The sequence below is a fragment of the Arthrobacter sp. Soil_C_49 genome (genome assembly GCF_057656635.1).
Window position 1 is genome coordinate 56,111 of record NZ_JBDGJZ010000014.1, and the last position, 86,737, is coordinate 142,847.

The 86,737-nt window shown below is 66.6% G+C and carries 80 protein-coding genes (1 of these 80 only partly in view); 54 read left to right on the top strand and 26 right to left on the bottom strand.

Features of this window, described 5'->3' with window-relative positions; all coding sequences use genetic code 11:
• Window positions 1–164, bottom strand: the 5' end (the start) of a protein-coding gene (locus tag AC3A4Z_RS18670) for a FadR/GntR family transcriptional regulator (protein ID WP_498713213.1). Its footprint begins 604 nt before the window's first position; only the first 164 of its 768 coding nucleotides appear in the window; it begins with the start codon at window positions 162–164; its stop codon lies beyond the left edge, outside the window.
• Window positions 165–301: 137 nt separating this feature from the next.
• Here AC3A4Z_RS18670 and AC3A4Z_RS18675 point away from each other — a divergent pair, with 137 nt between their 5' ends.
• The 12 genes from AC3A4Z_RS18675 to AC3A4Z_RS18730 all read left to right on the top strand — a co-directional run bounded on the left by AC3A4Z_RS18675 (window position 302) and on the right by AC3A4Z_RS18730 (window position 13,651).
• Window positions 302–1,597 carry an ABC transporter substrate-binding protein gene (locus AC3A4Z_RS18675; protein ID WP_498713215.1) on the top strand — a complete coding sequence of 432 codons (1,296 nt, stop codon included), beginning with the start codon at window positions 302–304 and terminating at the stop codon, window positions 1,595–1,597.
• 114 nt (window positions 1,598–1,711) lie between these two features.
• Window positions 1,712–2,665 (top strand): ABC transporter permease subunit, encoded by a 954-nt coding sequence (locus AC3A4Z_RS18680; protein ID WP_493971004.1) that lies wholly within the window; start codon window positions 1,712–1,714, stop codon window positions 2,663–2,665.
• Complete coding sequence (locus AC3A4Z_RS18685; RefSeq protein WP_498713217.1) at window positions 2,662–3,543, top strand: carbohydrate ABC transporter permease; 882 nt, start codon at window positions 2,662–2,664, stop codon at window positions 3,541–3,543. Before AC3A4Z_RS18680 ends, AC3A4Z_RS18685 begins: the two co-directional genes overlap by 4 nt.
• Before the next feature lie 7 nt (window positions 3,544–3,550).
• Window positions 3,551–4,699: a galactonate dehydratase gene (gene dgoD / locus AC3A4Z_RS18690; protein WP_493971006.1), complete on the top strand. Its 1,149-nt coding sequence runs from the start codon at window positions 3,551–3,553 to the stop codon at window positions 4,697–4,699.
• 53 nt (window positions 4,700–4,752) lie between these two features.
• Window positions 4,753–5,424, top strand: a complete 672-nt coding sequence (locus tag AC3A4Z_RS18695; RefSeq protein ID WP_498713219.1) for a bifunctional 4-hydroxy-2-oxoglutarate aldolase/2-dehydro-3-deoxy-phosphogluconate aldolase — start codon at window positions 4,753–4,755, stop codon at window positions 5,422–5,424.
• On the top strand, window positions 5,421–6,410 hold the full coding sequence (locus tag AC3A4Z_RS18700) for a sugar kinase (protein WP_498713221.1): 990 nt from the start codon (window positions 5,421–5,423) through the stop codon (window positions 6,408–6,410). The genes AC3A4Z_RS18695 and AC3A4Z_RS18700 overlap by 4 nt, the downstream gene beginning before the upstream one ends.
• A gap of 45 nt (window positions 6,411–6,455) precedes the next feature.
• Window positions 6,456–7,685 carry a D-mannonate dehydratase ManD gene (gene manD / locus AC3A4Z_RS18705; RefSeq protein WP_498713223.1) on the top strand — a complete coding sequence of 410 codons (1,230 nt, stop codon included), beginning with the start codon at window positions 6,456–6,458 and terminating at the stop codon, window positions 7,683–7,685.
• A gap of 76 nt (window positions 7,686–7,761) precedes the next feature.
• Window positions 7,762–8,760, top strand: a complete 999-nt coding sequence (locus AC3A4Z_RS18710) for a bile acid:sodium symporter family protein (RefSeq protein ID WP_498713225.1) — start codon at window positions 7,762–7,764, stop codon at window positions 8,758–8,760.
• Between the two features lie 145 nt (window positions 8,761–8,905).
• Window positions 8,906–9,775, top strand: a complete 870-nt coding sequence (locus AC3A4Z_RS18715; RefSeq protein ID WP_498713227.1) for an alpha/beta hydrolase fold domain-containing protein — start codon at window positions 8,906–8,908, stop codon at window positions 9,773–9,775.
• 51 nt (window positions 9,776–9,826) lie between these two features.
• Window positions 9,827–10,684, top strand: a complete 858-nt coding sequence (locus AC3A4Z_RS18720; RefSeq protein WP_498713229.1) for a fumarylacetoacetate hydrolase family protein — start codon at window positions 9,827–9,829, stop codon at window positions 10,682–10,684.
• The gene (locus AC3A4Z_RS18725) at window positions 10,684–12,432 is read left to right on the top strand and encodes an FAD-dependent monooxygenase (protein WP_498713231.1); all 1,749 of its coding nucleotides are present in this window, start codon (window positions 10,684–10,686) and stop codon (window positions 12,430–12,432) included. Before AC3A4Z_RS18720 ends, AC3A4Z_RS18725 begins: the two co-directional genes overlap by 1 nt.
• The gene (locus AC3A4Z_RS18730; protein ID WP_498713233.1) at window positions 12,410–13,651 is read left to right on the top strand and encodes a DUF3500 domain-containing protein; all 1,242 of its coding nucleotides are present in this window, start codon (window positions 12,410–12,412) and stop codon (window positions 13,649–13,651) included. Before AC3A4Z_RS18725 ends, AC3A4Z_RS18730 begins: the two co-directional genes overlap by 23 nt.
• A gap of 83 nt (window positions 13,652–13,734) precedes the next feature.
• Here AC3A4Z_RS18730 and AC3A4Z_RS18735 read toward each other — a convergent pair whose 3' ends face one another.
• The gene (locus AC3A4Z_RS18735) at window positions 13,735–14,805 is read right to left on the bottom strand and encodes a quercetin 2,3-dioxygenase (protein WP_498713235.1); all 1,071 of its coding nucleotides are present in this window, start codon (window positions 14,803–14,805) and stop codon (window positions 13,735–13,737) included.
• Between the two features lie 164 nt (window positions 14,806–14,969).
• Here AC3A4Z_RS18735 and AC3A4Z_RS18740 point away from each other — a divergent pair, with 164 nt between their 5' ends.
• On the top strand, window positions 14,970–16,526 hold the full coding sequence (locus tag AC3A4Z_RS18740; RefSeq protein WP_498713237.1) for a carboxylesterase/lipase family protein: 1,557 nt from the start codon (window positions 14,970–14,972) through the stop codon (window positions 16,524–16,526).
• Window positions 16,527–16,631: 105 nt separating this feature from the next.
• Window positions 16,632–16,835 carry a hypothetical protein gene (locus tag AC3A4Z_RS18745; protein WP_498713239.1) on the top strand — a complete coding sequence of 68 codons (204 nt, stop codon included), beginning with the start codon at window positions 16,632–16,634 and terminating at the stop codon, window positions 16,833–16,835.
• An 11-nt stretch (window positions 16,836–16,846) separates the two neighbouring features.
• On the opposite strand, the gene AC3A4Z_RS18750 is transcribed toward AC3A4Z_RS18745, so the two are convergent.
• Window positions 16,847–17,953, bottom strand: a complete 1,107-nt coding sequence (locus tag AC3A4Z_RS18750; RefSeq protein WP_498713241.1) for a GTP pyrophosphokinase — start codon at window positions 17,951–17,953, stop codon at window positions 16,847–16,849.
• Window positions 17,954–18,191: 238 nt separating this feature from the next.
• Here AC3A4Z_RS18750 and AC3A4Z_RS18755 point away from each other — a divergent pair, with 238 nt between their 5' ends.
• Complete coding sequence (locus tag AC3A4Z_RS18755) at window positions 18,192–19,685, top strand: M1 family metallopeptidase (protein WP_498713243.1); 1,494 nt, start codon at window positions 18,192–18,194, stop codon at window positions 19,683–19,685.
• A gap of 37 nt (window positions 19,686–19,722) precedes the next feature.
• Here AC3A4Z_RS18755 and AC3A4Z_RS18760 read toward each other — a convergent pair whose 3' ends face one another.
• Genes AC3A4Z_RS18760 through AC3A4Z_RS18770 form a run of 3 tightly spaced genes read right to left on the bottom strand, consistent with a single transcriptional unit; the run spans window position 19,723 to window position 22,334 of the window.
• Window positions 19,723–20,769: a LacI family DNA-binding transcriptional regulator gene (locus AC3A4Z_RS18760; protein WP_498713245.1), complete on the bottom strand. Its 1,047-nt coding sequence runs from the start codon at window positions 20,767–20,769 to the stop codon at window positions 19,723–19,725.
• A 31-nt stretch (window positions 20,770–20,800) separates the two neighbouring features.
• Entirely contained in the window at window positions 20,801–21,703 is a 903-nt protein-coding gene (locus tag AC3A4Z_RS18765; protein WP_498713247.1) for an EamA family transporter, read from the bottom strand.
• A gap of 1 nt (window position 21,704) precedes the next feature.
• The gene (locus tag AC3A4Z_RS18770; RefSeq protein ID WP_498713250.1) at window positions 21,705–22,334 is read right to left on the bottom strand and encodes a helix-turn-helix domain-containing protein; all 630 of its coding nucleotides are present in this window, start codon (window positions 22,332–22,334) and stop codon (window positions 21,705–21,707) included.
• A 111-nt stretch (window positions 22,335–22,445) separates the two neighbouring features.
• On the opposite strand from AC3A4Z_RS18770, the gene AC3A4Z_RS18775 reads away from it, so the two are divergent.
• Window positions 22,446–22,661, top strand: a complete 216-nt coding sequence (locus AC3A4Z_RS18775; RefSeq protein ID WP_498713252.1) for a hypothetical protein — start codon at window positions 22,446–22,448, stop codon at window positions 22,659–22,661.
• Here AC3A4Z_RS18775 and AC3A4Z_RS18780 read toward each other — a convergent pair.
• Window positions 22,658–23,275, bottom strand: coding sequence for a TetR/AcrR family transcriptional regulator (locus tag AC3A4Z_RS18780; protein WP_498713254.1), 618 nt, complete (start codon window positions 23,273–23,275; stop codon window positions 22,658–22,660). The two genes, AC3A4Z_RS18775 and AC3A4Z_RS18780, sit on opposite strands and share 4 nt — an antisense overlap.
• A 107-nt stretch (window positions 23,276–23,382) precedes the next feature.
• Here AC3A4Z_RS18780 and AC3A4Z_RS18785 point away from each other — a divergent pair, with 107 nt between their 5' ends.
• The 5 genes from AC3A4Z_RS18785 (at window position 23,383) to AC3A4Z_RS18805 (ending at window position 30,886) form a co-directional block, all read left to right on the top strand.
• Window positions 23,383–24,693, top strand: coding sequence for an MFS transporter (locus AC3A4Z_RS18785; RefSeq protein ID WP_498713255.1), 1,311 nt, complete (start codon window positions 23,383–23,385; stop codon window positions 24,691–24,693).
• Window positions 24,694–27,192 carry a beta-glucosidase family protein gene (locus AC3A4Z_RS18790; RefSeq protein WP_498713257.1) on the top strand — a complete coding sequence of 833 codons (2,499 nt, stop codon included), beginning with the start codon at window positions 24,694–24,696 and terminating at the stop codon, window positions 27,190–27,192.
• A 215-nt stretch (window positions 27,193–27,407) separates the two neighbouring features.
• On the top strand, window positions 27,408–28,472 hold the full coding sequence (gene uriH, locus AC3A4Z_RS18795) for a uridine-preferring nucleoside hydrolase UriH (protein ID WP_498713260.1): 1,065 nt from the start codon (window positions 27,408–27,410) through the stop codon (window positions 28,470–28,472).
• Window positions 28,473–29,900: a uridine transporter UriT gene (gene uriT, locus AC3A4Z_RS18800; RefSeq protein ID WP_498713262.1), complete on the top strand. Its 1,428-nt coding sequence runs from the start codon at window positions 28,473–28,475 to the stop codon at window positions 29,898–29,900.
• The gene (locus AC3A4Z_RS18805) at window positions 29,897–30,886 is read left to right on the top strand and encodes a ribokinase (protein WP_498713263.1); all 990 of its coding nucleotides are present in this window, start codon (window positions 29,897–29,899) and stop codon (window positions 30,884–30,886) included. The genes uriT and AC3A4Z_RS18805 overlap by 4 nt, the downstream gene beginning before the upstream one ends.
• 65 nt (window positions 30,887–30,951) lie before the next feature.
• On the opposite strand, the gene AC3A4Z_RS18810 is transcribed toward AC3A4Z_RS18805, so the two are convergent.
• Window positions 30,952–32,169, bottom strand: a complete 1,218-nt coding sequence (locus AC3A4Z_RS18810; protein WP_498713265.1) for an MFS transporter — start codon at window positions 32,167–32,169, stop codon at window positions 30,952–30,954.
• Between the two features lie 203 nt (window positions 32,170–32,372).
• Complete coding sequence (locus AC3A4Z_RS18815; RefSeq protein ID WP_498713267.1) at window positions 32,373–32,699, bottom strand: GYD domain-containing protein; 327 nt, start codon at window positions 32,697–32,699, stop codon at window positions 32,373–32,375.
• Between the two features lie 104 nt (window positions 32,700–32,803).
• Here AC3A4Z_RS18815 and AC3A4Z_RS18820 point away from each other — a divergent pair, with 104 nt between their 5' ends.
• Window positions 32,804–33,601, top strand: a complete 798-nt coding sequence (locus AC3A4Z_RS18820) for an alpha/beta hydrolase (protein ID WP_498713270.1) — start codon at window positions 32,804–32,806, stop codon at window positions 33,599–33,601.
• A 37-nt stretch (window positions 33,602–33,638) separates the two neighbouring features.
• On the opposite strand, the gene AC3A4Z_RS18825 is transcribed toward AC3A4Z_RS18820, so the two are convergent.
• Complete coding sequence (locus tag AC3A4Z_RS18825) at window positions 33,639–34,364, bottom strand: GntR family transcriptional regulator (RefSeq protein WP_498713272.1); 726 nt, start codon at window positions 34,362–34,364, stop codon at window positions 33,639–33,641.
• 137 nt (window positions 34,365–34,501) lie between these two features.
• Between AC3A4Z_RS18825 and AC3A4Z_RS18830 the strand changes: the two genes are divergently transcribed.
• From AC3A4Z_RS18830 to eda, 6 genes are all read left to right on the top strand, one after another.
• Window positions 34,502–35,884, top strand: coding sequence for an MFS transporter (locus AC3A4Z_RS18830; protein ID WP_498713274.1), 1,383 nt, complete (start codon window positions 34,502–34,504; stop codon window positions 35,882–35,884).
• A complete protein-coding gene (locus tag AC3A4Z_RS18835) occupies window positions 35,881–36,912 on the top strand; it encodes an L-idonate 5-dehydrogenase (protein ID WP_498713276.1) in 1,032 nt (343 codons plus the stop codon). Before AC3A4Z_RS18830 ends, AC3A4Z_RS18835 begins: the two co-directional genes overlap by 4 nt.
• A gap of 106 nt (window positions 36,913–37,018) precedes the next feature.
• Window positions 37,019–38,230, top strand: a complete 1,212-nt coding sequence (gene manD, locus AC3A4Z_RS18840; protein WP_498713278.1) for a D-mannonate dehydratase ManD — start codon at window positions 37,019–37,021, stop codon at window positions 38,228–38,230.
• Window positions 38,231–38,277: 47 nt separating this feature from the next.
• Window positions 38,278–39,216, top strand: a complete 939-nt coding sequence (locus tag AC3A4Z_RS18845; RefSeq protein WP_498713366.1) for a PfkB family carbohydrate kinase — start codon at window positions 38,278–38,280, stop codon at window positions 39,214–39,216.
• Between the two features lie 68 nt (window positions 39,217–39,284).
• Window positions 39,285–40,670 carry a mannitol dehydrogenase family protein gene (locus AC3A4Z_RS18850; RefSeq protein ID WP_498713368.1) on the top strand — a complete coding sequence of 462 codons (1,386 nt, stop codon included), beginning with the start codon at window positions 39,285–39,287 and terminating at the stop codon, window positions 40,668–40,670.
• Window positions 40,663–41,292: a bifunctional 4-hydroxy-2-oxoglutarate aldolase/2-dehydro-3-deoxy-phosphogluconate aldolase gene (gene eda, locus AC3A4Z_RS18855; RefSeq protein WP_498713280.1), complete on the top strand. Its 630-nt coding sequence runs from the start codon at window positions 40,663–40,665 to the stop codon at window positions 41,290–41,292. Before AC3A4Z_RS18850 ends, eda begins: the two co-directional genes overlap by 8 nt.
• A 69-nt stretch (window positions 41,293–41,361) precedes the next feature.
• On the opposite strand, the gene AC3A4Z_RS18860 is transcribed toward eda, so the two are convergent.
• On the bottom strand, window positions 41,362–42,219 hold the full coding sequence (locus AC3A4Z_RS18860; protein WP_498713282.1) for a LysR family transcriptional regulator: 858 nt from the start codon (window positions 42,217–42,219) through the stop codon (window positions 41,362–41,364).
• Between the two features lie 68 nt (window positions 42,220–42,287).
• Here AC3A4Z_RS18860 and AC3A4Z_RS18865 point away from each other — a divergent pair, with 68 nt between their 5' ends.
• A complete protein-coding gene (locus AC3A4Z_RS18865; protein WP_498713284.1) occupies window positions 42,288–43,181 on the top strand; it encodes an EamA family transporter in 894 nt (297 codons plus the stop codon).
• A 2-nt stretch (window positions 43,182–43,183) separates the two neighbouring features.
• A complete protein-coding gene (locus AC3A4Z_RS18870; RefSeq protein ID WP_498713286.1) occupies window positions 43,184–44,125 on the top strand; it encodes a carbohydrate kinase family protein in 942 nt (313 codons plus the stop codon).
• Window positions 44,126–44,132: 7 nt separating this feature from the next.
• On the opposite strand, the gene AC3A4Z_RS18875 is transcribed toward AC3A4Z_RS18870, so the two are convergent.
• A complete protein-coding gene (locus AC3A4Z_RS18875) occupies window positions 44,133–45,002 on the bottom strand; it encodes a ThuA domain-containing protein (RefSeq protein WP_498713288.1) in 870 nt (289 codons plus the stop codon).
• 116 nt (window positions 45,003–45,118) lie between these two features.
• Here AC3A4Z_RS18875 and AC3A4Z_RS18880 point away from each other — a divergent pair, with 116 nt between their 5' ends.
• Window positions 45,119–46,411 carry a C-glycoside deglycosidase beta subunit domain-containing protein gene (locus AC3A4Z_RS18880; RefSeq protein ID WP_498713290.1) on the top strand — a complete coding sequence of 431 codons (1,293 nt, stop codon included), beginning with the start codon at window positions 45,119–45,121 and terminating at the stop codon, window positions 46,409–46,411.
• A gap of 27 nt (window positions 46,412–46,438) precedes the next feature.
• Complete coding sequence (locus AC3A4Z_RS18885; RefSeq protein WP_498713292.1) at window positions 46,439–47,917, top strand: C-glycoside deglycosidase beta subunit domain-containing protein; 1,479 nt, start codon at window positions 46,439–46,441, stop codon at window positions 47,915–47,917.
• A 59-nt stretch (window positions 47,918–47,976) separates the two neighbouring features.
• Here the strand turns inward: AC3A4Z_RS18885 and AC3A4Z_RS18890 are convergent, their stop codons facing one another.
• Window positions 47,977–48,933: a LysR family transcriptional regulator gene (locus AC3A4Z_RS18890; RefSeq protein WP_498713294.1), complete on the bottom strand. Its 957-nt coding sequence runs from the start codon at window positions 48,931–48,933 to the stop codon at window positions 47,977–47,979.
• A gap of 238 nt (window positions 48,934–49,171) precedes the next feature.
• Between AC3A4Z_RS18890 and AC3A4Z_RS18895 the strand changes: the two genes are divergently transcribed.
• The 11 genes from AC3A4Z_RS18895 to AC3A4Z_RS18945 all read left to right on the top strand — a co-directional run bounded on the left by AC3A4Z_RS18895 (window position 49,172) and on the right by AC3A4Z_RS18945 (window position 60,065).
• Entirely contained in the window at window positions 49,172–50,461 is a 1,290-nt protein-coding gene (locus AC3A4Z_RS18895) for an ABC transporter substrate-binding protein (RefSeq protein ID WP_498713296.1), read from the top strand.
• A 52-nt stretch (window positions 50,462–50,513) separates the two neighbouring features.
• Window positions 50,514–51,473, top strand: coding sequence for a carbohydrate ABC transporter permease (locus AC3A4Z_RS18900; RefSeq protein WP_498713298.1), 960 nt, complete (start codon window positions 50,514–50,516; stop codon window positions 51,471–51,473).
• 3 nt (window positions 51,474–51,476) lie between these two features.
• Window positions 51,477–52,313: a carbohydrate ABC transporter permease gene (locus AC3A4Z_RS18905; RefSeq protein ID WP_498713300.1), complete on the top strand. Its 837-nt coding sequence runs from the start codon at window positions 51,477–51,479 to the stop codon at window positions 52,311–52,313.
• Between the two features lie 151 nt (window positions 52,314–52,464).
• Window positions 52,465–53,241 carry a TIM barrel protein gene (locus AC3A4Z_RS18910; protein WP_498713302.1) on the top strand — a complete coding sequence of 259 codons (777 nt, stop codon included), beginning with the start codon at window positions 52,465–52,467 and terminating at the stop codon, window positions 53,239–53,241.
• On the top strand, window positions 53,238–54,797 hold the full coding sequence (gene carA / locus AC3A4Z_RS18915) for a c-glycoside 3-oxidase CarA (protein ID WP_498713304.1): 1,560 nt from the start codon (window positions 53,238–53,240) through the stop codon (window positions 54,795–54,797). Before AC3A4Z_RS18910 ends, carA begins: the two co-directional genes overlap by 4 nt.
• An 86-nt stretch (window positions 54,798–54,883) precedes the next feature.
• Entirely contained in the window at window positions 54,884–55,279 is a 396-nt protein-coding gene (locus AC3A4Z_RS18920; protein ID WP_498713306.1) for a C-glycoside deglycosidase beta subunit domain-containing protein, read from the top strand.
• Complete coding sequence (locus AC3A4Z_RS18925) at window positions 55,276–56,379, top strand: sugar phosphate isomerase/epimerase family protein (RefSeq protein ID WP_498713308.1); 1,104 nt, start codon at window positions 55,276–55,278, stop codon at window positions 56,377–56,379. The genes AC3A4Z_RS18920 and AC3A4Z_RS18925 overlap by 4 nt, the downstream gene beginning before the upstream one ends.
• 19 nt (window positions 56,380–56,398) lie before the next feature.
• Window positions 56,399–57,457 carry a sugar phosphate isomerase/epimerase family protein gene (locus tag AC3A4Z_RS18930; RefSeq protein ID WP_498713310.1) on the top strand — a complete coding sequence of 353 codons (1,059 nt, stop codon included), beginning with the start codon at window positions 56,399–56,401 and terminating at the stop codon, window positions 57,455–57,457.
• Between the two features lie 8 nt (window positions 57,458–57,465).
• Window positions 57,466–57,864, top strand: a complete 399-nt coding sequence (locus AC3A4Z_RS18935) for a C-glycoside deglycosidase beta subunit domain-containing protein (RefSeq protein ID WP_163167123.1) — start codon at window positions 57,466–57,468, stop codon at window positions 57,862–57,864.
• Window positions 57,861–59,045, top strand: coding sequence for a Gfo/Idh/MocA family protein (locus AC3A4Z_RS18940; RefSeq protein ID WP_498713312.1), 1,185 nt, complete (start codon window positions 57,861–57,863; stop codon window positions 59,043–59,045). Before AC3A4Z_RS18935 ends, AC3A4Z_RS18940 begins: the two co-directional genes overlap by 4 nt.
• Window positions 59,046–59,060: 15 nt before the next feature.
• The gene (locus AC3A4Z_RS18945) at window positions 59,061–60,065 is read left to right on the top strand and encodes a sugar phosphate isomerase/epimerase family protein (RefSeq protein WP_498713314.1); all 1,005 of its coding nucleotides are present in this window, start codon (window positions 59,061–59,063) and stop codon (window positions 60,063–60,065) included.
• 62 nt (window positions 60,066–60,127) lie between these two features.
• On the opposite strand, the gene AC3A4Z_RS18950 is transcribed toward AC3A4Z_RS18945, so the two are convergent.
• Complete coding sequence (locus AC3A4Z_RS18950; protein WP_498713316.1) at window positions 60,128–61,135, bottom strand: apurinic/apyrimidinic endonuclease family protein; 1,008 nt, start codon at window positions 61,133–61,135, stop codon at window positions 60,128–60,130.
• A 68-nt stretch (window positions 61,136–61,203) separates the two neighbouring features.
• Between AC3A4Z_RS18950 and AC3A4Z_RS18955 the strand changes: the two genes are divergently transcribed.
• On the top strand, window positions 61,204–61,620 hold the full coding sequence (locus AC3A4Z_RS18955; RefSeq protein WP_498713318.1) for a C-glycoside deglycosidase beta subunit domain-containing protein: 417 nt from the start codon (window positions 61,204–61,206) through the stop codon (window positions 61,618–61,620).
• A gap of 22 nt (window positions 61,621–61,642) precedes the next feature.
• Here the strand turns inward: AC3A4Z_RS18955 and AC3A4Z_RS18960 are convergent, their stop codons facing one another.
• Entirely contained in the window at window positions 61,643–62,905 is a 1,263-nt protein-coding gene (locus tag AC3A4Z_RS18960; RefSeq protein ID WP_493971057.1) for an ROK family protein, read from the bottom strand.
• Window positions 62,906–63,012: 107 nt separating this feature from the next.
• Here AC3A4Z_RS18960 and AC3A4Z_RS18965 point away from each other — a divergent pair, with 107 nt between their 5' ends.
• From AC3A4Z_RS18965 to AC3A4Z_RS19000, 8 genes are all read left to right on the top strand, one after another.
• The gene (locus AC3A4Z_RS18965; RefSeq protein WP_498713321.1) at window positions 63,013–64,053 is read left to right on the top strand and encodes a Gfo/Idh/MocA family protein; all 1,041 of its coding nucleotides are present in this window, start codon (window positions 63,013–63,015) and stop codon (window positions 64,051–64,053) included.
• Entirely contained in the window at window positions 64,050–64,844 is a 795-nt protein-coding gene (locus AC3A4Z_RS18970; protein ID WP_498713323.1) for a hypothetical protein, read from the top strand. Before AC3A4Z_RS18965 ends, AC3A4Z_RS18970 begins: the two co-directional genes overlap by 4 nt.
• A 173-nt stretch (window positions 64,845–65,017) precedes the next feature.
• Window positions 65,018–66,514: an MFS transporter gene (locus AC3A4Z_RS18975; protein WP_498713325.1), complete on the top strand. Its 1,497-nt coding sequence runs from the start codon at window positions 65,018–65,020 to the stop codon at window positions 66,512–66,514.
• A gap of 16 nt (window positions 66,515–66,530) precedes the next feature.
• Entirely contained in the window at window positions 66,531–68,099 is a 1,569-nt protein-coding gene (locus AC3A4Z_RS18980; protein ID WP_498713326.1) for a GMC oxidoreductase, read from the top strand.
• 179 nt (window positions 68,100–68,278) lie between these two features.
• Entirely contained in the window at window positions 68,279–69,496 is a 1,218-nt protein-coding gene (locus AC3A4Z_RS18985) for an MFS transporter (RefSeq protein WP_498713328.1), read from the top strand.
• A gap of 46 nt (window positions 69,497–69,542) precedes the next feature.
• Window positions 69,543–70,505: a LysR family transcriptional regulator gene (locus tag AC3A4Z_RS18990; protein WP_498713330.1), complete on the top strand. Its 963-nt coding sequence runs from the start codon at window positions 69,543–69,545 to the stop codon at window positions 70,503–70,505.
• Between the two features lie 95 nt (window positions 70,506–70,600).
• A complete protein-coding gene (locus AC3A4Z_RS18995; RefSeq protein WP_142062252.1) occupies window positions 70,601–71,164 on the top strand; it encodes a DoxX family protein in 564 nt (187 codons plus the stop codon).
• Between the two features lie 124 nt (window positions 71,165–71,288).
• A complete protein-coding gene (locus AC3A4Z_RS19000) occupies window positions 71,289–72,071 on the top strand; it encodes an SDR family NAD(P)-dependent oxidoreductase (protein WP_498713332.1) in 783 nt (260 codons plus the stop codon).
• A gap of 8 nt (window positions 72,072–72,079) precedes the next feature.
• Here AC3A4Z_RS19000 and AC3A4Z_RS19005 read toward each other — a convergent pair whose 3' ends face one another.
• From AC3A4Z_RS19005 to AC3A4Z_RS19045, 9 genes are all read right to left on the bottom strand, one after another.
• Window positions 72,080–72,856, bottom strand: a complete 777-nt coding sequence (locus AC3A4Z_RS19005; protein ID WP_498713334.1) for an SDR family NAD(P)-dependent oxidoreductase — start codon at window positions 72,854–72,856, stop codon at window positions 72,080–72,082.
• A 1-nt stretch (window position 72,857) separates the two neighbouring features.
• Entirely contained in the window at window positions 72,858–73,856 is a 999-nt protein-coding gene (locus AC3A4Z_RS19010; protein ID WP_498713336.1) for a fumarylacetoacetate hydrolase family protein, read from the bottom strand.
• Window positions 73,857–73,867: 11 nt separating this feature from the next.
• Window positions 73,868–74,941, bottom strand: coding sequence for an amidohydrolase family protein (locus tag AC3A4Z_RS19015; RefSeq protein ID WP_498713338.1), 1,074 nt, complete (start codon window positions 74,939–74,941; stop codon window positions 73,868–73,870).
• Window positions 74,938–76,062 carry an FAD-dependent monooxygenase gene (locus tag AC3A4Z_RS19020; RefSeq protein WP_498713340.1) on the bottom strand — a complete coding sequence of 375 codons (1,125 nt, stop codon included), beginning with the start codon at window positions 76,060–76,062 and terminating at the stop codon, window positions 74,938–74,940. The genes AC3A4Z_RS19015 and AC3A4Z_RS19020 overlap by 4 nt, the downstream gene beginning before the upstream one ends.
• A 59-nt stretch (window positions 76,063–76,121) precedes the next feature.
• Window positions 76,122–77,156, bottom strand: coding sequence for a cyclase family protein (locus AC3A4Z_RS19025; protein WP_498713342.1), 1,035 nt, complete (start codon window positions 77,154–77,156; stop codon window positions 76,122–76,124).
• On the bottom strand, window positions 77,153–78,112 hold the full coding sequence (locus AC3A4Z_RS19030) for a fumarylacetoacetate hydrolase family protein (protein ID WP_498713344.1): 960 nt from the start codon (window positions 78,110–78,112) through the stop codon (window positions 77,153–77,155). The genes AC3A4Z_RS19025 and AC3A4Z_RS19030 overlap by 4 nt, the downstream gene beginning before the upstream one ends.
• Window positions 78,113–78,118: 6 nt before the next feature.
• Window positions 78,119–79,138: a VOC family protein gene (locus tag AC3A4Z_RS19035; protein WP_498713346.1), complete on the bottom strand. Its 1,020-nt coding sequence runs from the start codon at window positions 79,136–79,138 to the stop codon at window positions 78,119–78,121.
• 252 nt (window positions 79,139–79,390) lie between these two features.
• Window positions 79,391–80,575, bottom strand: coding sequence for an ABC transporter substrate-binding protein (locus AC3A4Z_RS19040; RefSeq protein ID WP_498713348.1), 1,185 nt, complete (start codon window positions 80,573–80,575; stop codon window positions 79,391–79,393).
• Between the two features lie 178 nt (window positions 80,576–80,753).
• Window positions 80,754–81,449: a DUF2306 domain-containing protein gene (locus tag AC3A4Z_RS19045; protein WP_498713350.1), complete on the bottom strand. Its 696-nt coding sequence runs from the start codon at window positions 81,447–81,449 to the stop codon at window positions 80,754–80,756.
• A gap of 157 nt (window positions 81,450–81,606) precedes the next feature.
• Here AC3A4Z_RS19045 and AC3A4Z_RS19050 point away from each other — a divergent pair, with 157 nt between their 5' ends.
• A complete protein-coding gene (locus AC3A4Z_RS19050; protein ID WP_493971076.1) occupies window positions 81,607–82,320 on the top strand; it encodes a TetR/AcrR family transcriptional regulator C-terminal domain-containing protein in 714 nt (237 codons plus the stop codon).
• A 101-nt stretch (window positions 82,321–82,421) separates the two neighbouring features.
• Here AC3A4Z_RS19050 and AC3A4Z_RS19055 read toward each other — a convergent pair whose 3' ends face one another.
• The gene (locus AC3A4Z_RS19055; RefSeq protein WP_498713352.1) at window positions 82,422–83,381 is read right to left on the bottom strand and encodes a polysaccharide deacetylase family protein; all 960 of its coding nucleotides are present in this window, start codon (window positions 83,379–83,381) and stop codon (window positions 82,422–82,424) included.
• A 39-nt stretch (window positions 83,382–83,420) separates the two neighbouring features.
• Complete coding sequence (locus tag AC3A4Z_RS19060; protein ID WP_498713354.1) at window positions 83,421–84,938, bottom strand: purine-cytosine permease family protein; 1,518 nt, start codon at window positions 84,936–84,938, stop codon at window positions 83,421–83,423.
• 110 nt (window positions 84,939–85,048) lie between these two features.
• On the opposite strand from AC3A4Z_RS19060, the gene AC3A4Z_RS19065 reads away from it, so the two are divergent.
• Entirely contained in the window at window positions 85,049–86,620 is a 1,572-nt protein-coding gene (locus AC3A4Z_RS19065) for a PucR family transcriptional regulator (RefSeq protein ID WP_498713356.1), read from the top strand.
• Window positions 86,621–86,737: the final 117 nt, after the last annotated feature.

Sequence of the window (86,737 nt, forward strand, 5' to 3'; positions counted from 1 at the left end):
GCCGCCTCCCGGACTACCGAACGGGACACGCTTTGCTGAACTTCAAGCTCATCCAGGCGCAGGAGGGAGTGTGCGGCCAGGCGTCCGTCAGCGATCGCGAGTCCGAGACTTTCCACCAACGTTGCATGCCGGTCCGTAGGGGAGGACACCTTCGGAATTTTCATTCCTAAATCATACTGCTGCGGAAAAAGGGGTTGTCTAAGTCTGACTTATAAGCCTATGCTCGCTTCCAGAGCAGACGTAAAGATGCGCCTGCGCCCGGACTGGAGAGCCTGCCAGTCCATGGAACAAGGGAGTCGTAATGAAGCGACGTGCAGTAATGAAGTACGCGGCAGTCGCCGCAGCGCTTTCGCTCGGGCTGACCGCCTGCAGCGGTGGTGGCGGCAGTGATGATGCCAAGGAATCGGGAACCGTACGCGTTACGTTGGCCAACCATGTCTGGACCGAAGGCATCAAGGCTGCCATTCCGGAATTTGAACAGGCCAGCGGCCTCAAGGTGGAACTGACCCAGCTCGGCGAGGACCAGCTCTCGGACCAGTACAACGTCAAGCTCAATGCGGGCAGCGATGAGATCGACGTGATGATGTTCCGCCCTCTCCAGGAGGGCAAGGCGTTTGCCAAGAACGGCTACCTTGCGGACCTGACCGATAGGGTTTCCTCGGATTCCGGCTGGGACTGGAAGGACTACCAGGAAGGTCCGGTCAAAGCCACCACTATTGACGGCAAGGTTGTAGGCGTCCCGATCATCACGGAGCGCGAAGTCCTCTACTACCGCAAGGACCTGCTGCAGGCAGCAGGCTTGCAGGTTCCCAAGACCATGGAAGAGCTTGAAGCTGCCTCGAAGGCCATCAAGGCCTCCAACCCTGACGTCGCCGGCTTCGTGGCCCGCACCGGCAAATCCACCGCCGTCACCCAATTCTCCAGCTTCCTGTACAGCTTCGGCGGTGACTTCATTGATTCCAGCGGGAAAGCCGCCATCAATTCCGATGCCGCCAAGAAGGCTTATTCCTTCTACGGCGGACTGATCCACAATTATGGCCCCGCCAACGTCAGCACTGATATGAGCTGGCCAGAGGCCATGGCGATCTTCACCCAGGGGAAGGCAGCTTTCTATACCGAGGCTGACTCGCTCTACAAGAACGCTACTGATCCCACCAAGTCCAAGGTGGCGGACACTGTCGGGTTTGCGCCCCTGCCAGCCGGTCCGGCCGGCTCCAAGCCGTACAACATCCCGTCATGGGGCCTGGCCGTCAACGAAGCGTCCAGCAACCAGGACAACGCGTGGAAGTTCATCCAGTGGGCCACCAGCAAGGAGCGCACTCTGGCGGCTCAGAAGGCCGGCGTCCCCGGACCCCGGTCCTCCGTCTGGTCCAACCCTGAAGGAACCTCCACCTACCCGAAGGACCTCGCCGATGCCATCGCTGTCAGCGCCAAGAACGGTGTTGGCCACGACCGGCCCGAGGTTGTGACGGTGGGCAAGGCCCGGGAAATTGTGGGCGAGCCGATCGTTGCCAGCATCACCGGTGCGGACGCTGCCGCTGCAGCTGATTCGGCGCAGAAGGCCTTCCAGGAATTTCTGGACAGCGAAAAGAAGTAGCAGCTCGACGCGCGCTCCCCTCACCGTGGGCGCATCAGAGCCCGGCGGGACGGCACCCGAAGGTGCCGTCCCGCCGGGACCCGCTCTTACCTCACCCCAACTCTTAGGTGAACCATGTCTGTAATGAACGCCCCCGGCAATGCCCCGGCACGAAGCGCCGGCCGCCCTCCGAGCATGGGCGGAAGCTTCTCCGCCTGGGCGAACCGGCACCGTAAGTGGCTGTTTGCAGCCCCTGCCATGATCTTTGTCGGTGTCCTGATTGTCTTCCCGCTGGCATGGACCCTGTACCTGAGCCTCACGGACTCGCAGGGTTCGGTCCGCGCCAAAACGGACTTCATAGGGCTGGAAAACTACCTCACAGTCCTGACGGACACGGAGCGCTTCTGGCCGGCGGTGGGCCGCACCCTGACGTTCACGGGCGTCGCACTCGTCTGCGAGGTAGTGCTCGGCATGTGCATCGCCCTCCTCCTCTGGCGGCCGTTCCGCGGCGAGAAATGGGTCCGGGTTGCCATCCTGCTGCCGCTGGTGGCCACCCCGGTTGCCGTGGGCATGATGTGGCGCCTGATCTTCGATCCGAATATCGGCTTCGCCAACCAGCTGCTGGGTATGGTGGGCATCCCGCCGCAGCCCTGGCTCTCGGGCCAGGACACCGCGCTCGGAACCACCATTTTTATGGACGTGTGGCAGTGGACGCCCATGGTGGTGCTGATCCTTCTTGCCGGCCTGACCTCACTCTCCGACGAGCCTGACGAAGCCGCCCGGGTGGACGGCGCCAACTCCTTCCAGCGCTTCTTCCTCATCACCCTGCCGCTGATGATGCCCACCGTTATTGTCGCCATCCTGCTGCGCGGCATCGATGCCCTGAAGACCTTCGACATCCTGTACGCCACCAAGGGCAAGGGCGGCGGGTCCTTCCACGAGGTGGAGACCCTGAACGTCTACGCGTACGGGCTGAGCTTCGACTACAACCAGTACGGATTGTCCTCGGCGGTGCTGATCCTGTTCTTCATGATCATCATCGGCTCCATGTGGCTGCTGACCATGCGCAAGAAAGCGGTAAGCAAATGACCGTCGCAACCCCCAACCAAACCTCCGCCGCGGCCACCCAGGTGATCCGCCGCCGTCGGAAGCCCCTTCCCACACGCCTCTACAAGGTCTTCCGCGTGGTGGCCCTCATCGTCGTGGTGCTGTTCCTGATCGCCCCGTTGTTCTGGATGCTCCTGGCCTCCTTCAAGACCAACGTGGACATCTACGACACCGGCAAGGCCTTGTTCTTCTCGCCCACGGGCGAGAACTACGCGAACGTGCTCCAGCGGAACAACTACTTCATCTTCATCTTCAACAGCTTCTGGGTGGCATTCGTTTCCACCGTGCTGTCCATCGTGCTTGGCGTCCCCGCGGCTTATGCGATGAGCCGGTTCACCATGCACCGCTCGGCCCTGGTGGTCCTGATGGCGCGTGTCATCCCGGGCGTTTCCCTGCTGGTGCCTTGGTACTACGTGTTCTCCAACCTGCGGATGGTGGGCAAGTTCGAGGTCCTGATCCTCAGCCACATGTTCGTGGCGCTGCCACTGATCGTCTACATCATGATGAGCTATTTCGATTCGCTGCCGCTCGAGCTGGAAGAGTCGGCCCAGGTGGACGGGCTCACCCCGATCGGTGCGTTCCGCCTCATCACCTTGCCGCTCGCCGTCTCCGGAATCGCGACCGCCGGAATCCTGTCATTCATCTTTTCGTGGAACAACTTCATGTTTGCCCTGGTGCTTTCCGGCTCCAGCACCAAGACGTTGCCCGTAGCCATCTTCGACTTCGTTTCCTACGCGAGCATCGATTGGGGCGGGCTCATGGCGGCAGCCACAGTGGTGACTATTCCCATCATGATCATCGCGCTCTTCACCCAGAAGTACATCGTCTCCGGCCTCACAGCCGGTGCCACCAAGGGCTAGGCATCAGATGACACTCATCAGCAGGATTGAAACATTCCTCGTCCCGCCGCGCTGGCTGTTCGTCCGGATCGAGACGGACAGCGGAATCGTCGGCTGGGGCGAAGCGACCTGCGAGGGCCGCAGCGAAACTGTCCGCACCGCCGTCGAGCAACTCTCCGAACTCCTGCTCGGCCATGACGCGCTCCGGATCGAGGACCACTGGCAGGTCATGACCAAGGGCTCCTTCTACCGGGGCGGGCCGATCCTGGCCAGTGCCGTGTCCGGCCTGGACCAGGCCTTGTGGGACATCGCCGGCAAACACTTCAACACCCCGGTGCACCAGCTCCTCGGCGGACACGTCCGGGACCGGATCCGGATGTACGGCTGGGTGGGCGGAGACGAACCGAACGAAGTGGCCGACCAGATCAGCGCGCAGCTGGAGGTGGGGCTGACCGCGGTCAAGATGAATGCCAGCGGCCGGATGAGCCCCATCGCCTCGGTGGCGGAGCTCGACGGCGTCGTCCGCCGGGTGGCGGCCGCCCGTGAGGTTTTGGGTGAGCACCGGGACGTCGCGGTGGACTTCCACGGCCGCTTCAGCCTTGCAAACGCACGCCGCGTGGCACCGTTGCTCGAACCCTACCGGCCGTTCTTCCTTGAAGAACCCGTGGTTCCGGAGAACACCCACCTGCTGCGTGAGTTCACATCCTCGACCACTACGCCCGTCTCCAGCGGAGAACGGCTCTACAGCAGGCAGGAATTCCTGCCTGCACTGCAGGCCGGCATCGCCGTGGCCCAGCCGGATCTTTCCCATGCCGGCGGCATCACCGAGGTCCGCAAGATCGCTTCATTGGCCGAAATCTATGAGGTCCAGCTCGCGCCGCACTGCCCGCTGGGCCCCCTGGCACTGGCCGCCTGCCTCCAGGTGGGCTTCGCTACCCCCAACTTCCTGATCCAGGAACAAAGCATCGGCATCCACTACAACCAAGGCGCAGAGGTTCTGGACTACGTGGTGGACAAGTCGCCGCTGAAGTTTGTGGACGGGCACATCGAGCGGCTTACCGGCCCCGGCCTGGGCATTGAAATCGATGAGGCCGTGGTTCGTGCCGCGGACAAGCGGGGGCACGCCTGGCGTGGGCCGGTATGGCGCCAGCCAGACGGGGCATTTGCCGAGTGGTGACGGCTCGCAGCACAGGCACTGAGATGAGCACCCCTATGAAGGAGAAGCCCTGAATGGAGAACACCCTGAACCCGGAGGACTTGCTGGCCGGAGTGCGCCGGACCCGGCTGCTGGCGATCGTGCGGGGAAATGACGGCGCGGCTGCGGGCAGGGCGGCCCTTGCCGCAATGGAGGAGGGCTTCGAGTTCGTTGAAATCGCCCTGACCACCCCGGGGGCCCTCGACGCCATCATCGCGGTGCGGTCTGCCGCTCCTGCCGGGTGCTTCGTGGGCGCGGGAACAGTGCTGACGAAACAGGATGTGGACAACGTGGCGGGCGCGGGCGGCCAGTTCATCGTCACGCCGTCACTCGCACCGTCCATCGAAGAAGCGGCGGGCAGAGGCATCCCCGTGTTGGCCGGTGCCCTGACCCCGAGCGAGTCCTTCGAAGCGATGAACCGCGGTGCCACGGCGGTGAAGCTCTTCCCCGCCTCCATAGGGGGACCCGGCTTTCTCAAGGCAGTGCGCGATCCGTTCCCGGACATTCCGTTCATTGCCGTGGGCGGCGTGGGGCTCGATGAGGCGGCGGGATATTGGGCTGCCGGTGCCATCGCCGTCGGGCTCGGCGGCCCGCTTTTCGGTGATTCAGCATCCGGCGGCGACCTCGCAGCAATGCGGGAGCGCGCACGCCGCTTTGTTGCCCTGGCTGCGGAGTTCAGGAGCGGGGCCACGGAGAGCCAACTGTGACAGCCGGCGTCGGACTCCCTCCGGTGGACCTGCTGACTTTCGGTGAGTCCATGGTCTCGCTGCGCTCGGCCGGACCGCTGTCCGCCGGCGGTGCCCTCACCATGCACGTTGCCGGAGCCGAATCGAACGTAGCCGTGGGTGTCGCCCGGCTGGGACATACCGTCAGCTGGGCGGGCGTGGTGGGTGCTGATCCGCACGGCGAGTTCATCCTCCGCCAGCTCCGTTCCGAGGGGGTACAGCTGCAGCAGCGCGAGGACGCTGCCCGGCGGACCGGAGTGATGTTCCTCGAACAGCGCACCGCCGACGTCACCCGCGCCTTTTACTACCGCTCAGGTTCAGCCGGATCAACGCTCAGCCCCGAGGACGTGGACCGTGCACTGCAGCCCGGGGCCCGCATCCTCCACTTGACCGGCATCACGGCCGCGCTCAGTCCTGAGTCGCGCAAAGCCGTCGAGTACGCCGCCGAACGAGCCGCTGCTGACGGGCTGGTGGTGTCCCTCGACGTCAACTACCGCAGCAAGCTCTGGTCCCGGGATGATGCGCGGGAGGTTCTCACCCCGCTGATCCGGCACGCCACCATTCTGATTGCTTCCGACGACGAACTCGACCTGGTGGCCGCCGCGCCGCCTGGCGCCGGGGAGCCTGAAACGCTTGAATCGGCGATGGCTGCCCAACTCCTTGGGCTAGGGGTGCGTGAAGTTGTGGTCAAACGAGGCGCCGCGGGCGCCTGCGTGCACACCCGGGACGGCCGCTGGGAAGCCCCGGCAGTCCCTGTCACCAGCATCGACACGGTGGGCGCCGGCGATGCTTTCACAGCCGGATACCTGTCCGCCTTGCTCGACGGCGAGGACGTGGCCGGCCGGCTCCAGCGGGGCGCACTGATGGGTGCTTTCGCCGTGAGCACTGCCGGTGATTGGGAGGGCCTCCCCAGCCGGACAGAACTGGCCCTGCTCGGAACCGCCCCCAGCGGAACCACACAACGCTGACCACCGACTCCTGACCCATTCCGATCAAGAAAGCCTGGACCTGCTGTGAAAATCATTGCTGCCGACGTCTTTGTGACCAGTCCCTCCCGGAATTTCGTGACGCTTCGGATCACCACTGAGGATGGTGTGACCGGTATTGGTGATGCCACGTTGAACGGGCGTGAGCTTGCTGTTGCCGCGTACTTGAAGGAGCATGTGGCGCAGCTGTTGATCGGGAAGGACCCGCACCGGATCGAGGACACCTGGCAGTTCCTGTACAGGTCCTCGTACTGGCGCCGCGGGCCGGTGACCATGGCCGCGATCGCCGCGGTGGACATGGCGTTGTGGGACATCAAGGGCAAGATGGCGGGCATGCCGGTGTACCAGCTGCTGGGCGGCGCGTCCCGGAACGGGCTGCGCGCGTACGGCCACGCCTCGGGCGCGGACCTGCCGTCGCTGTTTGATTCGGTCCGGGAGCACCTGGAGCTTGGGTACAAGTCGATCCGGATCCAGACCGCCGTGCCGGGGATCAAGGCCGTGTACGGGGTGGCGGCGCAGGCGCAGGCGTCGGGGGAGCGGTATGACTACGAACCGGCCGGCCGGGGCGCGTTCCCGGTGGAGGAGGACTGGGACACCCGGGCCTACCTGCGCCATCTGCCGACCGTGTTTGAAGCGGTGCGGAACGAGTTCGGCCCGGAAATCCCTTTGCTGCATGACGGGCACCACCGGATGACCCCGATCCAGGCCGCCAAGCTTGGCAAGGCGCTGGAGCCGTATGACCTGTTCTGGCTGGAGGACTGCACCCCGGCCGAGAACCAGGAGGGCCTGCGCCTGGTCCGGCAGCACACCACCACCCCGCTGGCGATCGGGGAAATCTTCAACACGGTGTGGGACTACCAGACCCTGATCAAGGAACAGCTGATCGACTACGTCCGGGCCGCGTCCACCCACTTTGGCGGGATCAGCCCGTTGAAGAAGGTGATGGACTTTGCCGCGCAGTACCAGATCAAGTCCGGCTTCCACGGCCCCACGGACATTTCCCCGGTGGGCTTCGCCGCGCAGCTGCATGTGGGCCTGGCGATCCATAACTACGGGATCCAGGAATACATGCAGCACTCGGACAAGACCAACGAGGTCTTCGAACAGTCCATGACGTTTGTGGATGGCTACCTGCACCCGGGCGACAAGCCAGGCATCGGCGTCGAATTCAACGAAGAAGCCGCCGCGGCCTACCCGTACCAGCAGGCCTACCTGCCCTACAACCGCCTCATCGACGGAACGGTCCACGACTGGTGAACCTGTAGAGCAGCGGGTGTTACCGGGCGGGGTCACGAACTGGCACTTGACTACCGCCTGGTGACAGCATGGTTGGATGCTTGAGGCAACCAAATCCCAGAACACCACCGCAGAAGCGCCCCTGAACCCGGCCCTGGCCGCCGAAAGCAGGATCGCCCGCGTCGCGGTGACGGTGTTTCCGCTGCTGGTGGTTGCCGCGGGCATCGTGGGCTTCCTGGCACCCGATGTCTTCAAGCCCATGGCGCCCAGCGTGCCCTACCTGCTGGGGATCATCATGTTCTGCATGGGCCTCACGCTGACCCCGCCCGACTTCGCCGCCGTCGCCAAGCGCCCGTGGGCAGTAGCACTGGGCATCGTGGCGCACTACGTGATCATGCCAGGAGCCGGCTGGCTGATCGCGGTCGCCCTGAACCTGGAACCGGAACTGGCCGTGGGCCTGATCCTGGTGGGCTGCGCTCCCTCCGGCACCGCCTCCAACGTGATGGCCTTCCTGGCCAAGGGCGACGTCGCACTGTCCGTGGCAGTTGCCTCCGTTTCGACCCTCATCGCCCCGATTGTCACGCCCCTGCTGGTCCTGTTCCTGGCCGGCTCCTACCTTCAGATCGACGCCGCAGGCATGGTTCTGGACATCGCCAAGACAGTCCTCCTTCCGGTGGTCGCCGGCCTCCTCGCCCGGCTGTTCCTCAAGAAGCTTGTGGCCAAGGTGCTGCCCGCACTGCCCTGGGCCTCCGCCGTCGTGATCTCCCTGATCGTTGCCATTGTGGTGGCCGGCAGCGCCGGCAAGATCGTGGCCGCAGGCGCCATCGTGTTCCTTGCCGTGGTGCTGCACAACGGCTTCGGACTGGGGCTGGGCTACCTCGCCGGCAAGATCGGCCGCCTCGACAGCAAGGCCCGCCGCGCCCTGGCCTTCGAAGTCGGCATGCAGAACTCCGGACTCGCAGCCACGCTGGCCACCACGCACTTCAGCCCCCTGGCTGCACTGCCGTCGGCCGTGTTCTCGCTGTGGCACAACATCTCCGGCGCCATCGTGGCCGCCTGGCTGGCCCGCCGTCCGCTGGGGGACACCAAGGGCTGACCAGCAGGAGCTCCCGAAGCTGTTTCATTCAGTGAAAGCAGCCACGCGGAGCAGACTCCCCGTACGCGAAAGTTGAGTAGTGACGCGGTCCACACCGGTGGCCCGGCGCATGAACGAAACGGCGCGGTAAGACATGGAGTCAACGATGACGGCAGGGCGGGTTCTGAAGGGCATTGAGTTCGCCCACCCAGAGGGGTCAGCGCCGCTGCTGCTTGACCTCTACCTCCCCGCAAGTCCGGAGCAGTCCGGCCCCTTGCCGGCAATCATCCACTTCCACGGCGGCGGGTGGCGCACAGGTGGCCGCTCCTCCCTCGGTCCCCAGGTGGACGCGCTGGACCTGAGCCCTATCGAGCGGCTGGTGGACGGCGGCTTTGTAGTGGCCTCCGCCGATTACCGGCTGAGTTCCGTGGCCCATTTCCCGGCCCAGCTGCTGGACGCCAAAGCCGCTGTCCGTTGGCTCCGTACGAACGCCGCCGCGTACAACGTGGACCCGGACAGGATCTACGCGTGGGGTGATTCCGCCGGCGGGCACCTGGCCAGCCTGGTGGGACTGACCGCCGGGTCAGCGGAATACCCGGGTGATGATGCCGGCATCAGCGATACAGTTGCCGCCGTCGCCGCCTGGTACCCGCCCACGGACCTCCTCCACATGGGCGCACAACGCCTCCCGGACGCGGTCGCCAGCGCCGATGATCCGGGCTCGCGCGAGGCGCTCCTCCTGGGTGCCCAGCCGGCCGACGCCCCGGACAAGGCCGCGGCCGCAAGCCCCATCACCTACGCGGGCAACCACGCCCCGCCGTTCTTCCTGGCGCACGGCACCGCGGACCGGTTCGTCCCGCCGGCACAGTCCGCCACCCTGGCCGCGGCTCTGGAAGCCGCGGGTGCCGACGTCGAACTTTTGCTGATTGAAGGCGCCGACCACATGTGGCAACTGCCGGGGCAGGACCCTGCCGCCGCGGCGGAGGCCGCCGACGCCACCCTGGATTTTTTCCGCCGGCAGGCATCCAAGCCCTGACCTAAGACATCCCGGGCACCCAGCGCCGGGCAAGACCTGAAAGGCCCTCCCATGCAGTTTGTTGGCATCACTCATCAAGGCGAATCCTGGGCCGCGGCCCTCGCGGATTCCCACCTCGTCCCGCTCGCGCCCATCACCGAATTCTGGTCGGACCCCGCCGGCTGGCAGGACAAGGCAGCCACGTTAACGGCCGACGCCGGCACCTCGCTGGAGCGCGGCAGCGTCACCGAAGTGCCGCTCGTCCCCGCCTCCGCCCGCGTGATCTGCGTGGGGCTGAACTACAAGGCCCACGCTGCCGAGGGCAGCTACAAGGACCAGGACCTGCCGCCCTATCCGACGCTGTTCGGGCGCTGGACGGCGTCGCTCTCCTTGGGCAACGTCCCCGTTCCCGTGCCGCACGGGGAGGACGGGCTGGACTGGGAAGGCGAAGTGGCCGCCTACATCGGCCGCCGCGTGGAATCCGCGGATGAGGCCGAGGCTGCGGAATCCGTCTTCGGCTATTCCACCTTCAACGACCTCACCGCCCGCCGCGCCCAGAAGCTCACCACGCAGTGGACGCTGGGCAAAAACGGCGACTTCACCGGCCCCCTTGGACCCCTGGTCAGCCGGGACGAGGTGGGCGACCTCAGGGATGGCCTGCAGGTCCGCACCCGGGTGAACGGGGCCGAGGTTCAGAACGGCAACACCCGGGACATGATCTTCTCCGTCCCGGCCATCATCTCGCTGATCAGCCAGACCCTGACGCTCCACCCGGGAGACGTCATCGCCACCGGCACGCCTGAAGGCGTGGGTTACGCCCGGACTCCGCAGTGGCTGCTGCAGCCCGGCGACACCGTCGAGGTGGAAATTGAGAAGCTCGGCACGCTGACCACGCCGGTGGGCGAAGTCTCCCTGCGGAGCCGTGCCTGATGGTCACCCACCGTTTCGCCTCCCCGGAACACATCCCCGCGGATGCGCAGATCCTGATCTCCGGCGGGGGACCCAGCGGCCTGTTCCTGGCCCTGGACCTCGCCTCCCGCGGCATCCCGAGCCTGGTGGTTGAGCCGCGCGGTACCGTGGACCACGCCCGCCCGCGCGCCAAAACCACCAACGCCCGCACCATGACGCACCTGCGCAGGCTGGGCCTCGCGGACGCCCTCAGGGCGGCTTCCCCGCTACCCGTGGGCTACTCCCAGGACGTCATCTTCTGCACCGGACTCACCGGTCCCGGCGCACATGAACTGCGCCGGTTCCGGAACGCCTTCCAGCTGGTGCCCGGCCGCTACGGCCCGCAGCCGGAGTGCGGCCAGCAGGTCCCGCAGCCCGTCCTGGAAGAAGTGCTGCGTGCCGCCGTTGCCGACTCACCGCTGGTGACAATGGTGACCGGATGGAGCGTTCAGTCCGTCAATGATGCCGATGCCGGCTACACCGCCGTGGTCTCCGACGCTTCCGGTACTCAGCGCACCATCGCTGCCGAGTACGTCATCGGTGCCGACGGCGCCACCTCCGCCGTGCGCCGGAGCCTCGGTATCCGGCTTGAAGGCGGTTCCGCTGCCCTGTCCAACATCAGTATCCTGTTCCGGTCCGAGGGGCTGGCCTCAGCCGTGCACCTGGACCCGGCCGTGCAGTACTGGGTGGTCGGCGCGGATACCTCGGGCATGGTGGGGCCCATGGACCTGGACGGAACCTGGTGGGCCATCATCCAGGGCGTCAACCCGGAGGAGACGGTGGATACCGCCAAGGCCGGCGGGATGGTCCGCTCCCTGGTGGGCGCCGACGTCGACATCGAGGTCCTGGCCACCGATCCCTGGACGGCCCGCATGCTGCTGGCCCCGGAGTACCGCCGCGGGGGAGTGTTCCTGATGGGCGACGCCGCGCACCTCAACCCGCCCTGGGGCGGGCACGGCTTCAACACCTGCGTGGGCGATGCCGCCAACCTGGCCTGGAAGCTGGCTGCCGTGGTCACGGGCTGGGCGGGCAAAGACCTGCTGGACAGTTACGAGGCGGAACGCCGCCCCGTGGCAGCCCGCACCATCAGCGACGCCGCGGCCAACGGCAAGGCGCTCGCCTACCACTTTGCCGATCCAGCGCTCCTGGCAGATGGCCCGGCCGGCGCGGCAGCCCGGGAAGCGGCGCACGAAGCCCTGGCCGTGAAGCAGAGCGAGTTCGACTCCCTGGGCCTGGTCCTCGGCTACGCCTACGGGGACTCGCCGGTAGTGGTCCCGGACGGGTCGCCGGCCCCGGTGGAAGACCCCATCGTGTACGTTCCCTCATCCAGCCCGGGAGCCCTGCTGCCGCACGCCTGGCTGGATGACTCCACCTCCGTGTACAGCCTGCTGGGCCAGGACTTCACCCTGCTCGTGGACGCCGATGCGCTCGCCGGCAGGACGGCCGGGGACGTCTTTGCCGCCGTGGTGGACGCCGGGAAACGCACGGGCATCCCGGTGGCGATTGCCGCCGTCGGACGTTTCGACGACCGGACCCCACCCTCCGAACTCTGGGGAGCCGACGCCGTCCTGGTCCGCCCGGACCAGCACGTGGCGTGGCGGGGGAGTTCGGTGGAGGCGGCAGCGGCGGCCCTGGCCGTGGCGGCCGGCCGGCATCCGGCAGAAGACCTGGACCAGAACCAGCACACCGAACAGGAAGGGGAGGCCCGTGTCCGCGTCGTCGTTCCGTGATTATCTTTTTGCCCCCGACCACCCCCGCGTGGCGGAGATCCGCGGCCTGGACGCGCGCGGGTATGCCGAGGCGGCCACCAGGGACTCGTTCGCGGGGCCCATGATCGAGGGCTGGAAGAAGCTGTATCCGCAGCCGTTCATCGGCATCACGAACGACGGCGTCCTCCGCCCCGGGCTGTTTCCGCTGGCCCCCGCGCGCGCAGGGGAGGAGGCGCCCACCCCGGAGATGGCGGCTGCGGCACGGAAGCTCCTGGACGCCGTGACGCCCGAGCAGGCATCCCGGCTGAGCTACGCCGTGGACGCGCCCGAATGGCAGAGCTGGGCGAACCCCGAGTTTATGCAGCACGACACCGGCCTTCGCCTCGACGAACTGGACGCGCCCGTGCGTGACGCCGTGTTCGCCGTGGTGGAAGCATCGCTGAGTCCGGCCGGTTTTGAGCTGGTCCGCAACCTCATGCGGATCAACGGCTTCCTCGGTGAGCTGGTGGAGCTGCCGCTGCTGATGAACGAGTTCAGCTACAACTTCGCGCTGTACGGGGAACCGTCCGAGACGGAGCCGTGGGGATGGCAACTGTTCGGCCACCACGCGGCGCTGAACTGCCTGGTGGGGGGGACCCAGCTGGTGATCTCGCCGGTGTTTATGGGTGCGGAGCCTGATGTCATCGACGCCGGGCCTTACCAGGGGGTGGTGGTATTCAAGGAGCGCATCGCCCTGGCGCGCGGGCTGATGGCGGCGCTGCCTGCCCCGTTGCGGGCCGCTGCCACCGTGTATGAGTCCATGGTGGATCCGGCGATGCCCGAGGGCCGCCTCCATCCCGGGGATGAGCGGCACCTGGGCGGCTGCTTCCAGGACAACCGGGTGATCCCGTACGAGGGCATCCAGGTATCGGACATGCCGGCGGAAGCCAGGGCCATCCTGGACGCCGTGGTGGAGGACTTCATCGCGTACCTGCCGGACGGCCCGCGGGCTGCCCGGCGCAGGGAAATCCAGGAGCGGTATAACGAGACATACTTCAGCTGGATCGGCGGCTGGGAAGGCGAAGAGGCCTTCTACTTCCGGCTGCAGAGCCCGGTGGTGGTCCTGGAACTCGACCACCACACCGGGGTGTTCCTCAGCAACGACGAGCCCGCCCCGTTCCACATGCACACCGTGGTCCGCACCCCCAACGGCAACGACTACGGCCGCGCACTGGTCGGGCAGGCGCTCGCGGGCAGCTAAGCTCGACGCTGGCGACTGGACGCTACAAAGAAAATGGCCCGGACTTCCTTTCGGAAGCCCGGGCCATTTGCTTGCCTGGAGGGCTACGAGATTTCCAGGGCGGTGCGGCGCTGCGGCGGCGGACCCACCACGGTGAGGTCCATCTCGGCCTGGGCTCGGCCGAAGCCTTCCATATCCATGTAGGGCTCGCCGCCCTCGGTGTACATGTAGTCCTCGGTGGGCTTGTTGAAGTACTCAAAGAAGCCGTTGAAGACCGACGGCGTAAGGAAGCCCAGCATCTGGGTGTTGTGCGAGTCCAGGGCGAAGGAGTGGATGGTGCCGGCCGGGGCGTGGACGAAGTCACCCTTGGTCAGGAGCATTTCCCGGCCGTTGGCGTAGAGCCACATGCGGCCCTCGGTGACCAGGAAGTTCTCCGTGTGCTGCTCGTGGAAGTGCAGCGGGATGTACGGGGTCTTGGCGCCCTTGGTGTGCACCGCGAAATAGTTGGAGCCGGTGTTGGCGGGCCGGGACAGGTACGTGAACATGGTCTGGTAGCTGACCAGCCGCTCACCCTCATGCGCACTGAGGAAGTAGGGGCTCAGCGTGGGCGGCAGGCCGGCGTCGTGCTTGAAGGAAGGCTCCACGCGCTCAACCTCGGGGAAGGTGATCCCGAACTCGGCGCCAACCTCAGCCTGCTCCTGGAGGGTGGCCGTGCGGCCGGCGCGGACGGGCGGGACGTGGGAGTCGATGGGGGTGCCGACGCGCTCGTAGTAGGCCTCGGCGCCGCCCGGCGTCATCCAGTTGAGGAAGCGGGTGTAGTGGCTGGCCATGCGGTAGGCGTGGGGCGTGTTGGGCGGGATCACCACGGAGTCGCCGGGGGTAAGGATGCGGCTTTCGCCGGGGAGCCAGACGTGCAGGATGCCGTCGAAGACGTAGAGGGTCTTGTGTTCCACCTTATGGCTGACGAACGGCGATTCGGCACCCATGCCGCCGGAGATGTAGGCGGCACTGAAGATGCCGCCGGTGTCCGCAGCGCGGGCGATAACGGTGACCAGCTGGCCGTTGATCTCGTAGCGTGCGCCTTCGCCCGACGCCATGTAGTAGGGGACAGCTTCGCCGGGCAGGGTGTTGGCCACCGGCAGCTGCTGGTTCATTTCCTCCACGCTGAGGGACATGGTTCCTTCTTTCCAGTCGTCCGGCTGCGCCGGGATGTGACCTCCATCATTGCGTGTGCTTGCGCGCGGCAGGAGCTGGAATTTCAATGGATGAAAGGCCAGTGTGCTCCTCCTCTGGGAGCTGCGATGCTGGCAGTTACCCCTACGCAGGAGTCCTTTCACGCATGAGCGTTTCTCCCACAGTCACCGTCGCCGAAGGAACTGTCCGCGGTGCTGCTTCCGTCCTTGATGAGCGGGAGGTCGGCGGTTTCCTCGGGATTCCCTACGCCGGTTCTCCGGCCGGTGCGCGACGATTCCTTCCGCCGGTCCCTGCTGCCGGCTGGACCGGGGTCCTTGACGGCACGGTGCCGGGGCCTGCGGCGCCGCAGAACCCGGAGATTCCGGCTCCTCCCGGGCGCAAGCCCCGCACCTGGAGTGAACCTGGTTGCCTGAACCTGAACATCTGGGCCCCTGAGGTGGGCGGTTCAGGGCTGCCGGTGATGGTGTGGGTGCACGGCGGCGCGTATGTCTCCGGCTCGGGCAGTGACGCAATGTACGACGGCGGCTCTTTGGCGGGTGCAACGGGCGCCGTGGTTGTGACCATTAATTACCGGCTGGGTGCGTTGGGCTTCCTGCACCTGGCCGAGCTGTTGGGGCCTGAGTACGCGGACTCGTCGAACGTTGCGCTGCTGGATGTGTTGGAGGCGTTGCGGTGGGTGAGGCGGAACATCGCGGCGTTCGGGGGCGACCCGGACAACGTGACCCTGTTTGGTGAGTCGGCGGGTGCTGCGGCGGTGGGGACCCTGCTGGGAATGCCTGCTTCGCAGGGGCTGTTCCGGCGGGCAATCATGCAAAGCGGCACCGCTGAAAGGTACCGGAGTGCTCAGGATTCTTCCGCGATCAGCCGGGACTTCCTGTCGCTGTGCGGGCTGGATGACGCGCGGGACGTGTTGACGCTGCCGGTGGAGCGGCTGCTCGAGGCCCAGGAGAAGCTGGTGCAGCGCTTTGGCGCGGAAACGTTCGCCGTCCCGCTGCCGTTCCAGCCGACGGTGGGGACGCCGTCGCTTCCGGAGCCGCCGCTGGAGGCGGTGCGGAGCGGGTTGAATTCCGAGGTCGATCTGTTGATCGGGACGAACCTGAACGAGGGCTCCTTCGCCGTGGAGATGCGGCCGAAAAACGCGTCGGAGCCCCCACACGCGGAACGCGCTGCAGCGGTGCTGGCCGACGATGGTGCTCCGGGCCGCGAGGCGGAGTATTCCCGGGCGCTCGCGTCGGCTTTAGGCACCGAACCAACCGGAAAGCAGCTGCTGGAAGCCGCCATTTCCGACGTCGTCTACCGGCAGCCCAGCAACCGGCTGCTGGATGCCCGGCACGGCTCCGCCGGGAACAACTACTCCTATCTCTTCACCTGGCGTAGCCCGGCAATGGGCGGCAAGCTCGGCGCCTGCCACGCCCTGGACATCCCGTTTGTGTTCCGGCAGTTGGCCTCGCCCGAGGCGGAGTTCCTCACCCGCGGCACGGCGCCGCAGGGCCTGAGCGACATGATGAGCACTGCCTGGACCGGCTTCGCCCGGACCGGCCAGCTGGAAGCTCCCGGCCTTCCGGTATGGCCGGATTACTGGCTCGGGCGCGGCACGATGGTCCTGGACGGACAGCCGCGGATCGAGGCTGACCCGCGCGGTGAATTGCGGGAACTGCTTGAACGCCATGTGGGATTGGCAGCGTCGAAGCACCACGACTGACAGGTGAAGCGGCTGACACTTAGTCCGGAGGATAAAGGGGGCAGCCCTTCACCCCCGCACCGCTACACTGAACCAACCACACCCGGAATGAAAGCGGCGGACCCAATGAACGAAAAGCTGCACCTGACTCCGCAAGAGGCGTTCCCCGCGGATTTGGATCAGGTGACCGACCAGGAGCTGCAAGTACTTGACAGCCAGGTCCAACGCCAGCTTGACCACGAAGTGGTGGTGGACGGCGAACCGGACCGGGAAACCGAATTCCGCCACTACGAACTGGACGAGGAATTCGGCAACCGCGACAAGCGCTGAGCCGCGCCCCTCTACTTCTTGGTCAGCCGGTACCGTTCGATCTGTTTGAGCCGCCGAAGGAGACTGTCGCGCCGGGGATGCGGGACGGCGTCAGGTGCTTCGGCCGTGAGGTCGATGTGCTTGGTGCCGTACTGCCAGAGCAGCAGGTCATCGAGCAGCCGGTCCGGGCCGGGGGAGTAGCGGTGGTCCAGGGCCTTGCGCACCTCGGTGATCCGGTTGGCGCTCAGTAGTCCAGCAAGCTGCATGGTCTGGTTGAGGCCGTGCGCGGCTAGCAGCTCGGCGGCCCAGCCCCAATCGTCGTCCACCTTCCGGTCCACGTGCGGCAGCAGGGTGCGCCACACATCCCGGATCCGGTTGGGCGTCAGCGGCGCGGCGCCCTCGCCGTCCACGTCCCAGAAGCTGCGCACTTCCTCGTAGCGTTCATGCAAATCAGCAAAAGCCGTTTCCACCGTCTCCAGCATCGCGGCGGTGGCGGTGAACTGCCGGTCAAAGTGCGGGGTCCAGGCACGGGGGTCCTCGGCCTTGAACCGGATATCATGCTCGATCTCGCTCCACGCGTGCGCGAAGATGGTGCGGATCTGGCACTCGAAAAAGTAGCTGCCGTTGGGCTGGGCGTCCGGGTTGAAGACCTGCTGGTACTCCTTCACGGCCTCATTCTGGATGGTCCGCAGGATCAGGTGCCGGCTCGAATACCCATACGTGCCCGACTCGATGGAGCCGATGTCCTTCTCCCGGTCCCCGCGGCAGTCGAACAGCTGGCGCTGGCGCTTGATGATGTTTGCCACCGCGGCATTCTCGGCCGGCAGCTTGGTGATGACCCGGATGCCCACCATATCGTTCAGGGTCCGGAAAGGGTCCGGAAACTTCAGGACCGGCGGGCCGCCCGGTTCCAGCGGCTCCTCAATCCGGGAAATCTTCTCCTTGAAGGATTCCACGGTTTTGGTGCGCCCGGTGACGAACAGCGGGGTGACCTCGCTGTCCTTGAGCATGTCCCGCATCAGCAGCAGGACATCCCGCGTGACCAGCTTCAGGGCAGGCCGGACGCGCTTGTAGATCTCCACGTTCCGCTGCACGGACTCGCGCAGGTCCGCGTCCAGGCTCTCCCAGTTACTTGGCATAATCCCAGCTTACGGCGGGGCACTGACAGAACCCGGCGCACGCGGCGCACCCCGCAAAGATGATCCGCGCCAAGCGTTGACATGTCCAGGCGGGAGGCCTAAGTTCTTCCCAACTGCCGGGGGAGCGGCGCGCGCAGCCGCGGGTATTGGTCTGGTCGCCGAGAAGGCACACCACTGATTTCCCCTGCAGATCCGGGCTGGACACCGCCCGGCTTCTGCCCAGCCCAGGACCACAACCATGACCAATTTGATATCGAATTACCGGCGCACAGCCGTGGCAGTGATGCTCGTGACCGCCAGCGTGGCCGGCATCAGCACCACCGCCCAGGCCGCGCAGCAGAGCCCGCCGGAACGTTCTGCGCCGGGCGCCCCAGGAAGCGGTGATCCCTACTTTCCCAACGCCGGCAACGGCGGGTACGACGTCCTGCACTATGACCTCGACCTCCGCTACGCGCCGCCGTCGGACCCCGCCGTGCTCGTGGGGAAGCTGACCGCGGAGGCAACCATCACCCTCCGCGCCACCGAGGACCTGGATGCCCTCAACTTCGACCTGCGCGGACTCGCGGTCAGCGCGGTCAGGGTCGACGGCAGGGAAGCAAATCAGGGGAATTCCAAAGCAGAAACCGGTTGGACCCAAACGCAGGATGATGCCAACCGCCTGTGGGACCTGACCATCAACCCAAGGGCCAAGCTGAAGGCAGGCGAGGAAACAACGATTGAGATCGAGTACGGCGGCAGCACCGGGCGTCCCACCGATACCACCGGGGCGCTCTACGGGTGGGTCACCACAGCCGACGGCGCGATGGTTGTCAGCGAGCCCGATGGCGCCCCCACCTGGTACCCCGTCAACGACGATCCTGAGGACAAGGCCACCTATACATTCCGCATCACGGTTCCGGAAGGGAAAGCGGCCGTCGCCAACGGCCTGCCCGACAGCCGGCCGGAGACCTCCAACGGATGGACCACGTGGAGCTGGGAAGCATCGGATCCCATGGCCAGCTACCTTTCGACCGCAAGCGTCGGCAACTTCACGCTGTCCTACGACAAAGGCCCGCGGGGGCTCCCCATCATCAACGCCATCGACGCCGACGTGACAGGGGAGGCGCTCTCGCAGACCAAAGCTGCCATCATGCTGCAGCCGCAGATGATCGCCTTCCTGGAGGACCTCTTTGGCCGGTATCCGTTCGAGGCCTTCGGCGCCATCGTGGATGACGACACCGTTGACTATGCGCTGGAAACGCAGACGCGGCCGGTCTACTCGCAGAAGGCCGACGAAAACACGGTTGTCCACGAACTGGGCCACCAGTGGTTCGGGAACGCCGTGAGCCCGGCGGACTGGCAGGACATCTGGCTCAACGAGGGCTGGGCCACCTACATCGAGTGGCTGTGGGCCGAACACCAGGGGACAGCAACTGTCGCCCAGCAGTTTACGGACACCGTCGGGCTCCTGGACAGCAAGAATCTCTGGGCCCTGAACATCGCGGACCCCGGGCGGGACAGCCTGTTTGTGGAACAGGTGTACCGCCGCGGTGCTGCGACCCTGTATGCCTTGCGCGCCAAAGTGGGGGATGCCGCATTCTTCGAGGGCGCGCGGGAATGGCTGGCCCGGTACGACGATTCCTCAGCCACCACGGAGGACTTCCAGGCTGTGATGGAGGAAGCCTCGGGCCAGCAGCTCGGCGCGTTCTTCAACGACTGGCTAAGGGAGGGCGACCAGCCCGCCATGCCGTAGGAACCCTCATAGAAAGTACGACGGCGGCCGGGAGCCTTCAGCGTTCCGCGGCAGCTGTGGAGCCGCGGACCACCAGTGAACTCTCCAGGGTGACCTCGTTCTGCTCCAGCGGCTTCCCCTCCATGAGGCGCCGCAGCTGCTCCCCGGCTTTCAGGCCCAGGGGAGTGGCCGGCAGGTGGACGCTGGTGAGGCCGGGGTTGCTGGTCGCCGAATAGGGGAGGTCATCGAAACCGGCCACCGCCAGGTCCTCCGGAATCCGCACCCCGGCCACCCGCGCCTCCTGCAGCACGCCGTAGGCATGTGTATCAGTGCCGCAGACGACGGCGGTCACCCCCTCGCGCTGCCACGTGGGCCAGGCGTCGGCGAAGGCAGCAGCTGCGGCTCCCACGTCGATAGTGGTGCTGATGATGCGGCCCGAACCTACGCTGATGCCTCGGGCCGCGGCCTCATCCAGGAAGGCTTCCCGCCTCAGGGCGAAGGTTTCGGTGCCGGTGACGCTGTCCACATATGCCACTTCCCGGTGGCCGGCCTCGGCCAGGTGCGCCGCGAGTTCCCGCGCCCCGCTGGCCACGTCCAGGTTGACCGACGGCGCATACCCCGCCAGCCCGGGGGCGTCCAGCAGGACAAGGGGCGACGGCGAGGCCAGGTCCTCGAGGAAGCCTGCGTTGGGGGCGTCCACCAGCAGCCCGGCCGGGCGGAGGGACATCAGCCGCCGGACGTCGTCGGCCGCGGGGAACTCGCCCGCCTCGGTGACCGAGAGCAGCAGCTGGTACCGGGAGCCCAGGGATTCGCGGACCCCGGCGATCACCTTGGCGAAGAACGGGTTGGAGATGTCCGGCGCCACCAGGATCACGATGGAGCTCACGCCCTTGGCCAGCGAACTGCCGATGCCGTCCACCACATAGCCGAGCTCGGTGATGGCGTCCTGCACGCGGGAGATGTTGTCCTCGGAGACGCGGCCCGCCGTCTTGCCGTTGGCGACCAGCGAGACGGTGGCCGTGGAGACGCCTGCCCGGGCGGCAACCATCGCCGCGGTGATCCGCCGCGAACGCGCCTGCTGCTGCACCTGTTCCGCGGATTCCATACCTCGATGGTAGTAGCTGGACCTTGCCGGTTCAGCCCACGAAGTCGAGGTCGGCCGGGCTGGCTTCCTGCTCTTTTCGCGGCCGCCGGCCGCCGCGCTGGGCCGCTGCCCCCGCAAAGACCACCAGCAGGATCCCCGCCACCTGGACGGCAGAGGGCTGCTGGTGCAGGATGAGCAGCCCCAGGAGGACCCCGACGGCGGGTTCGAGGGCCATCAACGTCCCGAACGCGGTGGGCGTCATCCTGCGCAGGGCGAGCATTTCCAGGGCGAACGGCAGCACCGGCAGCAGGAGGGCCAGTCCGGCCGCAGCGGCCAGGATGTCCAGGCTGAGGTGCCCGGCGGCCTGGGGAATTCCGACGACGGCGGCCGCCACTGCGGCGATGGGCACGGTGAGCGTGAGCGCGCCGATGCCGGTGAACCGGTCCCCGATCCGCTGCGTCAGCAGGATGTAGAAGCCCCAGCCGACGGCCGCCAGCGCGGCCCACGCAACCCCCACCAGGTTGAAGTCGCCCTGCCACGGCTGGGTGAGCAGCACCACGCCCGCCAGTGCCACCGCGGGCCATGCGAGGGCCTTGCGGTTATGGCTGCGAAGCGCAGCCACCGTCAGCGGACCGAGGAATTCGATCGCGACGGCGGTGCCCAGATGGATGTGCTCCACCGCGGCGAGGAACCCCACGGTCATCACACCGGTAGTGACCCCGAGGCCCAGCAGCGGGAGCACATCCGGACGGCGGATGGAGCGCAGCGGCGGGCGACCGATTACCAGGAGGATGACCGCGCCCATGCTCAGGCGCAACCAGGCAGTGCCGGCCGGACCCACAGCTTCAATCATGTTCACGGACAGGGCCGAGCCCAGCTGGACCGACAGGATCGCCGTGACCGCCAGCCCCCACGGCGGGACCGGGAGGTTGAATGAGGCGCTTCGCTGGGTCATCTCAGTTTCCTTCGTTGGAGTCATGGGGTGCGGAATTTGTCTCCTTGCGATGAGCCGAGCCCACGCCGGGCTCGAAGACTGCCAGGGAGAAGTTCACCGGCTCCGGAGCGGCATTGGCGTATGAGTGCTCCTCGTCGCCAGGGAAGGACAGGGCGTCGCCGGCGTCGAGGACATAGGTCTCGCCGGCCACCACCACTGTGAGGGAACCATGACGGACCTGAAGCAGTTCTTTGGTCCCCGGCGCGTGGGCTTCGCTTTCATGTTTGTCTCCGGCGCCCAGTGTCCAGTCCCACAGCTCCACCACATCCGGTGACTCCGTTCCGGCCACCAGCACGCCGCGGCCACCGGCAGCGGAACTCCACAGGGCGGCCCCGTCGCCACTCCGGGTAACCGTCACGCGCTTGGGGCGCGGGGCATCCACCAGCGCCGGCAGCCCGATGCCCAGCGCGTCACTGATCCGGAGCAAAGTGCCCACGCTGGGATTGGCGGCGCCTTGCTCCACGTTGACCACCATGCGGCGGCTTACGCCCGCGGCGTCCGCGAGCTGGTCGAGGGTCCATCCCCGGGCCTGCCGTTCCTGGCGAACGCGGCTGCCGATGGCAACCGCAAGGGCAGATGTGCTTTTATCCATAAGTGCATCATACTGCACTGCGAGTGCATTGAGTTGGAAATGGTTCGGTGGCGGCCGAGGAGGAGGGCAGCAGGTCTTCCTGAACGGCGTCTGCGGTGGGACGATGCCCTTATGAGCGATACCAGCCGAGGGAACCCGCGGGACCTTGGTCCGCACCAGCATGCGCACGCAGCACCCACCACCCAGCAGATGAGGACCGTCGGCCAGCGCCGCCGGGACGCCGAGGAGAAGCTGGAGCACCACCTCCAGGAAGCCCGCCACAAGGGCGAACACCAAGAGGCTGAGGATGAAAAGGAGCCTGGCGACTCCGGCGCCGGCGAGCCTTAATCCGCCGTCTTGATGCGGGGCTGGCTGGACTCTGCAGGCGGCGCCATCAGCACATCGATAAGTTGCGTCAGGCCGTGGGCCATATCAACGTCTTTGTCATAGAGCCATTGCAGTTGCAGCCCGTCAAAGGCTGCAATGACGAGCCGCGCCAGCATCTCGGCCGGGACGTCGCTGCGCACTTCGCCCGCCTCCTGCCGGCGGTGGATATCCGCCCCCAGCTCTGACACCAGCATGGCGTAGCGGTCCTGAAAATAGGCGTGGGAATCGTGCCCGGGGTCGTTCGCCGTGGCTGAAGCGACGGCGTACAGCGTGGTGAGGCCCGGTTCCTTCACGTTTCGTTCAGCCACCGGCGCGAGGAGCCGCAGTCCAGCCTCGCCTCCTGCGGCCTCCATGCCCCGCCGGTCCCGTTCCGCCAGGACAGCCGTCAGCAGTTCCTGCTTCCCGCGGAAATAGTGGAACAGCGTTGCTTCCTTGACCCCCACGAGCTCGGCCACGTGCTTGAGGGCCGCGCCTTCGAACCCTTCGGTGGCAAAAACATCCGTGGCCGTCCTGATGATCTGTTCCCGGCGTTCCGCTCCCTTGGCGTACTGGCCCCGCGGCTTGGATGTTGGCATCACGACAGTTTATTTCAGTTGCCTCCCGTAAAAACCTAGTCTTACTAGGTTTTTGGTATAAGATCCTTTCACGGCCCAACGGAGGGTCGCTTTCATCAGGAGGCAATGTGGCCGAAAAGACCATGTCCCAGGATCCTGCTGCTTCTGCGGCCGGCGTCGCCCTGGGCAGCAGCAACGCAGAGACCGCCGTCAGCGCATCGTCGTCGCCGGCAAAAGCACCCCGCGCCTATGTCATCGGCATGCCCATCGCAAGCGCCGGTCTGTGGATGGCCGTGCTGGCACCCGCGCTGGTGGTGCTCGCCATCAAGGTCGCGGAGATCACCACCCCGGATACGCGGGCCGGTGCGCTGAGCCTGGTTGCGGGAGTCGGGGCCCTGGTGGCACTGCTGGCCAATCCGTTCTTCGGCCGGCTGAGCGACCGCACCACCTCACGGTTCGGCATGCGCAAGCCCTGGATCGTCGGGGGAGCGCTCATCGGCCTGGGATCGCTGTTCCTGCTGGGATCTGCTACGGACGTCAACGGTGTGCTGCTTGCCTGGGTGCTGACGCAGCTCAGCTTCAACGCCGCCCTGGCCGCGTTGGTGGCCACACTTCCTGACCAGGCCGCCCCCGCTGAGCGCGGACGCCTGTCCGGCCTGATCGGAATGACCCTTCCCGTTGGCCTGGTTGCAGCCGCCTTCCTGGCGCAGCTCTTCGACAACGCACTGCAGATGGCCGTGGTGCCCGGCGTGATCGGCACCGTACTGGCCATCGCTTTCGCCTTCACCTTCAAGGACCGCGTCCTCACGGACAAGCCCGCACCCCTGAACCTGAAGGAGATCCTGGGCTCCTTCTACTTCAACCCGCGCACCTACCCGGGGCTGGGCTGGGCATGGTTCACCAAGTTCCTGGTCTACATCGGCTACTGCGCCAGCCTGCTGTACCTGCCGTACTTCTTCATCGACCACCTCAAGGTGGCTGAAGCGGACGTCACCGCCCTGGTATTCCAGGCCACCCTGGTCAGTTCCGCAGGCACGGTCCTCACCAGCCTGGCGGGCGGGTGGATCAGCGACCGGATCGGCAAGCGCAAGGCTCTGGTCATCGCCTCGGCAATCATCATCATGCTCGGCCTCATCGTCATCGCCACCAGCACCACCACCAGCCAGGTCCTTGTTGGCCAAGGCATCGCAGGCCTCGGCCTCGGCTGCTTCGGCGCAGTGGACGTCGCCCTCATCGCCGACCTCCTGCCGGCCAACCAGAGCGAGAACGCCAAAACCTTCGGCGTCTTCAACATCGCCCAGGCGCTGCCCCAGTCCCTCGTGCCCGCCATTGCGTTCCCTGTCATTACCCTTGGCGGCTACCCGGCCCTCTTCATCGGCGGGGCGGTCGTCGGCATCATCGGTGCAGTCCTCGTCACCCGCATCAAAGGAGTCAAATAAATGAACCCCATCCTGTCCCCTGCCGTCACCACTGGGCCGGCAGGCTTCCCGGACGCTGAGGCGCGCATCCGGGAACTGGCCGAAAGCCTCCCCCTCGAACAGCAGATCCAGCTGCTGACCGGCGCTGATGTCTGGGCCACGCACGCCCTGCCTTCGATCGGCCTCTCCCGCGTTGTCCTCTCCGACGGCCCGTCCGGCGTGCGCGGGGAAGACTTTGACGAGCGGCACGATTCCGTTTCCCTGCCGTCGTCGTCCGCCCTGTCCGCCACCTGGAGCATCGAAACGGCCCGTAAGTACGGCCAGGTGCTGGGCCAGGAAGCCCGCCGCAAGGGTGTCCACGCCGTCCTCGGCCCCACCATCAACCTGCACCGCTCCCCGCTTGGCGGCCGCCACTTCGAGTGCATGAGCGAAGACCCCCGGCTCACCGCCGTCATGGCCGCCGGTTACGTGGCCGGCGTGCAGTCCATGGGTGTGGGCGCCACTCCCAAGCACTACCTGGCCAACGAAGCCGAAACCGAGCGCTTCACCGCCGACTCCGTTGTGGACGAGCGTCCGCTGCGCGAGCTGTACCTGGCTGCGTTCGAGGACGCGATCACCGAGGCGCGTGCGTGGCTGGTGATGAGTTCCTACAACTCCATCAACGGCACCACCGCCAGCGAGAACAAGCTGCTTGAAACGCCGCTGTCCACCGAATGGGGGTTCGACGGCGTTGTGGTTTCGGACTGGACCGGCGTCCGCTCGGTGGACGCCGCCAACGCCCACCAGGACCTGGAAATGCCGGGCCCGGTGGGCCACTGGGGCCCCAAGCTGCTCGCCGCCGTCGAGGACGGCCGGGTCAGCCGGACGGCCATCCTTGAGAAAGTCATCCGCATCCTGCGCCTTGCGGCCCGCGTCGGCTCCCTTGAGGGCTTCGCTCCTGCCGTCACCGACCTTCCCGCCCACCTCAACGGCGCCGCCGTGGCCCGGGAAGTTGCTGTCCGCGGCGCCGTGCTGGTCCGGAACCGGAACGGGCTCCTCCCGCTGGACGCCGCACAGCTGGGCAGCATTGCCGTTTCCGGCCACAACGCCCAGGAAGCCCGCACCCAGGGCGGCGGCAGCGCCACCGTGATGCCCAAGTACACCGTCTCGCCGCTGGACGGACTGCGCGCCGCCCTTCCGGCCAACGTGGACGTCAGCTACGTCCGCGGCGCCAAGGTCGCCGAAGGACTCCAGCCTTTCCCGCGGACGTCCCTGTGGAACCATGTGTCCGCAGTGCCAGGGATGCGCGTTTCCTTCCTCGCAGCCGACGGCTCTGTGATTTCCGGGGAGGACCGGCTTGCCTCGCACTTAATCTGGTTCGGGGTGGGCATCCCTGAGGGCGCCACCGCTATCCGGATGGAAGCCGAATGGACCGCGGAGACGGCCGGCATCCACCACGTCGGCGTCGGCACCGTGGGGCAGATCCGCCTCGCACTGGACGGATCGGAAGTCTTCAACGGCGCGATCGAGGACGACACGGACGTCCTCGGCGCTGCCCTCTTCGACCCGCCCAAGACGGTCCACCCCATCGAAACCGCAGCGGGCCAGAGTGTGCGGATCGAAGCGGAGTACCAGTTGCCCCGCGAGCAGGTCATTCCGTTCACGGCGATCCTGCTGGGTGAAGAAACGGTGGTTGCGGATCCGCAAGCGGAAATCGACGCCGCCGTGGCCGCAGCACGGGAATCAGACGTTGCCGTGGTGGTGGTTGGCACCAGCGCCGCCATCGAATCTGAAGGTTTCGACCGCAAGGACCTGGACCTCCCCGGCTTCCAGAACCGGCTCGTCGAGGCGGTCGCCGCCGTCAACCCCCGCACCATCGTGGTGGTCAATTCGGGTTCGCCGGTCCTCATGCCCTGGCTGGACAAAGTTGGCGCCGTGCTGCTGGGCTGGTTCGGCGGGCAGGAATTCGGTTCAGCCATTGCCGACATCCTGCTGGGCGCGGAGGAGCCGGGAGGGCGCCTTCCCACCACCTGGCCCGCCAGGCTGGAAGACGTTCCCGTCCTCAACACCACGCCTGTTGACGGCAAAGTGGTCTACTCCGAAGGGATCCACGTCGGCTACCGCGCCTGGCTGAAGCAGGAAGCTGTTGGGGGAGCCGCTCCTGCCCTGCCGTTCGGTTTCGGCCTGGGCTACACCACCTTTGAACTCGGAACGGCCCACGCGCCGCAGTACGTCACCGCCGGCCAGGACGTGGTGGTCCACGTTCCCGTCCGGAACACCGGCAAGCGCACCGGCCGCGAAGTAGTCCAGGTTTACCTGGACCGGCCGGACTCCGCAGTGGAGCGCCCGGTCCGGTGGCTCGCAGGCTTTGCCGACGCACATCTTGCGCCCGGCGGCGCAGGTTCCGTTGAGGTGCGTATTCCCGCCAAGGCTTTCGCCCATTACGACGGCGGCTGGAGTTTCGAGCAGGGCACGTTCCGCCTGCTGGTGGGCCGCCACGCAGCGGACGACTTCCAGACGCTGGAGATCGAACTGCGCTAAACAGCGCCAACACAAAGCCGGGCGATACCCGATTTCCACACGGTCCCGCCCGGCTTTCGGCATTTCTTCCGCGTAAGCGTCAAGCGCTTGACCTGCAACAACGTCAAGCGTTTGACGTGACGTTGCTGACGGTGCCATGATCACTCCTGAACGCTTCAGCTCCCCGCACAGTTGCTTATACATTTGATGCGGGCCCCAAAGACGTGGAGAACATCGTGGAACCCACCACCCTGCCCCTTGAAGGGCAATTACCTGACCGCAAGAAGATCATTCTTGACTGCGACCCCGGGCACGACGACGCTGTGGCGTTGTTGCTCGCGCACGGCAACCCGGACATCGACCTGCTGGCCGTCACCACCGTGGTGGGCAACCAGACCCTGGAGAAGGTCACCCGCAATGCCCTGGCCGTCGGAACCATCGCCGGCATCACCGGTGTTCCCTTCGCCGCGGGCTGCGGCCGCCCCCTGGTCCGCAGCATCGAAACCGCCCCGGACATCCACGGCGAGTCCGGCATGGACGGCCCCGCCCTCCCCGAGTCCACCATCGAACTGGACCCGCGCCACGCTGTCGACCTCATCATCGACACCGTTATGGCCCATGAACCCGGCACTGTCACCCTGGTGCCCACCGCCGGCCTGACCAACATCGCCATGGCCGCCCGCAAGGAACCCCGCATCGTGGAACGCGTCAAGGAAGTGGTCCTGATGGGCGGCGGCTACCACGTGGGCAACTGGAGCGCCGTGGCCGAATTCAACATCATCATCGACCCCGAGGCCGCCCACATCGTCTTCAACGAGAAGTGGCCCGTGGTGATGGTGGGCCTGGATCTGACCCACCAGGCACTGGCCACCCCGGACGTGGTGGAAAAGATCGCGGCGATCGGCACCAAACCGGCCAAGTTCGTCACCGAGCTGATGGACTTCTTCGCCCACACCTACAAGGACGCCCAGGGCTTCGACTTCCCGCCCGTCCATGACCCCTGCGCCGTGGCCTACGTGATCGATCCCAGCATCGTCAGCACCCGCAAGGTCCCGGTCAACATCGAACTCCAGGGCACCCTGACTCTCGGCATGACGGTGGCCGACTTCCGCGCCCCCGCACCCGCCGACTGCCACACCAGCGTCGCCGTGGACCTGGACCACGAACGGTTTTGGAACCTGGTCACCGACGCGCTGGAACGCATCGGCGAACCCGGCAGCGGTGACACCAACAACGAAGGCCACGCGGCCGACGTCGTACGACCGGACAGTGCCCACGTCACCGTGGGAGGGGTCAAGTAAATGACTGCCACCCTTACTGAAGCGAAGACCGGCCGGGGCAACGTCGCGGCCCTGATGGTAGCCCTGCTGGCAGCCTGCGTTGCCTTCCAGCTCAACGCCTCGATGCTCAGCCCGGCCCTGGTGACGATGGGCGAGGAGCTCAAAACGGACCAGGCCGTCATCGGCCTCTCGCAGACATGGTTCTTCACCGCGGCCGCCCTGTTCTCCCTGTTCCTGCCCCGCCTGAGCGACATCATCGGCCGCAAGAAGGTCCTGGTGGGCATGATGCTGCTGATGGCCGTAGGTTCGGTCATTGCCGCCCTCGCCCCGGACGTCACTTGGCTGTTTGTGGGCCGCATCATCCAGGGCATCAGCGGACCTACGGTGCCGCTCTGCCTGATCATGCTTCGCTCCGCGGTCAGCAACCCCCGTAAGTACGGCACGCTCATGGGCCTGATCACGGCTGTCAACGGCGGCGTGGCCGGCGTCGATTCCTTTGTGGGCGGCTACTTCGCCGAGCACTTCGGGTTCCGCAGCATTTTCTGGCTCATGGTGGTGCTGGCGCTGGTTGCCACGGCGCTGATCGCGTTCCTGGCCGGCGAAAGCAAGCCCGCCGCCGGCACCCGGATGGACTGGCTGGGCGTGTTCTTCATTGTGGTGGCCGTGGGCGCGCTGCTCACCGCCCTGAACGAAGGATCGAAGCTGGTGGGCACCTTCTCCTCCGGCACCCTGATGCTCAGCATTGCGCTTGTCCTGGTGTCCGCCGCCGCGTTCTACGCCTTCTGGACCGTGGAGAAGCGGGCCGGCCAGCCAATGGTGGAAACCGTGCACCTGCGCCAGCGCTCCACCTGGGCGCCGCTGCTGACCACCACGCTGACCATGACCGGCATCTTCGCCGTCATCAACGGCATCGTCCCCGCCTACGTCCAGGCCGCCGACCCCGGCTTTGGCGTCGGGCCCACCGAAATGTCGCTGATCATCCTCACCCCGTACGCGCTGTTGGGCTGGATCGTGGGACCGCTCAGCGGCAAGCTCGCCCCCGTGCTGGGCTACACCAAAGTGCTGCGCATCGGGCTCCTCGGCAGCATCGCGGCGCTGGCCGTCATCGCGTTCTTCGGCCTCAGCAGCCTGCCCCTGATGATTGCCGGCACGGTCTTGCTGGGCATCATGTACGCCGGTACGGTCAACATCATGCTCAACGGACTCGGCGTTGTCCTCTCGCCCGCCGGCAACCCCGGCTTCCTGCCCGGCATGAACGCCGGCGCCTTCAACCTGGGTGCGGGACTCAGTTTCCTGGTGCTGCCCGCGGTCCTGGTGGCGACGTCCGCCCTTGGGGATGCGAAGGCGTCCTACCTCACCGTGATTGTGGTGGGCTTGGCGCTGACGGTGGCGGCGTTCGCCGCCTCACTCCTGATCCCCAAGCCGGTCGAAGCTGAGGTGGCCAATTGAGTCCCGCTGAGCCGGCCCCTGCAGAAGGTGACGCCCGGCAGCCGGGCCGGATCGTCGTCGTCGGCTCCCTGAACGCGGACCTGACCATCTACTGCGAACGCCTCCCGCTGCCCGGTGAGACGGTGCACGGCAACGGTTTCGCCGTGAACCCGGGCGGCAAGAGCGCCAACCAGGCAGTGGCCGCCAGCCTGCTGGGCGGGAACGTCAGCCTGGTGGGCGCGGTGGGGGACGACCCCAACGGCGACATGCTGCTCTCCTCTGCGGCGCGTGCCGGGGTGGACGTGGGGCATGTCCGCACGGCGTACGAGCCTACGGGCGTCGCGGTGATCGCCGTGGATTCCAACGGCGAGAACAACATCATCATCTCCGCCGGGGCCAACGGCACCCTGTCGCCGGCGGACGTGGCGGAAGCCTCGGACGTCCTGGCGGAGGCCGCCGTCGTGTGCCTTTGCCTGGAGGTGGGCATGGAAACGGTGCTGGCGGCCGCCCAGGCCGGGCACGACGCCGGCGCTACAGTCCTGCTGAACCTCTCGCCTTATGCGCATATCCCCGCAGCCCTGGCCGGGTTGACGGACGTCCTGCTGGTGAACGCGCATGAAGCCGCGCTGTTCCTCGGCCCGGGGGCATCTGTCCCGGGTGCCGGTGCCCGTGCCGCCCAGTGGGATGCCGTGCGGGAAAGGTTCGCCGAACGGGGGATCCGGCAGGTGCTGGTGACGCTGGGTTCGAACGGTTCCGTGGTGCTGGATTCGCTGGCCTCGCCCGACCGCCTTGTCACTTTTGTGGAGCCCACCAAGGTAGCCGCCGTGGACACCACCGGCGCGGGTGATGCTTTCACCGGTGCGGTGGCCGTCCGGCTCGCGGCCGCGGATGCGCTCGCCGATGCCGCCGCCTTTGCTTCCGTGGCGGCTGCCTTGGCCACCACCCGGAAGGGGACGCAGGCTGCGTATCCGGAGACGGCTGACGTGCAGCGCATGCTGCGGAGTTAAAACAGCTGTCCGGGCGGGCCCTCTGATGAGGTCCCACCCGGACAAACCAACTGCCTGGGAAACCCCTAGCTGACCGGGGCCTCGGTGCGGTCCGTCGCAACAGCGTGGGGGACCGCCAGCAGGGCTGCCACGGCCAGGGCGCCGGCGGCCGCGAAGACGTAGAAACCCCAGGGGTAGGCGATGCCGGCGGCAACCAGCCCGCCCGTCAGGGCAGGCCCTGCAATAGCGCCGACGCGGCCCACGCCGGCAGCGAAGCCGAGTGCGGTGGCGCGCAGGCGGGCAGGGAACAACTGGCTGACCCAGGCGTAAACGAGTACCTGGGAGCTGAAGACGAACACGCCCGTGACGAAGACGAGCACGTTCAGCAGGACCGCGTTGTCGACCTTGACGCTCAGGAGGGCGAGGCATACTGCCGAGAGTCCAAACCACAGCAGCACGATGGGCTTGGTCCCGTGCTTGTCGGCCAGGATGCCCGCGATGATCAGTCCGGCAACGGCGCCGAGATTCAAGACCAGGAGCAGGGAAAGCCCGGCGCTGACAGGGTATCCGGCGGAAGCCATCAGCTGCGGAAGCCAGGTATTCAGGCCATACACCAGCAGCAGCCCCATAAAGGAAGCTGCACCGATGGCCGCGGCGATGAGGGGATAGGGCTTCTGCACCAGGCTCCGGAACCCGGTCTTTTCCTGTGCGCCGGCAGCCCGGGCCGCGGGTAAGGTCTCCGGCAGCTTGAACCAGAGGAACGGCACAAGGACCAGGCCGGCAAGGCCGCCCACCACAAACATGATGCGCCAATCGGGGATAACGATCATCGCCAGGAAGGCTGTGGCCACCGCACCGACGTGGTAGCCCGTCATGGTGCGGGTGGTTGACTTGCCGGCGGAACTGGCCGGGGCATAGTCGTTCATGTAGGCAAGGGCAGCCGGCAGGCATGCCCCAAGCCCGGCACCGGCCAACAGCCGGAGCGCACCGAAGACGGCAACATTCGGGGCCCACACCACCGCGAGGGTGAACAGCGAGAACCAGAGCACACACGCCACCAGCAGGTTCCGGCGTCCAAAGCGGTCCGAGAGCGGGGCGATGAAGAGCGCTCCCAGGCCCACGCCCACGAGCGAGATGGTGGCCACGAAAGTGGCGCCCACAGCGTCAAAGCCAAGCTCGCCGGTCTTGATCAAGGTGGGGATGACGGTGCCGAGTACTACGAGGTCGAAGCCGTCCAGGACCATGGCCAGCCAGCAGAGCCACACGGGCCAACGCGTCGGGCGGGCGGAAGGGGAAGTTGTCATGGAATCCTCATTGATTTAGTAAAAGGAGGGAAGGGCAGCCGATCGAGAGCTCCGCCACATCCATACGTGACCCACGGCATGCTTTCTTCCGTTGACAAGGGTACAGGCGTTGTTCATTAAGTGCACAAAAGTTCGCTTGTCGAACAAGTGGCCTGCTTGTGCCCACCCACCAATGCCGGTGGCGCCCTGGACATCGGTGACGGTCAGCTGCCCGGCGGCTGGTATTTGATCTCGGCGGCCTTCTGGAGCGCTTCGATGGTCTCTTCGACGCTCAGCAGCACAGTGGTTTCGAATGAGCTCAGTGCGCCGCCCCCGCTGATGGCCAGTGCCACGGCGGCCATGGAGACGTTGTCCGGGGCTTCCCAGAGGTTGTAGCCGTCGTGGCTGCCGAAGGCGTACCAGAATCCGTGGAGCTTTCCGCCCACTGATTCGATGTACGCCTGCGCGGCCTTTCGGCGGTCCTCGGGGTTGTTGGTCAGCCGGTGCCAGGTCTCCGGCGTGTAACTGAACTTTGACAGGTAGAGCGGCATCTTCTCGTCCTTACTGGAGTGCTGGAAGTGCGGATCCACTCAGGATGGCAGTGCGTTGGGCCCACGGCAACGGCCGGATTGTCAGGGCGGGGTACGCTCGGCAGATGGCGCAGCGGCACAGGTATTCCTACGGCAAAGACCCCAGCCAATGGGGCGAATTGTTCCTCCCCGCATTGCCCGACGGCAGGCACCGCGGCGTGGCAGTGGTGATCCACGGCGGCTACTGGCGATCACAGTACGGTGCCGAGCTGGGGGTACCGCTGGCCCTGGACCTTGCCGCGTACGGGATGGCGGCGTGGAACCTGGAGTACCGCCGCGCGGGCAACGGCGGGGGCTGGCCGGGTACCTTTCAGGACATCCTCGCCGGCATCGACAAACTGCAGGAGCTCGCCGGCCCGCATGCACTCGACCTGGCCAACGTGGTGGCCCTCGGGCATTCGGCGGGCGGGCACCTGGCGGTCTGGGCGGCAGGCCGGGGCCGGCTGGGCGGGCTGGGGTTGGATCCTGAGCACCGCGACGTCGGGTCAAGGGACGACGGCGTCCGCCTCGCCGGGGTGGTGAGCCAGTCCGGCGTCCTGAACCTGGCAGAGGCCGAAAGGCTCAACCTCAGCAACGGTGCCGTGGCCAACCTGCTCGGCGGCCCGTCGTCGGAATTCCCGGGCCGTCACCGGTACGCGGACCCGATGGCTGCGCTCCCGCTGGACGTTCCGATCTATGCGGTCCACACAAGTGAGGACGAGGATGTGCCGCTGGTGATGTCCGAAAGCTATGTGGAGGCGAGCCAGGGTGGGCAGGTCCCCGCGCAGCTGGTCACCATTCCCGGCGACCACTTCGCGCTGATCGATCCCCAAGCTCCCGCCTATCGAAAGTGCCGGGAGCTGGTGCAGGAGCTGCTGGGCTAGAAAGACAGGCGCTCCGCTGCCTGGCCGCGCGAGCGAACTACGTCAGCCGCGCGACGCTCCGCCTGCCGGGACGTGGCGCGGCACCATCGGAAAAGAGCTCCGGGGTGGATTTCTGGATGCGCTGGACGTCCTCGAAGACGCCCCGCAGGTGGAGTCGAAGGCTGCTGTCGGCGTCGTTCAGGTTGTTCGCTTCCAGGGCATCCACCACGGCGGTGTGCTGTTCGATAAGGGTGGCCACGGGCCGGGTGTCGAGCAGGCTGAGGCGGCGGGCGCGGTCCAGGTGGGCCTTGGCGGAGTTGACCGCCGCCCAGGCGGACTCGTGTCCGGCCAGGCGCAGCAGCTCCCGGTGGAAGTCCTCATCCAGCCGGAAGAATTCCTCCACGTCGCCTGCGGCATTGGCATCTGACTGTGCCTGCAAGATGTCCCGCAGGCCGGCGATGCCCGCGCTGTCCACGGCCAGGTCCCGCAGCGACGCGCATTCGATCGCCTCGCGGACGAACTGGGCCTCGGACACCCGGCCCAGATCCACCAGGGACACAAACGAGCCGATTTGGGGAAAGACCTGGACCAGGCCCTCCTCTCGCAGCAGGATCAGGCTCTCGCGTACCGGCGTCCTGCTGACGCCCAGTTCCTGCGCGAGTTCGTTCTCGGACAGCGGTTCTCCGGGAGGCAGCTGCAGCGAAATGATGCGCCGCCGAAGCGTCTCAAGGGTCTGGTCCCGCACGGACAGCCGCGGGGCCGCGCCTTGTTTATCCCTAGCCATGACCTCATTCTATGCTGTTGACACACTAGAATGGTAGTGCTTGTATGGTAGTAGAACGTGCTGCTGGTCACTGTTGCAGACCCGCCAGCGTCCCCGCTTTATCCCCTTCGTTCGCATCGCCTGCAAAGGAGCACCTGATGACCGAAAGCATTGCGCCCCCCAACACCAAGCCGGAGGCAAAACCCACCAAGGAACTGGCGAAAGTCGCCGTCTCCGGCTGGCTGGGAACGGCTATGGAGTTCATGGACTTCCAGCTCTACTCGCTGGCAGCAGCCATCGTCTTCAACAAGCTCTTCTTCCCCGATGTCAGCCCGGTCATTGGCCTGATCGCTGCGATGGCAACCTACGGCGTCGGGTATGTTGCCCGCCTTGCAGGTGCCGTTTACTTCGGCCGCATGGGCGACCGGATCGGCCGCAAGAAAGTCCTCTTCATCACCATCGCCCTGATGGGTGCTTCCACAACGCTGATCGGTGTCCTTCCCACCTACGCGATGATCGGCATCTGGGCCCCCATCCTGCTGGTGGCGCTGCGCCTGGCGCAGGGCTTCGGCGCCGGTGCCGAAATCGCCGGCGCAACCGTAATGCTGGCTGAGTTCGCTCCCGCCCGCCGCCGCGGACTTATCTCTTCCCTCGTCTGCCTGGGCACCAACTCAGGCACCCTCGCCGCGTCTGCCATCTGGGCGATCCTCGCCGCGACTCTTTCGGAAGCGGACCTGATCAGCTGGGGTTGGCGCATCCCCTTCCTATTCAGCTTCTTGCTCATGATTTTTGCAGTCTGGGTCCGCCGCTCACTCAAGGAAAGCCCCGTCTTCGAAGAGCGTGCCGACGTCGTCGATGGCGTTGCCCTGTCCAAGCGTGAGATCGCCGCTGCGGAGGAGCTTGCAAAGACGAGCACCATCGAGGCCGCCCTGCACCAGCGCAAGGGCAAGGCCTTCCTCATCGCCCTCGGCCTGCGCTTCGGGCAGGCAGGCAACTCGGGCCTGGTCCAGACCTTCCTGGTGGGCTACCTCGCCACCGTCCTCCTGGTGGACAAGAGCGTCGGTACCAGCGCGATCATGTACGGCTCGCTGCTCGGCTTCCTGACTATCCCCGTGATGGGCCTCCTCGGCGACCGCTTCGGCCGCCGGCCGCTGTACCTGGCACTCAGCTCCCTCACTGCACTGTTCGCCATCCCCATGATGCTGATGGTGACCAGCGGAAATCCGGCCCTCATCACCATCGCCATGGTGATTGGCCTCAACCTGGGCGTGCTGAGCCTGTTTGCCATGGAGAGCGTCACCATGGCCGAGTTCTTCGGCGCCCGTACCCGCTTCACCCAGCTAGCCCTGGCGAAAGAAATCGGCGGCATCCTGGCCACGGCCATCGGCCCGCTGCTGGCCGCGACGCTCACGGCGATCACCGGACACTGGTGGCCCCTGGCTGCGATGCTCATCGCGTACTCGCTGATCACCCTCATCTCGGCCTTCGTAGGGCCCGAGGTCCGCGGCCGCGACATGGTCCGCCTGGAAGACGCAGTATGAAAGCCGTTGTAGTCCATGGCGCCAATGATCTCCGGATCGACGAACGGCCGGAGCCTGTAGCAGGTCCCGGCGAGGTAGTGCTCGACGTCGAATGGGGCGGCATCTGCGGATCTGACCTCTCGTACTGGCGCCACGGCGGCTCGGGGACGGCTGTCCTGAAGTCCCCGCTGGTCCTCGGCCACGAGGTGGCCGGCCGGATCGCCCAGCTGGGCGCCGGCGTCGCGGGCCTCGAGGTGGGGCAGCCGGTCACCGTCCACCCCGCGGAACTGGTGGGGGACGGCACCATGCCGGAGCGCCTGGCGGGCCGAACCAACCTCTACCCGCAGATCCGCTACTTCGGCTCCGCCGCCTTTGACCCCCACACCGACGGCGGCTTCAGCGAACGCAAGCTCGCCTGCGCCTCCCAGATCCGGCCGCTGCCCGAGGGCGTGGACACGCTGCACGGCGCACTGGCCGAGCCCCTCGCCGTCGCGCTTCACGCCGTCGGCCGGGTTGGCAGCCTCACCGGCCGGGACGTCCTGGTGAACGGTGCGGGCCCCATCGGGTCCCTGGTTGTCGCCGCGGCCAAGCACGCCGGCGCCAGGAACGTCATCGCCACGGACATCAGCGAAGCTTCACTCGCTATCGCCAAGGCCATGGGCGCCGACGAGGTGCTGAACGTCTCCGCCGGCGGGTCCCTCCCGCAGGACATGGAACTCGTATTCGAAGCGACAGGCATCCCCGCGGTGCTCGGCGGGGTCCTGCGCGCCACGGCCCGTGGCGGCACCATTGTCCAGGTGGGCAACCTGCCCGGCGCCCCTGCCCCCGCGGCGCTGGGTGATCTGGTGACGCGCGAGATCACCTGGGTCGGCTCCTACCGGTTCGTGGACGAGATCACCGACGCCCTGCGTGCCATGGCCGAAGGCCTCGACGTCTCACCGGTCATCACCCACAAGTTCGACCTTGACCAGGCGGAGGAAGCGATGCGTGTCTCGGCGGATCCGGCCGCCGGAAGCAGCAAGGTCATGCTCCGCCTCAGCTCCACCTGACCACCCGACTCCCACCTGAGTAGCAGTAAGTGCCGTTATGGCGGCCCATAACGGCACTTACTGCGACCTACTTGAACTAACTTCCACCCATCTGAAGGACCAACCAGTGAAGATCACCGACGCACGGGTAGTGGTTTCGTCGCCCGGACGGAACTACGTCACGCTCGTTATTGAAACCGAGGACGGCATCACCGGCATCGGCGACGCCACCCTGAACGGGCGCGAGCTGTCCGTGGCGTCCTACCTGTCCGAGCACCTTTGCCCGCTGCTGATCGGCCGGGACGCGCGCCGCATTGAGGACGCCTGGCAGTACTTCTACAAGGGTGCCTACTGGCGCCGCGGCCCGGTGACCATGACCGCCATCGCCGCTATCGACGTCGCGCTCTGGGACATCAAGGGCAAGGCCGCCGGCATGCCCGTGTACGAACTCCTCGGCGGCGCCGCCCGCGAAGGTGTGATGGTCTATGGCCACGCCAGCGGCTCCACCCTGGAGGAGCTCAGCGCCGACTTCCAGCACCACCTGGACCTCGGCTACAAGGCCATCCGTGCCCAGGCAGCAGTCCCGGGCCTGGAAAAGACCTACGGAATCGCCCCGGTGGACGGCAAACTCTACGAGCCCGCCAGCGGCAACGTCCCGCAGGAGGACACCTGGGAGACGACGGCGTACCTGGACTTCGCGCCGAAGATGATGGCCTACGTGCGCGAAGAGTTCGGCTACGGCGTGCATGTCCTGCACGACGTGCACCACCGCCTGACCCCCATCGAGGCCGGCCGGCTGGGCGCCTCGCTGGAGCAGTACCGGCCCTTTTGGATTGAGGACCCGACGCCGGCCGAGGACCAGTCCGCGTTCCGCCTGATCCGCCAGCACACCACCACGCCCATCGCGGTGGGTGAGGTGTTCAACTCCATCTGGGACTGCCAGCAGCTGATCACCGAACGGCTGATCGACTACATCCGCACGTCCGTGTCGCACGCGGGCGGCATCACGCACCTGCGCCGGATCTTCTCCCTCGCCGACCTCTACGGTGTGCGCTCCGGCTCCCACGGCGCCGGCGACCTCTCGCCGGCCTCCTTCGCCGCCGCCCTGCACGTGGACATGAGCATCCCCAACTTCGGCATCCAGGAATACATGGGCCACCGGGAGCCCGCCAACGAGGTCTTCACCACCTCCTACACCTTCAACGACGGTTACATGCACCCCGGGGACGCACCCGGCATCGGCGTGGAGTTCAACGAGGAAGCCGCCGCCCGGTTCCCGTTCGACCCCAAGTACCTGCCCATCAACCGGCGGCTCGACGGATCGGTGCACGACTGGTGAGCATCCCAACCCAACACCCGAAGCAAGAGCCGTTCGACGTCGTCGTGATGGGGGAGATCCTTGTTGAGGTGGCCGCCGACGTGGCGTTCGGCCACGGCGTGCCCGCCCAGCTCGGCATCTCCGGAGACGCCCTGAACGTCGCCGCGGCCGCCGCTGCCGCGGGTGCCCGCGTGGGCCTCCTTTCCGTGCTGACCGACGACGACCTCGGCAAGGCGATCGCCGCCAGGATCGTGGAACTCGGCGTTTCCCCCGCCCTGCTGAAGTTCCGCCGCGGCCAACAGGGCGTCTACCTGGTCCACTGCGACCCGGACGGACAGCGCGAGTTCTCGTACGCCCGCACCGGCAGCGTCGGGTCCATGTTGGGGCCCGACGACGTCGACCCGGCAGTTTTCGCCGCTGCCGGCGCCGTGGTGGCGGGAGGCATCGCCTGCGCCATCTCCGAGTCATCGCGGGCGGCGGTTTTCAAGGCCGCCGCCGTGGCCAGGCGCTTTGTGTTCGATCCCAACTACCGCCCCCGCCTCACCTCCGTGGAGGAGGCGACGGAGGCGCTGCTGCAGCTGGCGCCACGCGCCTTCGTGGTCACCCCGTCCTTCCCCGGCGAAACCTCAGCCCTCCTGGACTGCCCGACGCCGGTTGAGGCGGCCGCGAAGCTGCGCAGCCTGGGTGCGCGGAACGTTGCAGTCACCTGCGGCGCTGACGGCATCCAGCTGGACGGCGAAGACCAGGACAAAACCTGGATCGACTCCATACCGGCACCGGCAGTGGTGGACCAGACCGGCGCGGGCGATGCCTTTGTCGGCACCCTTACCGCCCGCCTGGTCCTTGGCGACACCCTTCCTGCCGCCGCCCGGTACGGTGCAGCAGCTGCATCACTGGTGGTGGGCGGCAAGGGCGGCACCGGCTTCATCCCCACGCTGGAGCAGACCCGCGCCCACGCCGCGACGGCAGGGAAGCCAGTGGAAGGAGCCGTGTCATCACACGCCTGAGCGCCGCCTCCCTTGCCGGCAACGGCAAACACCGGGCACCCCTTGCGGACCGGACCATCGAGGCCGGCATCGTCCATCTCGGCCTCGGCGCCTTCGCCCGCGCCCACACCGCCGTCTTCACCGAAGAAGCCATGCTCGCCTCCGGTGATTCCGGCTGGGGGATCGTCGGAGTCACCCAACGTTCCGACACCGTGGCGCGCCAGCTGGCTCCGCAGGACGGACTCTTCTGCGTCGCCGAGCGGGGGAGCGGTGCCGCGGCGCTCCGCGTGGTGTCCAGCATCGTCGAGGCCATCTCCGGCCGGGACCAGCCGGATGCCGTGGTGGACCGGATCGCCGCGGACAGCACGCAGGTGGTGACGCTGACCGTCACCGAAAAGGGCTACCGGATCGATCCGCACACCGGTGCCCTGAACCTGGAAGACGAGCAGGTCCGGGCCGACCTTGCCGGGAACCCGCCGCTGACTGCCATCGGACAGGTCACCCGCGGCATCCAGGCGCGGGCCCTGGTCGGCCGGGGACCGCTTACCGTGGTCTCGTGCGACAACCTGCCGGGCAACGGTGAACTGACCCGCACCCTGGTGAGGGCGTTCGCCACCGCCCTGCCCGAGGAAGAATCCGGGCCGCTGCTTGCCTGGCTGGAGGGCAACGTCACCTTCCCCAGCACCATGGTGGACCGGATGGTGCCGGCCACCACGGCCGGCGACCTTGATGCCGTCGAGCGTGAACTCGGGCTGCGGGACGAGGCTGCCGTGGTGGCCGAGCCTTTTATGCAGTGGGTCATTGAGGACAACTTCGCGGGGGACCGGCCCGCTTGGGAAAAAGCCGGCGCATTGTTCAGCAACGATGTGGCTGCGTGGGAGGCGGCCAAGCTGCGCCTGCTCAACGCGAGCCATTCGATGCTGGCATACCTGGGATTGGCGAGCGGCAAGGCGACCATCAGTGACGCTGTCGGGGAGGACGCTTTCCGCGTGGCGTGCCAGCGGATGCTGACCGAGGATGCGCTGCCCACCATCAGCCTCCCCAAGGGATTGGATGGCGAAACGTACTGTGCCCAGGTCCTCGAGCGTTTTGCGAACCCGGCGTTGGGCCACACCACGGCCAAGGTGGGCAGCGACGGGTCGCAGAAAATCGGACTCCGCCTGCTGACCACCGCCCGCGCCGCCCTCGACGCCGGCCGGGAGCCCCGCTGGGTTTCCCTGGCTGTGGCAGCGTGGATGCACCACGTGGCCACCACTGCTGCGGCAGACCTGAACGATCCCCTGGCGGACGAGCTCCAGAAGGCCCTGCCCGCTGAGCGGTCCGCCGCCACCGTGGTGCCGGCCCTCCTGGGCGTGCGCAGCGTCTTTGCCGAGGAGCTCGCGGCCAACACCACCTTCGCGGACCTGCTGACGCACTGGTACCGCATTATCGACACCGGGCTGGATGGCCTGAGAAAAGAGATTATCCATGGCTGACGCAACCAGCGTCCTGCACGTTTCCCCTGTCATCCCGGTGGTCACCATCGCCGATCCGCAGCACGCCGTTCCGGTTGCGAAGGCCCTGGTCGAGGGCGGGGTCCGCATCATCGAGCTGACGCTGCGCACGGGCAATGCGCTTGAATCCCTGAAGCGCATTGCCAACGAAGTACCGGACATCCTGGTGGGTGCCGGCACCATCCTCACTCCGGCGCAGGCCGACGATGCCGTGGCTGCGGGCGCCCAGTTCCTGGTCAGCCCCGGCGTGACGCCGTCGCTGCTGGACCACATGCTGCAGCTGAACGTTCCGGTGTTGCCCGGAGTGGCCACCGTGGGTGAAGTGCTGGCCGTCCTGGAGCACGGCCTGACGGCGATGAAGTTCTTCCCGGCCGGGCCCGCCGGCGGGCCTGAGTACCTCGCGGCGATCGGCGCGCCCATCCCGGCCGTCCAGTTCTGCCCCACCGGCGGCATCAGCCTTGCCTCCGCACCGGACTACCTTGCGCTGCCCAACGTGACGTGCGTCGGCGGCAGCTGGCTCACGCCCCGCGCTGCGGTGGAAGATGAGGACTGGGCGCAGATTACCCGGCTGGCGCAGGGGGCGGCCGCGCTGGGCAAAGGCTGAGCAGGCCAACTTCGGAGGGATGGAGTGATGGCGCGCCCCCGCCATCACTTCGGCAGTGGCAAAGCGGTGCTAGCCGTCCTGGTACAGCTCCGTTAGCGCGTCGGTCAGGGCGGTGATTCCAGTGGGCGGCTCGTCGTGCCACCAGGCGAGCCAGACCGGGATGCGCGGTCCGTCGCTCACCGGGCGGTAGCTGACGCCCTGCCGGGGATGGTGGACCGCTGTGGCCTCCGACGTCATGCCCACACCTTTACCAGCGGCGATGGCGTCCAGCCAGTTGTCCAGACCGGTGGTCTGGAGGATGTGCGGGCCCTTCCCCTTGGCCCACAGGTCACTCCGGGTGGTGCCGGTCCTCGGATCAACAATGACTTCGCGCGAAGCAAGGTCCTTCATCCGCAGGCTCCGGCGCCGGGACCATTCCGGGTCATCGGAAGCAAACACGGCCACCCGCCGTTCCAGCCCCACAACGACGGCGTCAAAGCGCTGCGGATCCAGGGGTGTCCGGACAATCGCGGCATCGCACATCCCCTCAGCCAGCCCGCCGGACGCAGAGTTGTGGCGGACCAGTTCCAGGTCGATGGCCGGGTTCGCCCGGGCCCAGCCCCGAAGCAACGGAGTCGTGTGTTTTCCGACGGCGGACCAGGCGTAGCCGAGCCGCAGCGACGTGTGCCCGGCTTGGAGCAGGTCTTCGAGTTTGTCCAGCTCTGCCACGACCCTCCGGGCCTGCGGCAGGAAGCGCTGGCCCAGGGCCGTGGGCTCGCACCCGCGAGGCATCCTGCGCAGGAGCCTGCCGCCTGCCCTGCGCTCCAGGCCCGCTATTCCGCGCGAAACAGCGGCCTGGGAGACAGCCAGGTCGATGGCGGCATCGGTGAAGGTGCCGGCGTCAATGACTGCAATAAAGGCCCGCAGTTCGTGCAGCTTCCAGTCCATAACCAAATCGTATAGCAACGTCAAAGAATGCATTAGGCGCATATTAGAGGACTACTTAGCCTCATTCCATGGGCGAGAAAACGAAAAGCAAATCCGGCGCCGGAACGGCATCCGGTAAGGCAGTGCCCCGCGGCCGCGGCTTTGGCATCACCCTCATGCTCGCCAGCGCCGCGAGCAACCAGGCCGGCGCGGCGGCCGGCGCGCTGGCATTTCCCGCCATCGGACCCTTCGGGGTGGTCGCCGTGCGCCAACTGGTCAGCACAGCAGTGCTGTCCGCCGTCGCCCGCCCCTCGTTCCGTGGACTGACGCGCCGTGAGTGGTGGCCCGTTATCGGGCTGGCCATCACGTTCAGCGTGATGAACCTGAGCCTGTACAGCGCGGTGGAGCGGGTGGGTCTGGGGCTTGCCGTGACACTCGAATTCCTCGGGCCGCTGGCGGTGGCCGTCTGCGCCTCGCGCCGGGTGGCGGACATTGCCTGCGCCCTTGCGGCCGGTGCCGGTGTCGTCCTGCTCACCAACCCGGGACCCTCCAGCGACCTGCCCGGCATTGGCCTCGGCCTGGTCGCCGCTGCGGCATGGGCCGCCTACATCCTGCTTAACATGACGGTGGGGCAACGTCTCCCAGGTCTTCGCGGAACGGCGACGGCGAGCGTGCTGGCCGCCGTCGTCTGGGGTCCGCTGGCGCTCCTGTGGTTCGCCACGCACCCGCCAACCCTGGCCGCCCTCGGCCTTGCGCTGGTGTGCGGAATTCTCGCGTCGGCTGTCCCCTACGCGGCGGACATCATCACCCTGCGCAGGGTGCCCGCCGGCCTCTTCGGGACCTTTATGAGCATCAATCCGGTCTGGGCCGCCGCCGCGGGCTGGATCATCCTCGGCCAAAGCCTTGACGCGCGGGAACTGGCGGGAATCGCCGTCATCGTGCTGAGTAACGTGCTGGTCAGCCGGTCCTCTGGCAGAGTATGAGGATGCTCACAGTAATTGGCGAAGGCCTCGTCGACGTTGTCCAGCGCGCCTCCGGGATCGAGGCCCACGTGGGCGGCAGCCCGCTCAATGTCGCGGTGGGCCTGGCCCGCCTGGACCACCCGGTGCAGTTCATCGGCCGCTACGGCCGCGACGCGTACGGCGATTCCGTCGCCGCGCACCTGCGCTCCAGTTCTGTGATGCTTCCGCTGGGCCCGGACGATCTTCCCACCAGCGTGGCCACCGCCCTGATTGACGACGACGGCGCCGCCACCTACACGTTCGACCTCACCTGGCAGCTTCCCGGCATCGCCGACCGCCTGGCCTTTATGCTGCAGGGCACCACCCTGCTGCATACCGGCTCCATCGCCACGATGCTGGCGCCCGGCGCCACGGACGTGCTGGCCGCCGTCGAATACGCCCACCCGCGCGCCACCATCAGCTATGACCCCAACTGCCGGCCCAGCATCATCACCGACGTGGACTACGCCCGCCGCCACACGGAAAAATTCGTCTCACTCGCTGACGTGGTGAAGGCGTCCGACGAAGACCTCGCCTGGCTCTACCCGGACACGGACGTACTCAACGCTGCGCGCCGCTGGCTGGAACTGGGCGGCAACGAGGGCCCGGCCATGGTGGTGGTCACCCGCGGAGCGGACGGGCCGTGGGGGATAACCCGGGCCGGCGAGGCGCAGGTCCTGGCGCCCAAGGTTGAGGTGGCAGACACAGTGGGCGCGGGTGACTCCTTTATGGCAGCCCTGCTGTCCGGCCTGGTGGACCGCGGCCTGGACGGTGCCCAAAACCGCAAGGACCTGCGCGAACTCCCCGCCGAGGGCCTGGCCGAACTCCTGGCCCACGCGGCCAAGGCGGCGGCCGTTACGGTGTCACGTCCCGGCGCCAATCCGCCCACGCGGGCGGAGCTGAACGGGGCCGCGGGGGAGGGTTAGGCCTTCGTTACCCCTCCCGGTTGTAGTAAGGCCACGGCAGGAAGCGCCGCTCACCTCGGCGGTCCGGTCCTTCCAGGGTGGCTCTGCCCCTGGCCGCCCACTCCACGCCGCGGGGGAACATTCGGATGAACTCGATCCGGCGGAAGGTGTCGATGTCGTGCCCGATGGTGATGGTGAAGCTGCGGCCTTCGCCGTAGTTGTTGATCCAGGCAAGGGGCTGCAGCGTGTTGATGCCCGGGAGGCCCTCGATGCCCTCCGCCGGAATGGCCACCGGATAGTGGGACAAGGGCCACATCGGTGCGTTCTGGTACGACTCCAGGTCGTCGAACACTGAGACAAGCACCTCCGCACCTTCGTACAGCTGTACGCCCGTCAGGATGTCATCACCCGTCACCGTCCACGTGTCGCTGATGCCCTCCGTAATGGGGTGGCGGGGCCGGGCCGTCTGCAGCCGGGCCTCACCCCAGGGACGCGGACGCAGCCCGGTGGGAACGCTGAGCTTCGCGCCCCGCATGATGTTGTACTCCTCGGGGTAACCCCAGTCGTCCTCCTGCACCGCGGAGCCGTGGAACCAGACGATGCCTTTGCCGTCGTCGTGGACAAATTTCAGCAGGGCCGCGTCGGTTTCAGCGCCGAAACCGACAGCCTTTTCGTGGTATCCGTCGCGGCCCTCGAACACGATGATGACCACGTCGTACCTGTCGATGACGTTCGCGCCGAGCCCCCGAGGGTCCTCGATCACTCGAACGCGGAACCGGCCCGTGTCCTCAAGCAGGGTAGTGAGCCACTGGTTGTGGGCCCGGAAGCTGCGGAATTCGTTGTCGTGCTCGCAGGTCATATGCCCGGAGAGGATGAGGGCGTTCAACACGTCGGCCATGTGCTCTGAGCTCCTTTAGTCGGCAAGGGAAGGTTAGGGAGAAAGCTTACATACTTTAGTGTGAAATCGACATAACGATGCTACGATCGGTGTGCACCTAGAGAGAGTGAGCAACGATGCTTCTCGAAAGAGACCTCATCCAGTCAGTCGGCTTCCGCAACGTCACTGAGGGCGGGCGTGTGACCGGCTTCCAGTTCCGCGTCCGGATGCCTTCCTACCGCGGCATGGCCGCGTCGCTGATCGACGGCATCGCAGTCCGCGTGGGCAACATCGTCGACGTCGGCCCTGCCGTTCCGCTGTGGACCTTCGGCGGGCGGACCTACACGCTGCAGCAGCTCTGGGAAAGCGACGGCGTGCGCTGGCCCCTCGAGGAAGCCGCAGTGGTCACCGTTCCGTTCGACGGCGGCCTGCCGCAGGGCGTCCATGAGCTCACCATCGAACTGCGGCTGCGCATGTCCTATATCCCCGTGGAGCACCAGCCCACCGTCCACCGCGTCAGCCGCGCTGTGACGCTGGCCCCGGAGGGTGGTGCAGGCACCTTCCGTTACGGCGTCTCCCTCTACAGCTACATGGGCGACTACGGCACGGTCATGGACCTGGAGACTGCGTTGGCCTCCATCGCGGACCTGGGCGCCACCGGCGTCGAGATCCTCGGCGAGGGCCACGTCCCCGGCTACCCCGAACCCGACCCGGCGTGGATCGACAACTGGTTCAGCCTCCTCGAGAAGTACTCCCTGGAACCCACGAACTACGGGTCCTGGATCGATACCAGGCTGCACCCGGGCCGGGGCATGACAGCTGCCGAGGGTGCAGGGGCGCTGCAGCGCGACCTGCGGCTGGCCCACCGGCTGGGCTTCGGCTTTGTGCGGCCCAAGATCGGCGTGGTGTCCAGCGACCTGGTCCCGGACCCTGTCTGGACCGAATCGGTGGAGCGTTCCCTTGACCTTGCCCACGAACTGGGGATCATCATCTGCCCCGAGATCCATTCCCCCACACCCATCAAGCACCCCGTCGTCGAGGACTACATCAGCCTCATCGAACGGACCGGAACCAAGAACTTCGGCCTGCTCATCGACACCGGAATCTTCCAGGACCGGCCCATCCCGCTGCGCGACGGCGAGACCCGCGAAACCCGGCCCGCGTTCCTGGACGGCATCGGCGTCGACCCGGCCGATTTCGCAGCGATTGCCCAGTACGTGGTGTTCGTTCAGGCGAAGTTCCACGACATCAACGAGCAACCCGAGGACCAGCAGATTCCCTGGCTGCCCGTTCTCAAGGCGCTCAAAGACGCGGGCTACACCGGCTACCTCTCCAGCGAATACGAAGGTGAACGCACACCGTGGCGGGCCATCGAGCAGGTACGCCGCCAGCATGCCCTGATCCGCCGTATCGCTGCCGAACTTCCCTGACCCATCCCTCCCAGCAAAGAGAACACCATGCCAAACGGACTTCTTGACGATTCAAGCCTCCGCGCCCACCCGGACGGCCTGGCCGTGGCCCTGACCCTGCCGTGGTACCGGAGCCTCTGGCTCTCCTCGGTCTCCAGCCTGCGGCTGACCATCGACGGGCAGGACGTTCCTGCCGAGGACCTGGCCCTGGAACTCGGCGGTGTCCGCTACGCGCTCGCCGACCTCCCGGACCAGAGCGGAACCCTCTGGTACCTGCAGGAGCACCCCCTGCTGATCGCCAAGCGGGACACCCCTGTGGCCCTGGGCGAGGAGCACAGCGTCCAGCTCATCGGGGAGCTGCGCCTGCCTTACATGCAGATCGCCCCGGGCCAGGACGGCGGCCCCGGGATGTATGTCCCCAACTTCGTGAACCAGACACTCGAACTGACGGTCACGGACAAGGCCGCCGCGGCTCCTGAATTGACGACGGCGCTCACCCCGCCTCCGCCAAAGGCCGAGGACGATCCGTTCTCGCTCGGGCTCACCCTGTACTCGGCCAGTGCCGAGTTCCGGGCCGGCTGGTACGACTTCGACGGCCTGCTCAACCGCGTGGCCGAGCTGGGCATCGGCCCCGGCATTGAGATCGTGGCCTCCCAGGTCCTGCCGACGTACCCGCGCGTCTCCGATGACTTCGCCCGTTCCTGGCAGCAGGCCTTCGACAAGCACGGCTTCACCGCCAGCTCCTTCGGCGCCAACCTGGACATGGGCCGGCGGCGCGATCGCGACATGACGCCCGACGAGGAATACGAGTTCACACAGACGCTCTTCCACGGCGCAAAGAAGCTCGGGTTCCCGCTGGTCCGCATCCAGAGCGCCAAGCCGGAGCTGCTGCGGCGGCTGCTCCCGCTCGCCGAGGACCTGGAGCTTAAGCTCGCCTACGAGATCCACGCACCGCTGGGACCCAACTCCCCGGAGATCATGAAGGTCCGCGACGTGTACGCGGAGCTCGATTCACCGCTGCTGGGCTTCGTGGCGGACTTCTCCTCCACCATGCACAGCATGTCACCTACGCTCCTGCGTGCGGTCCGCCGTGCCGGGCTTGACGACGAAGCCGTCCAAAAGCTGCAGGTCATCTGGGCCACCGACGCTCCGATGCGGGCGCGGCAGGAGGAGTTCATCGGCTACCTGCGCGCACGGGACTTCGATCCTGCCCGCCTTGGCTCCTTCGCCCACCTGGCCTTCAACATGCACGGCCATGTCAGTCCGACGGAGTGGGCGGACATCATGCCGCAGATCATGCACGTCCACGCGAAGTTCTACGACATCGACGATCACGGCAACGAGCCCGCCATCGACTATCCGGAACTGGTCCGCGTGTTCGTGGAGGGCGGCTACCGCGGCTACTGGTCCAGCGAATGGGAGGGCCACGCCTTCGCCGAGCTTGGCGAAGTGGATCCGCTGCTGCTGGTCCGCAAGCAGCACGACCTCATCCGCAAGAGCATGCGCTCTGCCCTGGCATCAGCCTGACCCCTCAGGCTTGTGCATCCTCGGTGCCCGTCCGTTCACCCGGCCGGGCACCGCGGCTTTTAAGCCGGGGATTGAGGAGCGTCCTTGGCGGCCGCGGCGGCGACGATATCGGCAGCCTCCTTGAACAGGCCCCGCATCCACTCATGCTCCGAATCGCGGTTGTGCACCGGATGCCACCACAGGGCGTTCACCAGTGGCATGGCATCGAAGGGGAGCGGGAGAACGCGCACCCCGCCCACGCGCAGCGCGAACGGTATCAGTGCCGCCTGGATGAGCGCGATCCGGTTGGTTCCGACCACAAAATGCGGCAAGGACTGGAAACTCTCCACCACCACGTCCACGCGCGGCTCAACACCGAGCTGCATGATCTGCCGTTCCGCCGAGGTTGACGCGGACCGGGTCTGGTACGTCATCACCCACGGAAGTTCGGCGATGTTCTCCATGGTGATTTTGTCGCCGACGGCGTCGTTGGAGGTAGAAACGACTGCCACCCAGCCGTCCCGCCACAGGTCCAGGTAGGGGAGGCCGGAAAGGAACCCGTGTGGAATCAGGATGCCGTCCACGGAACGGAGACGGTTGGCTGCATCTTCCACCACCATCGGGTTGTGCAGCATGAACCGGAACCGGACACCCGGCGCGCGCTCGGCAGCAAGCTCCGAAACCACCCGGCCGATGGTGGTGAAGCCGTAATCGGAGCCGTAGATGGAGAACTCCCGTTCCGATTCGGCGGGCTCCCACGTGGCCTGGCTCTCGAAGACGCGCCGGGCTGCCTCCAAGGCTGTGGTGGTGTGCTCAGCCAAACGCAGGGCGAAGGGCGTGAGTTCATAGGCATTGCCGCGGCGGGCCAGGATGGGATCCCCGAAGTGGGACCGGAGCCGCGCCAACGAAGCGCTCAGCGCCGGCTGGCTGAGATGAAGCCGCTCTGCTGCCCTCGTCACGCTCCGCTCGGTGATGAGGGCATCCAGCGAGATCAGCAGGTTGAGGTCGAGCCGGGAAAGCAGGACATTATTTGTCACGGCACGTCGATCTTTCAACGGTGAATTTTTCGTCCCGCCAGTGTATCAGCGGCATCAATAGAGCTGGTGTGGTGCATCACATCGCCCGATGCAACCGGGGCTTCCGCAGACCCCCGTGAAACTTATGTCTGGCATCTGCAATACTTATGTGCTTTTTCTACACATCTCCTGCATACTAATGAGTGACCGGGGTCACGGCTCCCGGATGTTTTCGACAACGAAGTCAGAAAGGCTGGACATGACACAGCACCGTCGCTATTCAGGCCTCAAGGCCGGCGCTCTCGCCGTCCCCACCATCGCCGCCCTCGTCCTTACCGGCTGCTCGGCCTCCACCGGCAGCAACGCCTCCTCCGGAGGCTCGAAGGAATTTTCGCTGTCCTTCGCCACCTCCAACACCATCGAAAGCCCCTTCCAGGTGCTTGCCGAGAAGTACATGGAGGCGCACCCGGACGTGAAGGTCACGTTCAACCCGCAGCCCAACGACTCCTACGACCAGACCCTGCGGACCCAGCTCCAGGCCGGCAACGCCTCGGATATTGTGGTGACCTCGCCGGGCAGCGGCCAGGGACGCAGCATCCTTCCGCTCGCGGAAGCCGGGTTCCTTGAGCCCTTGGATGATTCCGCCAAGGAGCTCCTGCCTGAGGGGAGCGCCAGCAGCTTCGGCCCGGAGGGCAAGGTATTCGGCCAGGCCACGGCCATTACGGTGTCCGCCTTGGTCGCGAACGAGGCCGCGGTTAAGGAGGCCGGCGAGTTCCCCGCGGACTTTGCGGCTCTGGAACAGCAGTGCAAGGCCCTTGAATCGTCCGGGAAATCCCTCTTTGCCCTTGCCGGCGCGGCGCCTCCAAACACAGGCCTTACCGCGATGTCCCTGGCAGCCTCCCGCGTCTACGCGGAAGACCCCCAGTGGAACGACAAGCGCGCCGCCAAGGAGGTCACATTCGCGGGCTCGGACGGCTGGAAGTCGGCACTCGAAGCAGTCAACACCCTGAAGGACGCAGGCTGCTTCCAGAAGGGCGCCGCCGGTGCCGGTTTTGACGCCATTACCAAGGGCCTTGCCAGCGGTACGTCACTGGCAGGATTCATTCCGGCCACGAGCTGGAAGCAGCTGCAGTCCGCCGCTGCCGGCTCCGAATTCGGTGTGCGCGCACTGCCGGCTGAAAAGGGCTCGGGTAACGACTACGTCTACGCCAGCGCCAACTACGCCTTCTCCATTAACGCCGCCTCCAAGAACAAGGACGCAGCCAAGGCGTTCCTCGCCTGGGCTGCCGAACCGGAGCAGACCAAGGCGTTCGCAGAAATCGACGGCGCCCTGCCGGTCAGCGGACTGGACAAGTACGACTTCGAGGGCGGCGCCTACAAGAACGTCGGCGACCTGATCAAGGACGGCAAGTACGGCCCGCTGCCGAACATCCAGTGGCCGAATTCCGCCGTCTACGACGCGCTGGCCACGGGGGTTCAGGGCATCATCACGGGCCAGAAGAGCCCCGACCAGGTCCTGCAGGCCATGGACGCCGCCTGGGGCCAGTAGCGTTTTTCACCATCAACGTTCCGACCACTCAAAGGGACAAGCAAGGATTACCATGACTGCGACGATGCAACCGAAAAGCGAAGCAGCAGAAGCACCCCGGCGAGGCAGGCGCACTCCGGGGGCGGGCCAGAACGCCCGCTCCCGGGGCCGCGGCCTGGAATTCGGACACTGGTGGTGGGCGCTGCCCGGGATCGCCCTGGTGTTTGCCATCCACTATGTGGCGACCGGGATCGGCGGATTCTTCGCCTTCACGAACTGGACGGGCATCGGCGCGTTCAAGATCACGGGCTGGGCCAACTTTGAGGCCATCTTTAAGGACCCCACGAAACTCGGAGCCCTCTCCAACACCCTCTTCCTGGCCTTTGGCTCGGTTCTGCTGGGCAACGTCGCCGGGCTGGTCATCGCGCTGGGCCTGAACCGCATCCTCAAGACGCGCTACATCCTCCGGACCCTGTTCTTTATGCCGGTGGTGCTCAGCCCGCTGGCCACGGCCTACATCTGGAAATACATCTTCGACTTCGACGGTCCGCTCAATGCCTTCCTCACGGCAATAGGCGCCGGCGACCAGGCCAAGCCGTGGCTGGCCGACCCGCAGTGGGCCATCTGGACCGTCCTGGTGGTGCTGGTCTGGTCTTCCACCGGCTTTGCCATGGTGATCTTTATGGCCGGCCTGGCCGGCGTCCCCGCGGAAGTGGAGGAGGCGGCGGCCATTGACGGCGCCAACCTGTGGCAGCGGTTCCGCAACGTGACCCTGCCGGCCATCCGTCCCGCCGTCGCCATCGCCACCACGCTTGGCATCGTCCAGGGACTGCGCGTCTTCGATCCCATCATGGCGCTCACCGGCGGCGGACCCGCCGGGGCAACGGAAACCCTGGCCACCCAGGTCTACAAGCAGGCGTTTGCGCTCGGAAACTTCGGGGGCGGTGCCGCCCTGGCCCTGGTGCTCGCAGCCATCATCCTGATCTTCGCCGTAATCCAGCAGCGGCTGACGCGTTCGAACCCTGAGGACTAAGCCATGTTCCGCTACACCAAACTCACCCTGCTCCGCGAGATCGGCCTGTGGGCGCTCGCCCTGATCTTCCTCGCGCCGTTCTACTTCCTGGTGACCACAGCACTGAAGCCGGACACCGAGCTGTTCACCACCTCAGCCCTGGCTCCGCCCAAAAGCCCGGACTTCAGCAACTTCATCGACGTCCTCACCGCCACCGGCAACTCCAATGTGGTGATGGGCCTGGTCAACAGCGTCATCATCACCGCGGGCAGCATTGTGGGACTCATCGCCCTCGGCTCCATCACCGGCTACGTCATCTCCCGCAGCACCCGCCGCTGGAGCAAGGGCGCGTACTACCTCTTCCTTGTGGCCATCATCCTTCCCGGCCAGCTCGGCGCCGTCCCCCTCTACATGGGAGCGCGGGCCCTTGGACTCACCGGATCCGCATGGGGCCTGATCGTCCTCTACACCGGCATGCTCCTGCCGCTGTCGATCTTCCTGTACGCAAACTTCTTCCGCGGCCTTGGCACCGACTACGAAGAAGCGGCCACCATCGACGGCGCCAGCAAGTCCCAGATCTTCTCCAAGGTGGTGTTCCCCATGATGGCTCCCGCCACTGGAACGGTCACCATCTTCGCCGGGCTCATCGTGTGGAATGACTTCTTCACGTCGCTGATCTTCCTGGGTGGCTCCGCCAACCAGACCCTGCCGGTGGCCATGTACTACTACATCGGCTCCCTGGTCTCCCAGTGGAACTCGATCTTCGCCATTGTCATCGTGTCCATGATCCCCATCCTCGCCCTGTTCCTGTTCGCCCAAAAGCGCTTCATCCAGGGCTTCTCCGGCGGCCTGAAGGGCTGACCGGCCCGGCCGGAAACTGCCAAGCAGCAAACCGCCTGGCACCAACCGCACAAGCGGCCTGCCCTGATCCTTTGCGCCCAAAAACAGGTCAGTTCAGGTACAGCCGCCCACACATTCCTATCGACCACTCTCAACTATCCAGGAGCCACGCATGTACCAGCTCGCGCCCAACATCGACCTTTTGTTCTCAGAAGCAGGCCCCAGCGCCGCTGACCGTGTCCGCGCCGCAGCCGCCGCCGGCTTTGACGCCGTCGAAATGTGGGGCCCCACGGGCAAGGACATTCCCGCCCTCAAGGAAGCCCTCGAGGAAACCGGAGTCCAGCTCACCGCCCAGCTGGCGGAACCGCGGATGCAGTTCATGATCCCGCCGAAGGACCACGCGCCGTTTTACACCGGACTGGATGCCGGTGTCGAAGTGGCCCGCCAGCTTGGCTGCCCCCGGATTGTGGTGGGCAGCGGCACCGGCTTCGGCGGCCGCAAGCGGCAGGACCAGCTGGACGAGCTGATCGAAATCTTCACCCAGGGCACAGCGCACATTGACGGTTCCGGCGTCACGCTGGTCCTCGAACCGGTGAACATCCGTGTTGACCACCCGGGGGCCCTCCTGGACCGCACGTCCGAAGCTGTCTACGTCGCCAGGGGCGTCAACTCGCCCAACTTCGGCGTCCTCTACGACCTCTACCACTCCACCGTTGAGGGCGAGGACGTGGCCGCGGAGCTCGCCAACGCCGGGGATCTCATCAAGTATGTGCAGGTCGCGGACGCGCCGGGCCGCGGCGAGCCCGGCTCCGGCTCCATCGACTGGACCGCCCGCTTCGCGGACCTGCGGACCAGCGGCTACACCGGCCCCATCGGCCTCGAGTACTACCCCACCATCGACTCGGCAAAGTCGGTGCGCCGCATCCAGGAACTGGTGGCAGGGCGGTGAGCGGTCACCGCTATCCCGCCGCGGTTGACGTCGCCATCGTCGGCAGCGGCCCCACAGCATCGGCCTACGCGCGGATCCTCAGCGAGGAAGCCCCCGGCGCCACGATCGCCATGTTCGAAGTGGGCCCGACTGTCAGCAACCCGCCCGGGGCGCACGTCAAGAACATCGCGGATCCTGAGCGCCGCAGCCTGGCCCAGCGGGCGTCGGAAGGTCCCGGTGCCGGTGCTGCAACAGTGAACTCACCGGGCGCCGTCAAGAGCGGCGAACGCCGCGCGCGCCCCGGAACCTACCTGCTGCAGGACGGCTACGCCTTCCCGGGCGAGGACGGCATGCCCGTCGCGGCCATGTCCAGCAATGTGGGCGGCATGGCCGCCCACTGGACCGCCGCCTGCCCCCGCCCGGGCGGCAAGGAGCGCATCCCGTTCCTGCCGGACCTGGAAGAGCTCCTCAACGATGCCGACCGCCTTTTGGGCGTCACCACGCACGCTTTTGATGGTGCCCCGTTCTCGGACCTGGTCCGGGAACGGCTCGCCGCGGTGGTGGATCAGGGCCGCAAGCCTGCCTTCCGGGTCCAGCCCATGCCCCTTGCTGTACACCGGCGGCAGGATGGTGCCCTCGTGTGGTCCGGCTCCGACGTCGTCATGGGAGAGGCCACCCGCGATAATCCGCATTTTGAACTCTTTGATGAATCGCTGGTGACCCGTGTGCTGGTGGAGGACGGCGCCGCTGCCGGCATCGAAGTCCAGGACCGGCGCAGCGGTGACACCTATCAGGTGGCCGCCCGTTACGTTGTGGTGGGGGCGGACGCCCTGCGCACACCGCAGCTGCTGTGGGCTTCCGGGATCCGGCACGACGCCCTGGGCCGCTACCTCAACGACCAGGCGCAGGTGGTCTTCGCGAGCAGGCTCCGCGACGTCCAGCCCGAGGACGCGCCGGCGGCCGCCAGCGGCGCCCTGAGCGAGCAGAGCGGAGTGGCCTGGGTTCCCTACACGGACGAGGCGCCCTTCCACGGCCAGATCATGCAGTTGGATGCCTCACCGGTTCCCCTGGCCGACGATGATCCCATCGTCCCGGGCTCGATCGTGGGGCTGGGCCTGTTCTGCGCCAAGGACCTGCAGCGCGAGGACCGTGTGGCGTTCGACGACGATACCCGTGACTCCTACGGGATGCCCGCCATGCGCATCCATTACCGGCTGACCGAGCGGGACCACGACGTGCTGGACCGCGCCAGGCAGGAAATTGTCCGCTTGGGCAAGGCTGTGGGCGAACCGCTGGACGAGCGCCCCTTTGTCCTGCCGCCCGGTGCGTCGCTGCACTACCAGGGCACCACGCGCATGGGTGAGACGGACGACGGCGAGAGTGTCTGTTCGCCGGACAGCCAGGTGTGGCAGGTCCCCGGCCTCTTTGTGGCCGGCAACGGCGTTATCCCCACCGCCACAGCGTGCAATCCCACGCTGACGTCCGTGGCACTCGCCGTGCGCGGCGCACGGAAAATCGCTGAAGAAATCACCAGCTCTTTACTTATGTCCGAATTAGACAATAGAATGTCTAAATAATGAATAAGTGCCGGTAGCGCGGCCACTTCGTTCCAGCACAGGCATTTCACTCACCGGCAAGGCATGCCGCAGACAAGGAGGTCTCGATGATCGCCGACCGCATAATCGAGCAGGGAACACTTACCACCCAGGACGGCCGCACCGCCGTCGAAGTCCGGATCCCCTGGTACCGCGCCCTTCCGGGCTCATGCATCGCCGGCGCAGCACTGACGGTTGACGGCGTTGCCGCGCCGGAGGACACGCTGCGCTGGACCATGAACAACCGCACGTTCAGCTTTGAAGAGCTCGTGGATGAAACCGGCGAGTGGTGGTACCCGCTGGACTCGGCTGTCCTTTCCGGCGACCTTCCGGTCCGGGATGACAACGCAGAGCACGAGGTCCGGGTGGACCTGAAGCTCTACATCCCCTACATCATTACCGACCACGGCGTGCTGCACATCGAAGAGCACGACACCAAGACCATGAAGGTGGCACAGCGATGACCAGCCTCGGAACGCCGATCCAGGGCGTCACCCTATACAGCTTCACCCGGGCTTTCCACGCCCGGCAGTACGACCTCGACGGCTTGATCCGCAAGGTGGCGGCTGAAGGTTTCGGCCCGGGGCTTGAGGTTATCGGGTTCTCCAGCCTGCGCGGCTTCCCGGACCGCATCGACGACAACTTTGTGGGCCAGTTCCGCGACCTGGTGGCCGAGGTGGACCTCGTCCCCACCTCGCTGGCAGTCAACGTTGATACCGGCATCCGCCGGGACCGGCTGATGAACCACGACGAGCTGGTCGAATACATGCGCAAGCAGATCGAAGTTGCCGCCAGGCTCGGCTTCCCGATCGCCCGCGTGCAGATCTCGCTGACCCCCGACGCCATGGAAAGCCTCCTGCCCGTGGCCGAAAAGTACGGCGTGACCCTGGCCCTCGAAGTCCACGCGGACCAGCACGGCGCGCACGAACGCGTCCTCGCGCTGCGTGACCGCTACGAGAAGCTCGATTCCCCGCTGCTCGGTTTCACTGCCGACTGGGGCGCCACTGTCACCGGATTTGCCCCCTCGCTGCTGGAGGCCTACCGCCGTCGTGGTGCTTCGGAGGACCTGCTCCGGCAGGTGGTTGACCTGTGGGACGGCTTCTATGCCGAAGGACCGCCCAACAACCAGAAGGTCCACGGCGAACGTTTCGGCGCCTTCATAGGCCTCGCCGCCCGGAACGGCAGGCCGGACCTGGGCATCGACTTTGGCATCAACGGAACGGGACTGTTCGGCCCAGCACCCCTGGACACGTGGCTGGAAATCATGCCCTGGGTCCGCCATGTGCACGGCAAGTTCTTCGGCATCGACGAAAACGGCGAAGAGCCCTCAGTGCCGGTGCGCGGACTGGTGCGGCAACTCGTGGAAAACGGCTACTCCGGCGCCATCTCGAGCGAATACGAAGGCTGGCACTGGAACAACTGGCAGGACCCGTTCGAGATCATCCGCGGCGAGCAGGCCGTCCAGCGTTCAGCAGCGGCCAATGCCGGTTCCGCCATGATCACCGATGCAACGGAAGCCCGCCGCATCCTCAGCAGCCACCTCGCCCAGCCCGTCCGCGGCTGAAACAAAAGGAAATAACAACATGTCAGAAGGCATCGCAGGCTCGGGCATCGAGCTTGGCATCACCCTCTATTCACTCACCTCCGAATTCGCCGCCGGGCTCTACACCCCGGAAACCCTGATCAAGGCCGTAGCCGACGAAGGCCTCGGCCCGGGAGTCGAGTTCAACATCGCCCAAATGCTGCGCACCTACCCGGACGTGGACGAGGATTTCGTCCGCCTGTGGCGGGACAGCATGGACCGCTACGGCCTGACCCCCAGTGCCGTGGGCACCAACCTTGACATGGGCCGCCGTAAAGAGCGCGACATGACGCCGGACGAGGAGTTCGACTTCTTCGCCCGGCAGCTCAAAACCGCCAACACGCTCGGCTTCAACAAGATCGTCATCCGGTCCGCGGGCAAGGAACTGCTCCGCCGGCTGCTTCCGCTGGCCGAGAAATACGACCAGAAACTCGGCTACGAGATCCACGCGCCCCAGGGCCCGAACGATCCCAAGATCCTCCAGATCCGCGAGATGTATGAGGAGCTCGGCAGCGACCGGCTGGGCTTCACGGCAGACTTCAGTTCCACCATGCACAGCCTGTCGCCCACGCTGTTCCGCACCCTGACCCAGATGGGACTGCCCGAGGAACACTTTGCCGTGATGCAGGACATCTGGCGCAAGCCGCTGCCCATGCAGGAGCGGAACCAGGAGTTCGAGGACTACCTGCGCGAAAACAACTTCGATCCCGCCCGGCTGGGCCCCTTCACCCGGCTGGCGTTCAACATGCACGGACTGGTCCCGCCGGAGGAATGGCTGGACATCATGCCCCAGATGTTCCACGTGCACGCGAAGTTCTACGACATCGACGAGAACGGCAACGAGCCCGCCATGGACATCCCGCGCATCGTGCGCCAGTTCGTCAAGGGCGGCTACCAGGGCTTCCTGTCCAGCGAATGGGAAGGCCACGCCTTCGCCGACCTCGGCGAATCGGACCCCATCGACCTGGTGAAAAAGCAGCACGCACTGATGCGCCGCGCCATCGAAGAATCCGTCGATCCAACTGTTTCCAACCCGACCCTGGTCGAGACTGCGAAGTAAGGAAAGCCATGGCAACTCACAACTCCCTGTTCCAGGACGCCGACGTCCGCAGGCACCCCGAGGGCATTTCGGTGTCCGTCCAACTGCCCTGGTACCGCAGCCTCTGGCTGTCCGCCGTGGACGATGTCGCGGCCACAGTCAACGGTGTGGCCATCCCCAAGGAAGCCCTCCGCTTCGAACTGCAGGGCAAGTCCTACTCCATCGCGGAGCTGCCCGAGCAATGGGAAACCCTGTGGTTCGTCGCTGACAAGCCGGACGTCATCATTCCCCTGGACCGCATCCCCGACGCGGGCGAGGAGATCGACGTCGAAGTCATCCTCACCCTCCGCCTGCTTTACATGCAGATCGCGCCCATGCGCTACGTCGGAAACCGGGTGGCGGTTGAGCGGAAGGTCGTGCTGGCATGACAACCCTGCGGGTGGCCATGATCGGTTATGGCTTCATGGGCGCTGCCCACTCCCAGGGCTGGCGGACCGCACCCCGCGTGTTTGACCTGCCGGCTGAACCGGAAATGGCCGTCATCGTGGGGCGGAACGCCGACGCAGTGGCGGACGCAGCCCAAAAATGGGGCTGGACTGAATCCGCCACCGACTGGCGCGAGGTCATCGCCCGGGACGATATCGACGTCGTCGACATTGTCACCCCCGGCGACTCGCACACCGAGATCGCGATCGCCGCCCTTGAAGCCGGGAAGCACGTCCTCTGCGAAAAGCCGCTGGCCAATACGGTGGCCGAGGCCGAAGCGATGGCTGAGGCTGCCGGGCGGGCCGCCGCCCGGGGCGTCCGGGCGATGGTGGGGTTCACTTACCGCCGGGTTCCCGCCGTCACGTTTCTCCGCAACCTGATCGCCGAAGGCGCCGTGGGGACCATCAACCAGGTGCGTGCCTCGTACCGGCAAGACTGGCTCGTGGACCCGGAGATGCCGCTGGCCTGGCGCCTGCAGAAGGAACATGCCGGCTCCGGGGCCCTGGGTGACATCGGCGCCCACGCCATTGACCTGGCCCAGTTCGTGACCGGGCTGAACCTCGAAAAGGTCTCCGGCACCATCGACACCATCGTGAAGGAGCGCCCTCTTCTTGACTCGGGTTCCGGGCTCTCCGGCACCGCCGGTGCTGGCAAAGGCCAGGTGACGGTGGACGACATCGCCATCTTCACCGGCCGGTTCGAATCCGGTGCGCTGGCATCGTTCGAGGCCTCACGCTTTGCCACCGGCCGGAAGAACGCGCTGCAGATCGAAGTCTCGGGGGACAAGGGCGCGCTGGCCTTCGACCTTGAGGACCTCAACAGCGTGCAGTTCTACGACCGGACGGCACCCACGGACCGCCAGGGCTTCCGGAAAATCCTGGTCACCGAGGCGGAGCATCCCTACGTCTCGGCGTGGTGGCCGGCAGGGCACATGCTCGGTTACGAGCACGGGTTCTCCCACCAGGTCAAGGACCTCGTGGAAGGAATCGTGGGCGGCACCGATCCGCATCCCACGTTCGCTGACGGGCTGAAGGTGCAGCGGGTGCTCGACGCCGTCGAGCGCAGTTCCGAAAATGAGTCCGCCTGGACGCGCGTCACCGCCGACGTCCCGGCGCAGGTTTAGTAGGAAGGGAAACACGTGGCACGACCGATTACCCTGTTCACCGGCCAGTGGGCCGACCTGCCGTTCGAGGAGGTGGCCCGGCTCGCCGGTGAGTGGGGCTACGACGGCCTGGAAATCGCCTGCTGGGGAGACCATCTGGACCCCTGGCGCTGGGACGATGACGCCTATGTGCAGGGCAAACTCGACATCCTGGAACGCCACGGCCTCAAGGTGTGGACCATCTCCAACCACCTCAATGGTCAGGCCGTGTGTGATGACCCCATCGACGAACGGCACCGCGGCATCCTGCCGGACAAAGTCTGGGGCGACGGCGATCCTGAAGGGGTGCGCCGCCGCGCCGCCGAGGAAATGAAGAACACCGCGCGGCTCGCCGCCAAGCTCGGCGTGAAGACGGTGACCGGCTTTACCGGCTCGTCCATTTGGAAGTACGTGGCGATGTTCCCGCCCGCCTCCGAAAAAATGGTGGACGCCGGCTACCAGGACTTTGCCGACCGGTGGAACCCCATCCTGGACGTCTTCGACGAGGTGGGCGTCCGTTTTGCCCATGAAGTGCATCCGTCCGAAATCGCTTACGACTACTGGACCACCCAGCGCGCGCTGGAGGCGATCGGGCACCGTGAGGCCTTCGGACTGAACTGGGATCCGAGCCATATGGTGTGGCAGGACATCGATCCCGTGGGGTTTCTGTGGGACTTCCAGGACCGCATCTACCACGTGCACTGCAAGGACACGAAGAAGCGGCTCACCAACGGGCGCAACGGCCGGCTCTCGTCCCACCTGGCATGGGCCGACCCGCGGCGCGGCTGGGATTTCATCTCCACCGGCCACGGCGACGTGCCCTGGGAGGACGCCTTCCGGATGCTCAACTCCATCAACTACCGCGGGCCGCTGTCCGTGGAGTGGGAGGACGCCGGCATGGACCGCCTGGACGGCGCCCCCGAAGCGCTCGCATTCGTCCGCAGGCTCTCCAGTTACGAGCCCTCGGCGGCGGCCTTCGACGCTGCCTTCAGCACTAAATAGCAGCACACATAGCACGGCCGGTCCTGGAGATCCAGGACCGGCCGTTCTGTGTTCAACGTGTGTCAGATCCGCGCGCGGGTTTCGGCAGGTTGGGCCAACGCCGCCTCGGCCAGTGCAAGGTGCCGCCGCGTCATGTCCGTGGGGTCGTCCTGCAGCCACTCGTGGCCGCCCCACTCGCTGGTGAGCGAGCCGCTGAAGCCGTTGCGGCCCAGGAGGGCGCCCAGGTCCCGCAGCGGCTGCGAAACCCGCCCGCCGTCGTCGTCCAGGTCCCAGAACTTCAGGTGGAAGGCGCCCACCATGGGAAGGATGCCCTGCAGGTCCGCCGCGTCGCTGCGGCCGAAGCGGATGAGCAGGTTCATAAAGAGGGTGTGGATCCGCGGGGGCACGTTTCCTGAGCGGAGCAGGCCGGTGACGGCGTCGATGGTGGCGGGGTCCCGCCAGTCATTCTCCAGCCGCCCCACGAAGTCCTCAGGCAAGCCGCCCCGGCGCAGCTCTTCGAGGTAGCTGACGGGAAGGGCGGGCATCAGCATGCTGATGTCCACGAGTACCCGTATGTGGTCATCTCCGAGGGCGGCTATCGCTTCGAGGGCAGGCTCGACGGCGGCGCTGCGGGGGGCCTGCTGCCCCTGGATTTCCTCGTAGAGCACCAGGTCGAGCTCATGCAGCAGCGGCTGGACCAGCGTGAGCAGGTCGGTGCCGGCCTGGCCGATCGGGAGCCGGATGCCGGTGGCTCCTACGCGGTGCGCGGCGTGGATCTGGGGAACCAGGAATTCCAGGCGTTCCTGCAGGGGGCGGCGTTCCGTTGGTGTGAAGTCGTCCAGGCTGGCCCCAACGATGCTGACAGACCCGCCCTTTGCCGCCAGGGCATCCCGCAGCTCGTCGACTTCGGCGTCGCACGGAGCGGGAAAGGACCGCCACACCAGTCCGGGCTCGAGTTCGATCGTCTTCACCACTGCATCTGCGATGCCGGTGACGATGTCCTGGGCCGTCCGGCGGGCGGCAATGATGTCCGGGGTCCAGTTGAAGGAGCTGGCGCACAGGGTCCAGCTGCTCGGAATCTCGGGAGCCATAAGGCGTCTTCCCCTTTATGCTTGTTAATGACAAACTTATGTCAGATTCAGGATAAAGGATGGAAGCCATGTTGGGAACCGCTGTGCGCGAGGATGCGCTGACCGCCACTGCCGAAGGTTTTGAACTCCGCATCGGCCTGCCGTGGATCCGCTCGATGCCGCTCTCGAGCATCACCGGCCTCACGGTGGAGGTGGACGGCGTTCCGCTGGCGCCAGGGGAAGTGGCAGTGATGCTGGGGCTGCGGCGCGTGTCCCCGGGCGCCCTGCAGGAAGAGCAGGGCTGGTGGTTTGTACAGGACAGGCTCGTCCTGGCAGGCAGGCGCGGGCTGTCACGCGGGACGCACGCCGTCGCCGTCGACTTCCAGCTGATGGTGCCGTACCTGCAGGCGCGGCCCGGCTCGCCGCTGGTCCTGCCGTTCCATCTGGAGGCGCGGCTGGAACTGGACGGAAAACCGGCCCCCAGTGCCTCCCTGGACGTCGCCTGAGCCGGCGCGCCGCGTGCTGATCTTAGGCGGGAACTGCGACCCGTTCCGGTGAGGGGCGGCCGTCAGCAAACCAGCGCGGGAAGGTGACGTCGAAGAGCTGCTCGCGCGCCAGTTCAGCGCCGCCGCGGAGGGGTTCGCGCTCGTCTGCCACGGAGAGGGTGATCGTCAGATCGCGGGTGGCAAGCGGCAGGGACAGTTCGTAGACGCGCTGCCGCACTTCCGCCAGGAATACCTCGCCGGCCGACCCCATAGCGCCGCCGATCACGATGACGCTGGGGTTGAACATGTTCACCAGGGCGGAAATGGTCTCGCCCGCTACGCGCGCCGACTTTTGAATCAAGGTGATGGCCAGGGGATCGCCGGACCGGACCGCCAGGGTGATCTCCTCAAGAGTCAGTGCCCTCTTTTTCACTACCGCAGCCATGGAGCTGTTGGCGCCCTCCTTGATGGCTTGTTCCGCATCCCTGACCAGGGCCCAGCCGCTGGCTACGGCTTCCAGGCAACCGATCTTTCCGCAGCGGCACTGAGCGGTGGAGTCCAGGACCCGGACATGGCCGATGTCCCCGGCGGCTCCGTTGGCACCGCGGTGGATCCTGCCCTGGGACAGCAACCCTGCACCGATTCCGGAGCCGATCTTGCAGTAGATGAGGTCCGCCAGGGAATCGCGGCGGCGCGCACGTTCGCCGAGGGCCAGCAGGTTGACGTCGTTATCCACCCAGACCGGCGCGTTGAAGCGCTCCTCGAAAGGGGTCCGGACGTCGAAGCCGTTCCACCCGGGCATGATGGGAGGTGACACGGGCTGCCCGGAGGCAAAGTCGACCGGACCGGGAAGGCCCACCACCACAGCCCAGACGGGCACGTTGGAGTCCTTTTTCAGCACGTCGTCCACGAGGGCCATAACTGCCTCAATGGTCTTCTCAGGACCCCGGGAGATATCCCAGGTCCGGTGAGTGTGCTCCAGGACGTCGCCGTCGAGCGCCGTCAAACCTACCCTGATGTGGGCCGCTCCGAGGGCGCAGATGATGATCCGCCCCTGCTCGGCGCGAAAGCGCAGGGTCCGGGGCGCACGGCCGCCGGAGGAGGCGCCGAATTCCCCCTCGCCAAGGAAGCCGAACTGGATGGCCTGGTCCACACGCTGGCTGACAACGCCCCTGCCCAGGCCTGTGACCTTGCCGATTTCGGGGCGGGTGGTTGCCTCGCCCGTCCGCACGAGGTTAACAATCCTCAGGAGGCTCGTCACTTCATCGGTCTGGGCTCCGAAGCGGAGGGTGGACTCTGTCGTCATAGTTTCCAATTCTCACACATCAAGGCCCACTAACGCGCGGTTTGCGGTGACTATAGCCAGATGTTCCCGAACTTATGAATAATGTTGACAGAAGAAGGAGGGCGACGATGCCTTGGAACGTGGGGATTATTGGCGCCGGGCCCGGTGTTGCAGCGCTTCACCTGCCGGTGCTGGGGCGGCTCGCCGACCTGTTCACGGTGGTGCACGTTGCCGATGCGGGAAGCGGGCGCGCCCGGGGCCTGGCTGAACGGCATGATGCCCGCTGGTCGGAGGGTGAGGTGGACCTGCTGGCGGACCCCGCTGTGGACCTGGTGGCCATCTGCAGCCCGCCCGGTGAGCACTCCCGCCAGATCCTGGCGGCCCTCGCCGCGGGCAAACGCGCCATTTTCTGTGAGAAGCCGCTGGCCACCAGGAGGGAGGATGCTGACCGCGTTGTCTCGGCGTGCAGGGCGGCAGGCGCCACCCTGCTGGTAGGGACGAACCATCTGTTCGACGCCGCGTGGGGGCGCGCCAAGCACCACCTCGTGGCCCTGGAGGGCAGGGTGCAGGCCGTCGCGGTGACGCTGGCGCTTCCGCCGAACGACAGGTACCACCGGCTGGTTGGCGAGGGCGGTCCTTTCCAGGCTGCCGGGCGGGGACGCCCCGACCTTGGCAACCGTGCCGTGGCGGCAGGCATTCTCCGGCAGTTGTTGACCGGCCTCGCGATCCATGACCTTCCTGCGGTGCGGGACATCGCGCCGGGTATTGACGAAGTGGTCTATGCGAGGGTCGTTTCCCCGATCGGTTACCTGGTGGGGTACCGGGCCGGGGAAGTCCTGGTCCAGTTGGCGCTCACCATGCTTCCGGAAGGGCCGGAGGCCCTGTGGCGGATGAGTATCGCTACTTCCCATGACCGCATTGAGGTCAATTTCCCGCCTGCCTTCGTCCATGCCGGAAGCGCCGCCACCCGGGTGCGGAGCGTTGACGGATTGTGGACGGAGTATCCGCGGGATGCCGACGACGGCTATGTGGCCGAGTGGCGCCTGCTGGCTGCCCTCCTTGAGGGGGATGCACCTATGGAGTATGACGAACTGTTGGCTGATGCCCAGTACGCTATCGATCTTGCCGACGCCGCTGCGGCGAAAGTTCTCGAAGGAGCGCCGCAATGAGCCAAGGCCGGACGTTCAGCGTTTTCACCGATTTGCCCGCCTATTTGGCGGCCGTCGCCGAGCTTCCAGTGAGTACTGCCCTCGCAGAAAACGCTCGGGGAGCGGTTGCGGTGGTGCCGGGAACCGGCGACTGGTGGCAGGGGATGCTGGCCGCCCGCGCCGGCGGAGCGGCGGCTGTGGTGCTGGCGGATCCTGCTGTTCTTCCGCGGGGAGCCGTTGAGTCGGAGCAGTGGCCCGGGGATATCCCGGTAATCGTAGAACGCCCCCGCGTCCGCCCCGACCTTGCAGCCGCCGCGGTTGCGGCGAGACGCGGCAGTCCCGCCCGGATCATCAGCGTGGAGTGTGCCGCCCCGGCTGCGGGGCTTGGTGCGCTCATCTGCGACGGCGTCGGCTGGATGCGGTCCCTCGCCGGCGGAGCGGTGGCACTTCAGTCAAGCATTGCCACAGTGCACAGCAGGATCGCACTACTGGACGCAGGCGACTCGCAGTGCGGGACTGTTCCTGCCACCCTTTCGGCAACCGCCATCGGTGGTCTCCATGCCGGAGGCCTGCTCCAGGTGCTGGCCCTCGGCGAGGTGCGGACGGAAGTGACCGTCGACCAGCCGGCCGGGTTTGCCCGGGTGGAAACCGTCACCGAGGAAGGGACCCTGCGCGCTCCGGAGCGCTATGAGTCCCCAGCGCGCCTTGCCCTCCGCCGGGCGATCGATGCCTGCCTGGCAGAAGGGCCGGCAGCCGACTTGGAGGAGCTGCTGCAGGACATGGCGCTGACCAGGGCCCTGCTCGATGCCTAGTCAGCGCGAGCGACCTTCATGTCTGATCCACACATTCTTATGTTGTTTTCTGACTAAAGTGCAGTATTATGAATAACGGCGCCGGGGTTCCTTCCGGACCCGTTCTCCGGTGTGATGGTGCGCCGGAGGCACACCACGTCGCGCCGACGGCCCGATCGTTCGGGTAGATCACTATGCCACTTTCGCCTTTAAGACTCCGTCTCCTTGTTGTCGCCCTGCTCTCGGTCTCCTTCCTCGGGGCCCTGGACCACACCGTTGTGTCCACTTCCCTGGCCACCATTTCCGGTGAACTGGGCGCGCTGACGCTCATGAGCTGGGTGGTGGTGGGCTACACCCTCGCCAGCACCGTGCTGCTGCCGGTACTCGGCAAGCTCGGTGACGTGCTGGGCGCCCGCCGCATCTTTCTCTTCTCGCTGGTGATGTTCCTGGCCGCCTCACTGGCCTGCGGTTTCGCCACGGACATGGCCTGGCTCATTGCCGCGCGGGTCCTGCAGGGGATGAGCTCCGCGGGCCTGCAGCTGATGTCCCAGACCATCATTGCCCGCGTCACCACCCAGCGGGAACGGCCCCGCTACATGGCCATCATCGGCGCCGCCTTCCCCATCGCCATCCTTATTGGCCCCGTCCTTGGGGGTGCCATCACCGACTTCTGGGGATGGCAGTGGGTCTTCTGGATCAACATCCCGGTGGGGGCCGCGGCCTTGGGCCTGGCGCTCGTCGCCGTTCCCCACCTGGAGCCCGGCCCCATGCCCCGCCACTTTGACGTTGCGGGGGCCGCGGTCTTCACCACCGCCCTCGTGGCGCTGGTGCTCGCCGTTACCTGGGCCGCCGAACGCAGTGCAGGTCTCGCCACGGCCGCCGCGCTCGCGGTAAGCATCGCCGGCTTTGCTGCCTTCTTTTTCATCGAGCGGCGAGCGCCCGAACCCATCGTGCCGCTCCACTTCTTCGCCAACCGGACCATCGCTGCGGGCACGGCACTCTCGGCGATTATCGGCGTCGGCCTCTTCTCCATCACCGCCTACCTGCCCACGTACTTCCAGATGGCCTACCAGACCACTGCCACCGTGTCCGGGCTCGTCCCGATCGCCACGGTGTTCGGCATGCTGGTCAGCAACCTGCTGACCGGTTGGCTGGCCAGCCGGACGGGGCAGTACCGGATTTTCCCGATTGTGGGAACCATGATGGGAGCCGCCGGGCTTTTGGTGATGGCCATGCTGCCCGCGGGCCTTCCGCTGTGGGTCCCCATGATGGTGATGGCCGTGGTGGGAATGGGCACGGGAGCGTTTATGAGCCTGATCGTGGCGGTAGTCCAGGGTGCCGCCCCTGCCAGCCAGACCGGCACCATCACGGCCACCATCAACCTGGTGCGGCAGGTGGGGTCCACGGTGGCGACGGCGGTCATCGGCGGAGTGATTGGCTTCGGCGTGGCCGCGCTTCTGCCGGCCGGCCTTGACGCTTCCACTCTCACCCCGCAGCTGGTCCACGGGGCTGCGCCGGAAGTCCAGGCTACGGTGGCGCAGATCTACAGCTCAGTTTTCACCCCTATCTTCATCGCCCTGGCGGCAACCTACGCGCTGGGAATCGTCGCGGCTGTCCTGCTCCCGCACGGCCGCCTCTCCGACGAACCCGTTGCCGCTTCCACCACCACCTCAGAATCCCTCTCGGCCTGATTTCAAAGGAGACATCATGTCCAACCCCACCATTGCCATCGTCGGCAGCGGACCCATCGGTTCCACCTACGCACGGGTGCTCCTGGAGCAGGTCCCGAACGCGCACGTGGTGATGTTCGAAGCCGGACCGCAGCTCACCGGCGTCCCCGGCGAGAGCGTCCGCAACATCCCCGATCCTGCCGAGAAGGCGCGTGCCCGGGAAATGTCCCAGGGGCCGCAGGCCGGCGCCTACCGGGAATCGCTGGGCATCCCGGCAGGCACTGTCACCGAGGGCATGTTCACCGCCCGGCAGGGCACCCACCTCCTGGACTTCGGCGGCGCGGGCTCCGCCCACGCACCCTCCTTCCCGGCCGCGGCTGCGGCCACCAACGTGGGCGGCCAAGGCGCCCACTGGACCTGCGCGACGCCGTCGCCCGCCTTCAGCGAGAAGATCCCCTTCATCGCCGACGACGAGTGGGACGGCCTGATTGAGGACGCCAAGCAGCTGCTGCACGTCCACAGCGCCGCGTTCGCGGACTCCAAGGTGGGCGAAGCCATCCGGTCCCTCCTTGACGAAGAGTTCGGCGCGGAACTGCCGGACGGCTACGGGGTTGGCACCCTTCCGGTGGCCGGGGACCCGCAGCCGGACGGGTCCGTGCGCTGGGCGGGTGCCGACGTCGTCCTCGGACCGCTGATCGACAAGGACAGCCCGCTCTCGAAGCAGTTCGAACTCCGCGACCTCACCCTGGTCCGCCGGGTGGAGCTGGACGGGCAGCGCGTCACCGGCGTCACGGTGGAGGACCTGCGCTCGGGGGAGACCTCCTTTGTGGCAGCCGACATCGTGGTGGTGGCCGCCGATGCCTTCCGTTCCCCGCAGCTTTTGTGGGCCTCGGGTGTCCGGCCGCAGGCGCTGGGCCACTACCTGACCGAGCATCCCGTGGTCATTTCCACGGTGGCGCTCGACGCCGAAAAGATGCGCCGCTTCGCCGCGGACGAGGACCTCAAGGCTGAGCTGGCCCGGCGGGCGCTGAATTCCGCCGACCCGGTGGCGGCGGTGAACCGCATCCCGTTCTCCGAGCCCGAGCACCCTTTCTCGGTCCAGGTGATGTACACCGAAACCACGCCGTTCCCCATGGAGCCGGGCACCCCGTACTCCGAGAACCGCTGGGGATACGTCAACATGGGCTACGGCCTGCGAAAGCACCCGCGCTACGAGGACGCCGTCACCTTTGACGACAACGAGCCGGACTACCGCGGCTTCCCGAACATGACCATCGACTATGCGCTCACCGAGCGGGAGGAAACGGAGATCGCCGAGGCCACGGAACGGCTGCGCCGCGCCGGCAAGGCCCTTGGCGTCTTTGTTGCCGAGCCCAGGCTGATGCCCAACGGCTCCAGCCTGCACTACCAGGGCACCATGCGGATGGGCGCGAACGACGACGGCACCTCGGTGGCGGATCCGTGGTCCAAGGTGTGGGGTTACGAGAACCTGGTGGTGGGCGGCAATGCGCTCATTCCGACGGCGACGGCGATGAACCCCACCCTGATGAGCGTTGCCATCGCTGTCCGGGGTGCACGGAAGGTGGCTGAGGAGCTGGGTTCCTGACACGCTCCCGGCCCGCTGCCCTCGGGGTGTGCATGGCGTCCATCCGTCCCGTGGATACCAGCTATCCCAAATCCATGATTCCGCGATAGCCCAGGTATTGCCACAGTGAGGGAAGTCACTTTTCGGTGCCCCAGCGGTCCCGTTCCCTCCGTGACCATCAAGAGGCTAAGGAAGATTCAATGGAGAATATTCAGCTCGCGGGTACCGCCCGGAATGGGACCCCCGGCCTGGCGGAGACGCGCCGGGCCGGGCGGTTCCAGGCTGCCCTGCTTGTTGCCGGCAGCTGCATGCCGGTGCTGGGCGCCGTTCTGCTCGCGCCCATCCTGCCGACGTTAAGCCAGGTGTTTGCGGGCACACCCGGCGTGGCCATCCTGGTACCGCTCACCCTGACACTGCCGGCGCTGTTCGTGGCCCTCTTCTCGCCACTGGCCGGCTTTGTTGCGGACAGGGTGGGCCGGAAGCAGCTCCTGGTCTTCGCCATGCTGGCCTACGCCGCCTTCGGGACGGCGCCGCTGTGGCTCACCAGCCTGGAGTCCATCGCCGTGTCCCGTGTCGGCGTCGGGATAGCGGAAGCCGCCATTATGACGTGCTGCACCACGCTCCTCACGGACTATTACCAGGGCGAACAGCGGAACAAGTACCTGGGCCTGCAAACCATGGTCAGCGCCCTCGCCGCCACCGCATTCTTTGCCCTCGGAGGTGCCCTGGGCAGCATCAGCTGGCGGACGCCGTTCTGGCTCTACGCGGCCAGCGCCGTGATCGTCATCCCTATGATCTTTAAGCTGTGGGAGCCGGCGCGGAGCCAGCGCACGACGGCGGTGCGCACCCCGGTGCCGTGGCGGCAGATCGGCGCCCCGGCCGCAGTCACGCTGTTCGGGGGCATCGTGTTCTACGCCCTCATCGTCCACCTGCCGTATGTCATCACCGGCCTCGGCGTTGCCGACGCGGCACTCATCGGCCTCGCCGCAGCCATCGCATCCCTGGCCACGGCAGCTGGCGCCATCTCCTTCCGGTTCCTGGCGAAGCTGGGCACGAAGAACCTGTTGGCGCTCGCCTTCGGGCTGGCCGCCGTCGGACTCTCACTCGTTTCCGTCGCAGGGAATGTTCCGCTGGCGATTGCCGGTGCTGTTATTGCCAGCGCGGGAACCGGTGTCCTGCTGCCCACCCTCCTGACCTGGGCCGTCAACGGCCTCGAATACCAGCAGCGCGGCCGCGGCACCGGCATCTGGACCGGAACCTTGTTCATCGGCCAGTTCCTGACACCCATCGTCCTCGGCGCGGCCGCGGCGGGGCTCGGGAGCCTCGGGTTTGCCCTGGGCGCCTTGGGCATCGCGTGCGCCGTGGCCCTCCTCGCCGTCCTGGTCCGGGGACCGCGCACGGTGGCAGTCAGCCATTAGCCAGCCCCTGGAAGGGCGGAACTCCGGGCACGGATAACCTGTGGGTATGAAGAACCTGGACCTGAACCTGCTGCCCCAACTTCAGGTACTCCTGGAACTGCGCAACATCTCCAGGGCGGCGGAGCGGCTCCAGCTCAGCCAGCCGGCCACCAGCGCGGCGATGGCCAGGCTCCGGCGCCATTTCGACGACGAGCTGCTGGTCCGCAACGGCCGCACCTATGACCTCACGCCCTTTGCCCAGTCGTTGGTCCCGCTGGTTGATGAAGCCATGCTTCACATCCAGCGGGCCACGCGCGTGCGGTCCGGGTTCGACGCCTCCACGAGCGAGCGGGAGTTCATCATCGCCGCCTCGGACTACGCTGCCGCGCTCATCGTGGGACCGCTGCGCGGGATCCTGCGGGAAGAAGCGCCGGGCGTGTCCGTGGACTTCGTCCCCACCGCAGGCTCCGGGATCCAGGGGCAGATGGCCGACTACTCCAAGATCGACCTGCTGGTGGGACCCACGGGGTACCAGATGCAGGGAGCCAGCAAGCAGCTCTTCCGTGACAGCTTTGTGGCCGTGGCCGACGCCGGCAACCCCCTGCTCCAGCAGCCCCGCCTGACCCTTGAGGACCTGACCGCGGTGCCGCACGCCGTCGGCTATTTCGGCGAGGGCATCAGCACCCCGGCGGACAAGCTGTTTGAGTCCCGCGGCATCCAGCGCCGGGTGGCTGCCGTGGTGGCAGGCTTCCTCTCCCTGCCGCTCCTGGTCGAAGGCACGGACCTTGTGGCACTCGTCCCGCGGATGCTGGCCGGACGGGCACAGCGCGGCGCGGACATCGCGGTGCTGGAGTTCTCCGGCGGAACCGAAGCGTCACTGGTGGAGGCGATGTACTGGCACCCGTCCCAGGCGGAGGACCCGGCGAGCGTGTGGCTGCGGTCAGTGGTCCAGCGCTCCTGCGCCCGGCTTCATGAGCTCTTCCCCGTCAGCGCCCACCCCGTGACAATCCACGCGGTGGACGCCACCTAAGCCAGGCTTGTTTTCTCCCCTGTGACGGGAGGTTGCGCAGCCGTAGACTCGTGCTGAAACGAGCCGTGCCGCGACTCAACCCAAGGAGGACTGTTATGAGCAATGTAACCACCAGCCCTGAGGCGGCGGCCGCCGCGCAGACCCTGTTCCGGGTGGCACTGGGAGGAGTGCTCGTGGCTCACGGATCCCAAAAACTCTTCGGCTGGTTCGGCGGGGGAGGCGTCGAAGGCACCAGTAAGGGCATGCACGCCATGGGGTTTCGCCCCGCTAAAACAAGCGCCGTCCTGGCGGGCGTAGGTGAAGCAGGAGCCGGGCTGGCCCTGGCCCTCGGACTGGCCACCCCTGCCGCCGGTGCCGCTGCCGCAACCACCATGGGCGTCGCAGCCAGCGTCCACGCCCCGAACGGCTTCTTCGCCCAGGAGGGCGGTCTCGAGTATCCCGCGGTGCTGGGCCTGGCAGCAGCGGCCTTCACTATTGGCGGTTCCGGGCCCTTCTCCCTGGATGCGCTCACCGGCCATGTGCTGGACCGGCCCTGGATGCGGATCACCGCTTTGGCCGCGATCCCCACCGCCATCGCCATCCAGGTTTCCCGCCGGCGCAAAGCCCTCGCCGCAGACGCTGCGGCCCCGGCCGCCGGCACTGCCGCGGAAGACGCCTGAGCCCGTGGCCCTGACTATCTGCGGGACTATCCGCGCGGCGGATACCACCTAGACCCAGGACGCCGTTCCCCTTCCCGCCCATCCCTGCGAAAGTCGAGGAAACACGTTTTCGGAAGGATCTCCCATGCCCGCTTCCAGCCAGCGCCTGGCCGGCAAGACCGCCGTCATCACCGGAACGGCCAGCGGCCAGGGCAGGGCGGCCGCGCTCGCCTTCGCCGCGGAAGGGGCCTTCGTGGTGGGCTGCGACATGGACGACGACGGCGCCGCGGCCACGGTTGCGGCGGTCACCGACGCGGGGGGCCGGATGAGCAGCAGCCGGGTTGATCTCACGGATAATACAACTGTGGCGGCCTGGGCTGCAGAGGTCGCCGCCGAGTACGGCCAGGTCCACATCCTGTACGCCAATGCCGCAGTCACGCGCTTCGCCCCGGTGGAGGAACTCACTTTCGATGACTGGAAGTGGAACATTGAACACGAGATGGACGTGGTGTTCCTGCCGGTCAAGTACTTCTGGCCGCAGCTGATCCAGGCCGTAAACAGTGCAATTGTCCTGGTGGGGTCCACGGCGGGGGTGACCGGCTCGATGACCAACTGCCGGCTGGCCCACACCGCCACCAAGGGGGCGGTGGTGGCCATGACCAAACAGCTGGCCGCCGAAGGTGCACCGCACGGACTGCGGGTTAACGCGGTCAGCCCGGGGATGATACGTACCGCGGCCACCGAGGGCAACCTCCTCGCTCCCGACCATCCGATGCGGACCATCGCCGGCAGCATTCCGCTGGGCCGGATCGGGGCGCCCGAAGAAGTGGCAAAGTGCGCCCTGTTCCTGGCATCTGACGAGGCCTCATATGTCACCGGCGCCAACTTGATGGTCGACGGCGGCTGGTCGGCCGTGCTGCCGGGCTAATTGTTTGGTTACCGCAGGGCGTCGGAGACCGACTTGGCTCCGCCGTGGGATGCCTGGCCGCCGTCTACCGGGATCTCGGCGCCCGTCACAAAGGAAGACAGCGGGCTGAGCAGGAAAAGCACGACGGCGGCCACCTCCTCCACAGTTCCAGTGCGTCCCAGTGGGGTTTCGGCCAGGGTGGCCTGCCGGAACTCCGGCTTGGCGCTCGCCGTCATGGGTGTTTCGATGAAGCCCGGATGGACGGTGTTGACCCGGATCCCGCGCGGGCCAAGTTCCATGGCTGCCACCTGGGACAACCCGCGCAGCGCCCACTTGCTCGCGGTGTAGGCCACCGGATAGTGCGCCGTCAGGCCTGCAACAGAGCCGACATTGACGACGGAAGCGCCGCTGCCCATCAAGGGTGCGAGCGACTGGATTCCCAACAGGCTGCCGGCAACGTTGACCTCGTAGACCTTCTGAAGGTCGGCAACTGATGCCTCCAGCAGCCGGCTTCTTTGGGTGATGCCGGCATTGTTGACCAGCCCGTCCACCTGCCAGCCTTGCGACCGGATCCAGGCAGCGAGTCCGGACCAGCCGGAGGCGTCGCCCACGTCCAGTTGCCGGTACACCAGGGCGCCAGCCGAAGCTGAAGACAAACCGGCCAGTCCGGCCGGCATATCCACTGCAAGGTCGGTTGCGATGACCCGCGCCCCGGCCTCCGCCAGCAGGCGTGCCTCGGCAGCTCCCTGGCCCTGGCCTGCGCCGGTGACCACCACCGTCCGGTCCTCGAGCTGAAGGGAAAGCACCCTAGATTCCGGAAGGAGCCGCAGCGGCAACGCGGTTGCGCGGACGGGTCCGGGCGGGAACCCGGGTCACGGCCTCGCGCCGGGCGCCCACGGTGTTCTCGATGGTTCCGATCCCTTCCACGGTCATCCGGACCACGTCGCCCGTCTTCAGCGGCGGGGGAGTTTGGGCGCCGTTCCGGCCCCAAAGCTCGGCAAGGCAGCCGCTGCCGCATGTGCCCGAACCCAGGACGTCGCCGGGCCGAACCACGGAGTCCTGCGAGGCGTAGGCCACCAGTTCGGCGAAGGGCCAGCCCATGTTGGAGAGCAGGTCCTGGCCGATGGTTTCCCCGTTGACTTCCACGGACATGGAGATTGGCAGGAACCCCTCGGCGTCGTGCCGGTCTTCGAACTCGTCCGCGGTGACGATCCAGGGCCCCAGGGTGTTGGAAAAGTCTTTGCCCTTGCACGGCCCCAGGCTGACTTTCATTTCCCGGCGCTGCAGGTCCCGCGCGGACCAGTCGTTCAGGATGGTGTAGCCGAAGATGTGCCGGTGTGCCTCGGCCGCGATCAGGTTACGGCCGTCGCTTCCGGGAACGCGTCCGACGACGGCAGCGACTTCCGTTTCAAAGTCCAGGTCGGTGCACCCCGCCGGGATGCCGATCACCTCGCCGGTGCCGGTCACCGTGTGCGGGTTGGTGAAGTAGAAGGTGGGCGCCTCGTACCATTCGGGCACTACGCCGGCCACACCGTCGATGCTTTTGCGGACTCCTTCCACGTGTTCCTCAAATGCCACAAAGTCCCGGATAGTGGCGGGCACCAGCGGGGCGAGCAGGCGGACATCCGCCAGCTGAACGGCAGCAGCGGAACCAATGACGCGGCGGGCAACATCCAGCGATTCCTCGAGTCCGGCGTCGAGCAGCGTCTGGACGGACTGGCCTGGAGGCAGGGCGTAGCAGGCGCCGTCATCAATGAAGCCGGACTGCGTCCCGCCGTCGTGATTCCAACGGGCAATCTTGACCATGTGCGTGTTCCTTAAGCGTTGCGTCGGGCGGCGAGTGTGGCCGCCGCGGTGATGCCCAGCGTGCGGGCGTTGCCGCCCAAAACCCGGGTTTCGTCGTCGGCTGGCAGTCTGGCGGCCTGCACCTCGTCCACGGGAAGGTCCGATCCCATGTCGAACGGGTAGTCCGAGCCGAGCAGCACCTGCTCCGGGCCGGCGGCGGCCACGAGAGCCCGCAGTTCAGCGGGGCTGTGGACGAGCGAGTCGAAGTACAGCTTCTTCAGGTAGGACGACGGCGGCTGGGCGCAGCCGTGTGCCTCGGGCCGGACCTTCCACGCGTGGTCGGAGCGGCCCAGGGTGGTGGGAAGGTAGCCGCCGCCGTGCGCTGCCACAACCTTGAGTTCCGGGTGCCGGTCCAGGACGCTGCTGAAGATCAAGTGGGACAGGGCCACCGCATTTTCGGCGGGCTGGGACACGGTGTTGGCCAGGTAGAAGCGGTCCAGCCGCTCATCCAGCGAGCAGCCGAACGGGTGCAGGAACACCAGGGCGCCCAGTTCCTCGGCCCGGCCCCAGAACGGCTCAAGCCGGGGATCGGACAGTTCCACGGTGCTGCGCTCCGGGTCGGTTGGGGTGGCGGCGAACGAGCCGATCTCCACACCCAGCAGCCCGCATTCGAGCACGGCATGCTCCAGTGCTTCCACCATCAGGGCAGGGTGCTGGAGCGGGACCAGGCCGAGGCCGTTGAGCCGGTCCGGCGCGCGGTCCACGAACTCCCGCACCGCCTGGTTGGCGGCCTTGGCCAGTTTGAGGGCCAGTTCCCCGCCGGCAAAGTAATAGAAGTGCGACGGCGACGGCGAGACCAGCTGCACGTCCACGCCCTGTGCGTCCATGTCAGCGAGCCGGCGGTCCAGGTCCGTCAGCTGCGGCCAGCGCTCCTTGATCATCCGGCCCGACGCGGCCATGGACTCCGGCCCGTTGCGCCGCACCTCCAGGGCCTGCTGGGCGCCGAAGCCCTCGGGATCCGCCTCGGCCACGAGCTGCTGCAGGGCCGGAAGCAGGATGTGGGCGTGGACATCCACGGTGGGCGCTTGAACAGGTTCGGTGCTCATGCGGGTTCCTTCAGCATGGTGGACAGCGAGTTCATCAGGCCGGGCACGTTGGCGTCGCGGACGCCGTCGAGCATCCACTGGCCCAGCTGGACGGAGGCGTTGACCACTGCCTTGGCCCGGTCCAGCCGGCGGTCGGTGAATTCCTTCCACAGCGTTTCGGTGAGGTCGTCAGCCTGGATCAGCAGCTCGGCCAGCACAGCCGCATCCTCCAGTGCCATGGCTGCACCCTGCGCCACCGTGGGCGGGCAGCTGTGGGCGGCGTCGCCGATGATCACGGTCCTGCCGCGGTTCCATGGGCCGTCCACCAGGTGCGTGGTGAACCACGTGTAGTTGATGCGCGCGCTGTGGTCCAGGTTGGCGCGGATTTCCTTCCACGGGCCGCCGTAGGCTGCGGCGAGTTCGGCCATGATGCGGGGCCCGTCCTCGTGCTTGCGCTCCTGGGCCTTCTCCACCAAGTAGGCGTAGATGGTGTCCGGGCCGGTGGGGCAGTAGCCGGCGACGAAGCAGGGGCCGCCGTAGGTCAGGTCGGTGCGGACCACCTCGTCGGGCCGCTCCACGAAGGCGCGCCAGATGCCCATACCGGTGGGCTGGGGTTCCACCTCGATGCCGATGGCCTTGCGCACGGCTGAGTGCAGGCCGTCGGCACCGATCAGGAGGTCGTAAGTGGCGCTGCCGCCGTCGGCGGTGCTTACGGTGACGGATCCGCCGTCGTCCGTTATTCCGGTGACGGTCCTGCCGTAGCTGATCCGGGCACCGGCCTGCTCGGCGCGATCGCGGAGGATGGCGGTGAGGTCCGGGCGGTACATACCCATGGTTGCGGGAAGGTCCTCGCCGCCGGTACGGATGTCCTCGAGGACCGCGATGACGGTGCCGGCAGGGTCCGAGGCGCGCAGGCCCAGGGTGCTGAACCCGTAGCCCTTTGCCTCCACCTGGTCCCAGACGCCGAGCTGGCGGAGCACCCGCAGGGCGTTGCCCTGCAGGGTGATGCCGGACCCGAGGGTCTGCGGGGCGTCCGCCTTTTCGAGGATTTCGACCCGGATTCCGGCGTCGGCCAGGAGGATGGCTGCGGCCAGCCCAGCGGCTCCCGCCCCAACGATTCCGACGTTCTGTACTGCTGCCATCGCTGACTCCTTTGTATTGACGGCGATACTGCTGGTGGTTGTTGCTGTTTTAACTGAAGCTACCGGACGGCGATCGGGTTGACCGGCGATCCGACGGCCCCCGTGATCGGGAGCGGGGCTGCGGTGAGCAGGAAGTCGTACCTGCCGTCCGCCGCGCACGCCTCGGCCAGTCCGTCCGGGTCCCACATCTCGCCCAGGAACAGGCCAAGGTTGGGGATCGCGATCTGGTGCAGGGGCTGGAAGGCGGCGTCGAACTCGTTCGGACGGACCTCGAAACCCCAGGTGTCGGTGGCGATTCCGGCGATTTCGCTGCGGTGCAGCCAGGGCACGGCAGTAAAGGACAGCCCCGGAGCCGACCCGCCGGCGTAGTCGCCCCAGCCGTCGCGGCGGACCCTCGTGTACTGGCCGGTGCGGATTATCACGATGTCGCCCCGCCCCACGGTTGAGCTGGGGCCTTGCAGGTCGATGGTCCGCTGGAGGTGTTCCGGGGTGATCGCGAATCCGTCCGGCAGTTCGCCGTCGTTCCTTCCCAGTTCGGGACCGAGCGCCCGGCCGACGTCGAGCAGCACGCCCCGGGTGACGATCTTGGCCGCAGCGGTCTCGATGCCGGTTACCAGGTCGCCCTCGGAGGTGACCACGTCCCCGGCGGCGCGGCCGTTCCATGCCTTGCCCTGGTCGAAGATGTGGCCCAGGCCGTCCCACTGGGTGGAACACTGCAGCGGCATGGCGATGACATCGTCCGCTCCGCCGAAGCCGTGCGGGAAGCCCTGGTTGCCGCGCTCGGCGTCCACTCCGGTGTCCGTCATGGTGTGGACGGGGTTGGTGCGGCGGCGCCAGCCCTTTTGCGGGCCGTTGGTGTCGAACGGCTGGGACAGCGAGAACGCTTCGCCGGTCTTCACCAGTGCCGCGGCCTCGACGCGCTTGGCGGCGCCGATGAAGTTCAGCGTCCCCAGCACGTCGTCGGCTCCCCAGCGGCCCCAGTTGTTGTGCGCCGCGGCCATCGCGCGGATGCTGCCAAGCGGATCCTCACGCCGGATAACCGGGGAATCAGTTGATTCCCCGGCGCCGGTTCGTGCTGTGTCCTGGGTGGTCACGGCTTGCTGCTTTCGGTTGCTGCTTCGTCCTTGCAATGGATGAGCTGGGTGCCCAGGCCCGTGATGGTGCCTTCCATAATGTCCCCGTCCTGGAGCAGGCGGCCCCAGTGCTGGCCGTTGCCGGCCGGGCTGCCGGTCAGGACCAGGTCGCCCGGCCGCAGCGGCATGTTCTGCGAAGCTTCGCTGACCAGCTTGGCCACCCCGAAGATCATGTCTGAGGTGGACTCGTCCTGCATGGCCTTGCCGTTGAGCTTCAGCGTCACCTGGACGTCCTGGGGGTCGCCGAAGAACTTGGCCGGGACCAGCAGCGGGCCGGTGGGCAGGAAGCCGGGGGCGTTTTTGGCGCGGTACCAGTCCGAGCCGATGGCGGGCATGTCCTTGCGGAAGACGTATTCGCGGGTGGTGATGTCGTTGACCATGGTGTAGCCGAACACGTATTCCAGGGCTTCCTCGGGGGTGACCCGGAATGCGGTTTTGCCGATCACCGCTGCCAGTTCCAGCTCCCAGTCGTGCGACTTGGAGTAGGACGGCAGGGTGAGGTCGTCCGTGGCAGAGGCGATCGCCGTCGGGAGGCCGATGAAGAAGTACGGCGTGCCCTGGCCCGCGCGCTTGTCCATCATGGCGGCGGTCTTGGCGCGCACTTCCTCCTCGTCCTGGCCCGGTTCGCGGTGGGCGGCGGCGAGGTCGATGACGTGCTTGCGGTAGTTCGCGCCGGTCTGCAGGACCTGCGCGGGCTCCACGGGAGCAAGGATTTCGACGTCGGCCAGGGCCAGGCCGGTGTCCTTGCCCGCGGAGGCGGCGAGGCTGTCCAACTGGGGTTCGGTGGTGTCCCAGTGCTCGATCAGGGAGTTGATGTCCCCGTCCAGCGGCAGGACGCGGTCCTGGACCAGCAGGCCGGCGCGGGCCTTGGCGTCGCCGGCCTCCTGGAACCGGATGAGTGCATAGGTTTCAGCCATGGTGTCTTAGCCCCGGCCCTGCTTGGCGTACGGGTTCAGGAGGGCTTCCTTCATCTCGGGCGAAGCGCCTTCCTCGGTGGCCGTGAAGCCTTCGGCCGGGGGGAAGGATTCGGTCATGGAGTGCGGCATGGCGCCGTTCTTGTAGAAGTTGTTGGAACCGAGCGAGGGCTTCCAGGTGTTGGCGTCCCAGTCCGGGACGTAGTTGCGGTAGCCGCCGGAGTTCAGCTCCACGCGCAGGCCGGAGGGGTCGCGGAAGTAGAGGAAGTTCTGCTCGCCCACCCCGTGGATGGAGGGGCCGTATTCCATTGGGGTGCCGTTTTCCATCATGACATCGGCGGTGCGGAGCAGGTCCTCGGTGGCGTCCACCCAGAAGGCGATGTGGTTGACGCGGCCGGCACGGCTGGAGGTGTCCAGGACAACGCCGAGGTCGTGGGACTTTTCGTTGGTGGTCAGGACGGAGAACACGGTGATGGGTGCTTCGTCCAGGTCCACGAACGCCATGACGCGGAAACCGAGGGCCTCGTTGTACCACTTGGCGAAGCCGCGGACATCGGAGGACGCAACGGTGACGTGGTCAAGGAAGCGGGGGGCGGCGGCGTGGCTGCTGCGGCGCTCCGGGCGGTCCGGATAGGTGGACTCGAAGCCGGGCTCGGCCACGAACTTTTCCACGTCATAGAAGAGGCGCATGTGGTGGCCGTAGGGGCCGGTGAATTCGTAGGCCTTGCCGTAGCCGTGACCGCCGGCGGTCCAGGTGCCCTGCACGCCGGTCGCTTCGATGCGCTGGGCTGCGGCTTCGAGGGCTGCCTGGGAGTTGGTCCGCCAGGCCATCCGGCCCAGGGACGCTTCAGGGCCTTCGGTGATCACCAGGCTGTAGCGGTAGTAGTCGCCCCAGCAGCGCAGGTAGACGTTGCCGTCCACGCGGTCGATGATGCGCATGCCGAACTTTTCCTCGTAGAACCGTGCCGAGGCTTCGACGTCCGGGGCGGTGATCTCGAGGTGGGCAAGATGGGAGAGGGGAGTTTCCACGTTGAAGTCCTTTTGGTTACTGGCTGCTGTCGGTTTGGTGCAGGTCCTGTAACTACTGTGAGGCACTTCATATATTTGGGGAAGGCGAGTTTTTCGATATCAACTATCCGTCCCGCTGATACCTTCCGGCTGCGACGCTCTCTCACTTAATGCGCTTAAATGACCAACGCTCGCTCACTTTCTCCAAGAAAGTGAGCGAGCGTTGGCCAAAATGGCGCATCAAGTGAGAGAGCGTCCCGGATGGCGCCGGTGTTACTCCTTGCCGAGCTTTGCGGCCGAAGTCTTCTCGCCGGACACGCTGTTGAGCTGCCGAAGGTCGAAGATGCCGTTGATGTCCGCCTGCTTGGTGGTGCCGGCAGTCACGCCGTCCGCCAGGAGCTTCTGGTAGGTTCCGGCCAACGGATCCACGGTGAACACGATGTTCTTCAGCGACCGGTCGATCACGTCTGCCTTCAGTTCGGCGCCGGCAGCTTCCTTCAGTGCGGCATTGATGACAGTTGCCTTCTCGCCGGCTTCAGCCTTGTTCAACCACTCAACCGACTTCACGTGGCCCTTCAGCAGTGCCTTGACGGTGTCCGGGTGGTCCGCGGCGAACTTCTGGTTCACGATCAGGATGGTGGTGGGGAACTCGCCCGGCTTGCCGGACAGCGAGCCGTCCCACAGGTCCTTTTCGTCCACCAGCACCTTGGCTCCGGCGGTGAGCACCAGACGGGAGGCCCAGGGCTCAGGCAGCCACGCGCCGTCGAGCTTACCGTCCTGGAACAGCTTGAGGGTCTGCGCGTTTTCGGTGGGGTTGATGGCGACGTCGCCGCTGCCGTCCACATTGGTCTTGTAGCCCTGCGCGGTAAGCCAGGCGCGGAGGGCCACGTCCTGCGTGCCGCCGAGCTGCGGCGAAGCGAGGGTCTTGCCCTTGAGGTCTGCCGCCGAGTTGATCTCCGGCTTGACCACCAGCTGGGCGCCGCCGGCCGCAGCGCCGGCGATGATGTTGATCGACTCCCCGCCGCTCTTGACGAACGAGTTGATGGCCGGGTTGGGCCCGATGTAGGTGGCGTCGATGGCGCCGGCGTTCAGTGCTTCGATGGCGGCGGGACCGGCGTTGAACACCTGGGTGGTCAGTTTGGTGTCGCCGAGTTCGTCGGCGATGTAGCCCTGGCTGACGCCCACCAGGGCGGGGGCGTGGGTGACGTTGCCGAAGTAGCCGAGCTTCAGTTCGGCGGCGGGGTTGCCGGAAGGTGCGGTTTCCTCGGCGGCGGCGGGAGCGCCGCTGCCGTTGTTCACGCTGGCGGCGACGGCCGCGCCGCCACCCACCAGGGCGAGGAGGACGGCGGCGATGCCGATCTTCTGCCCAAGCGGACGCTTGGGGCGGGTCGACTGACCGGCCACGATGCGGGTGGAGCCTTCGTGGCTCTCCGGGCTCTTGTTCGAGGGGTCTGACATGGGGGATTCCTTTGCTGGGGCGGGTGCTGAAATGAGAGTACGGAGCACCCGCCGGCGCCACAATCAATCCCGTAGCGGGCGTTCACGAAGCGTCGCGAACGCTCAACAGGACGTAGCCCGGCGTTACGTAACGTCTCGGGAAGACACAAACAAAGGGTGTACGACGGCGGATCGCGGCTTAGTTGGCGGGGGAGGCTTGGCGCGGCAGAAGGAAGCGCCTGCGGATGCAGTATTCCGCCACGGCAAGGTTGATGACCCAAGCGGCACCCATGAGCAGGGCCCTCATGGTTGTACCCGGCGGGGTGGAGAGGAGTTCAGGCACGATGAGGATCAGGGCCTGCGTTCCGGCGCCAAGGCCAATGGCGTAGGCGCGGGTCATCCAGGCCCCGTGCTGCCGGAAGTCGCGGCGCAGCACGGCGCGAAGCCCGAGGGCGAGGCTGACGGCCATGGCGGCGCCGAAAACGAGCCGAACAACAAGCAGCAGTGGACCGTCGGTTGGCGGCAGGGTGTAGAAAACCGTCATCCAGAGGCCGGAGAGTGCTGCGAGCAGGCCCGCGGGCAAGAGGATTCGCCCGGCGATGCGGTGCCATCTGCGCTTGCGCTCGCGAAGAGACGGCACGAACTGGAATGCCCCGAGAAGGGAGTACACGGTGACACTGACGATGTGGACCACCACCGGCACCGGGGAGTCGAAGAACCTGGCGTTGCGCTCCGTCACTGCCCCTCCGCCAGTCAGTTCGGTAAGCCGGGCGGCGCCGGCAATCACCGGTATGAGGCTGAGGAAGATCAGGCCGGCTGGAACAAGCCACTCCCGCCGGCGTGGGCGGCTGACGGCCGGTGCGTCCGTCTTGGAGCTTTGATCTGTAGTGTGCATTGTCCTGCTCCTCTGATGCCAACCGGCTTGTCCACGGGGGCGGACCGGAAAAGTCGCCCTGGGTGGAATGGTGTACGGCGTACACCTGCTACAGCTAAAGATAGGTGTACGCCGTACACTGGTCAAGGGGTGCAAGGAGAGTGGAAGGATCAATGGCATGAGCAGTCAGGGCACCGCCCCGCGCGTGCGCCTCAACCGCGACCGGGTGCTGCAGGCCGCCGTCACGCTCGCTGACCGGATTGGCATCGGGCCGCTCAGCATGCGCAGGCTTGCGCAGGAGCTGGATGTGGTGCCGATGGCCCTCTACAAGCACGTCGCGAACAAGGAAGAGCTGCTCGACGGCATGGTCGATGTGATCATCACCGAGATCGATCCGCCCGCCACGGGCCTGGGTTGGAAGGATGTTGTCCGGGGCAGGATCCTTTCGGCCAGGAGTGTGCTTCAGCGTCATCAGTGGGCCCGGCAGGTCCTTGAAACGCGCACCAACAAAACACCTGGTGTCCTTGCCTACATGGACTCCTTCATCGGGATGTTCCTCGACGGCGGTTTCTCGGTGGATCTGACGCATCACGTGATGCACGCTATCGGCAGCCGGATGTGGGGCTTCACGCAGGAATTGTTCGACGAGCCGGCCAACCACAATGCTGCGGGCGCCGTGGGCGGGGACGATGCTGCCAGGCAAGCAATGTTCCAGGAGATGGCCGCCCGCTATCCCAACGTCCTGACCATCGCCACCGCTTCCGCCCACGATCCTGCCGGCGTCGTCGGGCAGGGGTGCGATGACCAGTTCGAATTCGAGTTCGCGCTGGACCTGCTGCTGGACGGAATCGGCAGGCTGCACGCCCAAGGGTGGACTTCGGTGCGGCCGTGAAGGCCTGCAGCAGCCAAAGGGGCTAGCGGCAGCATAAAAACGGTGGAGCGGCACCGCGACCGCAAGGGCATCAGTACCACTCCACCGTTGAAATGCAGGGTTCAGCTGCCCGCAGCCGCGAGCCGTTCCTGCTGAACCGCCGCCGGGGTGAACCGGGCTCCCGTATCGGGGAATGCCGGCACCTCGATCCGCGCGTGGGTGTGGACCTCCTGGACAGTCCTGCGCGTATGCTCGGCAATTTCCTCCATGGTGGCCACCCACATGCCGTCCATCCCCTTGACCCGCCCGATGAGCCGTTCCAGGGCCACGGCCTTGGAGGGCCGGCCGGAGATGAAGGGGTGGTTGGTGAGGACGAAGCAGCTGCCCTGGGCGTGGTGCGCCTCCGCCTCAAGGGTCCACATTTCCAGGACCTTCGCCGGGCTTTCGATCACGCCGCTCCCGGTCACGCCGGGGTAGAACGCGTACTGCTCCCAGTCATCCAGCGTCCAGTCCACGGGAATCTCCACGATGTCCCGGGAGTCGCCCGGGGCGACGCTGAAGCGGTAGGGGGCATCGCCGTCGAGCAGGCTGGAATCGTAGAGGAAACCGCGGTCCGCCAGCAGCCCGGCCGAGTGCCAGTTCAGCTCCCACCACGGCGCACGGTACCCCACCGGCTCCACACCGGCGGCCTTCGCCAGCGCCTCCAGCCCGCGGTCGAGGTAGCGGGCCTCCGTGTCGGCGTCGATGCCCTGCATGGGCTCGTGCAGGTAGCCGTGGTGCGCCACCTCGTGCCCTGCGTCCACAATTCGCCGGACGGTGTCCGGGTAGCACTCGGCCGTAAAGCCGGGAACAAAGAATGTGGCGCGGATGTCCTGGCGCTGGAGGATCTGCAGCAGCCGCGGAACCGCCACCTTGGGCCCGTAGGACTGGTGCGTCATCAGTGACATCCGGCGGGTGCTCTTGGGATCGTGGGCGATGGTGCACGACTCGGCGTCGACGTCGAACGTGAAGGACGCTGCCGCGCGCTTGCCCTCGGGCCAGGTGATGGGGTGGGCGGAGTCGGCGAATGCTTCAAGGGTCATGGTGGTCCTAGCGTTACGGGAAAGGGGAGAGCGGGAAGGTCAGAGTGCTGCCGGCGTACCGGGGGCGGAGGCTCCGGTCAGCTCGGCGGACGCCTGGGCTGCAGGGGCCGGGGCGTCGATGAATTTCCGGTGCATCTTCGGGCCCAGGATGGCGTAACTGGTGGCGCTGGCGAGGCCGCCGGCGAGCCAGGACAGATCCCAGCCGCCCAGGGCCACGGCGATGGGGCCCTGCATGGCGGGAACGAGCCCGTACATAAACAGCCAGGTGGCGAAGATGCCCACCAGGAGGGAGGTGACGCCCGCCCAATTGATGCCGGGGAGCCTGCGCGTGCCGACGCCGTCGAACAGCCTTTCCGGATTGCCGGGCCAGCGCTTGTCGATCCAGAAGTAGTGCACCAGCATCACGCCGCCCCAGGCGGCCACCCAGGCCACCAGGCCGATGAGCCAGGCGTCCAGCACTGCAGCGAAGTCCTCCTGGAAGATAAAGAAGACGACGGCGGCGAGCGAGAAGACGCCGACGAACAGGTTGAGCTTGCGGCGGCTGATGGTGATGTCCAGTGCCTGCGTGGCGACGGAGAAGGTGTAGATGTTCAGGATGTTGGTGGCGATGGGGCCATGGAGCACCATGAGGAGAACCGGCAGGGCGAGGACGCCGAAGTTCTGGACGATGAGCTTGCCGGGATCGATTTCGCCGCTGTTGGTGGCCAGGCTTGCGCCGAGTACGCCAAGCCAGACGACGGGGATGAACTGGCCCAGGACGGAGGCCAGGTAGACCTTCTTCTTGGGGACTTCGGTGCTGACGAACCGGGAGTAGTCGGCCGCGTAGGTGAACCAGGTGATGCCCCAGCCGATGCCGATGGCGGTCATCACGGCACTCATGGCGGCGATCCGCTCGGATCCTTCAAGGATGTTGCCTGCGGGGCCGGCGTAGCCCCAGTCGATCTTCATGCCGAACCAGGCCACGGCGGACATCACGGCGAGGATGATGATGGTGGGCGGGACCGTCCACTTTTCGAAGGCGGCGATGGCTTTGTAGCCGAACCAGGCGATGGCCACCTGCGCTGCCATGATGGCCGTGGCCACGCCGATCTTCCAGGCGTAGTTGTGGGCGGTTGGATCCACCCAGCCGAGGGTGCCGAACAGTGCCATGACCAGGTCCAGGATGATCCAGGTGTTGACCGCGCACCAGCCAATCACCAGGAGGGCCTGGATGGCTGCGGGAAGGTAGTTGCCCCGCCGGCCGAAGGCCGCCCGGGCGAGCACCATGCCGGTGGCGCCCGTCTTCTGGCCCAGCAGGACGAAGCAGCCGAAGAGCAGCATGCCGATCAGGTTGCCCAGCACCAGGACCGTCACGGTGTCCGCGAAACCCAACCCCAGGTGGATGCCGAGGGCGCCCAGTACCCAGTTGATCGGTGCAAGGTTTGCGCCGGCCCAGATCCAGAACTGGCCTGAAACCTTGTGCGTGCGCTGGGACTCGGGAATGGGCTGGAGCCAGGCTTCGACGTCTTCCGCGTGGGCGGACTGCTCGATTCCTGGGCTGGTGGATGGTTGCTGCATGGGGGCCTCTTCGTTGAGGGGGATGGGAGTTCTTCAAGATTATGTGTCGGGCACCACATCCACCATCTACAATATGTCTTGAACTTTTCCCTTCTACATGACGGAGTGTCATGCCAGTCCGCTTGGAAGATGTCCTGCGGCATCCCACCGTTATTGCCGCCGATCCTGTGGTCCGTGCCGGCGCGGGACTGGTTCCCCAGACCCAGCTCCGGTGGATCCACTCAAGCGAGGTCCTGGACATCGCCTCCCTCCTTGGCGGCGGGGAACTCCTGCTCACGGGCGGCCAGGCCCTTGCGGCTGCTTCCGATGAGCGCCGGACGGGCTACATCCGCGACCTTGCCGAGCGCGGGGTGGCCGCGCTGGCCGTCGAGACCGGAAGTGTGCTGCCATCTATTCCGTCCTCGATGATTGCCGCTGCTGAAGAGGCCGGCCTTCCGCTCATTGAGCTGCGCCGTGTGGTGCCCTTCGTCGCGGTGATGGAGGCAATCAACTCACAGCTGGTCAGCCAGTCCGCCGCCCAGCTGCAGCAGGCGGACCAGGCCAGCCATGCCATGGCGGTGGAGCTTGCCCACGGAAGCGGCCTTGACCGGATCCTGGGGGTGCTGGCAGCAGCTACGGGCTCTGAGGTGGTGCTGACCTCCACGGCCGGAGTGACGCTGGCGAGTGCCGAGCCGAACGGACACATGGATAATTCGGAACCTCCCGTCGTCGGGGAGGACGCGGGGGAGGCCGGAAAGACCATCCACATCGAGGTTCCTGTGCGCGGGATCCCGTCTGCCCGGTTGACGCTGTATGTCCGTGGCGACGCCGATGTGAACCTGGCGAGGATAGCCGGGAATCGGTCCGTGGACATTCTTGCCCTGGCACTGTTGCAGCGCATGCCCCCCGGACTGAAGGAGATGGCAGGGGCGGCCTTGATCCGGGCCATTGATTCCGGCAAGCAGAACTGGCGGCTGCAGGAGCTTGGTCCGGCGGCGGGCATTCCAGTCTCTGCCTGCGTGGTGGCCGTAGTTGTCCGCTCGCCGGCTTCCAAACAGCTCCGAAGGAATGTGGAGCACCTTCTGGATCCGCACGGGCAGCACGGCGCCAGCTATGCGGACAACGCGGAACTGCTGGCGCTCGGTGTCCTCCGCTCGGGGAACGTGCAGGATGAGCGGCAAAAGATTCTTGACGGCCTGCAGTCTCTGGAGGTGCCGGAGGGGACCGTCAGTGCAGTAGGTCCGGTGGCTTCGGGGATTGCCGCCGCCCCCTGGTCGCTCGCCGAGGCGCGGCTGACGCTGGAACTTGCTGCCGACGTCGGCCGGTCCAGGTCCTCGGCAAGTGCACCCGCGCAGGTGCTGGACGCGCAGGCATACGCCGTGGAACGGCTGGCGGTCCAGGCGATGGATGAGGCCCGGCGCCGCGACTTCGTCAGCCAGCAGTTGGCCGCTGTTCTTGCCCACGACGCCGAGCGGCACTACCAGCTGGTGGAGACGCTGCGGGTTTGGCTGGATTCCGGGTGCAATACTGCGCAGGCGGCGCGGGAGCTCCATCTGGAGCGCCAGTCCATGCACCAGCGGCTGCAGCGGATCTTCTCCCTGTGCGGCGGCGACCCACGCGGCACAGGCCGACTGGCGGCCCTGCACCTGGCGACCCGCCTCGCCACCCTCCCGGCTGCCCAGCCCGGACGCTCTCTCACTTAACGTGGGTTTTCCCGCAACGCTCTCTCACTTTCTTGAAGGAAGTGAACTGCTCCCCGGAAGTTGGACTGAGAAATTCAGTTTCGACTCCCGGGGAGCAGTTTTATGCGTGCACGTAGT

Bases quoted from the DNA above. Each gene is read 5' to 3' on its own strand.
- AC3A4Z_RS18960 (WP_493971057.1), bottom strand. From the start codon at position 62,905: ATGACGACAGAGTCCACCCTCCGCTTCGGAGCCCAGACCGATGAAGTG.
- AC3A4Z_RS18830 (WP_498713274.1), top strand. From the start codon at position 34,502: ATGACCGAAAGCATTGCGCCCCCCAACACCAAGCCGGAGGCAAAACCC.
- AC3A4Z_RS18710 (WP_498713225.1), top strand. From the start codon at position 7,762: ATGCTTGAGGCAACCAAATCCCAGAACACCACCGCAGAAGCGCCCCTG.
- AC3A4Z_RS18780 (WP_498713254.1), bottom strand. From the start codon at position 23,275: ATGCCAACATCCAAGCCGCGGGGCCAGTACGCCAAGGGAGCGGAACGC.
- AC3A4Z_RS18725 (WP_498713231.1), top strand. From the start codon at position 10,684: ATGGTCACCCACCGTTTCGCCTCCCCGGAACACATCCCCGCGGATGCG.
- AC3A4Z_RS19030 (WP_498713344.1), bottom strand. From the start codon at position 78,112: ATGGCTGAAACCTATGCACTCATCCGGTTCCAGGAGGCCGGCGACGCC.
- AC3A4Z_RS18745 (WP_498713239.1), top strand. From the start codon at position 16,632: ATGAACGAAAAGCTGCACCTGACTCCGCAAGAGGCGTTCCCCGCGGAT.
- AC3A4Z_RS18935 (WP_163167123.1), top strand. From the start codon at position 57,466: ATGGCAACTCACAACTCCCTGTTCCAGGACGCCGACGTCCGCAGGCAC.
- AC3A4Z_RS19020 (WP_498713340.1), bottom strand. From the start codon at position 76,062: ATGGCAGCAGTACAGAACGTCGGAATCGTTGGGGCGGGAGCCGCTGGG.
- AC3A4Z_RS18965 (WP_498713321.1), top strand. From the start codon at position 63,013: ATGCCTTGGAACGTGGGGATTATTGGCGCCGGGCCCGGTGTTGCAGCG.
- AC3A4Z_RS18790 (WP_498713257.1), top strand. From the start codon at position 24,694: ATGAACCCCATCCTGTCCCCTGCCGTCACCACTGGGCCGGCAGGCTTC.
- AC3A4Z_RS18760 (WP_498713245.1), bottom strand. From the start codon at position 20,769: ATGGAATCCGCGGAACAGGTGCAGCAGCAGGCGCGTTCGCGGCGGATC.
- AC3A4Z_RS18815 (WP_498713267.1), bottom strand. From the start codon at position 32,699: ATGCCGCTCTACCTGTCAAAGTTCAGTTACACGCCGGAGACCTGGCAC.
- AC3A4Z_RS18740 (WP_498713237.1), top strand. From the start codon at position 14,970: ATGAGCGTTTCTCCCACAGTCACCGTCGCCGAAGGAACTGTCCGCGGT.
- AC3A4Z_RS18930 (WP_498713310.1), top strand. From the start codon at position 56,399: ATGTCAGAAGGCATCGCAGGCTCGGGCATCGAGCTTGGCATCACCCTC.
- AC3A4Z_RS18985 (WP_498713328.1), top strand. From the start codon at position 68,279: ATGGAGAATATTCAGCTCGCGGGTACCGCCCGGAATGGGACCCCCGGC.
- AC3A4Z_RS19040 (WP_498713348.1), bottom strand. From the start codon at position 80,575: ATGTCAGACCCCTCGAACAAGAGCCCGGAGAGCCACGAAGGCTCCACC.
- AC3A4Z_RS18675 (WP_498713215.1), top strand. From the start codon at position 302: ATGAAGCGACGTGCAGTAATGAAGTACGCGGCAGTCGCCGCAGCGCTT.
- AC3A4Z_RS18995 (WP_142062252.1), top strand. From the start codon at position 70,601: ATGAGCAATGTAACCACCAGCCCTGAGGCGGCGGCCGCCGCGCAGACC.
- AC3A4Z_RS18885 (WP_498713292.1), top strand. From the start codon at position 46,439: ATGCCAAACGGACTTCTTGACGATTCAAGCCTCCGCGCCCACCCGGAC.
- AC3A4Z_RS18895 (WP_498713296.1), top strand. From the start codon at position 49,172: ATGACACAGCACCGTCGCTATTCAGGCCTCAAGGCCGGCGCTCTCGCC.
- AC3A4Z_RS18990 (WP_498713330.1), top strand. From the start codon at position 69,543: ATGAAGAACCTGGACCTGAACCTGCTGCCCCAACTTCAGGTACTCCTG.
- AC3A4Z_RS18925 (WP_498713308.1), top strand. From the start codon at position 55,276: ATGACCAGCCTCGGAACGCCGATCCAGGGCGTCACCCTATACAGCTTC.
- AC3A4Z_RS18825 (WP_498713272.1), bottom strand. From the start codon at position 34,364: ATGGCTAGGGATAAACAAGGCGCGGCCCCGCGGCTGTCCGTGCGGGAC.
- AC3A4Z_RS18765 (WP_498713247.1), bottom strand. From the start codon at position 21,703: ATGACCCAGCGAAGCGCCTCATTCAACCTCCCGGTCCCGCCGTGGGGG.
- AC3A4Z_RS18905 (WP_498713300.1), top strand. From the start codon at position 51,477: ATGTTCCGCTACACCAAACTCACCCTGCTCCGCGAGATCGGCCTGTGG.
- AC3A4Z_RS18940 (WP_498713312.1), top strand. From the start codon at position 57,861: ATGACAACCCTGCGGGTGGCCATGATCGGTTATGGCTTCATGGGCGCT.
- AC3A4Z_RS19010 (WP_498713336.1), bottom strand. From the start codon at position 73,856: ATGGTCAAGATTGCCCGTTGGAATCACGACGGCGGGACGCAGTCCGGC.
- AC3A4Z_RS18775 (WP_498713252.1), top strand. From the start codon at position 22,446: ATGAGCGATACCAGCCGAGGGAACCCGCGGGACCTTGGTCCGCACCAG.
- AC3A4Z_RS19050 (WP_493971076.1), top strand. From the start codon at position 81,607: ATGAGCAGTCAGGGCACCGCCCCGCGCGTGCGCCTCAACCGCGACCGG.
- dgoD (WP_493971006.1), top strand. From the start codon at position 3,551: ATGACACTCATCAGCAGGATTGAAACATTCCTCGTCCCGCCGCGCTGG.
- AC3A4Z_RS18975 (WP_498713325.1), top strand. From the start codon at position 65,018: ATGCCACTTTCGCCTTTAAGACTCCGTCTCCTTGTTGTCGCCCTGCTC.
- AC3A4Z_RS18820 (WP_498713270.1), top strand. From the start codon at position 32,804: ATGGCGCAGCGGCACAGGTATTCCTACGGCAAAGACCCCAGCCAATGG.
- AC3A4Z_RS19000 (WP_498713332.1), top strand. From the start codon at position 71,289: ATGCCCGCTTCCAGCCAGCGCCTGGCCGGCAAGACCGCCGTCATCACC.
- AC3A4Z_RS18685 (WP_498713217.1), top strand. From the start codon at position 2,662: ATGACCGTCGCAACCCCCAACCAAACCTCCGCCGCGGCCACCCAGGTG.
- AC3A4Z_RS18750 (WP_498713241.1), bottom strand. From the start codon at position 17,953: ATGCCAAGTAACTGGGAGAGCCTGGACGCGGACCTGCGCGAGTCCGTG.
- AC3A4Z_RS19045 (WP_498713350.1), bottom strand. From the start codon at position 81,449: ATGCACACTACAGATCAAAGCTCCAAGACGGACGCACCGGCCGTCAGC.
- AC3A4Z_RS19015 (WP_498713338.1), bottom strand. From the start codon at position 74,941: ATGAGCACCGAACCTGTTCAAGCGCCCACCGTGGATGTCCACGCCCAC.
- AC3A4Z_RS18870 (WP_498713286.1), top strand. From the start codon at position 43,184: ATGCTCACAGTAATTGGCGAAGGCCTCGTCGACGTTGTCCAGCGCGCC.
- AC3A4Z_RS19055 (WP_498713352.1), bottom strand. From the start codon at position 83,381: ATGACCCTTGAAGCATTCGCCGACTCCGCCCACCCCATCACCTGGCCC.
- AC3A4Z_RS18680 (WP_493971004.1), top strand. From the start codon at position 1,712: ATGTCTGTAATGAACGCCCCCGGCAATGCCCCGGCACGAAGCGCCGGC.
- AC3A4Z_RS18720 (WP_498713229.1), top strand. From the start codon at position 9,827: ATGCAGTTTGTTGGCATCACTCATCAAGGCGAATCCTGGGCCGCGGCC.
- AC3A4Z_RS18735 (WP_498713235.1), bottom strand. From the start codon at position 14,805: ATGTCCCTCAGCGTGGAGGAAATGAACCAGCAGCTGCCGGTGGCCAAC.
- AC3A4Z_RS18715 (WP_498713227.1), top strand. From the start codon at position 8,906: ATGACGGCAGGGCGGGTTCTGAAGGGCATTGAGTTCGCCCACCCAGAG.
- AC3A4Z_RS18955 (WP_498713318.1), top strand. From the start codon at position 61,204: ATGTTGGGAACCGCTGTGCGCGAGGATGCGCTGACCGCCACTGCCGAA.
- AC3A4Z_RS18835 (WP_498713276.1), top strand. From the start codon at position 35,881: ATGAAAGCCGTTGTAGTCCATGGCGCCAATGATCTCCGGATCGACGAA.
- AC3A4Z_RS18865 (WP_498713284.1), top strand. From the start codon at position 42,288: ATGGGCGAGAAAACGAAAAGCAAATCCGGCGCCGGAACGGCATCCGGT.
- AC3A4Z_RS18970 (WP_498713323.1), top strand. From the start codon at position 64,050: ATGAGCCAAGGCCGGACGTTCAGCGTTTTCACCGATTTGCCCGCCTAT.
- AC3A4Z_RS18755 (WP_498713243.1), top strand. From the start codon at position 18,192: ATGACCAATTTGATATCGAATTACCGGCGCACAGCCGTGGCAGTGATG.
- eda (WP_498713280.1), top strand. From the start codon at position 40,663: ATGGCTGACGCAACCAGCGTCCTGCACGTTTCCCCTGTCATCCCGGTG.
- AC3A4Z_RS18880 (WP_498713290.1), top strand. From the start codon at position 45,119: ATGCTTCTCGAAAGAGACCTCATCCAGTCAGTCGGCTTCCGCAACGTC.
- AC3A4Z_RS18875 (WP_498713288.1), bottom strand. From the start codon at position 45,002: ATGGCCGACGTGTTGAACGCCCTCATCCTCTCCGGGCATATGACCTGC.
- AC3A4Z_RS18845 (WP_498713366.1), top strand. From the start codon at position 38,278: ATGGGGGAGATCCTTGTTGAGGTGGCCGCCGACGTGGCGTTCGGCCAC.
- AC3A4Z_RS19065 (WP_498713356.1), top strand. From the start codon at position 85,049: ATGCCAGTCCGCTTGGAAGATGTCCTGCGGCATCCCACCGTTATTGCC.
- AC3A4Z_RS18980 (WP_498713326.1), top strand. From the start codon at position 66,531: ATGTCCAACCCCACCATTGCCATCGTCGGCAGCGGACCCATCGGTTCC.
- AC3A4Z_RS18810 (WP_498713265.1), bottom strand. From the start codon at position 32,169: ATGACAACTTCCCCTTCCGCCCGCCCGACGCGTTGGCCCGTGTGGCTC.
- uriT (WP_498713262.1), top strand. From the start codon at position 28,473: ATGACTGCCACCCTTACTGAAGCGAAGACCGGCCGGGGCAACGTCGCG.
- AC3A4Z_RS18920 (WP_498713306.1), top strand. From the start codon at position 54,884: ATGATCGCCGACCGCATAATCGAGCAGGGAACACTTACCACCCAGGAC.
- AC3A4Z_RS19060 (WP_498713354.1), bottom strand. From the start codon at position 84,938: ATGCAGCAACCATCCACCAGCCCAGGAATCGAGCAGTCCGCCCACGCG.
- AC3A4Z_RS18900 (WP_498713298.1), top strand. From the start codon at position 50,514: ATGACTGCGACGATGCAACCGAAAAGCGAAGCAGCAGAAGCACCCCGG.
- AC3A4Z_RS18950 (WP_498713316.1), bottom strand. From the start codon at position 61,135: ATGGCTCCCGAGATTCCGAGCAGCTGGACCCTGTGCGCCAGCTCCTTC.
- AC3A4Z_RS18860 (WP_498713282.1), bottom strand. From the start codon at position 42,219: ATGGACTGGAAGCTGCACGAACTGCGGGCCTTTATTGCAGTCATTGAC.
- AC3A4Z_RS18910 (WP_498713302.1), top strand. From the start codon at position 52,465: ATGTACCAGCTCGCGCCCAACATCGACCTTTTGTTCTCAGAAGCAGGC.
- AC3A4Z_RS18695 (WP_498713219.1), top strand. From the start codon at position 4,753: ATGGAGAACACCCTGAACCCGGAGGACTTGCTGGCCGGAGTGCGCCGG.
- AC3A4Z_RS18770 (WP_498713250.1), bottom strand. From the start codon at position 22,334: ATGGATAAAAGCACATCTGCCCTTGCGGTTGCCATCGGCAGCCGCGTT.